Origin of the sequence: Notoacmeibacter ruber (genome assembly GCF_003668555.1) — a bacterium.
GTDB classification, from domain to species: Bacteria; Pseudomonadota; Alphaproteobacteria; order Rhizobiales; family Rhizobiaceae; genus Notoacmeibacter; species Notoacmeibacter ruber.
Window position 1 is genome coordinate 2,263,949 of the sequence record NZ_RCWN01000001.1, and the last position, 111,024, is coordinate 2,374,972.

112 protein-coding genes, 2 tRNA genes, 1 other RNA gene, 2 pseudogenes and 1 riboswitch (2 of these 118 only partly in view) are annotated in these 111,024 nt (G+C 60.4%); of the genes and pseudogenes, 56 read left to right on the forward strand and 61 right to left on the reverse strand.

What is annotated here, in order from left to right:
* Both lysA and D8780_RS10750 read left to right on the forward strand, forming a co-directional pair.
* Positions 1–580, forward strand: partial view of a diaminopimelate decarboxylase gene (lysA, locus tag D8780_RS10745; protein ID WP_121645584.1) — the 3' end only. The gene continues 686 nt to the left of window position 1, outside the view; 580 of the gene's 1,266 nt are visible here — the last part of the coding sequence; the start codon falls outside the window, past its left edge; it ends in the stop codon at positions 578–580.
* 104 nt (positions 581–684) lie between these two features.
* Entirely contained in the window at positions 685–3,291 is a 2,607-nt protein-coding gene (locus tag D8780_RS10750) for a TIGR02302 family protein (RefSeq protein ID WP_121645585.1), read from the forward strand.
* A 32-nt stretch (positions 3,292–3,323) separates the two neighbouring features.
* Here the strand turns inward: D8780_RS10750 and D8780_RS10755 are convergent, their stop codons facing one another.
* Positions 3,324–3,701 carry a response regulator gene (locus tag D8780_RS10755; protein ID WP_121645586.1) on the reverse strand — a complete coding sequence of 126 codons (378 nt, stop codon included), beginning with the start codon at positions 3,699–3,701 and terminating at the stop codon, positions 3,324–3,326.
* Between the two features lie 411 nt (positions 3,702–4,112).
* Between D8780_RS10755 and ftsE the strand changes: the two genes are divergently transcribed.
* From ftsE to D8780_RS10780, 4 genes are all read left to right on the forward strand, one after another.
* The gene (gene ftsE / locus D8780_RS10765; protein WP_121645588.1) at positions 4,113–4,772 is read left to right on the forward strand and encodes a cell division ATP-binding protein FtsE; all 660 of its coding nucleotides are present in this window, start codon (positions 4,113–4,115) and stop codon (positions 4,770–4,772) included.
* 109 nt (positions 4,773–4,881) lie between these two features.
* Positions 4,882–5,838, forward strand: coding sequence for a cell division protein FtsX (locus D8780_RS10770; RefSeq protein ID WP_245412406.1), 957 nt, complete (start codon positions 4,882–4,884; stop codon positions 5,836–5,838).
* A gap of 54 nt (positions 5,839–5,892) precedes the next feature.
* Positions 5,893–6,594 (forward strand): YdcF family protein, encoded by a 702-nt coding sequence (locus D8780_RS10775; protein WP_121645589.1) that lies wholly within the window; start codon positions 5,893–5,895, stop codon positions 6,592–6,594.
* Positions 6,595–6,685: 91 nt separating this feature from the next.
* Positions 6,686–7,495 (forward strand): lysophospholipid acyltransferase family protein, encoded by an 810-nt coding sequence (locus D8780_RS10780; protein ID WP_121645590.1) that lies wholly within the window; start codon positions 6,686–6,688, stop codon positions 7,493–7,495.
* Here D8780_RS10780 and D8780_RS10785 read toward each other — a convergent pair.
* A complete protein-coding gene (locus tag D8780_RS10785; protein WP_121645591.1) occupies positions 7,492–8,019 on the reverse strand; it encodes a gamma-glutamylcyclotransferase in 528 nt (175 codons plus the stop codon). The genes D8780_RS10780 and D8780_RS10785 overlap by 4 nt on opposite strands.
* Before the next feature lie 104 nt (positions 8,020–8,123).
* Here D8780_RS10785 and D8780_RS10790 point away from each other — a divergent pair, with 104 nt between their 5' ends.
* The gene (locus tag D8780_RS10790) at positions 8,124–9,086 is read left to right on the forward strand and encodes a DUF2125 domain-containing protein (RefSeq protein ID WP_158598489.1); all 963 of its coding nucleotides are present in this window, start codon (positions 8,124–8,126) and stop codon (positions 9,084–9,086) included.
* Positions 9,087–9,120: 34 nt separating this feature from the next.
* Here the strand turns inward: D8780_RS10790 and D8780_RS10795 are convergent, their stop codons facing one another.
* The 3 genes from D8780_RS10795 to D8780_RS10805 are packed head-to-tail and all read right to left on the reverse strand — an operon-like array spanning position 9,121 to position 11,985.
* Positions 9,121–10,068, reverse strand: coding sequence for a prephenate/arogenate dehydrogenase family protein (locus D8780_RS10795; RefSeq protein WP_121645593.1), 948 nt, complete (start codon positions 10,066–10,068; stop codon positions 9,121–9,123).
* The gene (hisC, locus tag D8780_RS10800) at positions 10,065–11,180 is read right to left on the reverse strand and encodes a histidinol-phosphate transaminase (RefSeq protein WP_121645594.1); all 1,116 of its coding nucleotides are present in this window, start codon (positions 11,178–11,180) and stop codon (positions 10,065–10,067) included. Before hisC ends, D8780_RS10795 begins: the two co-directional genes overlap by 4 nt.
* A gap of 37 nt (positions 11,181–11,217) precedes the next feature.
* Positions 11,218–11,985, reverse strand: a complete 768-nt coding sequence (locus D8780_RS10805; protein WP_121646522.1) for a methyltransferase domain-containing protein — start codon at positions 11,983–11,985, stop codon at positions 11,218–11,220.
* A gap of 97 nt (positions 11,986–12,082) precedes the next feature.
* Between D8780_RS10805 and gloB the strand changes: the two genes are divergently transcribed.
* Positions 12,083–12,850 carry a hydroxyacylglutathione hydrolase gene (gloB, locus tag D8780_RS10810; RefSeq protein ID WP_121645595.1) on the forward strand — a complete coding sequence of 256 codons (768 nt, stop codon included), beginning with the start codon at positions 12,083–12,085 and terminating at the stop codon, positions 12,848–12,850.
* Here gloB and yddG read toward each other — a convergent pair.
* Complete coding sequence (gene yddG / locus D8780_RS10815) at positions 12,847–13,755, reverse strand: aromatic amino acid exporter YddG (RefSeq protein ID WP_121645596.1); 909 nt, start codon at positions 13,753–13,755, stop codon at positions 12,847–12,849. The two genes, gloB and yddG, sit on opposite strands and share 4 nt — an antisense overlap.
* Before the next feature lie 45 nt (positions 13,756–13,800).
* Positions 13,801–14,583 carry a DUF3108 domain-containing protein gene (locus D8780_RS10820; protein WP_121645597.1) on the reverse strand — a complete coding sequence of 261 codons (783 nt, stop codon included), beginning with the start codon at positions 14,581–14,583 and terminating at the stop codon, positions 13,801–13,803.
* A gap of 262 nt (positions 14,584–14,845) precedes the next feature.
* On the opposite strand from D8780_RS10820, the gene rpmB reads away from it, so the two are divergent.
* Together rpmB and D8780_RS10830 are read left to right on the forward strand one after the other, a co-directional pair.
* Positions 14,846–15,148, forward strand: a complete 303-nt coding sequence (gene rpmB, locus D8780_RS10825) for a 50S ribosomal protein L28 (protein ID WP_121645598.1) — start codon at positions 14,846–14,848, stop codon at positions 15,146–15,148.
* Positions 15,149–15,234: 86 nt separating this feature from the next.
* A complete protein-coding gene (locus tag D8780_RS10830; protein ID WP_121646523.1) occupies positions 15,235–15,777 on the forward strand; it encodes an NADPH-dependent FMN reductase in 543 nt (180 codons plus the stop codon).
* Here D8780_RS10830 and D8780_RS10835 read toward each other — a convergent pair.
* Positions 15,747–16,748: an esterase-like activity of phytase family protein gene (locus D8780_RS10835; RefSeq protein ID WP_121645599.1), complete on the reverse strand. Its 1,002-nt coding sequence runs from the start codon at positions 16,746–16,748 to the stop codon at positions 15,747–15,749. The genes D8780_RS10830 and D8780_RS10835 overlap by 31 nt on opposite strands.
* 2 nt (positions 16,749–16,750) lie before the next feature.
* A complete protein-coding gene (cobT, locus tag D8780_RS10840) occupies positions 16,751–18,658 on the reverse strand; it encodes a cobaltochelatase subunit CobT (protein WP_121646524.1) in 1,908 nt (635 codons plus the stop codon).
* 158 nt (positions 18,659–18,816) lie between these two features.
* On the opposite strand from cobT, the gene D8780_RS10845 reads away from it, so the two are divergent.
* Both D8780_RS10845 and D8780_RS10850 read left to right on the forward strand, forming a co-directional pair.
* Positions 18,817–19,422, forward strand: a complete 606-nt coding sequence (locus tag D8780_RS10845; RefSeq protein ID WP_121645600.1) for an NADPH-dependent FMN reductase — start codon at positions 18,817–18,819, stop codon at positions 19,420–19,422.
* Between the two features lie 118 nt (positions 19,423–19,540).
* A complete protein-coding gene (locus D8780_RS10850) occupies positions 19,541–19,849 on the forward strand; it encodes a hypothetical protein (protein ID WP_147440307.1) in 309 nt (102 codons plus the stop codon).
* Between the two features lie 57 nt (positions 19,850–19,906).
* Here the strand turns inward: D8780_RS10850 and D8780_RS10855 are convergent, their stop codons facing one another.
* The 3 genes from D8780_RS10855 to D8780_RS10865 form a co-directional block, all read right to left on the reverse strand.
* Positions 19,907–20,140: a methionyl-tRNA formyltransferase gene (locus D8780_RS10855; protein ID WP_245412323.1), complete on the reverse strand. Its 234-nt coding sequence runs from the start codon at positions 20,138–20,140 to the stop codon at positions 19,907–19,909.
* Between the two features lie 3 nt (positions 20,141–20,143).
* Positions 20,144–21,130 (reverse strand): cobaltochelatase subunit CobS, encoded by a 987-nt coding sequence (gene cobS, locus D8780_RS10860; RefSeq protein ID WP_121645602.1) that lies wholly within the window; start codon positions 21,128–21,130, stop codon positions 20,144–20,146.
* 105 nt (positions 21,131–21,235) lie between these two features.
* Positions 21,236–21,853 (reverse strand): J domain-containing protein, encoded by a 618-nt coding sequence (locus tag D8780_RS10865; RefSeq protein WP_121645603.1) that lies wholly within the window; start codon positions 21,851–21,853, stop codon positions 21,236–21,238.
* A gap of 108 nt (positions 21,854–21,961) precedes the next feature.
* Between D8780_RS10865 and D8780_RS10870 the strand changes: the two genes are divergently transcribed.
* Positions 21,962–22,279 carry a BolA family protein gene (locus D8780_RS10870; RefSeq protein ID WP_121645604.1) on the forward strand — a complete coding sequence of 106 codons (318 nt, stop codon included), beginning with the start codon at positions 21,962–21,964 and terminating at the stop codon, positions 22,277–22,279.
* 15 nt (positions 22,280–22,294) lie between these two features.
* Here the strand turns inward: D8780_RS10870 and D8780_RS10875 are convergent, their stop codons facing one another.
* From D8780_RS10875 to D8780_RS10885, 3 genes are read right to left on the reverse strand one after another with little or no spacing between them, the layout of a single operon-like run.
* Positions 22,295–23,572, reverse strand: a complete 1,278-nt coding sequence (locus D8780_RS10875) for an HlyC/CorC family transporter (protein ID WP_121645605.1) — start codon at positions 23,570–23,572, stop codon at positions 22,295–22,297.
* Between the two features lie 9 nt (positions 23,573–23,581).
* A complete protein-coding gene (gene aroB, locus D8780_RS10880; protein WP_121645606.1) occupies positions 23,582–24,709 on the reverse strand; it encodes a 3-dehydroquinate synthase in 1,128 nt (375 codons plus the stop codon).
* Positions 24,706–25,317 carry a shikimate kinase gene (locus D8780_RS10885; RefSeq protein WP_425373652.1) on the reverse strand — a complete coding sequence of 204 codons (612 nt, stop codon included), beginning with the start codon at positions 25,315–25,317 and terminating at the stop codon, positions 24,706–24,708. The genes aroB and D8780_RS10885 overlap by 4 nt, the downstream gene beginning before the upstream one ends.
* Positions 25,318–25,434: 117 nt before the next feature.
* On the opposite strand from D8780_RS10885, the gene D8780_RS15835 reads away from it, so the two are divergent.
* The 5 genes from D8780_RS15835 to D8780_RS15925 all read left to right on the forward strand — a co-directional run bounded on the left by D8780_RS15835 (position 25,435) and on the right by D8780_RS15925 (position 29,271).
* Positions 25,435–25,671 (forward strand): hypothetical protein, encoded by a 237-nt coding sequence (locus D8780_RS15835; protein ID WP_199699594.1) that lies wholly within the window; start codon positions 25,435–25,437, stop codon positions 25,669–25,671.
* Positions 25,668–26,594: a site-specific tyrosine recombinase XerD gene (locus D8780_RS10895; protein ID WP_121645607.1), complete on the forward strand. Its 927-nt coding sequence runs from the start codon at positions 25,668–25,670 to the stop codon at positions 26,592–26,594. Before D8780_RS15835 ends, D8780_RS10895 begins: the two co-directional genes overlap by 4 nt.
* A gap of 103 nt (positions 26,595–26,697) precedes the next feature.
* Complete coding sequence (locus D8780_RS10900; RefSeq protein ID WP_121645608.1) at positions 26,698–27,648, forward strand: acetyl-CoA carboxylase carboxyltransferase subunit alpha; 951 nt, start codon at positions 26,698–26,700, stop codon at positions 27,646–27,648.
* Positions 27,649–27,827: 179 nt separating this feature from the next.
* Positions 27,828–29,006, forward strand: a complete 1,179-nt coding sequence (locus D8780_RS15685) for a L,D-transpeptidase family protein (RefSeq protein ID WP_147440308.1) — start codon at positions 27,828–27,830, stop codon at positions 29,004–29,006.
* A 64-nt stretch (positions 29,007–29,070) separates the two neighbouring features.
* Positions 29,071–29,271, forward strand: a complete 201-nt coding sequence (locus tag D8780_RS15925) for a sulfurtransferase TusA family protein (protein WP_245412407.1) — start codon at positions 29,071–29,073, stop codon at positions 29,269–29,271.
* Here the strand turns inward: D8780_RS15925 and D8780_RS10915 are convergent.
* Entirely contained in the window at positions 29,260–30,342 is a 1,083-nt protein-coding gene (locus D8780_RS10915) for a CobW family GTP-binding protein (protein ID WP_121645611.1), read from the reverse strand. The genes D8780_RS15925 and D8780_RS10915 overlap by 12 nt on opposite strands.
* 239 nt (positions 30,343–30,581) lie before the next feature.
* Positions 30,582–31,643, reverse strand: a pseudogene (locus tag D8780_RS10920) (D-alanyl-D-alanine carboxypeptidase family protein); the annotation flags it as partial.
* Between the two features lie 194 nt (positions 31,644–31,837).
* Here D8780_RS10920 and D8780_RS10925 point away from each other — a divergent pair.
* From D8780_RS10925 to D8780_RS10935, 3 genes are all read left to right on the forward strand, one after another.
* A tRNA-Arg gene (locus tag D8780_RS10925) sits at positions 31,838–31,914 on the forward strand.
* A gap of 256 nt (positions 31,915–32,170) precedes the next feature.
* Positions 32,171–32,455, forward strand: coding sequence for a type II toxin-antitoxin system TacA family antitoxin (locus D8780_RS10930; protein WP_158598490.1), 285 nt, complete (start codon positions 32,171–32,173; stop codon positions 32,453–32,455).
* Complete coding sequence (locus tag D8780_RS10935) at positions 32,434–32,967, forward strand: GNAT family N-acetyltransferase (protein ID WP_121645614.1); 534 nt, start codon at positions 32,434–32,436, stop codon at positions 32,965–32,967. Before D8780_RS10930 ends, D8780_RS10935 begins: the two co-directional genes overlap by 22 nt.
* 100 nt (positions 32,968–33,067) lie before the next feature.
* Here the strand turns inward: D8780_RS10935 and D8780_RS10940 are convergent, their stop codons facing one another.
* Positions 33,068–34,228, reverse strand: a complete 1,161-nt coding sequence (locus D8780_RS10940) for a TRAP transporter substrate-binding protein (protein WP_199699595.1) — start codon at positions 34,226–34,228, stop codon at positions 33,068–33,070.
* Positions 34,229–34,809: 581 nt separating this feature from the next.
* On the opposite strand from D8780_RS10940, the gene xylB reads away from it, so the two are divergent.
* Positions 34,810–36,270, forward strand: coding sequence for a xylulokinase (gene xylB / locus D8780_RS10950; protein ID WP_121645616.1), 1,461 nt, complete (start codon positions 34,810–34,812; stop codon positions 36,268–36,270).
* 68 nt (positions 36,271–36,338) lie between these two features.
* Positions 36,339–37,787 (forward strand): class II fumarate hydratase, encoded by a 1,449-nt coding sequence (gene fumC, locus D8780_RS10955; protein WP_121645617.1) that lies wholly within the window; start codon positions 36,339–36,341, stop codon positions 37,785–37,787.
* 15 nt (positions 37,788–37,802) lie between these two features.
* On the opposite strand, the gene D8780_RS10960 is transcribed toward fumC, so the two are convergent.
* The gene (locus D8780_RS10960) at positions 37,803–38,237 is read right to left on the reverse strand and encodes a Fur family transcriptional regulator (protein ID WP_121645618.1); all 435 of its coding nucleotides are present in this window, start codon (positions 38,235–38,237) and stop codon (positions 37,803–37,805) included.
* Positions 38,238–38,360: 123 nt separating this feature from the next.
* Between D8780_RS10960 and D8780_RS10965 the strand changes: the two genes are divergently transcribed.
* From D8780_RS10965 to D8780_RS10985, 5 genes are all read left to right on the forward strand, one after another.
* On the forward strand, positions 38,361–39,284 hold the full coding sequence (locus D8780_RS10965; RefSeq protein ID WP_121645619.1) for a metal ABC transporter substrate-binding protein: 924 nt from the start codon (positions 38,361–38,363) through the stop codon (positions 39,282–39,284).
* A 20-nt stretch (positions 39,285–39,304) separates the two neighbouring features.
* On the forward strand, positions 39,305–40,231 hold the full coding sequence (locus D8780_RS10970) for a manganese/iron ABC transporter ATP-binding protein (RefSeq protein WP_199699645.1): 927 nt from the start codon (positions 39,305–39,307) through the stop codon (positions 40,229–40,231).
* Positions 40,228–41,136, forward strand: a complete 909-nt coding sequence (locus tag D8780_RS10975; protein WP_121645621.1) for a metal ABC transporter permease — start codon at positions 40,228–40,230, stop codon at positions 41,134–41,136. The genes D8780_RS10970 and D8780_RS10975 overlap by 4 nt, the downstream gene beginning before the upstream one ends.
* Before the next feature lie 5 nt (positions 41,137–41,141).
* Positions 41,142–41,993: a metal ABC transporter permease gene (locus D8780_RS10980; protein WP_121646528.1), complete on the forward strand. Its 852-nt coding sequence runs from the start codon at positions 41,142–41,144 to the stop codon at positions 41,991–41,993.
* A 160-nt stretch (positions 41,994–42,153) separates the two neighbouring features.
* Positions 42,154–42,429 carry a glycine zipper domain-containing protein gene (locus D8780_RS10985; RefSeq protein WP_121645622.1) on the forward strand — a complete coding sequence of 92 codons (276 nt, stop codon included), beginning with the start codon at positions 42,154–42,156 and terminating at the stop codon, positions 42,427–42,429.
* A gap of 56 nt (positions 42,430–42,485) precedes the next feature.
* Here the strand turns inward: D8780_RS10985 and D8780_RS10990 are convergent, their stop codons facing one another.
* The 4 genes from D8780_RS10990 to D8780_RS11005 form a co-directional block, all read right to left on the reverse strand.
* Positions 42,486–46,319, reverse strand: coding sequence for a response regulator (locus tag D8780_RS10990; RefSeq protein ID WP_121645623.1), 3,834 nt, complete (start codon positions 46,317–46,319; stop codon positions 42,486–42,488).
* 213 nt (positions 46,320–46,532) lie between these two features.
* Positions 46,533–47,591, reverse strand: coding sequence for an ABC transporter substrate-binding protein (locus tag D8780_RS10995; RefSeq protein WP_121646529.1), 1,059 nt, complete (start codon positions 47,589–47,591; stop codon positions 46,533–46,535).
* A 4-nt stretch (positions 47,592–47,595) separates the two neighbouring features.
* On the reverse strand, positions 47,596–48,963 hold the full coding sequence (locus tag D8780_RS11000) for a sensor histidine kinase (protein WP_245412325.1): 1,368 nt from the start codon (positions 48,961–48,963) through the stop codon (positions 47,596–47,598).
* Positions 48,956–49,630 carry a response regulator gene (locus tag D8780_RS11005; RefSeq protein ID WP_121645625.1) on the reverse strand — a complete coding sequence of 225 codons (675 nt, stop codon included), beginning with the start codon at positions 49,628–49,630 and terminating at the stop codon, positions 48,956–48,958. Before D8780_RS11005 ends, D8780_RS11000 begins: the two co-directional genes overlap by 8 nt.
* Positions 49,631–49,789: 159 nt before the next feature.
* On the opposite strand from D8780_RS11005, the gene D8780_RS11010 reads away from it, so the two are divergent.
* From D8780_RS11010 to D8780_RS11020, 3 genes are all read left to right on the forward strand, one after another.
* A complete protein-coding gene (locus D8780_RS11010; RefSeq protein WP_121645626.1) occupies positions 49,790–50,782 on the forward strand; it encodes a Bug family tripartite tricarboxylate transporter substrate binding protein in 993 nt (330 codons plus the stop codon).
* A 77-nt stretch (positions 50,783–50,859) separates the two neighbouring features.
* Positions 50,860–51,291: a tripartite tricarboxylate transporter TctB family protein gene (locus D8780_RS11015; protein ID WP_121645627.1), complete on the forward strand. Its 432-nt coding sequence runs from the start codon at positions 50,860–50,862 to the stop codon at positions 51,289–51,291.
* 11 nt (positions 51,292–51,302) lie between these two features.
* Positions 51,303–52,844 carry a tripartite tricarboxylate transporter permease gene (locus D8780_RS11020; RefSeq protein WP_121645628.1) on the forward strand — a complete coding sequence of 514 codons (1,542 nt, stop codon included), beginning with the start codon at positions 51,303–51,305 and terminating at the stop codon, positions 52,842–52,844.
* Positions 52,845–53,061: 217 nt separating this feature from the next.
* Here the strand turns inward: D8780_RS11020 and D8780_RS11025 are convergent.
* Positions 53,062–53,136 (reverse strand) — tRNA-Glu (locus tag D8780_RS11025).
* Positions 53,137–53,197: 61 nt separating this feature from the next.
* Positions 53,198–53,596 carry a fimbrial protein gene (locus D8780_RS11030; RefSeq protein ID WP_121645629.1) on the reverse strand — a complete coding sequence of 133 codons (399 nt, stop codon included), beginning with the start codon at positions 53,594–53,596 and terminating at the stop codon, positions 53,198–53,200.
* 57 nt (positions 53,597–53,653) lie between these two features.
* Here D8780_RS11030 and D8780_RS11035 point away from each other — a divergent pair, with 57 nt between their 5' ends.
* Entirely contained in the window at positions 53,654–54,652 is a 999-nt protein-coding gene (locus D8780_RS11035; protein WP_121645630.1) for an RluA family pseudouridine synthase, read from the forward strand.
* Positions 54,653–54,817: 165 nt separating this feature from the next.
* Positions 54,818–55,726 (forward strand): RNA polymerase sigma factor RpoH, encoded by a 909-nt coding sequence (gene rpoH / locus D8780_RS11040; RefSeq protein ID WP_121645631.1) that lies wholly within the window; start codon positions 54,818–54,820, stop codon positions 55,724–55,726.
* 67 nt (positions 55,727–55,793) lie between these two features.
* Here the strand turns inward: rpoH and D8780_RS11045 are convergent, their stop codons facing one another.
* Together D8780_RS11045 and D8780_RS11050 are read right to left on the reverse strand one after the other, a co-directional pair.
* The gene (locus tag D8780_RS11045; RefSeq protein WP_121645632.1) at positions 55,794–57,512 is read right to left on the reverse strand and encodes a hypothetical protein; all 1,719 of its coding nucleotides are present in this window, start codon (positions 57,510–57,512) and stop codon (positions 55,794–55,796) included.
* A gap of 127 nt (positions 57,513–57,639) precedes the next feature.
* The gene (locus tag D8780_RS11050; RefSeq protein ID WP_121645633.1) at positions 57,640–58,932 is read right to left on the reverse strand and encodes an adenylosuccinate synthase; all 1,293 of its coding nucleotides are present in this window, start codon (positions 58,930–58,932) and stop codon (positions 57,640–57,642) included.
* 211 nt (positions 58,933–59,143) lie between these two features.
* Here D8780_RS11050 and D8780_RS11055 point away from each other — a divergent pair, with 211 nt between their 5' ends.
* From D8780_RS11055 to D8780_RS11065, 3 genes are all read left to right on the forward strand, one after another.
* A complete protein-coding gene (locus tag D8780_RS11055) occupies positions 59,144–60,067 on the forward strand; it encodes a DMT family transporter (protein WP_121645634.1) in 924 nt (307 codons plus the stop codon).
* A gap of 110 nt (positions 60,068–60,177) precedes the next feature.
* On the forward strand, positions 60,178–60,564 hold the full coding sequence (locus D8780_RS11060) for a MerR family transcriptional regulator (protein WP_121645635.1): 387 nt from the start codon (positions 60,178–60,180) through the stop codon (positions 60,562–60,564).
* Positions 60,539–60,955 carry a carboxymuconolactone decarboxylase family protein gene (locus tag D8780_RS11065; protein WP_121645636.1) on the forward strand — a complete coding sequence of 139 codons (417 nt, stop codon included), beginning with the start codon at positions 60,539–60,541 and terminating at the stop codon, positions 60,953–60,955. The genes D8780_RS11060 and D8780_RS11065 overlap by 26 nt, the downstream gene beginning before the upstream one ends.
* A gap of 71 nt (positions 60,956–61,026) precedes the next feature.
* On the opposite strand, the gene serA is transcribed toward D8780_RS11065, so the two are convergent.
* From serA to ruvC, 18 genes are all read right to left on the reverse strand, one after another.
* Positions 61,027–62,625: a phosphoglycerate dehydrogenase gene (gene serA, locus D8780_RS11070; RefSeq protein WP_121645637.1), complete on the reverse strand. Its 1,599-nt coding sequence runs from the start codon at positions 62,623–62,625 to the stop codon at positions 61,027–61,029.
* Positions 62,626–62,722: 97 nt separating this feature from the next.
* Complete coding sequence (locus D8780_RS11075; protein ID WP_121645638.1) at positions 62,723–63,889, reverse strand: phosphoserine transaminase; 1,167 nt, start codon at positions 63,887–63,889, stop codon at positions 62,723–62,725.
* A gap of 149 nt (positions 63,890–64,038) precedes the next feature.
* Positions 64,039–64,845 (reverse strand): outer membrane protein, encoded by an 807-nt coding sequence (locus D8780_RS11080; protein ID WP_121645639.1) that lies wholly within the window; start codon positions 64,843–64,845, stop codon positions 64,039–64,041.
* A 165-nt stretch (positions 64,846–65,010) separates the two neighbouring features.
* The gene (locus D8780_RS11085; RefSeq protein ID WP_121645640.1) at positions 65,011–65,874 is read right to left on the reverse strand and encodes an outer membrane protein; all 864 of its coding nucleotides are present in this window, start codon (positions 65,872–65,874) and stop codon (positions 65,011–65,013) included.
* A gap of 253 nt (positions 65,875–66,127) precedes the next feature.
* Positions 66,128–67,471: a phosphoglucosamine mutase gene (gene glmM, locus D8780_RS11090; protein ID WP_121645641.1), complete on the reverse strand. Its 1,344-nt coding sequence runs from the start codon at positions 67,469–67,471 to the stop codon at positions 66,128–66,130.
* Between the two features lie 144 nt (positions 67,472–67,615).
* Positions 67,616–69,538 carry an ATP-dependent zinc metalloprotease FtsH gene (gene ftsH, locus D8780_RS11095; RefSeq protein ID WP_121646530.1) on the reverse strand — a complete coding sequence of 641 codons (1,923 nt, stop codon included), beginning with the start codon at positions 69,536–69,538 and terminating at the stop codon, positions 67,616–67,618.
* Between the two features lie 96 nt (positions 69,539–69,634).
* Positions 69,635–70,807, reverse strand: coding sequence for a tRNA lysidine(34) synthetase TilS (gene tilS, locus D8780_RS11100; protein WP_121645642.1), 1,173 nt, complete (start codon positions 70,805–70,807; stop codon positions 69,635–69,637).
* Positions 70,801–71,778 carry a tol-pal system protein YbgF gene (gene ybgF, locus D8780_RS11105; protein ID WP_158598491.1) on the reverse strand — a complete coding sequence of 326 codons (978 nt, stop codon included), beginning with the start codon at positions 71,776–71,778 and terminating at the stop codon, positions 70,801–70,803. Before ybgF ends, tilS begins: the two co-directional genes overlap by 7 nt.
* A 162-nt stretch (positions 71,779–71,940) precedes the next feature.
* The gene (pal, locus tag D8780_RS11110) at positions 71,941–72,438 is read right to left on the reverse strand and encodes a peptidoglycan-associated lipoprotein Pal (protein WP_121645644.1); all 498 of its coding nucleotides are present in this window, start codon (positions 72,436–72,438) and stop codon (positions 71,941–71,943) included.
* A 188-nt stretch (positions 72,439–72,626) separates the two neighbouring features.
* The gene (gene tolB, locus D8780_RS11115) at positions 72,627–73,934 is read right to left on the reverse strand and encodes a Tol-Pal system beta propeller repeat protein TolB (protein ID WP_121645645.1); all 1,308 of its coding nucleotides are present in this window, start codon (positions 73,932–73,934) and stop codon (positions 72,627–72,629) included.
* Positions 73,935–73,959: 25 nt separating this feature from the next.
* Positions 73,960–75,018, reverse strand: a complete 1,059-nt coding sequence (tolA, locus tag D8780_RS11120) for a cell envelope integrity protein TolA (protein WP_121645646.1) — start codon at positions 75,016–75,018, stop codon at positions 73,960–73,962.
* 9 nt (positions 75,019–75,027) lie between these two features.
* Positions 75,028–75,474: a protein TolR gene (gene tolR / locus D8780_RS11125; protein WP_121645647.1), complete on the reverse strand. Its 447-nt coding sequence runs from the start codon at positions 75,472–75,474 to the stop codon at positions 75,028–75,030.
* An 18-nt stretch (positions 75,475–75,492) separates the two neighbouring features.
* Positions 75,493–76,224, reverse strand: coding sequence for a protein TolQ (gene tolQ, locus D8780_RS11130; protein ID WP_121645648.1), 732 nt, complete (start codon positions 76,222–76,224; stop codon positions 75,493–75,495).
* Between the two features lie 203 nt (positions 76,225–76,427).
* The gene (ybgC, locus tag D8780_RS11135; RefSeq protein ID WP_121645649.1) at positions 76,428–76,922 is read right to left on the reverse strand and encodes a tol-pal system-associated acyl-CoA thioesterase; all 495 of its coding nucleotides are present in this window, start codon (positions 76,920–76,922) and stop codon (positions 76,428–76,430) included.
* A gap of 117 nt (positions 76,923–77,039) precedes the next feature.
* Complete coding sequence (locus D8780_RS11140) at positions 77,040–77,963, reverse strand: metallophosphoesterase (protein ID WP_121645650.1); 924 nt, start codon at positions 77,961–77,963, stop codon at positions 77,040–77,042.
* Positions 77,963–79,000: a Holliday junction branch migration DNA helicase RuvB gene (gene ruvB, locus D8780_RS11145; RefSeq protein WP_121645651.1), complete on the reverse strand. Its 1,038-nt coding sequence runs from the start codon at positions 78,998–79,000 to the stop codon at positions 77,963–77,965. Before ruvB ends, D8780_RS11140 begins: the two co-directional genes overlap by 1 nt.
* 517 nt (positions 79,001–79,517) lie before the next feature.
* Positions 79,518–80,132 carry a Holliday junction branch migration protein RuvA gene (gene ruvA, locus D8780_RS11155; RefSeq protein WP_121645653.1) on the reverse strand — a complete coding sequence of 205 codons (615 nt, stop codon included), beginning with the start codon at positions 80,130–80,132 and terminating at the stop codon, positions 79,518–79,520.
* Positions 80,129–80,671 (reverse strand): crossover junction endodeoxyribonuclease RuvC, encoded by a 543-nt coding sequence (gene ruvC, locus D8780_RS11160; protein WP_245412327.1) that lies wholly within the window; start codon positions 80,669–80,671, stop codon positions 80,129–80,131. The genes ruvA and ruvC overlap by 4 nt, the downstream gene beginning before the upstream one ends.
* Positions 80,672–80,794: 123 nt before the next feature.
* Between ruvC and D8780_RS11165 the strand changes: the two genes are divergently transcribed.
* Positions 80,795–81,526 (forward strand): sulfite exporter TauE/SafE family protein, encoded by a 732-nt coding sequence (locus D8780_RS11165; RefSeq protein WP_121645654.1) that lies wholly within the window; start codon positions 80,795–80,797, stop codon positions 81,524–81,526.
* 8 nt (positions 81,527–81,534) lie between these two features.
* On the opposite strand, the gene rcdA is transcribed toward D8780_RS11165, so the two are convergent.
* Together rcdA and D8780_RS11175 are read right to left on the reverse strand one after the other, a co-directional pair.
* A complete protein-coding gene (gene rcdA / locus D8780_RS11170; protein WP_121645655.1) occupies positions 81,535–82,056 on the reverse strand; it encodes a protease adaptor protein RcdA in 522 nt (173 codons plus the stop codon).
* 364 nt (positions 82,057–82,420) lie between these two features.
* Positions 82,421–84,064, reverse strand: a complete 1,644-nt coding sequence (locus D8780_RS11175; protein WP_121645656.1) for an acyl-CoA synthetase — start codon at positions 84,062–84,064, stop codon at positions 82,421–82,423.
* Between the two features lie 184 nt (positions 84,065–84,248).
* Here D8780_RS11175 and D8780_RS11180 point away from each other — a divergent pair, with 184 nt between their 5' ends.
* The 6 genes from D8780_RS11180 to D8780_RS11205 all read left to right on the forward strand — a co-directional run bounded on the left by D8780_RS11180 (position 84,249) and on the right by D8780_RS11205 (position 89,626).
* Positions 84,249–84,929 (forward strand): thiamine phosphate synthase, encoded by a 681-nt coding sequence (locus D8780_RS11180; protein ID WP_245412328.1) that lies wholly within the window; start codon positions 84,249–84,251, stop codon positions 84,927–84,929.
* Positions 84,929–85,936 carry a tetratricopeptide repeat protein gene (locus tag D8780_RS11185; RefSeq protein ID WP_121645658.1) on the forward strand — a complete coding sequence of 336 codons (1,008 nt, stop codon included), beginning with the start codon at positions 84,929–84,931 and terminating at the stop codon, positions 85,934–85,936. The genes D8780_RS11180 and D8780_RS11185 overlap by 1 nt, the downstream gene beginning before the upstream one ends.
* Positions 85,937–86,032: 96 nt before the next feature.
* Complete coding sequence (gene efp / locus D8780_RS11190) at positions 86,033–86,596, forward strand: elongation factor P (RefSeq protein WP_121645659.1); 564 nt, start codon at positions 86,033–86,035, stop codon at positions 86,594–86,596.
* Between the two features lie 83 nt (positions 86,597–86,679).
* Positions 86,680–87,471, forward strand: a complete 792-nt coding sequence (locus D8780_RS11195; RefSeq protein ID WP_121645660.1) for an inositol monophosphatase family protein — start codon at positions 86,680–86,682, stop codon at positions 87,469–87,471.
* Positions 87,472–87,579: 108 nt separating this feature from the next.
* Complete coding sequence (locus tag D8780_RS11200) at positions 87,580–88,596, forward strand: MotA/TolQ/ExbB proton channel family protein (RefSeq protein ID WP_121645661.1); 1,017 nt, start codon at positions 87,580–87,582, stop codon at positions 88,594–88,596.
* Positions 88,597–88,600: 4 nt separating this feature from the next.
* Positions 88,601–89,626, forward strand: coding sequence for a peptidoglycan -binding protein (locus D8780_RS11205; RefSeq protein ID WP_121645662.1), 1,026 nt, complete (start codon positions 88,601–88,603; stop codon positions 89,624–89,626).
* A 101-nt stretch (positions 89,627–89,727) separates the two neighbouring features.
* On the opposite strand, the gene D8780_RS11210 is transcribed toward D8780_RS11205, so the two are convergent.
* Positions 89,728–91,512 carry an ABC transporter transmembrane domain-containing protein gene (locus D8780_RS11210; protein ID WP_121645663.1) on the reverse strand — a complete coding sequence of 595 codons (1,785 nt, stop codon included), beginning with the start codon at positions 91,510–91,512 and terminating at the stop codon, positions 89,728–89,730.
* Positions 91,513–91,713: 201 nt separating this feature from the next.
* Here D8780_RS11210 and rpmE point away from each other — a divergent pair, with 201 nt between their 5' ends.
* Positions 91,714–91,935 carry a 50S ribosomal protein L31 gene (gene rpmE / locus D8780_RS11215; RefSeq protein ID WP_121645664.1) on the forward strand — a complete coding sequence of 74 codons (222 nt, stop codon included), beginning with the start codon at positions 91,714–91,716 and terminating at the stop codon, positions 91,933–91,935.
* A 75-nt stretch (positions 91,936–92,010) separates the two neighbouring features.
* On the opposite strand, the gene D8780_RS11220 is transcribed toward rpmE, so the two are convergent.
* A complete protein-coding gene (locus tag D8780_RS11220) occupies positions 92,011–92,745 on the reverse strand; it encodes a hypothetical protein (protein WP_147440309.1) in 735 nt (244 codons plus the stop codon).
* A 151-nt stretch (positions 92,746–92,896) separates the two neighbouring features.
* Between D8780_RS11220 and D8780_RS11225 the strand changes: the two genes are divergently transcribed.
* Positions 92,897–93,325 (forward strand): cupin domain-containing protein, encoded by a 429-nt coding sequence (locus tag D8780_RS11225; RefSeq protein ID WP_121645666.1) that lies wholly within the window; start codon positions 92,897–92,899, stop codon positions 93,323–93,325.
* A 48-nt stretch (positions 93,326–93,373) separates the two neighbouring features.
* Here the strand turns inward: D8780_RS11225 and D8780_RS11230 are convergent, their stop codons facing one another.
* Both D8780_RS11230 and D8780_RS11235 read right to left on the reverse strand, forming a co-directional pair.
* Entirely contained in the window at positions 93,374–93,715 is a 342-nt protein-coding gene (locus D8780_RS11230) for an Rdx family protein (RefSeq protein WP_121645667.1), read from the reverse strand.
* A gap of 83 nt (positions 93,716–93,798) precedes the next feature.
* A complete protein-coding gene (locus D8780_RS11235) occupies positions 93,799–94,545 on the reverse strand; it encodes a YebC/PmpR family DNA-binding transcriptional regulator (RefSeq protein WP_121645668.1) in 747 nt (248 codons plus the stop codon).
* 147 nt (positions 94,546–94,692) lie between these two features.
* Between D8780_RS11235 and D8780_RS11240 the strand changes: the two genes are divergently transcribed.
* Together D8780_RS11240 and D8780_RS11245 are read left to right on the forward strand one after the other, a co-directional pair.
* Complete coding sequence (locus D8780_RS11240) at positions 94,693–95,181, forward strand: GFA family protein (protein WP_121645669.1); 489 nt, start codon at positions 94,693–94,695, stop codon at positions 95,179–95,181.
* A gap of 115 nt (positions 95,182–95,296) precedes the next feature.
* On the forward strand, positions 95,297–96,193 hold the full coding sequence (locus D8780_RS11245; RefSeq protein ID WP_121645670.1) for an MBL fold metallo-hydrolase: 897 nt from the start codon (positions 95,297–95,299) through the stop codon (positions 96,191–96,193).
* Between the two features lie 23 nt (positions 96,194–96,216).
* Here the strand turns inward: D8780_RS11245 and D8780_RS11250 are convergent, their stop codons facing one another.
* From D8780_RS11250 to ssrS, 4 genes are all read right to left on the reverse strand, one after another.
* On the reverse strand, positions 96,217–96,990 hold the full coding sequence (locus D8780_RS11250; RefSeq protein WP_121645671.1) for a TerC family protein: 774 nt from the start codon (positions 96,988–96,990) through the stop codon (positions 96,217–96,219).
* Positions 96,991–97,057: 67 nt separating this feature from the next.
* Entirely contained in the window at positions 97,058–97,879 is an 822-nt protein-coding gene (locus D8780_RS11255) for a TIGR00282 family metallophosphoesterase (RefSeq protein WP_121645672.1), read from the reverse strand.
* A 9-nt stretch (positions 97,880–97,888) separates the two neighbouring features.
* Complete coding sequence (locus tag D8780_RS11260; RefSeq protein WP_121645673.1) at positions 97,889–98,467, reverse strand: 5-formyltetrahydrofolate cyclo-ligase; 579 nt, start codon at positions 98,465–98,467, stop codon at positions 97,889–97,891.
* A gap of 60 nt (positions 98,468–98,527) precedes the next feature.
* A non-coding RNA gene (gene ssrS / locus D8780_RS11265) (6S RNA) lies at positions 98,528–98,683 on the reverse strand.
* Positions 98,684–98,822: 139 nt separating this feature from the next.
* Between ssrS and D8780_RS11270 the strand changes: the two genes are divergently transcribed.
* From D8780_RS11270 to D8780_RS11280, 3 genes are all read left to right on the forward strand, one after another.
* The gene (locus D8780_RS11270; RefSeq protein WP_121645674.1) at positions 98,823–99,665 is read left to right on the forward strand and encodes an AAA family ATPase; all 843 of its coding nucleotides are present in this window, start codon (positions 98,823–98,825) and stop codon (positions 99,663–99,665) included.
* A 108-nt stretch (positions 99,666–99,773) separates the two neighbouring features.
* Complete coding sequence (locus D8780_RS11275) at positions 99,774–100,937, forward strand: sensor histidine kinase (RefSeq protein ID WP_121645675.1); 1,164 nt, start codon at positions 99,774–99,776, stop codon at positions 100,935–100,937.
* 51 nt (positions 100,938–100,988) lie between these two features.
* Positions 100,989–101,067: riboswitch (SAM riboswitch) on the forward strand.
* A gap of 66 nt (positions 101,068–101,133) precedes the next feature.
* Positions 101,134–102,078 (forward strand): homoserine O-succinyltransferase, encoded by a 945-nt coding sequence (locus D8780_RS11280; protein ID WP_121645676.1) that lies wholly within the window; start codon positions 101,134–101,136, stop codon positions 102,076–102,078.
* Positions 102,079–102,098: 20 nt separating this feature from the next.
* Here the strand turns inward: D8780_RS11280 and D8780_RS11285 are convergent, their stop codons facing one another.
* A complete protein-coding gene (locus D8780_RS11285) occupies positions 102,099–103,046 on the reverse strand; it encodes a sensor domain-containing diguanylate cyclase (RefSeq protein WP_158598492.1) in 948 nt (315 codons plus the stop codon).
* A 128-nt stretch (positions 103,047–103,174) separates the two neighbouring features.
* Here D8780_RS11285 and D8780_RS11290 point away from each other — a divergent pair, with 128 nt between their 5' ends.
* Together D8780_RS11290 and D8780_RS11295 are read left to right on the forward strand one after the other, a co-directional pair.
* A complete protein-coding gene (locus D8780_RS11290; protein WP_121645678.1) occupies positions 103,175–104,371 on the forward strand; it encodes a vWA domain-containing protein in 1,197 nt (398 codons plus the stop codon).
* Between the two features lie 96 nt (positions 104,372–104,467).
* Positions 104,468–104,656: a hypothetical protein gene (locus D8780_RS11295; RefSeq protein WP_121645679.1), complete on the forward strand. Its 189-nt coding sequence runs from the start codon at positions 104,468–104,470 to the stop codon at positions 104,654–104,656.
* 61 nt (positions 104,657–104,717) lie between these two features.
* Here the strand turns inward: D8780_RS11295 and D8780_RS16085 are convergent, their stop codons facing one another.
* The 3 genes from D8780_RS16085 to D8780_RS11310 all read right to left on the reverse strand — a co-directional run bounded on the left by D8780_RS16085 (position 104,718) and on the right by D8780_RS11310 (position 105,859).
* Positions 104,718–105,050, reverse strand: coding sequence for a four-helix bundle copper-binding protein (locus tag D8780_RS16085; protein WP_199699596.1), 333 nt, complete (start codon positions 105,048–105,050; stop codon positions 104,718–104,720).
* Between the two features lie 114 nt (positions 105,051–105,164).
* Complete coding sequence (locus D8780_RS11305) at positions 105,165–105,461, reverse strand: DUF2312 domain-containing protein (protein WP_425373629.1); 297 nt, start codon at positions 105,459–105,461, stop codon at positions 105,165–105,167.
* Between the two features lie 86 nt (positions 105,462–105,547).
* Complete coding sequence (locus D8780_RS11310; protein ID WP_121645680.1) at positions 105,548–105,859, reverse strand: DUF1244 domain-containing protein; 312 nt, start codon at positions 105,857–105,859, stop codon at positions 105,548–105,550.
* A gap of 176 nt (positions 105,860–106,035) precedes the next feature.
* On the opposite strand from D8780_RS11310, the gene D8780_RS11315 reads away from it, so the two are divergent.
* The 4 genes and pseudogenes from D8780_RS11315 (at position 106,036) to D8780_RS11330 (ending at position 109,834) form a co-directional block, all read left to right on the forward strand.
* Entirely contained in the window at positions 106,036–106,854 is an 819-nt protein-coding gene (locus D8780_RS11315) for a hypothetical protein (RefSeq protein WP_121645681.1), read from the forward strand.
* Between the two features lie 101 nt (positions 106,855–106,955).
* Positions 106,956–107,435: pseudogene (locus D8780_RS15930) on the forward strand (DUF1036 domain-containing protein); the annotation flags it as partial.
* Positions 107,436–107,703: 268 nt separating this feature from the next.
* A complete protein-coding gene (pyk, locus tag D8780_RS11325) occupies positions 107,704–109,152 on the forward strand; it encodes a pyruvate kinase (protein WP_121645682.1) in 1,449 nt (482 codons plus the stop codon).
* 55 nt (positions 109,153–109,207) lie between these two features.
* Positions 109,208–109,834, forward strand: coding sequence for a LysE family translocator (locus tag D8780_RS11330; RefSeq protein ID WP_199699597.1), 627 nt, complete (start codon positions 109,208–109,210; stop codon positions 109,832–109,834).
* Here D8780_RS11330 and D8780_RS11335 read toward each other — a convergent pair.
* Positions 109,785–110,933 (reverse strand): alpha/beta fold hydrolase, encoded by a 1,149-nt coding sequence (locus D8780_RS11335; protein ID WP_121645683.1) that lies wholly within the window; start codon positions 110,931–110,933, stop codon positions 109,785–109,787. The two genes, D8780_RS11330 and D8780_RS11335, sit on opposite strands and share 50 nt — an antisense overlap.
* Positions 110,934–110,951: 18 nt before the next feature.
* A protein-coding gene (locus D8780_RS11340; RefSeq protein WP_121645684.1) for a tetratricopeptide repeat protein crosses the window boundary here: on the reverse strand, positions 110,952–111,024 show its end. It continues 635 nt past the right edge of the window; 73 of the gene's 708 nt are visible here — the last part of the coding sequence; its start codon lies off the right edge, out of view; its stop codon occupies positions 110,952–110,954.

Consider the following 111,024-nt stretch of genomic DNA (forward strand, 5'->3'; position numbering starts at 1 on the left):
CACGATTGAGCATGTGGATTTCGGTGGGGGGCTGGGCATCCCTTATCTGGACGACAATAATCCGCCGCCCCTTCCCGCCGACTACGCCGCGGTCGTTGCCAGACATGCGAGTGATCTGGGCGTGAAGGCCGTCTTTGAGCCCGGACGTCTGATTGCCGGAAATGCCGGCATTCTGGTGACCGAGGTGATTTACCTTAAAGAGGGCGACGCGAAGAATTTCATTATCGTCGATGCGGGTATGAACGACCTGATCCGCCCGACGCTCTACGAGGCGCACCACTCCATCCGGCCGGTCGAGATCAAGGCATCGACGACACCCTGGATCACGGCCGATGTGGTCGGTCCGGTGTGTGAAACGGGCGACTATCTGGCGAAGGACAGGGAGATGAGCCGCGCGGTCTCGGGCGACCTTCTGGCTGTTTCCTCTGCGGGCGCCTACGCTGCCGTTCAGGCGAGCACCTATAATTCTCGCCTTCTTGTCCCTGAAGTTCTGGTCGATGGCGATCGCTGGCATGTGATCCGCCCCCGTCAGGATTATGAGGCATTGATTGCCCTGGACAGTGTCCCGGACTGGCTCTGACCGTCACCGACATTACAAATCGGTCATGGCCTCGCAAAACCCGCATTTCTTGCTAGTCTGACGATAGGCGTGAATGGGTCGCGTCGACGGTTCAAGGAAGCGCGATGCCAGAGACACCGCACTCCACCTCCTCCAGTCATGGTTCATTCGGACTGCAGTCGGCGCGATTGCGCCGAACACGGATCGGCATGGCTGCGACCATGGTGGCGGAGAGGCTCTGGCCGCTCATCCTTCCCCCGCTCCTCCTGATCGCCATGCTGCTGATTTTTGCCTGGTTCGGCCTTTTCCGGGCGATGGGCGATGAAGTGCGGTTCGGCGTCCTCGCCATTCTGGGACTGGCAGCGCTCGCTGCGCTGAGCCGCTTGCGGCATTTCCGTGCTCCGCGATCCGCTGAGATCGACCAGCGTCTCGAGCGGCACAATCAGTTGCGTCACCAGCCGATCGCCACGCAGGAGGACCGGCTTTCCGAAAGCTCGGCGAACGATCCTTTCGCGGCACTCCTCTGGCAGGAACACAGAAAGCGGATGGCGGAACGCATCGGCGTGCTGGGCACGGGCCTGCCGGCGAGCGATATTGCGAGGCGCGATCCCTATGGCATTCGCGTGGTCATTCCGCTCCTGCTCGTGGTCGCTTTCGCCTTCTCCTTTTCCGAAGCAGGCGGTCGCCTGACAGACGCCTTTGCGGCCAAAAGCGAAAGGCTCGGTGCAGCACCAGCGCGAATCGACGCTTGGGTGACCCCTCCCGATTATACCGGCCGTGCGCCTGTCTTCCTGACAGCCGAGCAGAACCGAAACGAAACCCTCTTCACAGTGCCGCGATTTTCAACGGTGACAGTTCGCATCACGGAAGGCGATGCCGAGGTTCGCTGGAAGCCCATTGCCGGCGACGCCGAAATCTTGCCTCCGAGCGACGAAGAGAACCAGCCGGATACCGCCCAGTATGATTACGTGTTGGAGGCCGACGGTACACTCTCGATCGGCGATCGCCAGCCGGGCCCGTTTGCCTTTTCGGTGACACCCGATCAACCGCCGCAGGCCCGTTTCAGCGAAACGCCCTCGGAGGAAGCCAGCGGCGCGCTCGCGCTCCGATACGAGATGAGTGACGATTACGGCGTGACCGAAGCGCAGGCTCTCATCGAGACGCTCGACCCCGCCGACCCCGAAGCCCGTCCGCTCTATGAACCGCCGGTGATCGATCTCCGCGTGCCGCCCAAGCGCGGCAATGGCAAGGGTGAAACGGTACAGGATCTGGTCGAAAGCCCATTTGCCGGCATGGCGGTTGGCGTCCAGATCGTCGTGGAAGACGGCGCGGGGCAGACGGCCCGCAGCGAAACGGCCAAACTTTTCCTGCCGCAGCGGCGCTTCACCAATCCCCTTGCACTTGCCGTTCTGGAACAGCGCCAATTGCTCGCCATGGATGCCGATGACAAACCCTATGTCCAGAGGCTGCTCTCGGCGACGATGCTACGCCCGGATGAAACCTTTACGCGCCTGGCCGACTATCTGGCGCTGACCACCGTCGCATCGCGTCTGCGATACGCGCAGACTGACGACGAACTGCGTGCCGTGGTCGATTATATGTGGGAAGTCGCCATCGGTATCGAGGATGGCAACCTCACCGCAGCGGAAAAGCGCCTGCGCGATGCGCAGCAGGCTCTGCGCGAAGCCATCGATCGGGGTGCTTCGCCGGACGAGATCGACAGGCTGATGGACGAACTGCGAACCGCCATGGCCGACTACATGCGCGAACTGGCGGAAAATGCGGCTCGCGATCCGAACCTTGCCAACCAGCCGCAGCCGGACCCCAGCCAGATGATGACCGGTGAAGACCTTCAGGACATGCTCGACCGTCTGGAAGAGCTGGCAAAGAGCGGCGACAAGGAGGCCGCCCAGCAACTGCTCTCGATGATGGAGCAGATGATGCAGAACATGCAGGCGATGCAGGGCCGGTCCGGCCAACAGAGCGCGCAGGGCCAGATGCGTCAGCAGATGGACCGCATGGGCGAAATGATGCGCGAGCAGCAGGAATTGATGGACGAGACCTTTCGTCGCCAGCAGGGACAACAGGGGCAACCGGGCGAGCAGCCGTCGCCCGGCCAGGACGGGCAGCCGGGACAAGGGCAATCCGGTCAGGGACAGCAATCGCCGTCCGGGCCGCCGCAGTCGGGACAGGGCGAGCAGCCCGGTCAGCAAGGCGGCAACGGACTGGCCGGCCAGAGCATGCAGGATCTGCAGGAGCGCCAACGCCAGTTGCAACAGGATCTGGGACGGCTGATGGAAGATCTGCAGGGCTCCGGGATCGAGCCCGGCGAAGGCTTCGACGATGCTGGAGACGCCATGGGGCGGGCCGGCGACGACCTTGCCGAAGAGGATGGTCGCGGTGCTGTCGGCAATCAGGGCGATGCGCTGGAGGCCATGCGTCGGGGCGCCCAGGACATGATGAACCAGATGCAGGCCATGCAGGAAGGCCAGCCCGGCGATCAGGGCGGCCCCGGCGAAAACGGTCAGGCGCGGGGCACGGACGATCGCGACCCGCTTGGCCGTCCCCGCGCCACCCGTGGCCCGGATTTCGGCGATACCACCAAGGTGCCCGAGGAGATCGAGGCCGAAAGGGCGCGGCGCATTCTGGAGGAGATCCGCCGTCGCTTGGGCGATCGTCTCTCGCCGGAACTGGAGCGGCAATATCTGGAACGGCTACTGGAGGCGCGCTGACAAGGTTTCGCAGCCACCTGTCAGAAAATGGATCAGGCGGCCTTACGCTCCGATAGGGCCTGACCGACGAAGTTTCGCAGATCGGCAAGTTCGAATGGCTTCGGCAGCACATCGATGACGATGCTTTGCACTTCACTGGCCTGCTCGCGCTGTTCGGCGTAGCCGGTCATCAGTAGAATCGGAATATGAGGAAACTGCCGGGCAATGGCGAGCGACATCGCGATACCATCCATGGCAGGCATCCGAATATCGGAGAGCACGAGATCGAATCGGCCCTGCTCGTCTTCGATAAGTTCGAGCCCGAGATCACCATCTTCAGCCATCAGGATTTCATGGCCGTCGCGGGCCAACGCCCTCGCGGTAAACTGGCGAACGGCATCATCATCTTCAACGATTAGAATGCGAGCCATGACTCATTCCTTTCAGATACGAAAGACAGACCAGCCGCCCGAAAACAGAAACGCCCCGACTATTATCAGGATGAGGAGGACAGCGAATCCAGTTTCGTTTTTCGCTGTGCGGACCGGAAGTGCCGGACCGCATTCTCCTGTGGGCGAAATAATCTCGAAATCGGCGTCTACGACAGCCTGCTCGTTAACCCCAATAGGGCGGAACAGCGGCGTGTTCGTCTTTTGTCCTTCCGCCATATTGGTCCGTTTCACATCAGTTTCAGGACACCGAGCTAAGCGGAATATGGTTAATGGAACCTTAATTTCAGAAGCTGTTGACGACTTTCTTAAAGCTCCTTTAACCATGTTGGCACAGATGAATCAGTCTGGAGCGCGTTCGTATAGCGCGCGGGAAAGACAAGCGGTGCGGCGTTGATCAGCTTCGAAAATGTGGGTCTGCGCTATGGCATGGGCCCCGAAATCCTTCGTGATGTCAGTTTCGACATTCCGGAGCGTTCTTTTCAGTTTCTGACCGGCCCTTCGGGCGCCGGCAAGACGACCTTGCTGCGCCTTCTCTTCATGTCGCTTCGCCCGACGCGCGGGCTGATTACGGTCTTCGGAAAGGATCGGACGCAGATCACCCGTCATGACCTGCCCGATATCCGCCGGCGTATCGGAATCGTCTTCCAGGATTTCCGCCTGCTGGAACACATGACCACCTGGGAAAATGTCGCCCTGCCGCTTCGTGTCCGTGGTCGCGAGGAGGCCAGCTATGCGGGTGACGTGACGGAGCTCCTTAAATGGGTCGGGCTCGGGGACCGCATGCACGTCATGCCGCAGGTTCTCTCCGGCGGCGAAAAGCAGCGGGTCGCCATTGCAAGGGCGCTGATCGAGCAGCCCGATATTCTTCTGGCGGACGAACCGACGGGCAATGTCGATCCGCCCATGGCCCACCGCCTTCTGCGCCTCTTCATAGAACTTAACCGGTCGGGCACGGCCGTCCTTATCGCGACGCACGATCTGGGCTTGATGGATCAGGTCGAAGCGCGGCGTATGGTGCTTGAGAACGGCCATTTGGTGATTCATGACTGAAGAGGTGCCAAGCAAGCGGGATTTCTCCGCCGAAGGTGAATTGCCCTCCCGCATGTCGCGCACCGCCAACCGCGTCGGCATGGCCCCGCGCCTCCCCCGCCTTCCCAATATGCGGGCCAGCCTCGGACGGGCCGTACGGCCCGGCGGGCCGAAACCGACACCCATCATCCCCCGGCAGAATGTGGCGGGCCGCGCATTGACGCTCGTGATCGCTATCATGACGTTCCTGTGCTGCCTGACTACAGGCGCCGTGAGCCTTGTCGCCGACGCGGCCACCCGGTGGCAAAGCCAGATCGCTCGCGAGGCGACGATCCAGATCCGCCCCGGCGAAGATTTCGACATGGCTGAGGCGTTGCAGCGTGCCCGGACGATAGCCGCAGAGTTTCCGGGGGTGATCGACACGCAGATCATCGATGACGAGGAAACCAGCCGGCTACTGGAGCCATGGCTCGGAACCGGGCTGGATCTTTCCGAACTGCCCGTGCCACGGCTGATTCTTCTCACCATTGATGAGACGTCGCCACCCGATTTCCCGGCCTTGCGCGCCGCCCTAACCGCTGAAATCGAAAATCTTTCACTCGATGATCATCGCAGCTGGGTCGATCGTCTGGTGAAGATGGCCGGCACCACGATCGTCATCGGCATCACCGTGCTGGTGATGATGATCATCGCAACGATCCTCACGGTCGTGTTCGCCACGCGAGGGGCGATGGCCGGCAATGATCCGATCATCGAGGTACTTCATTTCGTGGGGGCCGAAGCCCGCTTCATCGCGCGCGAATTCCGGCGACACTTTCTTCTCATAGGCCTCAGAGGGGCCGTGACGGGCGGAGGCGTCGCGCTGTTGATCTTCGGCTTGTTCCATGTCTGGTCCTTAAATGCCATGGCAACGCCCGAAGGCGATCAGACGAGTGCCCTTTTCGGCAATTTTGCGATCGGCCTCACCGGCTGGCTGGGCGTCGGTGGCCTCATCATCATGATCGCCGCGTTGACGGCCATCACATCCCACGTCACCGTTCTGAACTATCTCGGCGAGATGGATCGGCGTGCGCTGGAGCAAAGATGATGTGCCAGCCGACCGGAATGCAGCGGTGCAAGGCGTTGTTTAAGGGAGACAGGGATGCGCGATGCGGTCTATCCCGACGAGAGCACGGCGGTCTCCATGCGGCGTAGGCACGGCAGTGGGGGCGGCGCGGTTCACGCATTGGCGCGACTGTTCACCTGGCTGCTGCTGGGCGCTGTGGGCGCGCTCATCGGCGGCTTCGTTTTCTTCGTCTACTCGATCGGACAATTGGAAAGCCCGGCCACCTTTCCGGCCAATGCCGGCATCGTGGCCTTCACCGGGGCCTCGGGCCGCATCGAGAAGGGCCTTGAACTACTGGCCGAAGGCCGGGCGGAGCGGCTGCTGATCTCTGGTGTCCATCCCGACAACACGATCGAGGATATTGCTGCCGAGCATCGCGGCAATGGCGATCTTTTCGCCTGCTGCATCGATCTCGACACCGAAGCGCTGGACACGGCAGGCAATGCCCGCGAAACGCTGAATTGGGCCAGAGAGCACGATTTCGACGCGCTCATCATCGTGACGAGTGATTGGCACCTGCCGCGTTCCCTCCTGGAGCTGAGGCAGACAGATAACGAACGGCGCTTGATCGGCGTGCCGGTTCGAACCGATGTGATTCAGGAAGGCCTGTGGCTTTCCAACAGCGGGACAGTGCGCCTGCTGGTCCAGGAATACGCCAAATATCTTCTGGCGATCGTTCGAAACGCCGCTCCCGACTCCGTCCGCAAATTCGCTGCAGCCCGAAGCTGGTCATTCTGAATCTGCCTCGTTTGCCGGCGGGAACTTTGCCCTCCACCCTCGTTCGTGTATGTGGCGGGCGAAACGACCGTGACACGGGTTTGGGACGGATATGCTGGCTTTCCGATCGCTCCTCTTCAACGCGATTTTCTATCTGAATCTTCTGCTTCAGATGCTGGTCTTTGCCATTTTCACCTTTCTGGGGCCGTTCTGGTACGTGTGGGGAGTTGGAAAAGTCTGGTCGTCCAGCAGTCTCTGGCTGGCCCGCCATATCGTCGGCATTCGCGTGCAGGTCGAAGGTACCGAAAACATGGTCGACACGAACTGCATCGTGGCGATCAAGCATCAGAGTTTTCTGGATACGTTTGCGTTCGTGCCGCACATCAAGGCCGGCATGATCGTTCTGAAACGGGAGCTGACCTGGATACCGATCTTCGGCTGGTATCTGTTGCGCTTCCGCTTCATCGCCATCAACCGCGGCAGGGGCCGCGCCGTGATGGAGCAGATCGCCAACAAGGCCGCCATGCGCATGGCACGGCAGGACCGCCAGCTCATCATCTACCCGGAGGGCACACGCAAGGCCGTCGGCGCACCGCCGGACTACAAATACGGTATCGTGGAACTCTATGCCCGGCTCAACATTCCGGTCGTGCCGATTGCGCACCTTGCCGGGCTCTATTGGCCGCGCCGCCAGTTCCGCCGCTACCCCGGCCTGATGGTCGCGCGTATTCTCGAACCGATTCCACCCGGCCTGCCCCGCCAGGAATTTCGCCGGCTCCTCTGCGAAAAGATCGAAGGCGCCTGCGACGAGCTGCTGGTCGAAGTGGCGCGCAGTGAAGACCCGCCGCCCTTTCCGCCCACGGCCATCGTCAGGCTGGAAGAACTTGGCGTTGAAACGGAAGGGCTGCCTCGCCGGAACTAACGCGCGCCAGCCTTCAATTCCTTCGCCACGGCCTCAAGCCAGCCATCCCGGATGTTGAGTTCGAGGAGATGATCGACCGTGTTGAGAACGTAGTCGGCATTGGGGCCGAACTTGCCTGTCGCCCCCGCAACACGCTGCGCCGCATCGGAGACGCTCAGCGAGCCGAGATACTGATCATGGTAGCGGTCGACGACATAACAAACCGCTTCGATGCGTCGGCCGTCTGCCAGTTGCACGTTGCGGCGGCATTCCAGATAGACGTTCGTCACCAGTTCTCGGGCGCGCAGATCGGCCATCACCTTGTCGTGCTGACGCCCATCTACGCGAAAGGCGAGGCCGACGCATGAGCCGCCCCGATCCAGCCCGAGCACGAGGCCGGGACGTTCCGGTGTGCCGCGCATGACATGCGACGAGATGCACAGAGACCGGCGATAACCGTGCAGGCGCGCCCGGACCGTTTCCAGAGGCTCAAATTCGGGCCGCCACATCAAAGATCCATAGCCAAACACCCAGAAATCAGTCATATCGCCCTCATGCCCTGGCCTTTTCCATCCAACCTTTTCTCACGATGACCCGGCGACTCGCACCGCATCCAGACGATCAGAAATCCCGCCCGAGAAGCGGACGGATGGTCCTTGCGCTTGGTATCGCGCTGTTGATCGTCTTCGTGGCGTGGACGGCGGGCTGGTTCTATATGGCGAGCCGCCTCGAATCGCAAATGCGGCAGGCGATCGCGCAGTTCAGCGAAGGCAGCGGTGAGGCCTCCTGTGCTCAGATGGACGTCTGGGGCTATCCCTTCCAGCTCGGCGTCTCCTGCGAGCCCGTCACCTTTCTGACCGATGATCGTCAGTATGCCGGCAAGGCGAAGGCGTTTCACTCGTCGGTTCAGCTCAACGATCCGAATCGCATTGCCGGAGAGGTCGAGGCACCGCTTCAGCTCGAAAGCTCGCGCTTTCCGCCGCTCAGTGTCGGCTGGGACCATATGAGCCTTTCGACCCGCTACGCCGAGCCGCTGCCCGAAACTCTATCGATCGATGGCCGAAACGTGACGTTCGTCTTGCAGGAAAACGGCTCCCTCCTCGCCGAAGTGGGGCGCCTTCTTGTGAAGACGAAAGTCGATCAAAGCGACCTCGACATCACCCTGCGCCTCGCCGATATGACGTCCCCGATGACCGGTGGCGAAGGCTTACCGCCTCTGTCGCTCGAAGCCGATGTAAGCCTTACCGATGGTGTGCCGATACTCGCACAAAACGGCCTTGCTTCAATGCGGGGACTATCCGGCCGCCTCGATCAGGTTCATCTGCGGGCCGGATCGGGAGACGCACAACTCTGGATATCGGGTGACTATGAAGTCGATTCGGATGGATTGATCGACGGCGATATCAAGATCAAGCTGCAATCGCCGGAAGAGATCGGAGACCTTCTTGCTGAACTCGTTCCGGCCGAAGCCGATGCGATCCGAGGGGCATTTGATGCCTTGGACAATTTTGCCGTCAATGACGGTCGAACACCTTCGATCCCGGTGAAGGTCGAAAACGGCGTCCCGTCGATTCTCTTCATCAAGCTGCCGGCAATCCCGCCGCTGCCTTGAGAAAGCAAAGCGCGGGAGCGGTCGCCAATAGCGATCAGGACTTTGCGTTCTCGCTCTTTCCGCGGACGACGGAACGTCCGAAGTCTGCGACATCCACATCCTGACCAGCCTCGATAATTCCGCTGCGAATGGCGCGGGTGCGCGTGAACAGATCGAAAAGCGCCTCACCGTCGCCACGACGCACGGCCTTCCGAAGGGCCGTCAAATCTTCCGAAAAACGCGAGAGCATTTCGAGGATCGCGTCGCGATTGTGCAGGCAGACGTCGCGCCACATGGTCGGATCGGAAGAGGCCAGCCGCGTGAAGTCGCGAAAGCCCGAAGCCGAGTACTTGATGACTTCACGCTCGGTGACGCTCTCCAGTTCATCGGCGGTGCCGACAATATTGTAGGCGATCAGATGCGGTACATGGCTTACCAGGGCGAGCACCTGGTCATGGTGCCCCGCTTCCATCACCTCGACGCGGCTGCCACATGCTTCCCAGAATGCCGTAAGCGCCTCCATCGCCGGTGAACCCGTCTCATCCTTCGTCGGGATCAGAATGCACCAGCGGTCCTCGAAGAGCGAGGCAAAGCCTGCCGAAGGACCGCTCTTCTCGGTGCCCGCGATCGGGTGACCCGCGATGAAATGCACATGATCGGGCAATTCCGGCGCCATTTGCGCGATGACGGAGCGTTTCGTCGATCCGACATCCGTCACGATGGCGCCTTTTTTCAGAGCGGGCGCGATCTGCCGCGCCACCGCGCCCGACGCGCCGACCGGCACGGACACGATCACAAGGTCGGCATCCTTGACCGCCTCGGCCGCATCCAGCTCATACCGGTCGCCCAGTTCAAGCGAACGCGCTTCTTCGAGCGTCTCTTCACGGCGCGTGGAGATCACGACTTCACCGGCCAGCTTCTCCCGCACAATCACTCTCGCGAGGGAGGAGCCGATCAGGCCGATACCGATCAGCGCGATGCGGTCGAACATCGGTTGTGTCATGCGCGGTCCAGAAATTCCGCGAGAGCCGCCAGCACGCCTTCATTGGCCTCGGCGGCGCCGATCGTCATCCGCAGCGCGTTCGGAAAGCCGTAGCCGCCAACCTGCCGCAGGATGAAACCGCGCTCTGAAAGGAACGTGTCCGCTTCGGAAGCGCTCTTGGTCTCGTCTCCTTCGGGAAAATGGATCAGGACGAAATTACCGACCGACGGCGTGACGCGAAGCCCAAGGGCTTCAAGACCCTCGGTCACCTTCTTGAGCCATTCCGTATTATGGGCGACCGCTTTGGCGATGTGGGTTTGATCACCCATAGCCGCGACCCCGGCAGCAATGGCCGGTCCGGTGACATTGAAGGGGCCGCGAATCCGGTTCAACGCATCGATCACGGCCTCGGGACCGTAGATCCAGCCAAGCCGCAGCGATGCCAAGCCGTAGATCTTCGAAAAGGTCCGCGTCATGACAACGTTGCCTGCGCTCCGAACCAGTTCGATACCTGCCTCGTAGTCGTCCTTCTCGACGTATTCCGCATAAGCCGCGTCGAGGACCAGCACCACGTGTTTCGGCAAACCCTCGTGGAGCCGCTTTACTTCGCTGGCGGGCAGATACGTCCCTGTCGGATTGTTCGGATTGGCAAGGAACACAATCTTCGTGCGCTCGGTCACCGCCGCCAAAATGGCGTCGACGTCAGCGGTTTCATCGGTCTCGGGCGCGATGACGGGAACACCACCCGCAGCCAGAATGGCGATGCGGTAGACGAGGAAACCGTGCTGGCAATAAATGCCTTCATCACCCGGATTGAGGTAGGTGTAGGCCAGAAGGGAAAGAAGCTCGTCCGAACCCGCGCCGCAAATGATCCGCTCCGGATCAAGGCCATGCGCTGCGCCGATCGCCTCGCGCAGATCGGCAGCCGAGCCGTCAGGATAGCGCTCCAGCGTCTCGCCACTGTCACGAAAGGCTTCGATCGCGACAGGCGATGCTCCAAGCGGGGTTTCGTTGGACGAAAGCTTGTGAAGACGCGCCTGGCCCTCCCCCTTGCTGCGGCCAGGCACATAAGGGCTTATGGAGGCGATCGTGTCGCGCGCGAGTGGGGCGTCGATTATCTTGAACTCGGTCATGTCTGCGCTCATGGCAATGAAAATCGTCGAGGGGTGATTATCTGCCCCAGTCTCGTCTGTCGAGTGCAGCACGGTGACGGCCAAGTGCGCCGGCAGGCTGCAAAACAGGCTGAAAGACCCGTCGGCTGGCGCGCTCGGCGACGGGCAATCCTTGATAAAGACGCTTCTCGGCCACAACGATGCGGACTCCGGCAAATAAAGGCCAGAATCGCCGGCCCAACCGCTCCATCGCGCCGGCAAATCGGAGAGCGAAGCGGCGACGCAGCGGCGGGAAGTGCAGAGCTTCGACGCGGTGCGTCACCGTTAGATTGCTCTCTTCGAGCAGCCGTGAAAGCTGGCCTTCCGAAAAAGGGCGGCCGGTACCGAAAGGCGTATGCTCGAACCGGGCCCACAGCCCTCTACGGCTCGGCACGACGGCAACCACGCGCCCGCCGGGAGAAAGAACCCGCCAGGCTTCGGTCAGCGTTTCGCGAGGATTTTCCGAATGCTCCAGCGCATGGACGTATAAAAGTCGGTCGACCGAACTGTCGGCAAGCGGCAGTTCCTCGTCGAAAATGAGCGCGGTGGCGCTTTTTGCGTCCGTCGGCCAGGCCACGGCACCCTGCCCCGCGGGCATGAAGCATAGCGTTCGTTCGGCTTCGGAAGCGAAGCGATCAAGCCAGGGAACCGGATAGCCGACCCCGACAAACCGCTCCGAGGCACTCGGTTCCCATACCGATGAAAGAGCGCGCGCGATCGATTGCTCCGCCAGTTGGCCTAGCGGGCTTGAATAAAAGTCTCGTAGGGCGCGAATTTCACAATGCATGGCAGCAAGATAAGGCACCTCTTTCGTCAGGAAAACCTTGACCGTCATCGCCAGCGCTGCACCTTCGGGGAGAATGGAAAAGCGATGGAGGCCCAGCATGGCGCTGCAGATCGAACAGTTCATGGCGCGCGACGACAATTTCTGCGTGCTGGTGCATGATCCTGATAGCCACAGCACCATATCCATCGACGCGCCGAAAGAAGGGCCGATTCTCGACGCCCTCGAAAGGACGGGCTGGAACCTCACTCACATCCTGATCACGCATCACCACGGCGATCATGTCGAAGCGATCAAGCCATTGAAACACCGTTTCACGCCCAAGGTCATCGGACCGAAGGCGGAAGCAGACAAGATCGACGGCCTCGATGAACTGGTCGGCGATGCCGACACCGTTTCGATTTGCGGCGAGGATATCCAGGTGATCGAGACGCCGGGCCACACCGCCGGCCATGTCTGCTACTTCTTCCCCAAAAACAAGCTGCTATTTGCCGCCGACACACTATTTGCGATGGGATGCGGACGCCTGTTCGAGCGCAGCCCCGAGGATATGCAGCGAAGCTTCGACAAGCTGGCCGAGCTGCCGGACGACACAAAGGTCTATTGCGGCCACGAATACACGCTGGCTAACGCGAAATTTGCCGTGACCGTCGATCCGGAAAATGAGAAGCTGAGGGAGCAGCTGGAGAAGGTTGCCGCCCAACGCGAGGCGGGCGAAGCGACGTTGCCGACCACGATCGGGCTGGAAAAAGAGACCAACCCTTATTTTCGCACCCGCGACGACGTGCTGAAGAAGGCGCTGAATATGGAAGCCGCCTCGGCAGCGGAGGTATTTGCTGAAATCCGCTCGAGAAAAGACAATTTCTAGGTCGGGGAAGGGCCGGCCGACTTTGCCAGCTTTCGCCGCGCAAGCAATGATGAGGCGGCGAGGCCTGCGCCTGACGTGATCAGTAGACATGCCAGCCCGATCCGCCAGGTGAGTTCTGCCTGGCCGAAAGCGATCAGCAGAAGCGTCGATAGAAGGGGAGCCGCATAGGCTGCCGCCCCGAGCACGGCAACATCGCCGCGTTTCATCCCCTCATCCCAGAAGAAAAAGGCGATCCCCACGGGCCCAAGGCCGAGGCATAGGACGGCCATCCATTCCACGCTGTTCTCGGGCAGAACCGTCGCCTCGACCATCGCGTGCATGACGAAGCTCAGAGCGCTGGTACCGAGGCAGTACCACGTTACGGCCAAGGTCGGCACCTCGTGAAACCGGCGTGCAGCGAGCGAATACATCGTCCAGAAGAATGCTGCGCCAAGCGCAAGCGCATATCCCGGCAGGTACTCCGCCTCGAAGCGGAACGCGCCGTCCTTCATCACGATGAGGACCGTGCCGATCAGACCGAGCAGCGCGCCCGTCCATTGCCGCCAACCCGGCGTGTTGCCCGCCACGAGCCCCGATCCCAGAACGATGAATAACGGCCACAGATAGTTGAGCAGATTGGCCTCGACCGGAGGCGCCAGCCTGAGACTGGCAAAATAAAGTGCGTGGAAGAAGAACAGGCCCGCAGTACCGAAACCGATAACGAAGGGTGGCAACCGCAAGGTTTGCCAAAAGATCGCTCGCCCTTTCGCCGTCGCAAGGCCGAAGGAGAGCCCAACCATGGTCGCGACGGCGAAGGCCATCCCGTTCAGCAGAAGCGGTGGCACCTCGCCGGAAAGAGTCGTGAACAGAGCCAGCGAGGCCCAGAGCAGCACAGCCAGAAAACCGATGGCGGTCGAACGGATCATGCCGCGGCCTTAGGCGACAGCCAGCGACCGGACAAGCGATAAAGTTCAGGGGCGGCCGTATATTTCGGATGCCCGAATGCGCAGCGTCGCATCCTTGTGCGGAATGACCGCCGATACGGGCACCCAATATAGCCCCACGGGATTGGCCCAGACGATCTCAATGGTCTGGCGCGCCAGATGTCTGCGCGACGAACTGTTGGTGCTGTAACCCGCAATGGGTGTGAAACGCGCCTTGCATTCGATGCCGCGCTCGGGTGCGCCCTTGATGGCAACCGGGACCGGCTTCGGCGCACTCAGTGCCAGGGTCAGGCGCATTTCGCCATCGAAGAGGTCCAGCGTTCGGTCGCAGACGGCGCGGGCCGTATCGGCCTCGATGACGAGCCCGGTGAACATATCGACAAAACCGGCGCGCGCAGCGCCATCGAGCGGAACCCAGGCATCTCCATCTTTCCGCTTATTCTCCGGCTTGGTCTTCAGTTCGGTCAGCGTGTCGCCTGACCATTTCGCCGTCCCGCGCCAGGGATCCTTGCCCTCATATTTCATGGCGAAGTCATCGGGCTTCCAGCCCTCCGGCGTCACGCGGCCATCGACCGACAGCTTGCCCCGGATAGCGCCGAATATGCGGCCGACACCCGCCGGCCGAAGTTTGCCGTCGACCGTGTAGCGCTGGTCATTGCCCTTCCAGTCGATCTCGATCTTCATCGCGGGCAGGCCGAAAACCGAAAACACATAGTCGGCACCGAGACTGACGGCGCCGGCCGGTTGGGCCATCAGGGGCGCCACCGAAAGAATGAGCGTGAAAAGCCGCCCTTTTGCGCTTATAGCCATCCAATATTCCGATCCTGTTCGTGGACCGTCCCTCTTGGCCCACTAACAACGGCCAAATACGGCGCCATGACGGCGGAGCCCAGCCTCGCATATCTCGGCGTTCCCGACTTGACGGCGCGATCCGTTACCACTATGGAACATCAACTTTTCCGGCCGACCTGCCGAACAGAGCCGCGCACGCGCGGCTTTTTTCGCGTCTCGGCTAAGCGGCTCGAAGGCGCTGACCGCCCGGCCACGCATCAAGAACGAAGGAACACTGACAATGTCCCGCATCTGCGAATTGACCGGCAAGGGCGTATTGGTTGGCAACAACGTCTCCCATGCCAACAACAAGACCAAGCGTCGCTTCCTGCCGAACCTCGTCAACGTCTCTCTGATGTCCGACGCGACCGGCCAGAGCTACCGCCTGCGTGTTTCGGCCGCGGCGCTCCGCACCGTCGAACATCGCGGTGGCCTCGACAACTTCCTGATGAAGTCCCGCAACGAAATCCTTTCGCAGCGGGCCCGCCTGATCAAGCGTCAGGTTCAGAAGGCCCTCGACAAGGAAAACCTGCCGGCCGCGTAAGCGCCAACGGTTTTCGGAAGACTTTTGAAGCGGGCCGGCAACGGCCCGTTTTTTTTATTGGGATGATTGCTATGGCGCATGACCGACTGACCTTTCTGGCCATTTCAGGCAGTGCGCGCCGTGCATCGACCAATACTGCTATGCTCCGGACTATTCAGCAAATGTCGCCAGCGGAAGTCGTGATCGACCTCCTGTCCCCGGTCAATTCACTGCCGGTCTTCTCACCGGATCTGGAAGGAGAGAACACGCCGCCCGAAATTGAGAGGCTTTTGGCAGCCATCGAAACTGCGGACGGTCTGATTTTTGCCAGCCCGGAATATGTTCGTGCCATTCCCGGCGGCCTGAAGAACCTGATCGACTGGCTCGTCTCACGCGATGCGATCATCAACAAACCGATTGCGATCGCCCACGCGTCTCATCGGGGGGAGGATATGCTGGCTTCGCTGCGGACCGTGCTCTCGACCATTTCGGCAGCGTTCACGAGTGATGTCTTCGTCAGTTTCGCGCTGATGGCGAAATCGCCAGCGGAAATCGACGATATCCTTCGGCAACCTGAAAACAGTGCTGCGATCACAGGCTTTCTGTCCGATTTCGCCGATCACTGCGCGTCGAATTCAAATTCCAGATAAAGAGTACGCTGGAGAAGGCTCTTATTGTCGTCGGAAATGATCCCGATCCGAGTCGCTCCATCCTCGGTACGAAAGACGTCAATGCCTTCCATATTGTCGATCTGGTAACGCATATCGGTGGTCAGGATCACCTCGCCATCAACGACGGCACCAGGTTTGATCTCGTTCAGATCGATGACCCTCAACTGCATGCCCACCCCGCGCGCCAGCGAGAATGATCGCTCGAGAAGCAGAAGCCGGCCGCCCGGCAAGATCGCGCCATCGGTCGGCGAGAAACGGTCGCTTGGTTTGACCGCGAAAAGCCCTTTGCGCGGCCCTTCGAGGACTGCGGCCAGAATATTACCGTCCCTATCGATGCTGGTTTCGGCAATCGCAATTCTTGCGCCCTCAAAAGGGCTGTCATCCGGCGTCCGCACCAGTGTTTCGATGCCGCCATTGCCCCGCAATTCATGCTCGGGGATGAGAATGGGAACCCGGCCCACCGGCGTTGCGCTCTGACCATCGAGCTGAAATTCGATGATCCGGTCAATCCGCTCGAATGAAACAGAGGCCCGATCGCCATCGACGGAAAGGCCCTCCGCATCGGAAAGGTATTTTGCCCGTTGGGCACGTCCGGTTTCATCGGTCATTTCGGTAATGGCGGCGTCCGCGACCCCGGTGGGGCGCCCCTCCCCGTCCCGTTCGAGCCGGCCGAAAAAGAAAAAGCCCGTATCGGAGACGGCGACGAACCGGCCGCCGTCATCGTCGCGAAAACGAAATCCCGAAAAGGCACCGAGATGGCGGTGGCCGCCAATAAGATTGAGTCCGCCGATAAAACGCAACGGACCGAAATGCGTCTCGTCCGAACCGATATGAAACGCGTCGATCCGCTCCAGACTGACCTCGAACGGTTCGCTCGCCGGCGACGGACTGACGGACAAGGTCGCGAACAACACGCCGCCGATCATTGCAGCAAAACCGATGTGACGCATTGTCAGCGGCGCCCGGCGCTCTGTCTCGGCATTGGCTGCGCCAACTCGTCCTCGAAAAGCGCGGCGAGCTGTTCCGTCATGGCTCCCGCCAGCTCCTCCACATCGACGATGGTCACCGCACGGCGATAATATCGCGTCACATCATGACCGATGCCGATGGCAAGAAGTTCGACCGGAGAGCGGGTCTCGACCCGTTCGATCACCGCCCGCAGATGCTTTTCCAGATAGTTGCCCGAATTGACCGAGAGGGTCGAGTCGTCGACCGGAGCACCGTCGGATATCATCATCATGATCTTCCGCTGCTCATGCCGCTGCAGCAAACGCTGATGCGCCCATATCAACGCTTCGCCGTCGATATTCTCCTTTAGAAGTCCCTCGCGCATCATCAGGCCGAGATTCGTCTTGGCGCGCCTCCAGGGCATGTCCGCACTCTTGTAGATGATATGCCGCAGATCGTTGAGCCTGCCGGGCGATGGCGGCTTGCCGGATTTCAACCACTCTTCTCGGCTGCTGCCGCCCTTCCAGGCCCGTGTGGTAAATCCAAGCACCTCGACCGAAACACCACAGCGCTCGAGCGTGCGCGCCAGAATATCGGCACAGGTGGCCGCGACGGTGATGGGCCGGCCCCGCATGGAGCCGGAATTGTCGATCAGCAGCGTCACGACGGTATCGCGGAAATTGGTATCGCGCTCCTGCTTGAAGGAGAGCGGCTGCATCGGATCCATGATGATCCGCGACAGTCTGGCCGGGTCGAGATAGCCCTCTTCCAGATCAAAATCCCATGACCGGTTCTGCTGTGCCATCAAGCGGCGTTGCAATCGGTTTGCCAGGCGGCTGACGACGCGCTGCATATTGCCGATCTGCTTGTCCAGGAAAGCGCGCAGACGCTCCAGTTCTTCCTGATCGCAGAGCTCGTCGGCCGCGACTTCCTCATCGAAAGCCGTCGTGAAGGCCTTGTAGTCGAATTCCGAGGCGATGTCGGAGAACACATCGTTCTCGCGCCGGGTCTCGCCGGGCGTATCGGCCTCGTCTTCGCCTTCCTCGTCCTCGTCGAACTCGGCGTCCGAAGCCTCGGCCATTTCAGTCTGTTCGCTATCCTGCGGATCGCCTTCCTCCTCGGAGGCGTCAGCCTCCGCATCCTGCTCGCCTTCGGATTGCTCGCCGCCTTCATCCTCGCTGTCCTGCGGTTCGGGCTCGCTTTCCTCGTCCTCGGACTGATCGCTCTCATCATCCATTTCGTCAGAGAGCTCTTCAGCCATCTCCATCGAGACGAGAAGTTCGCGGATCGACCGCGCGAAATCATCCTGGCTTTCGATCGAATCGAGAAGGGTATCCAGCCGCCCCTCGGACTTCTCCTCCACCCAGTCACGCCATAGGGAAACGGCACTCTCAGCCGCCTGCGGCAGGGGCCGGCCGGTCAGCCGCTCGCGAACCATCAGTGCGACGGCCTCTTCCACGGGAACGTCGTCGCGGCTGGAGGCTGCGGAGAAATTGGATTTCTGGCAACGGTCCTCGACCATCGCGCCGATATTGTCGGCCACGCCGGGCATACGGTTGGCGCCGATCGAATCGCACCGCGCCGCCTCGACCGCATCATAGACGGCACGGGCCTGCCGGCCCTCCGGTGCAAGGCGTACATGCAGCCGTTCGTCGTGGCAGGCCTTGCGCAGCGCCATGGAGTCGCCGACGCCACGGGTGATCGACAGATCGATACCACTCGCCTTCTTCGGAAGATCTGGAAGGCGGGCGCGGTTGCCGACCAGCGCGGGCTTGTCGCGCGAAAAGGAAACCTCCAATTCGCGCTCGCCGCTCATCGCACGTACGGTGGCCGATACGGAACGCTTGAACCCGTCCTGCGCTTCCGTCACAGATTTCGCCGCCTTGCGCGAATTATGCCCTGAACTGCTCATGGACTGCAGATAAGGCGTGAACCTAAACCGGGGCAAGAGCCAATTCACCTGACAAGAACCGATTGTTCATTCAGACGAAACGATCTGTCGAAATTTGTTCAATTGAACGATCGCAGCTGATGCGCAAATGATGTGGAAATTCACTCAGGAGACCCATCATGTCCCAGACCAAACCCCGCATCGCGATCATCATCGGATCGACACGCCCGACCCGTTTTGCCGACAAGCCCGCCGCATGGATGCTCGAAAAAGCAAAAGCACACGGCGCATTCGACGTCGAGCTGGTTGACCTCCGCGAGATGGACCTGCCCTTTTTCGATGAAAAAGCATCCAATCTCTGGATGGCCAGCGACAATCCGAAAGCCCTTCAATGGCAGGAGAAGATCGCAGAATTCGACGGCTACATCTTCGTTGTCGCCGAGTACAACCACTCCATCACCGGCTCGCTGAAGAACGCGCTCGATCAGGCCTATGTCGAATGGAACAGGAAGCCGATGGCCTATATCGGCTATGGCGGCGTCGGAGCGGCGCGTGCGATCGAACATCTGCGCGGCATCGGCATCGAGCTGCAGATGGTCCCGCTCCGCAACGCCGTTCACATCGCCGCCGGCAGCTTCATGGCCGTCCATCCACTCGGCGAAAATGGACCGATGGAGACCATCGAAAATGCCATTGCACCCGCGGCGCAGGCCATGCTCGACGAACTCGAATGGTGGGCCAAGGCTACCATGGCCGCGCGAAATGGGCAGACCGAAACGTCCTGACGCCGTCGCGCGTCCGGGGAAATGAATCGCCGCCGACTTCAACTTTTCCGTAATGGAACATTGCAATATCTCGACCATTGGTTGCGCGAAGGATTTTGAAATCGAGGAGATTTTCAATATGCGTATTCGTGCAATGACCGCTTCTGCCGCCGCCGTTCTTTTGGCAACAACTGGCGTCGCCATGGCGGAAAAAGGCGGCAAGACGCCTTACGAAGCCATCAGCAAAAACGCTGACAAGAACGGCGCCTTCGAGAACAAGAGCGGCTATGTCACCAATGGCAAGGTCAACTTTTCGGAAGCCGGTGCCAAGCGTTCGGTGAACGGAAAGGCTGGCGACCGCGCCAATGAGAACAGCGCGATCGCTACAGACGATGATCGTGACGGCACGCGGGTCGAGCCGCGTGGCCTTTACAAAAAGAACGACTGATCGACCCGCACGTTCAACAAAAAGCCCCGCGTTCCAGAGTGGAGCGCGGGGCTTCGATCACTTCATATTGAAATGGCGTTGAAGAATGAGAACCAACTGTTCTGCCGACTCCTGATCGAGCTGAATAGATTGGCTCACTTTGCCTGGGATTTCCCTGCTATCGCGGCCCATCGTGTTGAGCTGGAAGAGCTTTCGGCCGTCTTTTTCGTGTAGATAGTAGATCGCTTCTATAGGATCATGAAGCGAGATCCGTTCCATCTCTCCACGGACGAATTTGCTAATCCTTGCCATATCTCACCCCAGCACAACATTTGCCGCGCTTTCCGGCAGTTCCTCGCCGAAAGCACGCTGATAGAACTCCGAAACGATCGTCCGCTCCATCTCGTCGCATTTGTTGAGGAAGGTTAGCCGGAAGCTCATGCCGACATCCTTGAAGATGTCAGCATTCTCGGCCCAGGTGATCACCGTACGCGGGCTCATCACCGTCGAAAGATCGCCATTCATGAACGCGGCCCGCGTCATGTCCGCAACGCGCACCATCTTGTTGACGGTCTCGCGGCCCTGCTCGTTCTGATAATGCCGCGCCTTGGCCTGTACGATCTCCACCTCCTTGTCATGGGGCAGATAGTTCAGGGTCGTCACGATCGACCAGCGGTCCATCTGCGCCTGGTTGATCTGCTGCGTGCCATGATAAAGGCCGGTCGTATCGCCGAGGCCGACCGTGTTCGCGGTAGCGAACAGGCGGAAGGCGGGATGGGGCCGAATGACGCGGCTCTGATCGAGAAGAGTGAGGCGTCCAGAGCTTTCCAGAACGCGCTGGATTACGAACATCACATCCGGTCGGCCCGCATCATATTCGTCAAAGACGAGCGCCACATTGTTCTGGTACGCCCAGGGCAGAATGCCGTCCTTGAATTCGGTGATCTGCTGGCCGTCCTGCAGGACGATGGCATCTTTGCCGACCAAGTCGATACGGCTGACATGGCTGTCGAGGTTGACGCGCACAGCGGGCCATTTCAGCCGCGCCGCAACCTGCTCGATATGGGTCGATTTGCCGGTGCCGTGAAAGCCGGAAACCAGTACCCGGCGGTTATAGGCAAAGCCGGCCAGGATCGCGAGAGTCGTCTGCCGATCGAACAGATAGTCCGTATCGAGCTCCGGCACATGGGAGTCGGCTTGGCTATAGGCCGGAACGATCATATCGGAGTCGATACCGAAGGTCTCCCGAACCGAAACGGATGTATCGGGCAGGCCGGGCTGTTCGTTTGTCTGGGTATCCATCAGGTCTCGTCGCGGCGGATTGCGCACTGGCTCTTTGGCCGCACGGCCCGCCTTGTCCTTCTTGCAGATGCAGATTGAAAGGGTCGTCTTGGGGCTTTGGTTTCCCTAGCAGAAACCGGAACGCTTGAGCAATCGATAGGCGTCCAGGACTTCGCGAAACCGCTCTTCGCTGCCCCTGTCCCCATGATTGGCATCGGGATGGTACTGCTTGACCAACAGCTTGTAGCGCACCCTAATTTCTTCGGGCGTTGCGCGCCGCTCAAGCCCCAGCGTGCGGATCGCCTTCTTTTCCAAGGGCCGAAGCGCCCGCTCCTGAACCACCGGCCCGTTGGAATTGCTCCCAGGCTGCCGGCGTCCCGTATACGAATAATAGCCCGCACGGCCGCTTCGCATCGAGCTGATTTCCGGCGCGGCAGCGGTTTCACTGCCAAGCGAACCGATCTTCCAGGTCGGCCGGTGGCCGGTCGCCGCCTCTTTCTGATAGCGGGCGATCTCGCCGTCCGAGAGGCCGGAAAAATAGTTGTAGCCTTTGTTGTAGCGCCTGACATGCTCCATGCAGAAGCGAAAATACTCGCCTTCCGCACTGCGACCGACAGGTGCGCGAAACTCACCAGGCTCGTGGCACCCGTCCCACTGGCAGATTGCCTCCGTCTCCGCTTTCGGCTGCGCTTTTTTCTGCGACTTGATGCGGATGGAATCGAAAAGATTTGAACGCGACTTCATGGGGCAGATTCTGGGGTGCTTCGGCTGCGATAACAAGAATTGACAAGCGAACATTATTTGTCCGAAAGGTGCGAAACATATGTCCACCTCTCAAAACGGGAACAAATCATGGCCTCTGCCGGACCGATCGAAACCGCGATGCGTGACAAGCTGGTGCGACGGTTCTCGCCCGAGCGGCTTGAAATCGTGAATGAAAGCCATCTCCATGCCGGCCATCATAATCACGATTCCGACCATCACGACACGTTCGACGGCACGGGCGAAACGCATTTCCGCGTCCGGATTGTCGCGGCGGAATTCGATGGCATGAGTCGGGTGAACCGCCATCGCGCCGTCAACGAAACGCTGGCAGACGAGTTGACCCCCGAAAAAGTTCACGCGCTCGCCATCGAGCCGGCTGCACCCGGTGAACCGACGCGCTGGTAGGCGAAATCCCTCGGCTTAGCTGGCCAGCTCTTCGCCCGGCCCCACGATCGGACGAATTCGCAGGCTGACAATGCGGTTCTTCTCTCGCCGAAGAACGACGAAACGCTTGCCGTGAAAAGTGAAAGCCTGCCGTTCGTCGGGAATGGACTGCGTCTCGTGGATGACAAGACCGGCAACGGTCGTCGCCCAGTCATCGGGCAGTTCCCAGTCGAGCGCACGGTTGAGATCGCGGATCGGCACCGAGCCATCGACCACCACCGAGCCATCGGCTTCGATGGCCAGCCCTTTCATCTCGACATCATGCTCGTCGGCGATATCACCGACGATCTCCTCGATGATGTCCTCCAGCGTGATCAGACCTTCCAGTTCGCCATATTCATCGACCACGATGGCAAAATGGCTCTGACGCCGCAAAAATGCGTTGAGCTGATCCTGAAGGGTGGTCGTATCGGGGACGAACCAGGCCGGCGCGGCGATCGCCCTGATGTCGATCCGCGAAGGATCATTATTGACATCATGCAGGGCGCGCAGCAGATCCTTGGCGTGGATCACGCCGACGATATTGTCCGGCGTGCCCTCCCATAGCGGCATACGCGTATAGGGCGAGTGGAGGATCTGCCGCACGGCATCCTCCGACGACTCGTCGGTATTCAGCGTCTGCATGCTGGTTCGGTGAATCATCACGTCCGACACTTCCAGCTCGGCCAGATCCAGCAATCCGCCCAGCCGGTCGCGATCGGCCTTCACGAAGGCGCCTTCGCGGTGGAGCACCTCCATCGTGCCACGCAATTCTTCATGTCCGGTCAGCATGGACTGGCCCTCGCCCAGTTTGATGCCGAACAGGCGCAAAACCTGCCGGACGAGGGCATTTACAAGCGATGAGACCGGGCCCAGCACGGTCACATAGATCGCCATCAGCCGACTGACGGCCAGCGAGAAGGTATCGGGCGAAGAGATGGCCCAGCTTTTCGGCAGCACTTCGGCAAAGATGACCAGCAGAACGGTCATGACCAGCGTGGCCCAGACCACGCCGGCCTCCCCGAACAGACGCAGGAACATCGATGTGGCGAGCGACGATGCAAGGATGTTGACCAGATTATTGCCGATCAGCAGCGCCCCGATCAGGCGGTCCCGTCTTTCGATGAGCCGCGTCACGATACCGGCGCGCGGATCGCCGCCCTGCTCCAGACTGTGCATGCGCGCACGGCTGGCTGCGGTCAGCGCCGTTTCCGAACCGGAAAAAACGGCGGATAGAACGATCAGTCCGACGATAACGCCGATAACAACCCACATTGGCTTATGTTATGCCGCAAGGCACTCCCGCAGAAACCCAAGAACTTCAGAGGCCGGCACGTCCTTTGCGATAAAGGAACGACCGATCCCTTCGGTGAGGATGAAGGTCAGCGCTCCGCGGCTCACCTTCTTGTCCTGTGCAATATAGTCCAGCAAAACTTCGGCAGGAGGGAGCCCTCCGGGAACCTCCGCGAGACGTGTGGGGAGCCCGACGGTCCTGAGGTGGGCTTCGGCCCGCTCCGCATCGTTGACGGAGCATCGATTGAGACGCACCGAAAAATAGTGTGCCAGAGCGACCCCGATCGCTACGCCCTCACCGTGGACCAGCCGGGAGCTGTCATAGCCTGTCGCGCCTTCGAGTGCATGGCCGAATGTATGGCCAAGATTGAGAAGCGCCCGATCACCCTCTTCCTGCTCGTCGCGACCGACAACGTCGGCCTTGCATCGACATGAAATGGCAATGGCCTCGCCGCGCTCGGGGCCGCCCTCGAAAATACTCCGCCAGTTCTTCTCCAGCCAGAAAAAGAAATCGGGCCGGTCGATCAGACCATATTTGGCGACCTCGGCATAACCGGCACGGAACTCACGATCTGAAAGCGTATCCAGCACCGCCGTGTCCGAAAGCACCAGTTCCGGTTGATGGAAAACGCCGATCAGGTTTTTGCCGTGCCGGGAATTGATGCCGGTCTTGCCGCCGACGGAACTGTCTACCTGCGCAAGCAGCGTTGTCGGGATCTGAATGAACCTCATGCCCCGCCGGACGATACCCGCCACGAAACCGGACAGATCTCCGATCACCCCGCCGCCAAGAGCAATGACCGCATCGCCACGCTCCATGCGGGTTCCGAGTACGAAATCGACCGCCTCGAGCAGGTATTCGGCGCTCTTGGTTTTTTCGCCGGCGGGCAGACGCTTAATTTCGAACGCAATACCGGATTGCTCAAGACTGGCGGTGAGCGTCTCCAGATGGAGTGAGGCAACCGTCTCGTCGGTGAGGATCGCGCAACGCGCGCCCGGTAAACGCTCTGCGATGCGTGGGCCTGCATCCTGGAGGAGACCGGACCCGATCAGGATCTCGTACGATTTAGCGCCCAGAGAGACCTCAACCCGTCTCAACCCATCCTCGGCCACGATCATGCGTTCTGTTTCTCCGCTGCAACGAAATGGTCGGCCATCGCCTCGATCATCTTGCCGGCCATGGCGTCTCGTGAAAGCTCCTCGCTCTTCACGCGAAGATCGGCCTTGCCGTAAACGGGGTAACGCTGCTCCATCAAACGCGCCAGCGTTCCCTTCGGATCGCGATTTTGCAGAAGCGGACGGCCCGGTTTGCGGCTCACACGCGAAAAGAGAAGATCGAGATCTGCGTCGATCCAGAGCGAGAACCCATGCGCCGCGATTGCCTCGCGGGTTTCTGCGCTCATGAACGCACCGCCGCCCAGTGAAATCACTCTTTGGCGTTCGCCCAGCAAGCGGGCGATGACACGTCGCTCCAGATCCCTGAATTCGCCCTCGCCATAGTTCTCGAACAGTTCGGGGATCGTCATCGTGCTGGCCGCTTCGATCTCGTCGTCGCTGTCGATAAACGGAAGGCCGAGCCGGCTTGCGATGACCCTGCCCATCGCGGTCTTGCCGGCGCCCATCAATCCCACCAATACGACATGGCGCCCATCAAGCCCTTGCAGGATGAGCTGGCGCGTGGATTCCGCCTGCGCCGCAGGCGACATCTCGTCGGATTGGTGTTCCATCGTCATGTCTGCCTTGCACATGAAAAGCTGCAGGGCGTCAAGCGCTCCGGCTTGCACAGCCGGCAGCGGACGCGCATAAGGGGCCGATCCTTCGGTATGACACGGAAAGATGGGGTCATGCCCACCCTCACCCGCTTCATTACAATCATCCTGATCGTTGCGGCCGCGATCTATGCGGGGGCCTTCGCTCTGGCGAACTTCGTTCGGCCGACCCAGGTGGAGAAGCGGATCGAACTGCCGATTCAGGACCTTATGGAGCGCGCTGAACAGCGCCAACTGGCCAATCGTCCCCGCACACCCCTGCCGGAGAGGAACGCGGAGCCAGACGCCGCCGAACAAGACGAGACACAATGAGGTCCGACGGCTATCTGATCGAAAGCTTTCTGGAGATGCTGTCGGCGGAACGGGGGGCCGCAGCCAACACACTCGCCGCTTACGAACGCGATTTGCGCGATGTGTCCGAACAGTGTGACGGACCTCTCGCCAATGCTGATGAAGAGGCTCTGCGGCGCTATATCGGCCGCCTTCCCTCGCGAGGATATGCCGCCTCCTCTCAGGCGCGACGCCTTGCGGCGCTGCGACAATTCTTTCAGTTTCTTTATGCCGAAGGGCTGCGGCAGGACGATCCGTCCGCAACACTCGAAAATCCACGAAAACCGGCCCCTCTCCCCAAGGTGTTGAGTGAAGAGAATGTCACCCGGCTGCTTGATCTCGCCGAAGACGAAGCAGCGATGGCAGGCGAAAAACTCGCCCCCATTCGCATGGCGGCACTGCTGGAAGTCCTTTACGCGACCGGCCTGCGCGTATCCGAATTGGTCTCGCTGCCTGTTTCGGTGGCGCGCCGCGATGCCCGCTATTTCGTCGTGACCGGAAAGGGAGATAAGGAACGGCTCGTTCCCCTCTCCCCGCCAGCCCGTGCGGCCATGGACCGTTGGCTGAAACGGCGCGACCGGGCACCGGTCTATGCGCAGAGCCCCTATCTCTTCCCCTCCCGCGAAGCTGCCGCCGGCTATCTTCCGCGCCAGGTCTTCGCTCGCGATCTGAAGGCGCTGGCGGCGCGTGCCGGACTCGACCCGAAGGCGGTCTCACCCCATATCCTGCGCCATGCTTTTGCCTCTCATCTTTTGCAAAATGGGGCCGATTTGCGATCCGTTCAGCAATTGCTCGGCCATGCGGATATTTCCACAACGCAGATTTATACCCATGTTCTGGAAGAAAGGCTGGTCGAACTGGTGCAGGAGCATCACCCGCTTGCGAGGCCAAAGCCAAGCCGGTAAGGAATTGCGGATTTTCCGTGATCGGCAGTTTCCGCCGGTAACGACATTTATCGAGCGGCAGTGATCGTGAGACACGGTCTGTCGCGTGATCCGAAGGACGCGCATGTACAATTATCTCGATTTCGAGAAACCGGTCGCCGAACTCGAAACCCGGATCATGGAACTCAAAACGACGATGGAGGAGAGCAACTCCGTCGACGTCAAGGAAGAGATCGCCGGGCTGGAGAGCCGTGCCCGCGACGCATTGCGTGATCTCTACAAGTCGCTGACCCCATGGCAGAAGGCGCAGGTTGCCCGCCATCCGGACCGTCCCCACTGCGTCGACTTCGTCAAGAAACTGATCGACGATTTCACGCCGCTTTCCGGCGACCGGAAGTTCGCCGAGGACGAAGCCGTCATTTCCGGCTTCGGACGGTTCCGCGGCCAGAGTGTCTGTGTGCTTGGACAGGAAAAGGGCAACGATACCGAAAGCCGCCTGAAGCGGAATTTCGGCATGGCGCGGCCGGAAGGCTATCGCAAGGCGGTCCGCCTGATGGAACTGGCCGAACGGTTCGAGATTCCGGTGATCACCTTCGTTGATACGACCGGTGCCTATCCGGGCCGCGGCGCGGAAGAACGCGGACAGGCCGAAGCCATCGCCCGTTCCACCCAAGCCTGTCTCAACCTGCCGACACCGCTCGTCTCCGTCGTGATCGGAGAAGGCGGCTCGGGCGGCGCGATCGCGCTGGCGACAGCCAATCGTGTCTATATGCTAGAACACGCCATCTATTCCGTCATCTCGCCGGAAGGCGCGGCCTCGATCCTCTGGCATGACAGTGCACGCGCCAAGGATGCGGCTACTGGCATGAAGATCACGGCGCAGGACCTCGTTGAACTGAAAGTCATCGACGGCATCGTTCCTGAGCCGGTGGGCGGGGCCCACCGCAATCCAGATCAGACGATCGCCCGGGCCGGTGACCAGATCGATGCCGCCTTGCGGGATCTTTCGGGTAAAGGACGCGATCTGCGGCAGGAGCGGCGCGAGAAGTTCCTTGCCATAGGTCGGAACATCTGAGGCGCGCTCCCACCCCAAGGGAAGGTCACAAAAACGCCGAACCTTTCGGGCAGGGATGGCGACGCTTCGGAAGGCATTCGTTAAATCCGGTCTTAACCCTGCCGCAAGGCAGCGATGATAACCTTTCCTTCAGAAGCTGCGGCAATGCCGCATTTTGGGGATTATGGGGTATCGCACCAATGCTTTCGAAAGCCGTGTTTCGCGCGTTCGCCATTCTGCTTTTGGTTGCCGCGTCCCTTGGACTGACCGCCTGCACCGACACGCTCGACAAGGTTGCGAAGGCGGAAAAACCGCTTCCGCCCAAACTCGTCCGCAAGATAAAGGCGATGGGTATGAGCGAGACCTCGCCCATCCTCGTTCGGCTCTACAAGGAAGAGAGTACGCTGGAGATCTGGAAGCAGAAGACCAACGGCCGCTTCGCCTTCGTCAAAAGCTACCCGATCTGCAAATATTCCGGCAAGCTCGGCCCGAAATTTGTCGAAGGCGACCGCCAGGCCCCCGAGGGCTTCTATACGGTCCGCCCGCACCAGATGAACCCGAACAGCCAATATTATCTTGCTTTCAATATCGGCTATCCTAACGAGTTCGACCGCGCTCACGGCCGCACGGGCCAGCACCTTATGGTGCATGGCGACTGCTCCTCGTCGGGCTGCTACGCCATGACCGATGAATATGTCGGCGAAATCTATGCCTTTGCACGCGATGCCTTCCGTGGCGGTCAGCGCGAATTTCAGATTCAGGCTTTCCCCTTCAAGATGACCGAAGCCAACATGGCGCGCTATGCCGGCGACCCGAATCTGGATTTCTGGCGCCAGTTGAAGGAGGGTTCGGACTTCTTCGAACTGACCGGCCAGCCGCCTGCCATAGGGGTCTGTGACGGTCGTTACGTCTTTGGTCGCCAGCGCGACGGTATTTCTTCGCAAGGTGGAGGCTGCCCCACGATGGATCAGCCCGCGACCCTCTCGCTCGCTTTTGCCAAGCAGACGGTCGACAATATGGGCGCCTTCACCAAGGCGCTCGATCATGCCGCAAGCGGAAAGACCGCGCCGCCGAAACCTTCGGTCAACGGCATCGAGGAAGCTCGCCTCGTCTCCGAATGGATGAAGAAGCGTGTTCGCGGCGAGAAGGTCTCGCGTCTGCCGCCCTCTCTGGACGATTCGAGTCGTGCACTGACCCCGGAAAAAGCCGCGGAAGAGAAGCGGCGGGCCGAGGCCGCCCGCTCCCGTGCGGCGGCCCTGATCGCTGCGGCGAAAGCCGGCGCATCGCAGCGCTCGACCGCCGATGCAGAGGCCGATCTATCCACCGCATCGGTTCCGGCAGCCGGCCGCGAGCCCATTGAGCAGCGGTTTGGTCACTGAAACCGCCGCACGCGTGACGCGCGAGACGGAGCTGGTCTACGATTTGCGTGGCCTGTCGTGTCCGATGCCGGTTCTGAAGACACGGCGGCGGCTGCGTGACGTGCCACGCGGCCATCGCCTGACCATACTGACGTCCGATCCACTGGCCGTCATCGACATCCCGGCTTTTTGCCGCGAAGACGGCCATGAGCTGATCGCAGCCGAACCAGTCGATAGCGGCCACCGATTTATTGTCGAACGCGGACGTGAAGCCTCAGAAGGATGAGAATCCGGGAACGGCCAACGGGTTGTCGGTCAAGGCGGCCGCGTCGGGCCGATCGGCCGCGATCTCTCCGGTAAAAGCGCCGAACAGGTTCTCGATTTCACCGGCCCGATGGCCCTGTGTGATAACGACGAGCGCCGTTTGCGGGCCGATCCCCGCAGGCCATTTGGCAAGATATTCGCCAGAATGAACCATGCCCTGAACGGCCTGAACGATGAGAGGCCGGTCTTCATTGGTCAGGTGCGCCAATCCCTTCACGCGAAGCAGGCGGTCTCCCAGTGTGCCGACGAGCACCTCCAGAAAGCCTTGCAGGGCCATGGGTGCCAGCGGCCTCTCCGTCTGAAGCACCGTCGTGGCATAGGTGTCTCGATGACGATGAAGCGAATGACAGTTCACATGGTGATGATGATCGTGGCCTGCTTCACCCGAGACCGATGCCACCACATCCAGGCGAAGATGCTCCGAATGATGCGCGACGGCCATGACACTCGACAGGACATCCGCGTCGGCAGACTGACGAGCGGCCTGCGGAGCGAGGTGCTTCAGCACGGCCTCCAGATCGTTGCCAATCATGCCGCCGGCCAGTTCACTTTTCGAGAGCAGAAGGCAGTCGGCAACGGCAACCTGCCGCCGCGCTTCCTCAAATTCGGCGAGAGTCCGTTCGCCATGCGCCAGGTCGACGACCGTCAGCACAGCCTCCAGCCGCCCCAGCGACGAAAGGCCTATTTCACCGAGGATAGGCAAAGGGTCAGCCATGCCGGATGTCTCGACTACCACGCGCGTGAGCGGTCGGCCCCGCACCTTTGCAGCCTCGATCAGATCAGCCAGCGTCTGCTCCAGAGCGCCGCCACCCGCACAGCACAGGCAGCCACCCGCCATTTCGAGAACGGCGCCGCCGGCTGCCGTCTCGACAAGCGATCCATCCAGAGAAACATCGCCGAATTCATTGACGATCACACCTGATCCACTGAACGCCGGGTCGGCCAGAAGCCGATTGAGAAACGTGGTTTTGCCTGCGCCGAGAAAACCCGTCAGGAGAATAACCGGCAGCTTTTCGGGGGCCTCTTCCTTCACTGCACCGCGTCCGGTCGGCTTTGCGGCAGCGGCATCCCCGCAGGCGGTGTCGGGAGCGCAGGGTCCTCGTCACCTTCGGTTTCGGCCGCTTCATCGGCTTCCGGCCCATCATTCATCGCCGCACTCGCCGCAGACGTTTCAGGCGAAGAGAGAGCGGTGTCCTCCGGATCGTCCGCGGTGTTTTCGCTATCGTCTTTCTCGCTTGCGGCCGTTTCCAGCGCCAGGTCACGAAGAGCGGTAGGGCGCGGCTGCGCAACGGGTATATCGACCAGCCCCGTATTTCGCGCGGGCGGTCCATCGGCTCCGCCGAGTGAGACGGCAACAGTCACCGGATCGCGCCGCATCGGCTCGATATTGGAAGATCGGTAGATGAACTTGCCGTCGACGTCGCGGCCGTCATAGCGATCAAGCTGCGCCCGGCCGGTACAGATATCGTTGCTAATATCGGCAACGTCCGTCCCGTCATCGCCGCCCCGCGGAAGGGTCTGAACCGTATCCTGGACGGTGGCCGGATCTGTCTGAAAACCCGCGGCCAGAAGATCGGCAGCCTTCTCGGCCCGGACCTGCTGATCGAGAGCGCCAAGCACCACGGCGACAATCGTCCGGCCTTCCCGCGTTGCCGATGCCACAAGGTTGAAGCCGGAGGCGCAGATATAGCCTGTTTTCATGCCGTCGGCTCCGGCCATCCGCCCGATCAGGATGTTGGTATTGCGAACCGGCGCGCCCCTGCCCGGCAGTTTCAGTGCCTCGATGGAGAAGATTCCGGCATATTGCGGAAATTCCCGCCGGACATGAGCCGCGAGCAGACCGAAGTCACGGGCCGTCGTGTACTGGCCTTTCTCCGGCAAGCCGTGCGGATTGACGAAGTGCGTATCGGTCATCCCGAGTTCGGCGGCGCGCTCATTCATCATCGCCATGAATTTGTCGCGGGTGCCACCGACCGCCTCACCGATCGCCATGGCGATGTCGTTGGCGCTTTTGACCAGCATGATCTTCAGCGCATTTTCAAGGGTCAGTTCCGTACCGACGGGATAGCCCATCTTGCTCGGTGGTTCCGCCGCAGCGCGCTTGGTGATCCGCACGGGAGAACGCATGGAAAGTTCGCCCGATCGCACGGCCTCGAAGGCCATATAGGCTGTCATGATCTTTGTGATGGACGCGGGATACCAGCGCTGAAAGGCCTCCTCATGGGCCAGCACCTTGCCGGTCTCCACATCGACGACGATGGAGGGGTTGGCATCGGCACTGGTGGCGGAAAGGCAAAGTAAGAGCAGACCGGCGATATAAGAACGTTGGCGCATCAGTAATCCTGAACGGCTTCGGGGGCGGAGAAATCCCGACATGACGCTTGTCGGAGAGTTGCGGCGTCAATACGACATGGGCAGCCTAACGGGCAAATATTGCCATTGCCCTTCGCCGGTCCAGTCCATCCGATACGCGCCCGCGATTGCAGGCTTGGAAAACCCCTGGCGATTCTGCTAAGCGGAATGCGCGTGGTCCCGTAGCTCAGCAGGATAGAGCATCAGATTCCTAATCTGAGGGTCACAGGTTCGAATCCTGTCGGGATCACCAATCGTTTCGAATACTTTATTTGTAATACGCCAACTTTCGTGCGGCACCATGCTGCAGTGACATCCGTTGAGATACGACGAGATGCAGCTATGCTCGGCTGCTCCACGCAACGTATAATTCCTGACACCCAACAAAGTTGGATGGCTTAGCAACAAACCCTTTTTATGAGCGTTATATGTTCATACATTGTCAGTACGTCGATGCCATGCTAAGGCCCGCCGACGAATGGCTACCGATGCCATGGAAGGATCACGCTATGACCGCTGCAAGAAAAAACGAAACGTTCACTGCTCGTATTGCGCCCGCCGATCTCGATCTGATCAAACGCGCTGCTGAAGCATGCGGTAAAAGCCTGTCCAATTTTGTGATTGAGGCCGCGATGTTCAGCGCTCAGAAATCCCTGATGGATCAAAGGTTCATGCATTTGGACGCAAAGCTTTTTGATTCTGTTCTAGAGACCGTTTCTCAGCCTCCGAAAGTGCATAAGGAGCTTGCCGCCCTCTTTAAGGAAGAAAGCCAATGGGCGACTTCCGAAACCTAGGTCTATTTGCTCCAGAGCCTTTAACCGAACAACACGACCATACGGGCTTCTCAAGCGGGAAGCCCGCAATGGACTCTTGGCTTCATGAACTGGCCTTTCATAATCAATCCGAAAATTTCAGTCGCACCTTTGTGATCCGCGACAAGAATATGAAGGTGCGAGGGTTCTACGCATTGTGCTCAGGCATGATCCTTCGAAAGGAAGCCCCTAAAAAAATTGCCCCTCATGGCTCTCCGACTGAGATCCCAATCGCTCTGCTCGCCAGATTCGCTATCGCAGAAGATCTACAGCGCCAAGGTGTTGGAAAGGCGCTGCTCTCAAACGCTCTAAGAACGGCAGCGTCAGCGTCCCAAGCAGTAGCGTTCCGCGCTATCGTGGTGGATGCTATCGACGACGAAGCGGCAGCTTTCTACAAACGGTTTGGATTTGTAGAGACAAAGGTTAGTCCGAGGAAGCTTTTGATTACGACCCAAAACGTTATCGCATCCCTCAATTCCGCGATTGGGAGCTAGGCACACTGCCATCTCGTCCTTCTCGCAGCATTCAACACGTGACCGATAAGACCAAGCGAAGGTGAAGGGCGTGGCCGCCCCCCACCTTTTCTCTTGCGCTTTACTGCGCGGCCTCGGTCGCCTCGCCGTCCGAAGGCGTTTCGCTCATGCCACTCTCCTCGGTCGGGGCGGCCTCGGCCCCTTCCTGCTCATCCGCGGCATCATTGGATTGCGCCTTCTGCTCCTCGGTATATTTGGCGATCAAGGCTTCCGCTTCATCGATGAGGGCCTGCCCGTCAATGCCCTTGGCTTCCATATCGGCCGCCCAGCGATCATAGACGGGCTGCGCTGCCTCGCGCCATTTCTGCGTTTCTTCCGGGCTGATCGTGATGATATTGTTGCCCATCTCGATAGCCTTCTCGCGCGCTGGTGCGTCGTAAGAGGCCTGGATCCGCCCCGCCATCGCCGAGAACTCCATGCCGGAATTATCGTCAATCGCCTTCTTCACATCGTCGGGCAGGCTTTCATACTTGGCCTTGTTCATCGCCAGCGTAAAGGTGACGGTATAGAACGCATTGCCCTCGGCAAACTCGGTGTGGTTCTTCACCAGCTCCGGGATTTTAAGCGCCGTCGTCACTTCCCATGGCACAACCGCGCCGTCGATCACGCCCTTGGACAAGGCCTCCGGAATGGCCGTGATCGGCATGCCGATCGGTGCCGCATTGAGTTCCTCCAGCAAAAAGCCGATCATCCGGCTTGGCGTGCGGAACTTCACATTGGCCATGTCGTCCATCGTCTCGATGGGTCTGTTGGAATGAAGAACGCCGGGGCCGTGAACCCACGCGCCGAGAACATGAAGGTTCTCGTAATCCGTATCCTTCATCTCTTTATCGAAGAGTTCCCAATAGGCACGGGACGTGGCTTCGGCATTCGTCATCATGAAGGGCAGTTCGAAGACCTCCGGACGCGGAAAGCGACCGGGCGTGAACCCGTTGACCGTCCATGCAATATCGACCGCGCCGTCGATGACCTGATCGATCAGTTCCGGCGGCTTGCCTCCCAATTGCATGGCCGGGAAATGCTCAATCTTGAGTTTGCCGCCAGCGGCCTCCTCAACCTTCTTGATCCATGGATCGATGACGAATTGCGGGACATTGGCCTGTGGCGGCAGGAACTGGTGCAGGCGCAGGGTGATGTCCTGAGCCCACGACGCGCTGCCGCTCGCAAGAACGGCACCGAGCCCTGCAGCGCCAGCCAGAAGCATGCGACGCGTATATTTCATGATTTTCTCCTCCTCTCCATGCCGACGGGGCATGGCTTGATGCATCATTCGACAAGAATGTTGCAGATGCAACTGTTCCCCGTCAAAATCGCGGAAATTGTGGTCAGCAGCGATAAAGGGACAAGCCAGCGAAGGGAGCGATGGCAACAAGGCAGGGAAGACGACAGAGGAGATCGACCAGCAATCCTGGCGAACAGGTTTGGCCCACCCGGCAAAAACCGGTTGCGAAAACCTGCTGGCTCTGCCGCCGGACGTTGGGTCCGCGCGTTCAATGGCACCATCCCGTTCCAAAAAGCCGCGGCGGCCGCGAGACCGTTCCGGTCCATCCCATCTGCCACGCCATGCTGCACAAGTCCTTTTCCAATACGGAACTGGAGCGTTTCGGAGATGATACCGAGGCGCTGCGGGCGCACCCCGCGCTTTCGGGTTTTCTCAGATGGCTTGCCGACAAGCCGCCTGGGTTCCATGCACCGACACGCCGCAGAAAGATCTAGAGCGATGACGTTTGCAGCGCGCTGTCGCAAAGGCGTGCTTTTCTCGGGGCCTCTCTATGATATGAAACAGCTGATCAGGGAGGATCCGTGTTTCTCGGCATCGACATAGGAACGTCGGCGGTCAAGGCGGTCATCGCCCCTGCCCGGGGTAAGGTCATCGCAAGCGCCGACGCGCCACTTTCGATCGATAGTCCGTACGCACTCTGGCGCGAGCAGAACCCCGAAGATTGGTGGACGGCCACACAGAAAGCCTGCGCGCGTTTGAAGGCACGCGCCCCGCAGGAATGGTCATCCATCCGGGCCATAGGATTGTCGGGGCAGATGCACGGCGCGGTCGTCCTGGGTCAGGATTATAGGCCGCTTCGTCCCGCTATTCTGTGGAATGACGGCCGGGCGACCAAAGAGTGCCGGATCATCGAGGAAGAGGTTGCAAACCTCGCACAAATCGCAGGCGTTCGCGCTCTCCCTGGCCTGACGGCTCCAAAAATCCTCTGGCTGAAGAGGGAGGAACCGTCACTATACGCCGCCATCGCTCGCATCCTTCTTCCGAAAGACTTCGTACGGCTCCAGATGACGGGGGAATTTGCGACGGATATGGCAGACGCCGCCGGCACGCTCTGGCTCGACGAGGGAAAACGTCAGTGGTCGGAAGCGATCTGCGCCGCGAGTGCCACTGATAGCGGCTGGCTGCCTGGCTTGCATGAAGGGTCGGAACAGACCGGTCAGCTCAGCCGCCAGGCCGCCGAGGCGCTCGGTCTGCGAACGGGTATTCCGGTCGCTGCCGGTGGCGGCGATACCTCAGCCGGTGCGGTCGGCATCGGCGCCGTTTCCGACGGCGATACGTTTCTGTCGCTCGGCACATCGGGCCAGTTTTACATTAGTGACGAGACCTATCGCCCGTCGCCCAAAAGCTACGTCCACGCCTTCGCCCATGCCGTTCCGGGTCGGTGGTGCAGAATGGGTGCCATGCTGAATGGTGCCTCGCCACTCGCCTGGTTCGCGTCCGTCTCGGGTGCCGACATACCGGCGCTGATCGCCGAAGCGATGGCGGCGCGTCTCGATCGTGTCCCCCTTTTTCTCCCTTATCTTGCCGGGGAACGAAGCCCCCATAACGACCCCTATATCCGGGGCGGGTTCATGGGGCTCGAGACGACGACCACACGTGGCGAGATGGCGCGCGCTGTCATCGACGCGATCGCGTACAGTTTCTGCGATGCGCGAGACATTGTAGCTGCAGCCGGCGGAACCGCCGATCGCGCCATGGCAATCGGAGGCGGGATGCGCAGCGACCTCGTCGTCCAGACCCTGTCCGATGCGCTCGGCATGACATTGACCCGCAATATCGGTGCCCATACCGGCCCGGCCTACGGCGCAGCCAGACTGGCGGCGGTGATGGAGGGCGCTTTGTCGCTCGACGACCTCACCGAAAAGCCGCCCGTCGAGACCGTATTCGAACCCGATGAGGCGGAAACCGGCCGCCATGCCCAGCGTCTACAGACTTATCGCCGCCTCTATCAGGCTCTGGCGCCCCTCGCCCGAACCGCCTGATCGCCTTCTCCCCGCTTCTCACGATGCTCCGACGCCTTAGATGGCGCGGAAACAACAAGGAGAGCGAGATGAGCGAACACCCGCAGATGCAAGACATAGCCATCGGTATCGAGGCCGACGGCATACGCGAGGAATTCGACAGTCTCGGCAAGGTTGAAGTGCCGGCCGACCGATACTGGGGCGCTCAGACACAGCGCTCGCTGCATCATTTCTCGATCGGCCGCGATCACATGGCGCCGGAAATCCATCACGCCTATGGCATTGTCAAAAAGGCCTGCGCCATCGTCAACCGCGAAGCCGGCCGTCTGGAAGACTGGAAGGCCGAAGCGATCATTCGGGCGGCTGGTGAAGTCACCGAGGGCAAGCTGGACGATCATTTCCCGCTCTTCGTCTGGCAGACCGGATCGGGCACCCAGACCAATATGAACGTCAACGAGGTGATCGCGAACCGTGCCATCCAACTGCTTGGCGGCGAGCTCGGAAGTCAAAGCCCCGTTGGCCCGAATGACGACGTGAATATGGGTCAGTCCTCCAACGACACCTTTCCGACAGCCATGCACATCGCAGCCAAGATCGCCATCGACGATGATCTCCTCCCGGCATTGCGGGAACTCACTTCCGCCATAGAGACGAAGGCGGATAGCTGGATGGACGTCGTCAAGACGGGCCGGACGCATTTGCAGGATGCGGTGCCCGTGACGGTGGGACAGGAGTGGCATGGCTGGGCCGGCCAATTGCGCGATGCGATCGAAACGCTCTCTGACAGCAGCGAGAAACTGCTCGAGCTGGCGCTCGGTGGCACGGCAGTCGGCACCGGGCTCAATGCACCGGAAGGCTTTTCGAAGGAGACCGCTGCGCAGATCGCCGAACTGACCGGAAAGCCCTTTATCACCGCGCCAAACAAATTCGCTGCCCAGGGCGGCCTCGACGCGATGGTCAAGGCAAGCGGCGGATTGCGGGCGGTTGCCGTGGTCCTGATGAAGCTGGCCGACGATGTCCGGTGGCTGGCGTCCGGCCCGCGTCTCGGCCTTGGCGAATTGCAGATCCCGCCAAACGAGCCCGGCTCTTCCATCATGCCGGGCAAGGTCAACCCCACCCAGAGCGAAGCGCTGATGATGATCGCCATTCAGGTTATGGCGAACGATCAGGCTGTTGCGATGGGCGGATCGCGCGGCAATCTCCAGCTGAACGTGATGCGCCCGGTCGTGATCGACAATGTGTTGCGGTCGACCCGCATTCTGGCGGATGGAGCGACCAATTTCTGCAAATTCTGCATCGAAGGCACCGAACTGAACCGCAAGCGCATCGACGGCGACGTTGAACGTTCCCTGATGCTCGTGACGGCCCTGGCGCCGGAGATCGGTTACAATGCCGCCGCCGAGATCGCCAAGGACGCGGCCAAAACGGGCGATACGCTGCGCGAGGCAGCGCTACGCAGTGGCAAGGTGACGGAAGACGAATATGATCGCATCATACGGCCTGAGACGATGACAGGCGAAGGTCTGGCGGGAGCTTGAGGCACCGGCTCCCGCCTACACCTTTTTCTTGGCTCGGCCATACAGTTCGAGGCGATGGAAGACGATATCGTAGCCGAGTTCCTCGGCGATCTCTTCCTGCAATTTCTCGATCCGCCTCGACGTGAACTCGATGACATCACCGGTATCGAGATCGATCAGGTGATCGTGATGCGGCTTGTTGGCCAGTTCGAAACGCGCACCGGCCCCTTCGAAGTCATTGCGCAGGACTGTCCCGCTCTCCACCAAGACGGAAAGTGTGCGATAGACGGTCGCAAGCGAAACGGATGGGTCGCGCTCGCGCGAACGCGCCAGCAGCTCTTCCGCGGTTGGATGATCCGTCGAACCGGCGAGAGCAGCCAGGATCGCCATGCGCTGCCGCGTGATGCGAACCCCTTCGGCGCGCAGTTCGCTTTCAAGTTCGTCGAGGATTTCTGCTTCGGCGGTCGTCATGCTTCGCTGCTAGCACGCCACCAGGACCGTTTCAATTTTAAATGCAAATCACTCGCAGAAAGGTTGACTAGTTGCGAATTATTTTCATATTCATTTGCAGATGATGCATCGACCGGAGTGATCATGGCCCTGCCCCTCAGAGCTTCTGCATTGGCAGCGGCTCTTCTTTTTCTGTCTGCCTGCTCCGATAGCGGTCGGGAGGACAGATCGGATGCTCTCGCATCGGAGGGTGAGACGAGACCAACGGTCGTGACGACCTTCAGCATCGTTGCCGATCTGGCGCGCAATGTCGCGGGCGAGGAGGCGGAGATCATCTCCATCGTCCCCATAGGAGCCGACGTGCATACCTTTCAGCCCACGCCGCCGGCGATCGCGTCGATCCAGTCGGCCGATCTGGTTCTGTGGAATGGCCTCAATCTGGAAATCTGGTTCGAGCGTTTTCTCGAAGGGCTGGATGCGCCATCCGCTCTGGTCACTGAAGGAATCGAGCCCATTTCGATCGCCGTGGAAGGCGCTGACGTTCCCAATCCTCACGCGTGGATGAGCTTGTCGAATGCCCGGATTTACATTCGAAACATCCGCGACGCGCTGATCGTCATCGATCCGGACAGCGAAGCCGTTTATCGCAGTAATGCTCAATCCTATCTTCAGGAGATCGAAGAGCTTGATGCGCCCCTACGCGAGCGGTTCGCCACCCTCCCCGAAAAACGACGCATACTCGCGACGTCGGAAGGCGCCTTCTCCTATCTCGCCCGCGACTTCGGGTTGCGAGAATTTTATATCTGGCCGATGAATGCCGATGCGCAGGGCACGCCCGGGCAGATGCGGAAAATGATTGCCGACATGCGCCGAAGCGGCGCCCCGGCAGTGTTCTCGGAGAGCACCGTCTCCGACAAGCCGGCAAGGCAGGTCGCGCGCGAGACGGGCGCCGCCTATGGCGGCATTCTTTACGTCGACAGCCTCTCGGAACCCGATGGCCCGGTGCCGACCTATCTCGATCTGATGAAGGTGACGACCGGCACGATCGAAAAGGCACTCACCCAATGACCCCACAGCGAAGCACCGCAATGAGTGAGAACGGCAAGAGCGCAACGCTGCACAAGAGCGACGACGGCTTGGTCATCGACGATATCACCGTCACCTATCGAAACGGTCATACGGCCTTGCGCGATGCAAGCTGCGTCATGCCGCGAGGCACGATCTCGGCTCTTGTCGGCATTAATGGCGCGGGCAAATCGACCCTCTTCAAGGCCATTATGGGGTTCGTACCTCTGGCGAAAGGGTCGGTCAGCGTCTTCGATGGAACGGTCAAGGAGGCCCGGCGTCAGAACCGTATTTCCTATGTCCCCCAGGCCGAAGAGGTCGACTGGACCTTCCCCATTCTCGTGCGCGATGTCGTGATGATGGGTCGCTACGGTTATATGGGCTGGCTCCGCCGTCCCGGACGCGACGATCGGCAGAAAGTTGCCGACGCCCTCGCGCGGGTCGACATGCAGGATTATGCGGACAGGCAAATCGGTGAACTGTCCGGGGGCCAGAAGAAACGGGTCTTTCTTGCGCGGGCTCTGGCGCAGGAAGCGGATCTCGTTCTTCTCGACGAACCTTTCACAGGCGTCGATATCGGCACGGAAGAACGCATTATAGGCCTGCTCCGCGAATTGCGCGAAGAAGGCTGCGTGGTTCTGGTTTCGACGCACGATCTGGGGTCCGTGCCCGAATATTGCGACCGGACCGTCCTCATTCGCGGCACCGTCCTTGCGAGCGGGCCGACGTCGGAGGTCTTCAACCCGACCAATCTGAAGGAGGCCTTCGGCGGATCGCTTCGCCATTTCGTCCTGGCTGGCACCGACCTGCATGAGGACGAAGACGAGCGCCACCTCACCGTCATCACGGATGAAGAGCGGCCCTTCGTTCTCTACGGGGACGAGCGTCAGCCCCACAAAGCCAGCGAGGATGGGATCACGGCCGAGGACAAGGAACGTCCTCCGCAATGAGTATTTTCGATCCCTTCGCTTACGAATACATGCGCAACGCCATCCTTTTGGCGGCGCTGACGGGCGCGGTCTGCGCCTTTCTTTCCGCTTTCGTTATGCTGAAAGGCTGGTCGCTGATCGGAGACGCGCTCTCCCATTCTATCGTCCCCGGTGTGGCAGGCGCCTACATGCTAGGCCTTCCCTTCGCTGCCGGAGCTTTTCTCTCCGGCGGACTGGCCGCAGCCACCATTCTGGCGGTCAGCAGGCGCAGCCGCCTGAAGGAAGATGCCATTATGGGCATCATCTTCACCGCCTTTTTCGGAGCCGGCCTTTTCATGGTCTCGCGCAATCCGGTGGCCGTCGATCTGGAGGCCATCGTTCTGGGCAACATCCTCGCAATCGCGCCTGCCGACGCGCTCCAGCTTCTGATCATTTCCGTCGTCACGATGGCGATTCTGCTCTTGAAGTGGAAAGATCTCGCCGCTGCTTTCTTCGATCCGGACCACGCCCGCAATGTGGGCATCAATCCGGATCGGATGCGTGTTCTGTTTTTTACGCTTCTGGCAGCCTCCACCGTCGCGGCGCTGCAGACGGTGGGCGCCTTCCTGGTCATCGCAATGATCGTGACACCGGGCGCGACCGCCTATCTTCTGACGGATCGTTTCGGCCGCCTCATCGCGCTGGCCGTTCTCATCGGCACCGCGACGTGCTTTTTCGGTGCGTGGGCGAGCTGGTTTCTGAATGGCGCGACAGGTGGCGTGATCGTCGTTCTGCAAACGCTGACCTTCCTCGCCGCCTTCATCTTCGCTCCGAGGCACGGCCTCATCGCGGCGAGGCGCAGGGGTCGTAGCAGAAGGCGGCCGAACCTGCCCGTCACCTCCGAGACCGACGCCAAGCCCGAACAGGCTGTGGAGGCGCGGCCATGATCGATATGTTTCTGACCGGCCTGACGGAACCGTTTTCTTATGCCTTCATGCAGAAGGCGATTTTGACGACGCTTGTGGTCGCGGTTCCGATGGCCCTCCTGTCCTGTATACTGGTTCTGCGCGGCTGGTCGCTCATGGGCGATGCTATCAGCCACGCGGTTCTGCCTGGCGTCGTGCTGGCTTGGCTGGCGGGCCTTCCGCTCGCATTCGGCGCATTCTGTGCGGCAATGGTCACGGCGCTGTCAGCAGGCTATCTGCAGGCCAATTCCCGCATCAAACCGGATACCGCGTTGGGCGTGATCTTCGCCGGCATGTTCGGGCTGGGCGTGGTCCTGTTCGTCGCCTTTCCGTCCGGGCTTCACCTCACCCATATCCTCTTCGGGGACATGCTCGGCATCCGCGCCGCGGACCTTTGGCAGGCGGTCGTCATCGGCGTTCTCGCGACAGCGTTTCTGCTGCTCTTTCGCCGGGATCTGGAGCTTATCACCTTTGACGAGCAGCATGCCCGAGCGATCGGCGTGCCGACACGTCTGATGGATACCGCACTCCTCGCCGCCATCTCCATCCTGGTCGTCGCCGCACTCCAGGCGGTCGGCATCATATTGGCCGTCGCTTTTTTAATTACACCCGGAGCGACAGCCTTTCTTCTGGTCCGCAGCTTTTCGACGATGATGATCCTGAGCGCTGCTATGGCGACGTTCGCAACGCTGGGAGGTATCTGGGCGAGCTATTGGCTTTCCGCCAGTCCCGCCGCCTGCATCGTCCTTGTCATGACGGCGGCCTTTGCCGCAGCTTTCGCGCGTGAAGTGCTGGCTGAAATGACGACGGCGCGGCGCGAAAAAGCACTATCGCGTTAACCAATCTTCCTTTCGACACGAATTTCTGGAACCTTCTGGCGACAGGGACATTCAAATGTCCATAGACGTTCGTTGCGGGTGCGGTATTGAGCCCATTAGTTTCGCTACGGATGCTATGGTATCGGCTGGTATTTGTGCCGGCAGAGGGAAAGGAAATTCCATGTTTAAAAAAACCGCGATTGTTCTCGCATCCGTTGGCGCTCTTGGCCTGGCATCTGGCTGCACCACGACTGAACAGACCACCACGGCAGGCGCTGTCGGTGGCGCAGCTCTCGGCACCGCCATCGGCGGCAATGTCGAAGGCGCGGCACTTGGCGCACTGGCAGGCGGCGCGGCTGGCTTCATTGTCGGCAAGTCGACGGAACGCAACAATTACTGCGTTTATGAAGATTCCCGCGGCCAGCGCTATGAAGCGAAGTGCCCGAACGGATATTGATCCGTCAGGAAATCGAAGTGTTTCAGAAGGCTGCCGGCTTCCGGCGGCCTTCTTTTTTATGCGCTGTTGCGCAACTGCCCACCGACATTGAAATGCCGTTCCAGCGTCTCATGCAAAGCAGCATGATTGATCGGTTTGGAAAGATAGTCGTCCATACCGCTTTCCAGGCACCGCTCGCGATCACCCTTTAGGGCATGCGCCGTTACCGCGACGATCGGCGTCGGGTCGAGATTGTGTTTCTCTTCAAGATTGCGAATGCTGGCGGTGGCTTCCAGCCCGTTCATGCGGGGCATGGAGACATCCATGAGGATCAGGCGGGGGCGCTGCTCAAGAAAAGCCTCAACGGCCAGTTCACCGTTTTCGACGATCCGGTAGGAATAGGGCAGATCATTGAGAATCTGCTCGACCACCATCTGATTGACTTCATTATCCTCGGCAATCAGCAGGTCCAGCCCGCCATCTCTTTCTGCGAGTTCGCCGAAGCCCGACGAGGTAACGTCCTCTTCGAAAGCGCTGATCTCTTCATCGTCTCCAGAACGATCCGGCTGAGAAACCCCCATGGGCTCACCATCCGCCATGGTCCGCAAGCCCGGTCCCGGGCTATCGCCGAAATTCGTTTCGCTGACAGGCGCGCGGAACACGCGCGGCGCCTTGTCTTCGCTTCCCTGTTCTTTCCGCTCATGAAGAACGGTCACGATCGCATCCAGCAATGTCGAGGAACGGGCCGGTTTCACCAGATAGGCGTCGACACCCATCTCGCGACAGTTCGACTGGTTGATGGCGTAATCGACCGAGGTCAGCATGATAACGGCCAGATCGCGTTTATCGGGATCCGCGTTGATCGCGCGAGCCACTTCTTCCCCATTCATCAGGGGCATCTGATAGTCGAGCACGACACAGTCGACCGGCATTTCTGCATCTCGCGCGGCGGCCAGTATGGCAAGACCTTCATTACCGGACGCCGCTGCACACGCATCGAAATTCCAGGATGCCAGTTGCTCGAGAAGGATCGACCGGTTCACCGAATTGTCGTCGATCACGAGAACGCGGGCACCCGACATATCGTGATGAACGACCTTGGGCGGCTGCTGACTTTCCGCGATCGGCAAAGTGACATTCAGCGTGAAGGAAGACCCCTTGCCGTGAACACTTTCGACCTCAATGGTGCCGTTCATCAACTCGACAAGGCGCGAGGTGATCGCAAGGCCCAGACCCGTGCCTTCGTGGCGCCGCGTCGATGACGTATCGACCTGGCTGAACTTGTCGAAAACGCTCTGGATGTTTTCGGCCGGAATTCCGATCCCGGTATCCGCCACCCGTATGGCCAGTTCCACCCCGCCGGGCGTCGTCGAGCCACTCACATCAACGAGGACGTGACCTTCCTCTGTGAATTTGACAGCGTTGCCCACAAGATTGGTGACGACTTGGCGAACGCGCCCTGCGTCTCCGACCACGTGGCTGGGCAGGTTCGGCGCATAGCGCACGATGAGTTCGAGATCTTTCTTTTTCGCCCGGACGCTCATCAGCGTCGCGATATCCTGCACCGTTTCCTCCAGATCAAACGGTGCCGGCTCAAGAACAATATGGCCCGCATCGATCTTGGAGAAATCGAGAATGTCATTGATGATCGTCAGAAGGGCGTTGCCACTTTTGAGGATGACGTCAGTGAAGGTCCGTTGCTTGCCGGTCAGCTCCGTATTGACCAGCAACTCAGCCATGCCGAGCACCCCGTTCATCGGGGTGCGAATCTCATGGCTCATATTGGCCAGAAATTCGCTCTTCGCACGGTCGGCGGTTTCAGCCTGCTGTCTTGCCGTCGCAAGTTCGGCCTCGCGTTGGCGAGCTTCGGTCACGTCGATGGTCGAGCCAAGCAGGACGGGCTTGCCGTTCAGCTCAAGGCGGCTCTTGCTCGAATGCTGGTACTGAACGGTTCCATCGGCCATCCAGCGGGTCTCGTCGATTTCGATTCCGCCTTCGATGGCGCGTCCGGCCTCGAATTCCGCCATGACAAAGGCATCGTTCTTGGCGAACTGCCTGCCGGAATCCCCGAACAGTTCGATATCCGTCTTGCCGATCGCTTCGTGCCTGTTGCAACGGCTCATCCGCCCCCAGCTCTTGTTGGCATAGGTGAGCCGGCCGGTCTGATCCTTGGTATAGATCGCCACGGGCACATTATCGACGATCTCGCGGAACAATTCGATCTCGCTGAGGGACTGTTTGAGATCGTCCTGGATTTTCTTTTCTTTGGTGAGATCGACGCGGATCATGACCAAGAGCCCGTCATTGGTACGAACGTCGATGGCCCGGTACCAGCTTCCGTCGCGCCGGCGCCGCTCATAGGTGCGATAGGGCTGGTCGTAATACTGCTCCATCGCATCGATCCAGGCATCTTCGCCCTGGTCGTAAAGCGCGTTGACTTCAGGATCGAGGACGTAGCGATAAAGGCCCTTTCGATAGCCGATCCGCAACGAATCCCGCAGCGTCTGGCCGGGCTCGTGAAGACCTTTGGCGATCTTCTGCCGCATCTGCTTGTTCACCATCAGCAGATTGTTGTTCTCGTCATAGATGAGAACATCCAGATGCAGGCTGTCGATGACGTTCGCCAGACGACGGCTCATCGCTTCTGAGCGGATTTCGGCTTCCTTCTGGTCAGTGATGTCGACACTGACGCCGACAAAGAGACCGTTTTCGAGCCTGTGGTTGAATGATTTATACCAGCGGCCATCCGGACTCTGCCGTTCGCAAACCCGCTCCGGCTCGTCAAAGAGCCGCTCCATGGCGTCGAGCCATGCGTTCTCGTCCTTGTCGTAGAGTGCATCGATCTCTGGCAGGCCGCTGTCACGGAAATAGCCCGCCTTTCGGCCCTCAATGAGGGAGTCACGGAGACAGACATTCGGTTTACTGTGATGCTCGCGCATCGCCGGCATGGCCTGGTGGAGCTTCTCATTCGTCGTAACAAGGCGATTATCCTTGTCGTAGACAACAAGCGCGGCTGGCAGCGCTTCAACGATCGCCTCGAGCTTTTGGCGAGCATCATCCGATTCCAGCTCCGCCTCTCTCTGTTCCGTCATGTCGATACGGATGATGACGAGCGTGCCATCGGTATGGCGGCAGGTAAGGCTTCTGATCCAGCGGCCATTTTGCTGGCAGCGCAAGCTGACATGCAATCCCGGCTGCGCCCATAGGCGGAGAATCTCATCGATCCATGCCTGGGGATCCGCCCTCAGAAGCGCATCCAGTTCCTCATCGTCGGTACGATAGAACATCCCCTTTTGAACAGCCGCTTCGAGGGCGGCGCGCAAAGGCACACCCACCTCGTGAACCGGCGCCATATCGGGGTTGACCCGCCTCACCTCGGCATTGGCAAAAAGAAACCGGTCATTCTTGTCATAGAGGATGACCTGTGCCGGCATAATGCTGAGCACATGTTCGAGCGCCTCTTGAAAGTTGCCGGCGATCGAAGAGAACGGGCGAACAGTATCTTCGGGCGCCGTGGAGGTTGCGAGCTGGCTGGCACACACCTTTCGCGAAATAAGGCGGGTGACACCGCGAAAACCGAGGAACTCTCCATCCTCGCCCATCACCGGCTTGCCGGATATCTCGACTTCGCCATCTCCATCCAGCGCAGGAACACGCAGGGATGAGAAAGCGAGTTTGCGTGAAAGAGCTTCGGATAGTTCCGCATTGGAATTCAGGAGGCTGGCAAATCGCTCCACCAGGCGCCGGCTCGGCCGATCGCCGCTGACAGCCAGCACCGAGCGCGCCTCTCCAGCCTCGTCCGTTTGCCAGACCCAGTCGGCATTCAGTCCAAGAAGGTCGACGAGCTCTGAATGTCTCAGCTCCGCGACTGTCTTCCGGTGTTGCGAATTCTTTTTGTTATGGGGCGACATACCGCCTTGATCCTGTTCCGGCTCCTTCAGCAGAAGTATGCAGAGACTAGGCACGACACATTGAGTGTTCGTTAACGTTAACGACCATCATCCGGGGAAACGCAATTTTTCCGGATGAGATGAGACGACAAGACTGGCCTTCGGCTTATGGTCGTCGTTCCAATTCTTATCACTATTCTTGAATGATACATTCTAGAAGACATTCAGTAGGCGTCACCACTCCGACGGAAATGCGGCGCGCCAGCGCTCACGAAAAATGCCGCGCTTGTGCGTGTCGAGAGCGATCAGAAGCGCCGGAGACAGCGAAATCGGGCGTTGAATGGATTGGACATTTTCCGGCAGTTCAAGCGGCGAACCCTCATCTTCATCCAATCGCACCAGCAACAGAGCCTCTTCGAGCGCTTCGCGGCCGCTCGGTGAAAGAAGATAATCGAGAAAATCGGAAGCGAGCGCCTCGGACGGCGCATCGCGCGGGATCATCGCCCCGCGTGACAGTATGAGTGTGTAATCGCCTGGCGCGACGATCCCTAGCCGCTCATCCTCCTGTGCGCGCGCCATCGCATAAGAGCCGAGCACATTGTAGGCGACGAGGTATTCGCCCCGGATCACGGCGTCGATGATCTCGGCCGAGCAGCATGTCGCGACAGCGCCGGAGCGGCCGAAGGATTCCATCAGGCCGCCGAAGGTCGAGGCTTCGAGCGAATCCGCGAAGGCGAGAAGGTAACCAAGACCGGAGGTCTCGATATCGTATGTGGCGACGCGACCCCTGTAGCGGCTTGCATCGGGCCGCAGAAGGTCAAGCAGATCGAAACGCGACCGCGGCGCCTCCTCCGCCGGCACGAGGTCGCGATTGTAAACCATGACCGCTGGCTCTCGGGAAATGCCCCATAGCTGATCCCTCCAGCGCAATTCCGCCGATAGCGACGCGGTCAGATCGGATCGGTAGGTCGCGGCGCAGCCATCATTTACCAATCGTACCATCTGGTGAACAGCCGAGCTGATCACGATATCCGCGCCTGGTGTCCTTTGGGCGCATTCATCGGCCGTAAGCTCGTAGAGGTCGTTCGACCCCCACTGTTCGTAGTCGATTCGAAGATTGGGCCGGGCGACAAGATAATCTTCGACCACCGGCCTCATCACTGCAAGATCCGTTGTCGAGCGAATGACGAGCCGCTCGGTGGCACCGGCCGGGCCGAGAACCTCCGTGAGCTCCTGTGCAGAGGCGGCCGAGGACCAGAAGATGAGAAGGAGGAGGGCAACAAACCGCAGCATTTCGTCACCCATCCCTGGGCAGATCGAGCGCGGCTTCGAACCCGTCAGCCGTGGCGCTGAACGACATCCATCCCGCATGGCTCGCGGCCACCGCATGTGCAATCGCCAGACCGAGGCCGCCACTGCCCTTGCTGCGATCGCCCGCAAAGCGCGCGCCAGGATCGGCCATGATCTCGGATGGAGGACCGGCGCCTTCATCATGGACCCACAGAATGGCACGGGCTCCATTGCGGACACCGATCCGCACCGGTGGCTGACCGTGATGCAGAGCATTGCCAAGCAGGTTCTTGGCCGCTTCAGTGAGGGACATGATGTCGCCGCGCACCATCACCGGACCATCCGGGATATCGAGTGCGACTTCGTTCGATCGGCCTTGCGCGCTCTCCTCGAAAGCCTCGAAGGCTTCAACCGCAATATCCCTGAGGTCGACGAGGTCGCGCGGCGCGGTGTCGGCACGGTGAATAATCATGGCATGGTTCAGCATCTGGTCCAGCAGATGGCTCAGGCTCACGGCGCGGTCGTGGATGCGGGCGACCATCTGCGCGCGCTGCTCGCCGTCGGGCTCTTCGGCTGCCAGTTGCGCTTGCGCGCGAATTGCCGCAACGGGCGTGCGAAGCTGATGCGCCGCGTCGCCGATCAGATTGCGGTTCGACGTCATTTGACGGTCGAGCCGCGCCATGAAGCCATTCAGGGATTGAACAAGCGCCGCGACCTCAGAGGGAGCCGAGAGGTCGATCGGCGTCAGATCCGTCGGATCACGCTGGCGCAAGGCCGAACCGATGCGCGGCAGGGGGATGAGCGCGGAGCGCATCACCAACCAGGCAAAGAGCGCCATGATGGCGCCGGCGGCACCAAGCGCGATCAGCGCATTCTGCGCAATATCGCGCGCCAGTTCACGTCGCGCCCGCAGCGTCTGGCCGACGATGATCTCGACAGTGCCCGAGAAATTGCGTTCGGCAAAGCGCCGTACGACACCGACATAGCGGGCTGGCTCGGCTCCAAAGACGCCGTCATAGAAGACGACATCTCCCTTTTCCGTGGGCAGCGGCGCGTCATCATAGCCGGTGAGCGTCTGCCCGTCAGGGCCGACGACGCGATAGCTGATGCGATCGTCTGGAGCGAGCGCCAGCAGCTCGAACGCAGAAATCGGCATATCAACCAGCGCCTCGCCATCGCGCACCGTAATGGATTCCGCAATGTCGCTTGCAGCACCGACAAGAAGGCGGTCATAGGCCTCGCGCGCCGCCTGCCGGCCATAGGCAAGCGCGGCGACGAGAACGATCACGCCACCGGCGACGAGCACGGCAGCCATAGCCAGCGCAACTCGGCTCTTCAGCGAAATGGTACCGGGGAACCGCCGTTCGCTACTCATCGACGACATCCAGCCGGTAGCCGAGGCCTCTATGCGTTTCAATCGTCACCCCGGCTCCGGCGAGCCTTTTGCGCAGCCGCCCCACGTAGAGTTCGACAGTGTTAATGCCGACTTCGGCGCTATCGAACGAGAACAGCCCCTCGAAGAGCCGTTCTTTCGACATGATCTTTCCCTGGTGGGCTGCGAGCAGGTTCAGCAGAGCCGTCTCCCGGCGCGTCATTGCCACCAGCTTCCCGTCGCATCGCACCGTCTGGCCTGCCATGTCGAGCACCAGCCGGCCGAGAGCGATCTGACTATCAGCCATGCCTATGGCGCGACGCGCCAATACGCGGATTCGCGCTTCCAGTTCCCGCAGGTCGAACGGTTTGACGAGGTAATCGTCGGCGCCGTCATCAAGTGCGTCGACCCGTGTCGATACGTCGAACTTCGCTGTCAGCATCAGGACGGGCGTGCGGTCGCCATTCCGCCGCATCGCACGCAGAAAATCGCGCCCGTCGCCATCGGGAAGGTTGATGTCCAGTACGATGACGTCGAAGGCCTGCGCCTGAAGAAAGGTCTCCGCTCCTGCAAGAGCGCGCGCGATATCACAGGCGAACCCAGCGCGGGCAAGGCTTGCCGCGATGGCGTCGGCCACATCAGCCGCATCTTCCACGATGAGCACACGCATGCGCTTGATACCTCCTCCCAAAATCGAGCTTATTCCCTCGGGTCGGGGCGTGAAAGGGTGGTTGCGGAACCATGACAGGTTGATGACAGCTTCTCGCGCTATGCTGCAGCCTTCGGGTTTGTCGGAAACGACGCTCGAATTGGAGTTGGAGGAGATACAATGAGCTTTTCGATTACAGGGCGCAGCCTTCTGGCTGCCGCCGCCCTTGCACTTTGCCCGGTCGCCGCTTCGGCCCAAGACTTCACACCGGAAAATCCCGAATGCATCGCACCGGCCAATCCGGGCGGCGGATGGGACTTCACCTGCCGGCAGGTGGGCAAGTCCATGCAGGATCTGGATATCATCCCCTCGACCATGCAGGTCGTGAACCTTTCCGGCGGCGGCGGCGGGGTCGCTTTTGCCGAAGTCGTCAACAAGCGCAATGACGACAATGATCTGATCGTCGCGGCCTCATCGGCGACGGCCACGCGCCTTGCGCAGAATGCCTTCCCGGGTAACACGATGGACCAGGTGCGCTGGATCGGCTCCGTCGGCGCCGATTACGGCGTTATCGCCGTCGCCGCCGACAGCGATATCGAGACGCTTCCGCAACTGATGGATCGGATGAAGGAAGACCCGACATCCATTTCGATCGGTGGCGGTTCGGCCGTCGGCGGATGGGACCATCTGAAGGTTCTCATCGCGGCGCAGAAGGCCGGCGTGGAAGATGTGCGCCAGGTCAAATACATCGCGTTCGCCGGTGGCGGCGAGGCCGTAACACAGCTCTTGGCGGGATCGTTGCAGGCGTTTACCGGCGATCTCTCGGAGGCCAAGGGCTTCGTCGATTCCGGTGATATCAAGGTGATCGCGCTGCTGGCGCCCGAACGCCTTGAGGGCGAGTTTTCCAAGTTTCCGACCGCCAAGGAACAGGGCATCGACGCGATCGGTGCAAACTGGCGCGGTTTCTACGCGCCGGGCAATATGAGCGACGAAGCGTATGACTACTGGGTCGGTGCCGTCGACAAGCTCTACGACACCGAGGAGTGGAAGGCCGTGATGGAGGCCAACGGCCTCGCGCCGCTCGATCTGCAGGGCGAGGAATTCCAGCAATTCGTTTCGGAATCGGTCCAGAACATTACCGATCTCTCCAAGGAAATCGGTATTCTACAGTAATATCCAGCAATAATGGTCCGGACCTTTGCCAATGGGGCCAAGGCCCGGACCCGCCAGCATTTGATTGGGAGGATCGAATGAGCGATCGGATATTGGGCGGCATCGGCCTTGCCCTCTCCATTTTCTTCGCCTGGCAGGCGTCGATCATTCAGGAGAGCTTTTTGACCGACGCCGTCGGTCCGAAGATGTTCCCCTACATCATCGCCGCCGTCACGGGCCTCTCATCGTTATATTTCCTGCTGAAGCCAGATATCGATCCACACTGGCCGAGCGCCGGAAGGCTCGCCGAAATCGGTTTCGCGGCACTTGTGCTGATCGCCTACGCGGAACTTCTTCCCGTGGTCGGCTTCGTCATTTCGACCGCCATCGCGGCCGCCTACCTCACCTGGCGTCTCGGCTCGCGCCCCATTGAGAGCGTCATCATCGGCGTTGCCACGTCGGTGGGGATCTATGTGATTTTCCGCCTGGTTCTCGGCCTGTCCCTGGCCCGCGGCCCGCTTGGTTTCTAAAGGAGGAACCGATGGAATTGCTGTCTTCGCTTGCAGACGGTTTCGCCGTTGCACTCACCTGGCAAAATATCGGGCTTGCCCTGCTCGGCTGCTTCCTCGGCACGATTATGGGCGCCCTACCCGGCCTTGGTCCGTCGAACGGCGTCGCGATCCTCATCCCGCTCGCCTTCACGCTCGGGCTGGGCGCGACCCCTTCATTGATCCTGCTGACATCCGTCTATTACGGCGCCATGTATGGTGGGCGCATCTCGTCGATCCTCCTCAACATTCCGGGCGACGAGCCGGCAATGATGACATGCCTCGACGGATACCCGATGGCCCAGCAGGGCCGGGCCGGCGAAGCGCTGGCCCTGTCGGGCGTGGCATCGTTCGTCGGCGCGTTTTTCGCCACTTGGGGCCTCGTCCTCCTTGCGCCGCAGCTGGTGAAAGTCGCGCTGCTGTTTGGACCGGCCGAATATTTTGCGCTCTTCACGCTCGCCTTTGCGACGCTCGGCGGAATTTCCTCGACCAATCAGGCCAAGTCGGCCTTTGCTGCCGGTCTGGGTCTGGCCCTGGCGATGATCGGCGTCGACACGCAGACCGGCGTCCCGCGCTTCACCTTCGGCGAAGTCCATCTTTACGACGGAATTGACTTCCTGGTCGCCATTGTCGGCCTCTTCGCTCTGTCGGAGGTCTTCATCTTTCTGGAACATCGGGGCACCGAGCAGGACATCTCCACCAAGCCGAAAATGGAGATCGGTCGCATCATTCCGTCCTGGAAACTCATCCGTCACTGCACTCCGACCATGTTGCGGACGACCGGGCTTGGCTTCATCGCAGGCGTGCTGCCGGGTGCCGGCGCATCGCTCGGCTCGTTCATCTCCTATTCGATGGAAAAGCGGCTGGTCGACCGCGAGGACACATTCGGCAAGGGCGATCCACGCGGCGTTGCCGCGCCGGAAGCCGGCAATAACGCAGCCGCAGGCGGTGCCCTGGTGCCGATGCTGGCGCTCGGCGTTCCCGGCTCCGGCACAACGGCAGTGCTGCTTGCGGTGCTGCTGGCGCTCAATATCACGCCCGGCCCATTGTTATTCTCACAGAACCCGGACGTTGTCTGGGGCCTGATCGCGGCGCTCTTCATCGGCAACATCATGCTGCTCGCCATGAACATCCCGATGGTGGGGCTGTTCACGCGTGTCCTGCTGGTGCCGCCGCGCATCCTCATGCCCATCGTCGCCATGATCTCCTTCGTCGGCATCTACGGCATATCGGGATCGAGCTTCGACCTCCTCGTCATGGTCGGCTTCGGCATTCTCGGCTGGGTGCTGCGCAAGCTGGACGTCCCTCTCGTCCCGGTCATTCTCGGCACGCTTCTCGGCAACGAGATGGAGGTGAATTTCCGCCGCGCGGTGAATATCGCCAATGGCGATTACACCACCCTCATCGGCTCACCGCTGGCAATCTGCCTCTGGGCCATCGCCATCGCCGGCTTTGTCCTGCCGATCCTTCTCGGCGGACTGCTTCGGGGACGGATGCGCATGGCGCGTGATGAAGAGGGCGCTGTTCAGGATTGACGGCGCGGAGATCGCCCAAGCAAATGGCAGCGTGATCGTAGCGCTTCAATCGGCTCGATGAGTGGCCGATCACGCAGGAAGTAGACCGAAATCGTTGCTCGACCCTGAATGGACAGAAAAATTCGGGCCAAACTTCAGACGTCCAATTCACTGCCAGCCCGATGGATTGGCAAACAGATGAACGCAGGCCATTGAAGACAAACGATGTAGAGAGAAATGGTACTCCCAAGGGGAATCGAACCCCTGTTTCCGCCGTGAGAGGGCGGCGTCCTGACCGCTAGACGATGGGAGCATCCGTGCCGGTGCGCGGCATATAGTCTGCCGCCATCATCTTTGCAATGGCTGATTTTCGGTCACGGCCGGGCGCGCTCGATCTCAATCGCGCCCAGCACACGGCCGTCACGAAGGTCGACCTGAAGGATGCGACCGCCACCATCGCCCGAGAGGTGCAATGTGACGCGATGACCCTCCGCTGAAAGGCTCTCTATCGTTTCGCCCTGTCGAAGCGTCAGGCGGCGATCGGCTGTCAGGTCGCCAAGCGGAACCGCGTTCGAGCCGTCGGCTATTTCTCTCTGGCCGTCCGAACCGCCGTTCCGGTAGATCAGAACGCCGACGACCAGAATGACCAGTCCGAACACGATGAGGAGATTGACGATCATGAAACGGACGAGCTTGCCGCGCAGCCGCTCGGCGGCCGGGTCGAGAGCCGGTTCGTCGCCCTCTCCTGCCTCGGTGAACTTGTCTGCTGCCATTGTCGAACTCCTGCGGTGCCGCTATTGCCGCGACCTGATAGACGAGTGGACAGCCCGATGAAAGAGATCATTCTCGACGGAACGGATGCGGGGCAGCGCATCGACCAGGCGCTCGCCGCCCGGCTTGCGCCCGATCTGTCTCGCGGCCGCATCCAGACCCTTCTGCGCATGGGTGCCGTAAGCATTGACGGGCGAGCTGTTACCGAGCCGAAATCGAAGGTTCCCGCCAGCGGAATCGTGCGGATCGAGATGCCTGCCCCGGACGATCCACTGCCGCGCCCACAAGATATTGCTCTCGATATCATGTTCGAAGACGACGAACTGATCGTGATTGACAAACCGGCGGGCCTTGTCGTTCATCCCGGCGCCGGCGTTCCCGATGGCACACTCGTCAATGCGCTGATCCACCATTGTCGCGATAGCCTGTCGGGCATTGGCGGCGTCAAGCGGCCAGGGATCGTTCACCGCCTCGACAAGGAGACCTCCGGCGTCATGGTCGTTGCAAAGACCGATCACGCCCACCGCCTCCTGTCCGCGGCTTTCGCCTCGCACGGCCGCGATGGCGCCCTTGCCCGCCGCTACCTCGCTCTTTGCTGGGGCGCGCCTTCGCGCATGAAGGGAACCATCGACGCTCATCTTGGCCGCGCCTCGAACGATCGAACGCGCCGCTCGGTCGTTCCGGCATCTCGACCCGATGCGCGCCATGCCGTTACCCATTTCGCCGTGGAAAAACGTTTTCCGCAGCGCGACGCCGTGGCCGCTCTCATCGAATGTGAGCTGGAGACAGGCCGCACTCACCAGATCCGCGTTCATATGAACCATATCGGCCACCCTCTGATCGGTGACGCCGTCTATGGCGCAGCGTTCGCGACGAAGGCGAACAGACTGCCGTCGCCAGCCAGAGACGTCGCGCAGGCTTTTTCGCGCCAGGCTCTCCATGCTCATCATCTGGCGTTCAACCATCCGGCAAGTGGCGAGCGGCTGTCTTTCACGACGCCACCGCCCTCCGATATGGCTGAATTGATCGCGGCCTTCGAGACGATCGACCCGGCCTAACCTTACGGCTTTTTAAGGCAAATCGCGCCTCGCATTTGCAACAAACCCTCGCAGCCCCTCGTTCCTATACATATATGAAAAAGCTTGCCGTTTTTTCGCGAAAAAGGGACGAAACGGCTGAATTCGCCTTCTAAAGGGAATTCAAAGGGATAAGGAGGGTGCTTTATGGCCCAGACACTACCAAGCGTCGCAACCGGTGAAGGTGGCCTGACGCGTTACCTCGAAGAAATCCGGCGCTTTCCGATGCTCCAGCCGGATGAGGAGTATATGCTCGCCAAACGTTATGCCGAGCATGAAGACACCAAAGCCGCCCACAGGCTGGTAACCAGCCATTTGCGCCTCGTCGCAAAGATTGCGATGGGCTACCGCGGCTACGGCTTGCCGATCGGCGAAGTGATTTCGGAGGGCAATGTCGGCCTCATGCAGGCCGTCAAGAAGTTCGAGCCCGAGCGGGGCTTCCGCCTGGCAACATACGCCATGTGGTGGATACGCGCTTCGATACAGGAATATATTCTTCGCTCATGGTCGCTCGTGAAGATGGGGACGACCGCCAATCAGAAACGGCTGTTCTTCAATCTGCGCAAGACCAAGAGCAAGATTCAGGCGCTCGACGACGGCGATCTGCATCCCGATCAGGTCAAGGAAATCGCGGAGCGTCTGAAGGTCACTGAGGAAGACGTGGTATCGATGAACCGTCGGCTTGGCGGTGATGCTTCGCTGAACGCACCGATCCGCGCGACGGAAGGCGAGAGCGGTCAGTGGCAGGACTGGCTGGTTGACGAGACGGAGAATCAGGAAGACCTGCTTCTGGAGCAGGACCAGCTCGAAACGCGCCGTGCCATGCTCTCCGATGCGATGGATATCCTCAACGACCGTGAGAAGCGCATTTTCCAGGCGCGTCGCCTGTCGGAGGATCCGATCACACTCGAAGAACTGTCAGGCGAATTCGGCGTCAGCCGTGAGCGTGTCCGACAGATCGAAGTCCGGGCCTTCGAGAAGGTCCAGGAACAGATGCAGGAAGCCGCCAAGAAGCTGGAACAGCCTGAACGAACCGCAGAGCTCGAAGCTGGCTGATCCCTGAAAAGCAGTGATGAAATGGATATGACCCGCCCGCTTTCGAGCCGGCGGGTTTTTCGTATCCCTACTGGCCCTGTAACGGGTTTTCCTGCCAGTAGTCCAGAACCTCGTCGACAACCTTGGCGCCGGGCAAGCCCTTCTCCAGCGTGAAGAGGGCACGACGTCCCGCTTCCAAAATCACCAGCAGATCGAACCAGTCGCGATCACGAATGAGATTCAGGTTGGCCTGCCGCGCCTGCTGTCCCTCATCAAGCATCATCAGGAAGAAATTGTCGCCGATCTCCGCCGGAAAGGCGCGTAGCTGCTCGCCCGGCGAGGCTTCGTTCTCCTTGAGCATCATACGCAGTATCTCTCGAATGCTGCGACCCGGCTCCTTGGTGGTCGGCTCGAAGATCAGTTCCAGAACATGACTGGCGGGCAGCGACGGATCGCCATTCCGCCGCAGTGTCATGCGCATCGATGTGCCCGTATCGGGAATATAGACATCGGCGCGCAGGGCCGGCTCCTCGTCCATCTGAGGGCCAGGCTGTTCCTCCACCTTGCTCCAGACAACGCTGCCCTGCAAACGCCTCAACTGCTCATTGGACGTCCGCTCTTCCGAGTAGATCGCTCTTTGTCCCACCTGAACGGCAGGCTGAGCGTCATCGCCACCGGCTTCGGCACCATTCTCCGCGCCGGGGCTCTGGGCATCCGAGCCGCTATCGCCCGGTGTTTGCGCCGCATCGTTCTGCGCAACGGTGAGCGGGGCAACAGACGTTCCTTCGCCAAATTGATCGACAGGCTCACCCGCGGGCCCCGGATCGGTCTCGGTTCCATCGGCGGCAAGCCGCTGGGTGAACTTCTCCGGCCTTTGCGCCTCTTCGGCGTCACCAGCGTCACTCTCACCGGTAGCTGATGGCGCCTCAGCCTCATTCTGCGTCGGCGTGGCTTCTTCCTCGCCGAGAAAATCATTGAGGCCGCTCTCGATGGAGGCGAGCTGCTCCTCCACCGCATCTGGCATGAAATAGGCGACCGCGCCGGCGCCGCCGGCAAGGATCAGGATCAACAGAGCGGCTATGATGGCGCCCCAGCGCCGCGGCTTACGCTCAACAGAACGCGAATAACCAGAAGCGGCAGCGGCTTCCGGCCGGGAAATATCTTCTTCGCCCGTAGACTCAGTCAGGTGCGAATCGACATCGGCCCCGTCATGGACGGGTGCCACGGAAACGCTCTCCGATGTATCGGCGGTCACTTCGTCGAGAGGGCTCGTCGGCTCATCTGCTCGCGGCGCTTCGGCCTCATAAGGGTCCGGCCGCAGCTCCGGCGCCTCGTCAGCCAAGTGCGGGTCTGCTGGAGGAGCGCTGTAATCGTCATGTGCCTGCCGGTCGTCGCGCACGGTTTCGGTAAAGACCGCATCCTCTACCGGCGGCTCGTGTGACGTCGCCATTTCTCTCGTTACGGGAGCGACGGGCGGCGATTCGACATATTCTTCTCGAGGAGGATCGCGATCAGCGGCCGGTTCGGGATCTGGCGGCAACGCCGGATCCTCATAGGACTCATCGGATGCGCCGAGAACATCACCGAGTTCATCCTGAAACCGGTAATCATCTTCGACGGCACGGATCGCACGCTCGACCACCGCCATGTTGCGGTCGATGGTTGCCTCATCGGCATCGGGCTTTGCGGCCAGAAGCTTAGCGCGGATTTGTGCGCGGGCCTTGTCATAGACTTTGGCACGAATGGACGAATCGTGACGTGGAAGACCGTCAATCGTCTTTTTGAGAACCGCCGCGATATCCGCCATTCGTCTGCTGCCTTCTGCCTCCGCTAATTACCTGCCTTCCGCCTCAGAGGATCAGGCGGGACAGCCGAAACGTAGAGATTTTCAATAATCTTTCAAATCGTGCCCAGACAGCCCCGTCAACACTATCTCAATCCTGGAAGGGATCAGTGACCAAAATCGTGTCGTCTCGCTCCGGTGACGTGGAGAGCAACGCGACCGGCGCCCCGATCAATTCTTCGATCCGGCGCACATATTTGATGGCCTGCGCCGGAAGGTCGGCCCAGCGCCGCGCGCCCACCGTTGAATCGCTCCACCCCTCGAACGTCTCGTAGATCGGCTCCACCCGGCTCTGCAGGTGAGCGCTCGCGGGCAGGTAGTCGATCTCCTCGCCATCGAGCCGATAGCCAGTGCAGATCGCGATCTCGTCCATGCCGTCCAGAACATCGAGCTTGGTGAGCGCGATTCCCGATATACCATTGATGGCGACACTCTGGCGCACCAGGACGGCGTCGAACCAGCCACAGCGACGCTGACGGCCGGTGACCGTTCCGAACTCATGGCCGCGTTCGCCGAGTGTCTGGCCGACCTCGTTTTGCTGCTCGGTCGGGAAGGGCCCTTCGCCCACGCGCGTCGTATAGGCCTTGGTGATGCCGAGAACGTAATCGATCGCGTTGGGACCAAGGCCCGAACCCGCAGCGGCCTGGCCGGCCACGACATTGGACGAAGTCACGAACGGATATGTGCCGTGATCAACATCCAGCAGACTGCCCTGAGCCCCTTCAAAGAGAATGCGCTCTCCGGCGCGGCGCTTCTCATCCAGCACGCTCCATACCCGATCGATGAAGGGCGCGATCTTGGGCGTCACCCCGGCCAGTTCATCAAGCAGCGTCTGAGGCTCGATTTCGGCAACGCCGAGGCCGCGCCGCAGCGGATTGTGGTGAGCCAGAACACGCTCGACCTTGTCTGGAAGCACATCGGGGTTCAGCAGGTCGAGAGCCTTGATGGACCGACGTCCGACCTTGTCCTCATAAGCAGGACCGATCCCGCGGCCCGTCGTTCCGATCCGCGATCCCTTGGAGGCACGCTCCTCGCGCAACCGGTCCAGTTCGCCATGGAGAGACAAGATGAGAGGCACATTCTCCGCAATCTTGAGGATGTCGGGGGTGATCGAGACGCCCTGCTCTTTCAACCGCTCCAGTTCGGCGACAAAAGCCCTGGGATCGAAGACGACGCCATTGCCGATAACAGAAAGCTTGCCGCGCACCACACCCGAGGGCAATAGCGAGAGCTTGTAGGACGTGCCGTCGATGACAAGTGTATGGCCGGCATTGTGTCCGCCCTGAAAGCGAACGACCACATTGGCTCGGTCGGAGAGCCAGTCGACAATCTTGCCCTTGCCCTCATCGCCCCATTGGGACCCTACCACCACCACATTGGCCATTTTCTGCTCCGGCTAACGGTTGAGACTTCTGACGGCCCGTCGAACGCCCCGGACGACGATCGGACTGTCGGCAAACGCGCGCCTTATAGCGGGTGAATGCGCACTTGCCGACTACCCAGCCGACAAATTTCCACGGGCCGGGCAAAGAACGGACTGTTTCGGGGACATATATGAGCTTGCATCGGCGTAGCGGCGCGAAGTAGGCCAACCTATGCGTTCATCCGGCACAACCACCGCATCCGCCAATACAGCGATCACCGCCTATGCGATCCTGACCCTGACAACGCTGTTCTGGGGCGCCAATGCGGTCGCTGGGCGCATGGCGAGCGGCCATATTTCGCCCGGTATGCTGACAATGCTGCGATGGCTCGTCGCTCTTGTGGTCCTGCTGATGATCAGTTGGCCCCGTCTGCGAATGGACTGGCCGAAACTGCGCCGCGCCCTGCCCCACCTCATGCTTCTTGGTGCGCTCGGCTTCGCGCTGTTCAATATACTGCTCTATTCGGCCCTCAATTTCACGACCGCCATCAATGCCGCCATCGCGCAAAGCGGCATGCCGGTCGCCATCTTTATCCTGAACTTTCTGTTCTTTCGCCTCAAACCGGGCTTTCTCCAGATCGTCGGACTGCTTCTGGGCCTTTGCGGTGTCGCGATGGTCGCGGCGCAGGGCGACCTCGCCAATCTGGCAGCATTGAAGATCAATCGCGGCGATGCTCTGCTTCTGCTCGCTGTGGTGGTTTATGCCTCCTATACGGTCGCCCTGCGCTCCAAACCCGCTGCGCTCCATTGGCAGTCGACAATGACGGGCATGTCGGCCGGCGCGCTCATCGCCTCCATACCCTATGCCATCTGGGAAGCTTACAGCGGCAGCCTCATCATGCCCGATGCGACCGGATGGGGCGTCGTTCTGTTCGCCGCGATCTTTCCCTCCATCTTCAGCCAGAGCCTATTCATCAAGGGCAATGAACTGATTGGCGGGAATCGGGCCGGCCTTTTCATCAATCTGGTGCCGATCTGGGGCACGCTGCTTGCCGTGGTCGTGCTGGGTGAGACCTTCGAGCTCTGGCAGGCGGTTTCGCTCGGTCTGATTTTCAGCGGCATCGCCCTGGCGGAAAAGTTCAAGCCGAAGGTCTGAGCGCGGACGAACTCGCGCGCTTCGTCAGGGACAAAATTCGTCGCCGGCGCTCTTGACCTAGAGTGCACTCAAAGCACTAGCTTGCCTCCCGTCATGATGAGAAGAGCGACATGAAGATCGGCGAATTGGCGGAACGGACGGGATTATCCGTCCACACGATCCGGTATTATGAGCGCATCGGCTTACTGCCTGCGGCAGAGCGCGATCAGGGGGGCAGACGGGACTACGATGTTTCGATCCTGACCTGGATCGAGTTTCTGTCCCGGCTCAAGCAAACAGGCATGCCGGTCCGCCAGATGGTGCTCTATGCGAAGCTTCGCGAACAGGGCGACAGTACCTATCCGCAGCGCAAAGCGCTTTTGGAAGCGCATCGCGATCGCGTCCGCAGGCAGGTCTCCGATCTGCAATCGTCTCTCCTCGTCCTCGACACCAAGATCGAGACCTATGCAAAGGCGGAAAGAGAGACCCAGGATGAAAAGCAAACAAACGAGCGCTGAAAGCCGTCTGGAGCGGGGGCGACGCGCTCTCAAGGCGATCGACGGCGAGGCCGGCGAAAAGGTTATCGAGGCGCTCAAGGATATCGCGCCCGATTTCGCCACCTATCTGCTGGAATTTCCGTTCGGCGATATCTACAGCCGGCCGGAGCTTTCACTGCGAGACAGGGAAATTGCGACGATCGCGGCTTTGGCTGCGATGGGAAATGCGACACCGCAATTGAAGGTTCACATCGAAGCGGGGCTGAATGTCGGCCTCACCAAAACCGAAATTGCGGAAGTTCTGATGCAGATGTCGGTCTATGCCGGGTTTCCGGCGGCCTTGAACGGCCTGTCTGCGGCCAAGGAGGTCTTCGCCCTCCGCGATTCTCAGGGTTTATCTGGTCCCAACTAGGCGATCACAGGGCGGAGCATAATGAAGGCGCCGGACATGAAAATCCGGCGCCTTCGATTGTTTGAGCGGACTTAGGCCTCGACGTCGAACGACAGAGCCCGCGCGCGAATAACCTGCGGATGAGCGGTCAGCTTTTCGATCACAGCATCCGAAACAGGCTCGTCCACATAGAGAAGCGCGATGGCATCGCTTCCAGCAGCCTTACGGCCGAGCTGGAAGTTGGCGATGTTGACCCCGTTCTCGCCGAGCGTCGTACCGAGTGCGCCGATGAAGCCCGGCTTGTCGATATTGGTCGTGTAGACCATGTTCTGGCCGATCTCGGCATCGATGTTGATGCCCTTGATCTGAATGAAGCGCGGCTTGCCGTCTGAGAACACCGTCCCCGCCACGGTCCGGGTGGTGTCGCTCGCCTTGACGCGCAGCATGATATAGCCGTCGAAGATACCGGTCTTGTCGCGCCTGACCTCCGAAATGATCACGCCGCGCTCCTTGGCGAGAAGCGGTGCGGAGACCATGTTCGCTTCCGGCATCTGCGGACGCATCAGGCCGGAAACGGCGGCAGAAACGAGCGCGCGGGTGTTCATGCCGGCAGTCGACCCGTCGAAGATGATCTCGACTTCATGGATCGGTGCATCGGTGACCTGGCCGACAAAAGAACCGAGCATTTCCGCCAGTTTGACGAACGGCTTCAGCACCGGGGCCTCTTCAGCAGAGATAGACGGCATGTTGATCGCATTGGTCACGGCGCCGCTATTCAGATAGTCGGCCATCTGCTCTGCCACCTGAAGCGCAACATTCTCCTGCGCCTCGCTCGTCGATGCACCGAGATGCGGCGTGCATACGACGTTATCCATGCCGAACAGGGCATTCTCCTTGGCGGGCTCTTCCTCGAAAACGTCGAGCGCCGCGCCGGCGACCTTGCCGCTCTTCAGCGCCTCGACCAGATCGCTTTCGACGATCAGACCACCGCGGGCGCAATTGATGATGCGAACGCCGTCCTTCATCTTCGTGAAGGCCTCGGCATCAATGATGTTGCGCGTCTTGTCGGTCAGCGGCGTGTGCAGCGTAATGAAGTCCGCACGAGCGAAGAGTTCATCCAGCTCGACCTTCTTTACGCCGATCTGCGTGGCGCGTTCCTCGGTGAGGAAGGGATCGAAGGCAACCACGTTCATCTTCAGCCCGATGGCACGCGAAGCGACGATCGATCCAATATTGCCCGCGCCGATGATGCCGAGCGTCTTGCCGGTGATCTCGACGCCCATGAACTTGCTCTTTTCCCACTTGCCGGCATGAGTGCTCTCATTGGCCTGCGGGATCTGGCGGGCGACCGCGAACATCATCGCAATGGCATGTTCGGCTGTCGTAATCGAATTGCCGAAAGGCGTATTCATCACGATGATACCCTTCCGCGAAGCGGCTGGGATATCGACATTGTCGACGCCAATGCCTGCGCGACCGATCACCTTGAGATTGGTCGCCTTTTCGATCAGCTTTTCGGTGGCTTTTGTCGCCGAACGGATCGCCAGGCCGTCATAATCGCCGATGATCTCGGCGAGCTTTTCCTTGTCCTTGCCGACATCCGGCTGGAAGTCGACATCGATGCCCTTGTCCTTGAAGATCTGGACAGCGGCGTCGGAGAGTTTGTCTGAAATGAGTACGCGCGGTGCCATTGTGTTGGCCTCCTGCTTGGATGGGCATCGTGCCCTGATAATTGTGCGGGTTCAGTGAGCGGCGACCAGCGCCGCCGCTCTGTCGGACAATGCCGGCTTAGCGAAGCGACATCTTCTGCGTTTCGAAGGCATAGGTCAGCCAGGGCATCAGCGCTTCCATGTCGGACGTTTCGACCGTCGCGCCGGCCCAGATACGAAGGCCTGCCGGTGCATCGCGATAGGCGCCGATATCATAGGCAACGCCTTCAGTGTCGAGCTGATTGACGATGCCTTTGGCGAAAGCCGCCTGCGCATCGGCATCGAGTGCCAGCACGTCCGGATCGGTGATCGTCAGGCAAACCGACGTGTTGGAGCGCGTCGCCGGGTCCTTGGCGAGATTGCCGATCCAGCCATTCTCATCGACGAAATCGAAGATGACCTTGGCGTTGGCATCCGCCCGCTTCATCAGACCGTCGAGGCCGCCTGCCGATTTGGCCCATTCCAGTGCATCGATATAGTCCTCGACGCAAAGCATGGAGGGGGTGTTGATCGTTTCGCCCTTGAAGACGCCTTCGATCAGCTTGCCGCCCTTCGTCAGACGAAAGATCTTGGGAAGCGCGCGGTCCGGCGTGTAGTTCTCAAGCCGCTCCACAGCGCGTGGGCCGAGAATGATGACGCCGTGCGCCGCTTCGCCCCCGAGCACCTTCTGCCAGGAGAACGTCACCACATCGAGCTTGTCGAAGGGAAGGTCCTGGGCGAAAGCCGCCGAGGTCGCGTCGCAGATTGTCAGGCCGCCGCGGTCATCCGGGATGAAGTCGCCATTCGGCACGCGAACACCGGATGTGGTGCCATTCCAGGTGAAGATCACGTCGCGGTCGAAATCGACCTGCCCAAGGTCGGGCAACTCGCCGTAGCCCGCTTCGATCTTGCGGGCGTCTTCCACCTTGAGCTGCTTGAGAACGTCAGTGACCCAGCCGGAGCCGAAGCTCTCCCACGCCAGCACGTCGACGCCGCGCTCACCGAGCATGGTCCACATAGCCATCTCGACAGCGCCGGTATCCGAACCGGGAACGATACCGATGCGGTGGGTATCAGGCACCTGCAAAACGTCACGCGTCAGGTCGATCGCGTGCTGCAGACGGCTTTTGCCGGGTTTGGATCGGTGCGACCGGCCAAGAAGGGCGTCGGTCAGGGCTTCAACGGACCAACCGGGGCGCTTGGCGCAGGGGCCGGAAGAAAAATAGGGGCGAGCCGGGCGCGTGGCCGGCTTGGTCATATCTGTCATCGATGTCTCCTATCCTCACAGATAGGGCGTCCCTCGTTGGGGAGGGATGGCCCGCAGCCGCCTTAGAAGCTGTCAGGGCATCCGTCAAGGAAAACCGCCCGATCCTTTCGAACCGGGCGGTTTTTCTTGTTCGCAAAGATCGAGAAGGGTCAGAGACCGAGCCGAAGGCCGAACCGGACCTGATGCTGAAGCGTGTCTTCCTCGAAATCGACACCGTCGCCATCGCGCACCAGCTGCTGCGCGCCCGGGATGCCGAACAGGCGGTATCCGACATCAAGTTTCAGCTTGTCGGTCAGATCGTACGATGCACCAGCGCTGAGTTGATAGGCGAAGTGGAATTCGCGCTCGCGGACGTCGCTATACAGCGTACCGGGTATATCGCATGTGAAATCGCCGGCGCTGGTGCATTCTCGCTCGGTGTAAACGCCGTAATCGGTATAGGCGATGCCGGCTCCAGCGCCGACATAAGGCGTGATCCGGGCAAAGGTACCAAAGTCGAAGAAGCCGTTCACGAGAAAGGTCCAGGCATGCGAATTGCCGTCGCGTTCGATGGAACAGGGGACGGTCGTTGCGGTCGGATCACCGGCATCCGAGCCTTCACAGAAGCGGCCGAACTCCGGATCGGAATCGAAATCGCCAAGGCCCGTATAGCCAAGCTCACCTTCCATGCGGAACAGATCGCTGAAGTTATAGCCGGCGGCAACCGAGCCGCTGACGGAGCCGAGCGAGTTGTACGCGCCGCCATTGTTGAACATCTCCGGGACGTTCTCGACATCAACGCCGAGATCGCCGCGAATATACCAATTCGTCACCGCTTCGACCGGGACGTATTCTTCCATGACGGGAAAAGCGGTCTCTTCGACGAGGGGGGGATTGTAATCATAATCGGCGGCAAAGGCGGGCAGAGCCGACACCATCGGAGCGACGGCAAGAATGACAATGGGAAGCTGGCGCATGAAACTGACTCCGGATCAAACGGCACTTGCAAGCGCCGCTTCGCGTTTGCCGGCCATAGTTAACCATCACGGTTAAGGCGCAGTTAAGCGTATGAAGGCCGGCTCGTCGGTTGAAACGAAAAACGCCGCCCGTTGGGGCGGCGTTTCGTCAAATCATGTCGCAAATTATTTGTAGACCGGAGGCGGTGCCGGGGGCAGCGGCGGTGCCGGCGGGACATAGGTCGCGCAACGCGGATTGGCGCCCCCGAAATTATACCGAAGGCCGGCGCGAACCTCGTGGCTCTTGATGCCTTCATCATAGCCCGGCCCGTTGAAGGTATTGAAGGCAAACATGCGCCCGCCTTCGATCTCGCGATAGCGATAGCCGATATCGGCCTCAAGTTCTTCGGTCAGGCAGTAGGATGCGCCGGCCATAAGCTGCCAGGCAAAGCGCCATTCCTTGTAGCCGTCATGAGGCGTCACTTCGAAGCCATCGTCGTTGAAAAGCGTCTCCCATTCCACCCGGGCGCCGCCGATACCGCCGCCGACATAGGCGGTGAAACCGTAATAGGTTCCAAGATCGACATAGGCATTGGCCATGAGCGTCAGAATGCTGACTTCGGTGCGGTCGTCGGACTCACATGGTGTGGTCCCTGTCGGGCCGCAGAAACCGGTCGTCGACCCGCGAAAGTCGTATTTTTTGTACCAGTCGACGCCGAACTCGGTGCGAAGATGCTTGTGGACATTGACACCGATCGCGCCACCCACGCCCCAGCTTTCGTCCAGGTCGGTATAGGAGAAATCGTTCTCGCCGTCCGATGTCCGATAGGTGATGTCGCCCATTTCGTTGTGCGCGCCATAGATCACATCGCCACGGATATACCATCCACCGAATGCATTGTCGGCCACCGGCACAGGCTCGTAGGAGACCGGGGCTGGCTCGACCAGCACCTCGGGTTCCGGAACGTAGATGTCAGCAGCAAAGGCTGTGCTGACAGCGGTCGTAGCCAGCAGCGCCCCGCCCGCTACGGCGATCAGAGAGCGTCTCATAATTGTACCTCACAAGAATGCCGCCAGTCCCCGCGGCCTGTTCCATTCAAGGACACTATGAGCGCAAATAATTAATTGCCGCTTAAGCCTAAAAAGTAAGGTAAACATTCCTGCGTAGACGAACCGCAAACGCACCGAGATCATCGGAAGACTTTCGAGACGATCATCTTGTAAGCGGGCGATCGGAGATCGCTCTAGGTCCGCGACGACCCGCGAAAGAAGGGGTGACGAGGTGGGTCCCGTCACCGACCGATCAGGCTGCGTGATCGATGATTTCGACGAGTTCGTCGACGACGGTCGTGACCAGATGTGTGTCGTCGCCTTCGGCCATGACACGGATCAGCGGTTCGGTGCCGGAAGGACGGATGACAATGCGCCCGTTTTCACCAAGCCGCGCGCGAGCGGATTCGATAGCCGCTTTCACATCGTCTTCTTCCAGCGGCGTTCCCGAGCTGTAACGCACATTGCGAAGCAGCTGAGGCACCGGCTCGAAGCGGCCGAGAACCTCGCTGGCGGGCTTCTGCGCTCGCTGGACGCAGGCCAGAACCTGCAAAGCGGTGATCAGACCGTCACCTGTCGTGCCGTAATCCGTCAGAACCACATGACCCGACTGTTCACCACCGACATTGAAACCATGCGCCCTCATATGTTCGACAACATATCGGTCGCCGACCTTGGTGCGTGCGAGTGTCAGACCGAGACCATTCAGATGCCGTTCGAAGCCTAGATTGCTCATCACCGTGGCGACGACACCGCCTCCGGTGAGCCGGTCCGCTTTCAGCCAGCTCTCCGCGATGAGCGCCATGATCTGGTCGCCATCGATCTCACGCCCCTTCTCGTCCACGACGACGATCCGGTCGGCATCGCCATCCAGCGCAATCCCGATATCAGCCCGAACCTCATGGACCTTGCGGGCCAGCGACCCCGGGCTCGTCGAGCCGCATTCGTCGTTGATGTTGCGGCCGTCGGGCTCGACGCCAAGGGAAACCACATCGGCCCCCAGTTCCCAGAGAACGGCGGGCGCGACGCGATAGGCCGCACCATTGGCGCAATCGATCGCCACACGCAGGCCGTTCAGGTCCAGCGAACGCGGGAGCGAGCGTTTGGCATGTTCGATATAGCGATCCTGGACGCCGTCGACGCGCTTCGCCTTGCCAATCGCATCGCAATCCGCCAGTCGGCGCGACAGATCTTCATCCATCAGCGCTTCGATCTTCGCCTCGATCTCGTCCGAAAGCTTGAAGCCATCGGGGCCGAACAGCTTGATGCCATTATCGAAATACGGATTGTGCGAGGCACTCAGCATCACACCAATATCGGCCCGCATGGAGCGCACCAGCATTGCGACGGCAGGCGTCGGAATTGGCCCGAGCAGGAAAACATCGACCCCGGCGGCGCAAAAGCCTGCGACCAGCGCGTTTTCCAGCATGTAGCCAGACAAGCGCGTATCCTTGCCAATCACGACCCGATGCTTGTGACCGCCCCGTTTGAAAGCGACGCCGGCCGCCATCCCAACCTTCATTGCGACTTCCGCGGTCATCTTGCCGCGATTGGCGCGGCCGCGAATGCCGTCAGTGCCGAAATATTTTCTGTTCATCCGGTTCTCCCCGCAGATGGGCCCTTATGCCGCATTTTCCTGCGCTTGTAGCATCACGATAATTGTCACCCCGTTACCGTTCGGGCGAAAATGAAAAGGCCCGCCACGACGTCCGCGGCGGGCCTTTCCAATCCAAACTGCTGTTCAGCCCTGTGGCTGCGGCTCGAGGCCCCCATCGGGCTCGTTTGGCTTCGGGCGACCGGCGGTCGGCACCGACGAGCCGCGCGAGGGCGGCGTATCATCGCCGGAATCGCGTGAGGGCTTGTTGCCGGCCAGAAGCTGCTTGATCTCGTCGCCAGTCAGCGTCTCGTATTCCAGCAGCCCTTCGGCCAATGCGATCCAGCCATCATGCTCATCCGTCAGGATGCGCCGCGCTTCCGCATAGGCATCGTCGATCAGCTTGCGGACTTCCGCGTCGATGATGCGGGCCGTCTCTTCGGAAATGTTCTTGCTCTGCGTCACGGAGTGACCGAGGAACACCTCCTGCTCGTTTTCGCCATAGGCGACCTGCCCGAGCTTGTCCGAGAACCCCCACTGCGTGACCATGGCCCGTGCGAGCTTCGTCGCCTGTTCGATGTCCGAGGCAGCGCCGGAGGTGATATTCTCCTTGCCGAACTTGATCTCCTCGGCGACGCGGCCACCCATCATGATGGCCAGTCGGCTCACCATATATTTATAGCTCATCGAATAGCGGTCGCCTTCGGGCAACTGCATGACCATGCCGAGCGCACGTCCGCGGGGGATGATGGTCGCCTTGTGAACCGGGTCGGACGAAGGAACATGCAGCGCCACGATGGCGTGGCCGGCCTCGTGATAAGCCGTCAATTCCTTTTCGGCCTGCGTCATGGCGGAGGAGCGGCGTTCCGCCCCCATCATCACCTTGTCCTTGGCGTCCTCGAACTCCGCCATGGTAACGAGGCGCTTATTGCGCCGCGCCGCCATCAGCGCCGCCTCATTGACGAGGTTCGAAAGGTCGGCACCGGAGAAGCCGGGAGTGCCTCGCGCCAGAACTTTCAGATCGACATTGGGCGCCAGCGGCACGTTGCGCACATGCACCTTCAGGATTCGCTCGCGACCGGCGATATCCGGATTCGGCACCACGACCTGACGGTCGAAACGGCCCGGACGCAGCAAGGCCGGGTCCAGAACGTCCGGACGGTTGGTCGCCGCGATCAGGATGATCGATTCAGTGGCCTCGAAGCCGTCCATCTCGACGAGAAGCTGGTTGAGCGTCTGTTCACGTTCATCGTTGCCGCCGCCGAGCCCCGCGCCACGATGGCGACCGACGGCATCGATCTCATCAATGAAGATGATGCAGGGGCTGTTCTTCTTGGCCTGCTCGAACATGTCGCGCACACGGCTCGCGCCGACGCCGACGAACATTTCCACGAAGTCCGATCCCGAGATGGTGAAGAACGGCACGCCCGCCTCGCCCGCGACAGCGCGAGCAAGCAGCGTCTTACCGGTTCCGGGAGGGCCGACCAGCAGAACACCCTTCGGTATCTTGCCGCCAAGCCGCTGGAACTTCTGCGGATCGCGAAGAAATTCGACGATCTCTTCCAGATCTTCCTTCGCTTCCTCCACACCCGCAACATCCTGGAAGGTCACACGGCCATGGGCTTCGGTGAGGAGTTTGGCCTTTGACTTGCCGAAGCCCATCGCCCGGCCCGAACCGGATTGCATCTGGCGCATGAAGAAAATCCAGACGCCAAGGATGAGGATCATTGGCAGCCAAGAGAGGAAATAGCCGAGGATCGAGTTGGACCCGTCGCTTTCCGGCCGCGCCTGAATCTCGACGTTCTGACTTTCAAGGCGCTCGACAAGCCCCTCATCGCCGGGAGAATAGGTCTGGAAACCGGTCGCGCTATCGGAATAGTTGCCGGTGATACGGTCGCCGCTGATCGTGACCGATTCCACCCGGCCGCTTTCGACCGCCTGGATAAATTCCGAATAGGCGATTTCCGAGCCATTGGTGCGCTGCTGAGGCGACTGAAAGAGATTGAAAAGCGCCACGAGCAGAACAGCGATAATCGCCCACAGCACGAAATTCCGATAGTTTGGATTCATGTTCGATCCAGGTTTGGTGAGCCAGGCACGCATATCTGCCTGCCAATCTTGGCCAAGATAGGGATGCGAGAGGCCCATGCCAAGCGATGGGACGTCTCATTTGCCAATGTCGTGAACGAAAGTTTCCACCGGCGGCGGAGTAAGGGGCCAGTCGCAGAGCGTTTCGACCTGCTGCGCGACCGGCAGATCATGAAGTGGGACGGCTTTTGCGAAAGGATAAGGCATCTGCCCGAGTGGCGTTGTTTGTGTGGACCCGTCGTCTTTGCCGATTTGCCCGCGACGATGTTCGCGGCGGATAAAAAGACCGTCACCACGTCGTTCGACGACGCATCGCGCCAGGCTTGAGCGCCGCGTTTGAGGAAGCCGCTTCAAGAGAGAGCAGACCGCAGCGGTCGCCGGGCGGTGGTCGAGACCGCCAGCAAAGGCGAGCATCACACGAAGGGCCTCGACCCTCTCTAAGTTCGGCATTGAAAAACGATCATCCCAACGAAGCAGCAGGGTCGAGGGGTCGACGCGCTGGGCATTGCTCGAAAGTATCCCGGCGACCCTCCGCGCGATAACGTCTCGCGACGTTTCCGACGCACTGCCCGCCCCCCCACCGTCGATCGACGCGCTGCCATCCTGCCGAAGGCGAACACGTTCAAAGCGGCGATCCTCATTGGAGGGGTCATCCACATAAGAGATGCCTTGCTTGGAGAGCCATTCGCGTAACGCCGCGCGGCGCAATGCCAGCATGGGTCGCATCACCCATGCCCCTCCCCGGCCCGTTCGCCAGAATGTGCCGGATGCCATTCCGCTCAAACCCAAGGTAGGTGCGGGATTGCGGCTTTGCCGCATCGCTAACGTCTCGGCCTGGTCATCTGCGGTGTGGGCCACGAGGATCGTCGCGTTCATGGGAGCTGCAAACGCGCTCAGCAGTCGATAACGCGCTTCCCGCGCTGCGGCCTGAATGCCACTTTTCGGTTTCTCGCCGCTCCAGATTAAGACCTGATGCGGCAGATCGAGCCGCTCGCAGATCCGTCCCACCAACCGCGCCTCTTCCGCACTACCGGTGCGTAGAGCATGATCGACTGTCGCGACATGCAGACGGTCGCACTCGCCTCTCCTGACGAGGCTTCGCCAGACCAGATGCAGCATGGAGACACTGTCGCTGCCACCCGAAACGGCAAGGACGATCGGCCCTTCTTTCGGCAGCGGAAGCGAAAACGGCGCCCCGGGAAAATCCGGAGCGCCGTCTGTCTCACAAACTGCCTGCCGTGCGCTCAGCAAGAAGCAGCGGCCTCTTCTTGATGCAGCCGGGAGCGAAAGGCGTCGGTCGTATCGGGGTAGCGATCGGGAATGGCCTTGAGCGTCTCGCAAGCCACGTCCTTCTGGCCCATCGCCGCCAGAGTAACCCCCAGCTTGAGCATCATGTCCGGAGCCTTGTCGCTCTGCGCATGGGTCTTCGTGCCATCGAGAAAGACTTCGACGGCATCGGCATAACGCTCCTGTCCGCGAAGGCTCTCGCCCAGCCAGAACTGGGCATCTGCCGCACGGGGATCTTCCGGATAGCGCTCTGAAAACTGCCGAAAGCCGGATTCCGCGCCGACATAATCGCCAGCGAGGACACGATTATAGGCTTCGCTGTAGATCGCGTTCGGATCGGCGGGCTGCGGCGGAAGCGAAGCCACGGTCGTTTCGTCCGTGGCAGGCAAGTCATTTTCCGTCGCGCTCACATTGCCGAGATCGTCGAGCGTCAGGTTTCCGAGATCGCGCGGCGGTGAGCCGAGTTCGGGAGCGGCACCCTCCTCGTAGGGCGAATGCTCGACAGCATCCATCGGCACTTCCTCAGACATTTCGGCACGTGCCTCTTGGGCCGGCGTCAGGGTTGTCGGCTCAGCCTCTGCCCGCTCCGGCTCTTCGGATGGCAGAGAGCCGGACTGTCCTTCACCCTGGCCAGGCGCGTTCCCTTCCATCTGATCGAGACGGAACTGCATGTCCTCGAGCTGTTTGCGTATCTGCTCCTGCAATTGCAGGATCTGGAAGTTCAAATCCTCCACGGTGCCGTTGAGGCGGCGGACCTGCTCTTCCAGCTGAGCGACACGTGGGTCTGAGGCCTGGGCCAGCTGTATGGTCGTCTGTTGCTCGCCGCCGTCTCGCTTGAAGATCGAGAGCGGGCCGGCTGCGGCCGGTAATGCCGGTAGAGAAAGGGCAACCGTCAGGAGCGTGGCGCGCAGAAGGGCGGTTTTGGCCGGGGCCATGATGAGCATTCCTCGAATAGTGTTCCTCTGGACAGCGGACAGGCCTGAAAGACGCTGGCCGATTATGACCGTTAAGCAGGTCACTTGGCCGAAAATGCGGAAGGCATGCCAATTGCCTTCCGCTGTGACCAATTTATCACGTTCTTTCGACGCTGATGCGCCTTACTTCAGCACGGTGACCGCGCGGCGATTCTGCGACCAGCAAGAGATATCGTCACACACGGCGACCGGGCGTTCCTTACCGTAAGAGACGGTATTGATCCGGTTGGCAGCGATGCCGCGGCTGATCAGATAGTCGCGGGCAGCGGCCGCACGGCGAGCGCCGAGCGCGATATTGTATTCGCGCGTGCCGCGCTCGTCGGCATGACCTTCGACCGTGATCGGATAGTTCGAATACTGGTTCAGCCACTGGGCCTGCTTGGCCAGGGTCTGCTGCGCATCGGCGCGGATGACCGATGAATCGGTATCGAAGAACACCCGGTCGCCTACATTGACCGTGAAGTCCTGCGTGCTGCCCGGCTGAGCGCTGCCGGCAGCGCTGAGGCCGAGATCGGCAGCAGAATTCGGCACGTTCTTTTTCGATGCACAGCCGGCAAGCGCGAGCGCGCCGACAAGCGCGATCATGGCCGGATTGCGAGAAAGTTCGATGAAACGACGCATGGTCGCTAACCCCTTAGATATACGGTGGCCGCAGCCCCTCTGGTTCTAAAATCGAATCGCCCGCCAGCGTGGCCTTGCCACTGTCCCCTGTCGAGTGATCCCCTAATCCATGGCGCCGCACGCTAGTAGAGATTGCGGCACAATGGCGGCAGCCAGTGACATTCGCCCTCTGACCACCCAGTTCCTCCTCAGTCCAGTCTTGGCGACCAGGCCGGGTCCGACGCAAAATTGGGTGTCGGAATTGCCTGCTCGTTTCGACCTGTCAGATCGACCGAGCGCAGCTTGGGACCTGCGCCCTGGTCTTCTCTGAAAAACATGATGACGCGTCCGTTCGGGGCCCAGGTCGGGCCTTCGACCAGATAGCCGGTCGTCAGGATACGCTCGCCCGAACCATCCGGCTTCATGACGCCGATGGAAAACTCGCCACCACTCTGCTTGGTGAAGGCAATCAGATCTCCCCGTGGACTCCAGACCGGCGTGGAGTAGCTGCCATTGCCGAAGCTGATGCGCGCCTGGCCCGAGCCATCAGCGTTCATCCTGTAGATTTGGGAAGGCCCGCCACGGTCGGACGTGAAGACGATCTGACCGCCATCCGGCGAATAGGAGGGTGAGGTATCGATCGCGTTCGTGTCGGTCAGCCGCTGCATGTTGCGGCTCGACAGGTCCATGGTGAAGATATCCGAATTACCGTCCTGCCGGCCGATACTCATCACGACCTTGCCGCCATCAGGTGAAAAGCGCGGCGCAAAGCTCATGCCTGGAATATTGCCAATGAGTTCGCGCTGGCCCGTCTCCAGTTGCAGCAGATAGACCCGCGGCTGACCGTCCGCATAGGACATGTAGGTCACTTCCTGACGGTTCGGCGAAAAGCGGGGCGTCAGTACGATCTGGCCGCCCTTTGTCAGATAGCGCAGGTTCGCGCCGTCCTGATCCATAATGGCAAGGCGCTTGTTGCGATTGTCCTTCGGGCCGCTTTCGTCGACGAAGACCACCCGCGTATCGAAATAGCCGTCTTCGCCGGTCAGCGCCTTGTAGATCGTATCGGCGATGATATGCGCCACGCGCCGCCAGTTATCCGGCGTCGTGAAAAACTGCTCGCCGATAATCTGAGACTGCCCGTAAGTATCCCAAAGGCGGAATTCCGCACGCAGTCGCCCGCCATCCGGCACAATACGGCCCGTGACGAGCGCCTGCGCGTCGATTGCCGTCCAGTCCTGAAAACGGGGCGACTGATCGGGATTGTCGATCTGCTGGATGAACGCCGCCTTGTCGATCGGCCGAAACAGACCGGATCGTGCAAGGTCGGCAGCGATCACGTCGGTGATCTGCTGGCCCAAACCATCCTGGCTGAGGAAATCCGTGATCGCGATTGGCAGCGGCTCCACCGTACCGCGATTGACGTCGATTTCGACGACGGCCCGCGCCGGCATGCTCAGCCACAAAAGGGCTGCCGCGATCAGGCCGAGTCGGGAGATGAGACGATATAGATGTTTCATAAAGGGTATGAAGTCCTCTAGCGGATCAGAAGAACATGTCGCGAGGATCGAAATTCACGATCACTTCGCGCCAGGTTTCGTATTTGCCCTCAGGCACCCGTAGGCCCTGAACGTCACATTTCTGAATGGCGCGCACGGCGCTTCGGTCGAACTGCGCATTACCGGACGATGTCGTTACACGCGGAGCGCCTTCGAGCTTGCCATTCTGGTTGAGCGCGAATTTGACTGAGACACGCAGATTGTCCGCATCCACGATACCGGCATCGATGCTCCAGCAATTGCCGAGCTGATCGCGCAGGGCCGCCATTTCAGAAGCGGAAAGTTCCGGCGCATTGGTGCGGCTGGCGCCCGCTCCCGCCGTCTGGGCGCTCGCTTTCGCACCACCGCCCTTCTCTTCCTGCTTGTTGATCAAAGCCTTGATCTGGTCGTCCAGCGCCTTGGCTTCAGCCACCTTCTTGGCCTCGGCTTCCGCCTTTCGCTTGGCTTCCGCTTCCGCCAACTCCTTCTGGCGGCGCTCTTCTTCCTCGGCAGCCTGGCGTTTTTCCTCTTCGGCCTTCTTCTTGGCCTCTTCGGCGCGGCGCTGCTCTTCCTGCTGCTTACGCTCCTGTTCGGCCTTTTCCAGAAGCTCGGCCACCGGATCGACTTCAGGCTCGGGCTTCGGTTCGGGCTTGACCTCCTTCACCGGCTCCGGCTCGGGTTCGGCCTTGGCCACCTCGACCGGCTTTTCGGCAGGCTTCGGTTCCGGCCGTTTCATCGGCAGCGGCGGCGGCGCTGCCGGTGTGGAGTTTTCCACCTTCCGCTCCGACGGAGCTGCGTCGGGCGAGTTGTCGAGGTCGGCCGTGTTACGGCCGATATTGACGGCGTCGGGGCGCGGCTCAGGCGTTTCCATTTTCTTCGGCGCAGGCGGCTGCTCCTTGTCCGCCGTTCGCTCGCCCTTGACCAGCTGGTTGAGATCGTTCTCCGAAATCGCGGTCACCGAAATCGCTTCATCAAGCTCGAACGGCTTCGGGGAGGAAAGCGAAACGAGCGCAAACCCCAGCACGCAGAGATGGAGAAGTACCGATGTGGCGAGACCCGTCTTCATGCGATGGCGTCAGCCGTCCTCCTGAACGGTCACCAGACCCACATTGGTGAAACCGCCTGCCTGAATGCGCGCCATGACACGCATGACGCTGCCGTAATCAATGGCCCGGTCGCCGCGCACGAAGATGCGTGCATCGCCCTTGGCGTCCTTGATGGCCTGCAGCTTCGGCACGACTTCGTCGAGCTGAAGCTCGGTTTCCTGAAGGTAGATGCGCCCTTCGCCGTCGACCGAGACCACCAGTGGCTCGGTCTCGCTGTTCATCGGCGCGGCGTCCGTATTCGGCAGGTCGACCGGTACACCGACCGTCATCAGCGGCGCGGCGACCATGAAGATGATGAGCAGCACGAGCATGACGTCGACCAGCGGCGTCACGTTGATTTCCGAAATCGTACCGGTGCGCGAACGACGGCGGCGCCTGTTGCGTCCCTGAAATCCGGCTGCGGAGGGTCCGCCCATTGCCATGGCTGCCTCCCTTTAGGCTGCCGCCTGCGCGGTGCTGCGATTGGCGGCCGAGCGTTCGTCGATCTGCCGTGAAAGAATGGCCGAGAATTCGTCGGCAAAGCCTTCCATCCGTCCGCCGAGCTTGTTGGCGTCGCCGGAAAGCTTGTTGTAGGCCATGACGGCCGGGATAGCCGCGACAAGACCGATGGCCGTCGCCAGAAGCGCTTCGGCGATGCCCGGCGCAACCACGGCCAGCGATGTCTGTTTCGAGGCGGCAATCGCCTGGAACGACGTCATGATGCCGACGACCGTGCCGAACAGGCCAATAAACGGCGCGGCTGAACCGATTGTCGCAAGGAAGCCGAGGCGCCCTTCGAGGCTCTCCATCTCGCGCGCCAGGGCAAGGTCCATCGATTTGTCGATGCGGCTCTGGAGCGGCGCGGGGCTGCGTGCGCCCCGTTCGAAACTCTTCTTCCACTCCCGCATGGCGGAAACGAAGATCGTCGCCATGCCGGAGGTCTTGCGATCCGACAGCGTGCGGTAAAGCTCTTCCAGCGACTGGCCCGACCAGAAATTATCCTCGAAACGGTCCATTTCGCTGCGCATGCGGCGATATGACAGAACCTTCTCCACGATAATCGCCCAAGTCCATATCGATGCAAGGATCAGGCCGATCATGACGAGCTTGACCACCCAGCCGGCCTGCATGAAGAGGTCGATCAGTGATACATCACCACCTGGTGCGGCCAGTGCCACCTGTTCCATGTCTCAATTCCCCTGAAGTTCGGACAGCGGGCTGGCGGGGTTAACGCCGGATATGAAAGGCCACATGTCCGTTTTCTGGCTTTTCTCGTGTAAATTTGGCGAATGGAAGGCGTTTGGCCTCACTTCGCCTTTCTAAAACAAGGTTAACAGGCCGTGGTTAATGGCCCGTTAGGATTTCATGTCCGAATTGTGGCGACTCGCGCTCAGGACACGTCCTGCTGCGTCCGGGCAAAAGCCTCCCGCCATGCGGATGGCAAACGGCGCGGCCGCCCGTCCCGACCGATAATCGCGGCATGCACTTTCGCTTCGATCAGAGGCGTCTCTGCCCGGAGGATGCGCTGATCCATCGTAACCCGCGCACCGGACTGTTCGGCGATCGTCGTTTCCACCGTCAGCACATCGTCCATACGCGCCGGCGAACGAAAATCGATCTCCATCCGGCGAACGATCCAGACAAGCGCTTCATCATCCGATCGCGCCATCAATTCATTGTGGTGGATGTCGTGAAGGCGCAGAAAGTCGGAGCGCCCGCGCTCCAGAAACTCCAGATAGCGCGCATGATAGACGACCCCGGAAAAGTCGGTGTCGGCATAATAGACACGGGCCTCCAGACGATGGATGCCGTTCTCGATCCGCCCGGCAAGAGCGTGGTCTTCGCCTGCTGAAGGCTGAGCCCGGGATCCATCATGATCGATCATCGCGTTTTCCTTCTTTCGTCCCTTTGCGCCGATCCCGCCAGACGATCTGTCGGAGATACACCAGATGCCATTTCGATCCGCAGGGCTCAAGTCTGCCCGACCTTCGGCCACCGGCGCTCAGTTCGATGAACCGGCACCACCCAGTTCTAGCAGGACGATTTCAGGTGTTACGCCGATCCGGACCGGCAGGATCGACATGCCGATCCCTCCGGTGATGAGAAGATCGCGCCCCTCTTCCTGATAGTGCCCATAGCGGTAATCCAGTTCATGCCTGATCCGCGGCACGACGGGCGCCCAGCCAAAGGGGGCGATCTGTCCGCCATGCGTATGACCCGAAAGGGTAAGGCTCACACGATCCGGCACATCGGGAAAGATATCCGGTTCATGCGCCATCAAAAGCACCGGCGCCTCGTCGTCGGCGATCTTTGCCATCGTCGCGGGCAGATCGGCGCGGCTGAAGGCCCTTGGTCGTCCGTCGACCATTTTGGTATAGCGTCCCATCTGGTCGCCCAGCCCGGCCAGCCAGAAGGCTTCGCCGTCGGTATCGAGGCGCTCGACGTCGTTTTCGTAGACCTTGATCCCCGCACTCTGAAGCGCCTGCCGCGCCGTCGAAGGGCTGTCCTCCGTAAAGTCGGAGATCGGATCGTCTCCCCAGTCGTGATTGCCGAGGACCGCATGGACTCCAAGCGGCGCCTGCAACCTGGAAAGCTCCGCGCCCCACGCTTCGCTCGGCACCTGTCCCAAAGAGAGATCCATGCCGGAAAGATAATCGCCGAGGAGAAGGTGGATATCGGGTTTGAGCGCATTCATCGCATTCACGATCTTGCGAATGCGCGATGGGCCCACCCAGGGCCGGCAGGCATGAAGATCGCTCATCAGAACCGCTCGCAGACGCAGTTCGGGCGGCCAGCCGGGCGGCGTGATTGCATAGCGCTGCACCTTGAGCCGCACGAATGTTTCCGCGGCCACCGCCGATGTCGCGGCGAGCCCGACAAGGGCCGCTCCCCCGAGAATTTTAATCGCTGCTCGCCTGTCCGGCATCACTCATCCTCGAACAGACCGGGCTGAGCAGCAGCCACGGCCTTCGGCGCGGGCAGACCGATATGGGTCCAGGCGCCCGCCGTCATGATACGGCCGCGCGGGGTCCGCTGGATGAACCCCTGCTGGATCAGATAGGGCTCGATAATGTCCTCGATTGCATCACGCGGCTCGGAAAGCGCCGCCGCGATGGTCTCGATACCGACAGGACCGCCACCGAAATGGTTCGCGATGAGAAAGAGATAGCGCCGATCGAGAGCGTCCAGTCCGCGGCTGTCGACTTCGAGACGTCCAAGCGCCTCATCCGCGATCTTCGCGTCGACAGCCTCGGCTTTGGCGACCTCTGCAAAATCCCGGACCCGGCGCAAAAGCCGGCCGGCGATGCGCGGCGTGCCGCGCGCACGGGTTGCAACTTCCCGCGCGCCGTCATCGGTCATTGGCAGACCCATCAATCGTGCGCCACGACGGACGATCTTCTCCAGTTCCTCCGGCGTGTAGAAATCCAGCCGGACGGGAATGCCGAACCGGTCACGCAGCGGCGTCGTCAGAAGGCCAAGCCGCGTCGTGGCCGCGACCAGCGTAAAACGCGCCAGATCGATCTTGACGCTCCGCGCCGCCGGACCTTCACCGATGATGAGGTCGAGCTGGAAATCCTCCATCGCCGGGTAAAGGATTTCCTCGACCGCCGGATTCAGACGATGAATCTCGTCGATGAATAGAACGTCCCGGTCCTCCAGATTGGTCAGCAACGCAGCGAGATCACCTGCCTTGGCAATGACAGGGCCGGATGTCGAACGGAAATTCACGCCGAGTTCGCGCGCCATGATCTGCGCCAGGGTCGTCTTGCCGAGACCGGGCGGACCGACGAACAACACGTGGTCGAGGGCCTCGCCGCGGCTCTTTGCGGCCTCGATAAACACCTTGAGGTTAGCGCGCGCCGCTGCCTGCCCGACAAAATCGTCGAGCGTTTGCGGTCGAAGCGCCGTATCGACGTCCTCGCCGCGCTTCTCGGCATCGATCAGGCGGTCAGGCTGGCTCATGAGAGGCTCCTCTTCGATCTATTCCGGTATATGACCGGCAGATAAAGGACCGACCAGACCAAAATGCTCGCTGGCAAGCCGAGAGGCAGGACAATAACGAATAGAACATATCCTCCGTCATACCCGCCCAGCAAAAATGCGTAAGGGATAGCGAATAGAATGACAGGACCGGCCACGGCAGCGATGAATGAATACAAGATTGTACGCCTGAATATATCCACGGCCAAGCCAACCAAAAAAGCGGGCAAGAGCCCAAACATAAAACAAAAATAAAACAGATCAAAACTCAGATAATCGAAGGACAGGCCCTTTCCGCTCGTCATTTGATCCAGAGCCGCCATCAAAAAACTGATCAGAACACCAAAAATGGGACCCAGGACGGAATATAGAAACGTCACTATTCCGGGCGGGAAGCCCGCACTCTCTCTCATCCAATATTCTCAGCAAACATGGAAATAGGGAGTCTTGAACCGGGGGAGGCCGCGCCTGCACTGATCGGTGGCGATAGAATTCCTTCTCAAGACGCCAGTTCCTTCAGGCCAAGCCGGATGAGCTTGGCACTGTCCGCCCCCTCGCCGGCCTCCTTGAGAGCAGCCGAGACCGCCGCGGCAGCCTGATCGCGCCCATAGCCGAGATTGGTCAGTGCCGAAACGGCATCGGCCACCTGCGCCGGCGCAACCCCCTCGCCCAGCTCCTGCGACAGGCCGATATTCGGCGCAAAATCGCCAGCAAGCGCCGGTGCGCGATTCTTCAATTCGCTGACGATACGCTGTGCGACCTTCGGCCCGACGCCCGGCGCGCGCGCCACCATAGCCTTGTCCTGAAGCGCGACAGCGTTTGCCAGGTCGGAGGCTGCCAAGGTGGAGAGGATCGCCAATGCCACTTTCGCGCCGACGCCCTGCACCGTCATCAACAGACGAAACCATTCCCGCTCAAGACCGGAAGAGAAGCCATAAAGCCGGATCATGTCCTCGCGGACGATCGTCTCTATCTGCAACACCGCCGCTTCACCCTCATGCAGAGCGGAAAGGGTGCGCATCGCGCAATGAGCGACGTAGCCGACGCCATGCACATCCAGAATGACGTGATCATCAGCAATCTCATCGACCGTGCCTTTCAACCTGCCGATCATGCCGCGCCTGCCTTCAGCAAGGCCCTGCGCGCCGCATCGCCCACCCGATTATTGGCATGACAAATGGCGATGGCGAGCGCGTCGGCGGCATCATCGCTATCGTATCGGGCCTTCGGCATCAGCACGCGGAGCATCATCTGGATCTGCTTCTTGTCGCCATGGCCGACGCCGATCACCGCTTTCTTCACAGCGTTCGGCGCATATTCGGCTACCGGCAATCCGGCCCGAGCGGGCACCAGCATGGCGATGCCACGCGCCTGACCGAGTTTCAGCGTGGCTCCCGCATCCTTGTTGACGAAGGTCACTTCGACGCTGGCTTCATCCGGCCGCTGCGTATGCATCACTTCAGTCAGCCCGTCATGGAGCTGGCAGAGACGGCTGGCCAGATCGGCCTTGCCATCGGAGGTGATCGTCCCCGCTGCGACAAAGCGTAGCGACGAGCCGAGGCTTTCCACCACGCCCCAGCCCATCCGCCGGAGGCCGGGATCGATGCCAATGATTCGAATCGGTAATTGCGCCATTGCGGAACTCTGCTTCATGGCGAACAGCATCGCCAGACAATGTGAACAAAAAAGAAACAAAATCCACGAAAACAGCGTCAAACATGTCTTCGGGACACCATAATGCTTGACCAATGCGGCTGACAGGATGGAAAGCGGATCATGCCAGACCTTCCGATCCTGTGGGCTATCCTTCTTGTTGCCGGTCTCGTCCGAGGCTTTGCGGGATTCGGCTCGGGCATGATCGCCATACCATTGATCAGCCGCATCGGCGGCCCCGCCGTCGCCATTCCGTTGTTCTGGGCGATCGACAGCCTGCCGTCGCTCGTCATTCTGCTTCCGGCACTCCGCCAGGTTGCATGGCGGGCCGTTCTGCCGATCGCGGCTGGCTTCGCGGCCACCGTCTATCTCGGCATCTGGTATCTGAGTGTCGGGGATCCGGACCAGCTGCGCCTTGTCATAAGCGGCTTCATTCTCGTCGCCGTCCTCGTTCTGTGGAGCGGCTGGCGTTACTCCGGGCCGCGCCCCGCAACTTTGTCAGCGGCAGTCGGCATGGTGTCGGGTTTCTTTGGAGGGGCGACCCAGCTTTCGGGCCCGCCGGTCGTGATCTACTATCTGAGCAGCGCGGATGCTCCCGCCCAAGTCCGAGCGAACATCATCGTTCTGTTTGCGATCACGTCCGTTTTCTCCGGCATTGGGCTGATAGCCGCCGGATTGGTCTCGATGTCATTGCTACTGACGGCCGTACTGGTCGCGCCCGCTTATATGATCGGGCTACTCGCCGGACAGAAGATCTTCCATCTGGCTGACGAACGCCATTTCCGGCGTGTCGCATTCCTGCTGATTCTGACCGTCGGCCTGATGACACTGCCGTTCTTCGACGGCGTCATTTGAGAGCGGTTTCAGCGCCCGAACGCCGTCCGCAGGAGATCGATCTGCGCACCGACCGGATTCTCGGCATCCGAATCGGCCTCATCATCTTTTGCGCCATAGAGCTCGGCATCGACGCGCTGGACAAGGCGTTGAAGCGAGAGCGAACGGTCGACGAGATCAAGAAACTCTTCGCTGAGACTGTCCCAGCCCGGCGCCTCACGATCGGAGACCGCCGCGTCGAGATTAACCTTCTGCTTCTCCTTGGCCACCTGTTCGCGGGTCATCTCACCGGCATTGGCGGCGCGCTGAAGAAGAAGCCAGGACGCAATCTGCATGAGGCGCGTCGTCAGGCGCATCGATTCGGCGGCATAAAGGGTCGCCGGAATTCGATCGAGGCCCTTTGCGGAACGTCGTCCCTCGCCATCCAGATAGCTGGCGGCATCCTCGACGAGCAACATGCCAGTCGCGTAGAGCTCGCGAAAGGAATCGGAAAAGATCCGCCGTTCGGCCAGCCGGATCGTTTCGCCCGTGGTGGTCTTGCTCTCGTTCATTGCTGCCCTGTCCGCCGCTCGATGCCCCCGCAATGCCGTCCCTTGGTCATGCGGTCGAGGGAAATTGACCGATGTGCGTCACGTCGGCAAGCTTAGCCTTAAAGAAGAGTTAATGCCGGGGGAAAGCGGGGAGTTCCCACTCTTTTTGCTGGCGGGCAAAAAAAAGGCCGTCCCAAGGGAACGGCCGAAAAGTCTTACAGGGAGCGTCAAACGGAAGGAAAAGACCATCCGGATGAAACCGGCGTGAACCGGATGAGTGCAAGATGACCTGAAAAGGTTAACGAAGACCTAACAGGAGTCGATTTATCAACCTTCTTGTGTCGCACTATGGAACTTATCAGCGTTCCGCTCACGCAATCCGGCGCTAGGCCTCGTCCTTCGATCGGTCGCGAAGTTTGAATTTCTGGATCTTTCCGGTGGAGGTCTTCGGGATTTCCTCGAAGATGAAATCTTTCGGCACCTTGAAACGCGCCAGGCGCTCGTAGCAGTGCTGCTTGAGCGCTTCGGCGTCCGGCTGGTGACCGGACTTCAGTTCGATATAAGCAATCGGCGCTTCGCCCCATTTGTCATCGGGCCTTGCGACCACCGCACAGGACGCCACCGATTCATGCTTGTAGAGCGCATCCTCGACCTCGATCGAAGAGATGTTTTCGCCGCCGGAGATAATGATGTCCTTGGAGCGGTCCTTCAGTTCGATATAGCCATCCTCGTGCATCACACCAAGATCGCCCGAGTGGAACCACCCGCCCTCAAAGGCCGATTGGGTCGCCTCTTCATTCTTCAGATAGCCCTTCATGACGATATTGCCGCGAAACATCACTTCGCCAATGGCCTGACCGTCAGCCTCGACCGGCTCCATCGTGTCGGGATCGAGCACGCCAAGATCTTCAAGGCCGGCATAGCGAACGCCCTGACGGGCCTTCTTGGCCGCGCGCTCTTCACGATCCAGCGTGTTCCACTCGCTCTTCCACTCATTAACCACCGACGGGCCGTAAACCTCGGTAAGGCCGTATAGGTGAACCACTTCAAAGCCGGCATCGGCCATCGCAGCGAGCACGCTGCCTGGAGGCGGCGCGGCGGCAGTATTGAAGATAACGTTCTGCGGAAAGTCTCGCCGCTCCTCGTCGGCGGCCCCGATCAGCATGCTCATGACGATCGGCGCCCCGCACAGATGGGTGACGCCGTGATCGGCAATGGCATCGAAGATCGGTTTGGCGCGCACCCAGCGCAGGCAGACATGCGTCGACCCCGTTAGCGCAAGCGTCCAGGGAAAACACCAGCCATTGCAGTGAAACATCGGCAGCGTCCAAAGATAGACGGCTCCGCCGCCGACTGCCGCATGAACCGTATTGTTGTAGGCCATCAACGCCGCGCCACGGTGATGGTAGACCACACCCTTGGGATTGCCCGTCGTGCCGGACGTGTAATTCAGGGCGATGGCATCCCACTCATCGTCGGGCAGCGACCAGGCAAAGTCGTCACTCCCTTCTGCGACAAGAGCCTCATATTCCAGCGAACCGATCATCTCGCCCTTCGGATAGGGTGCGTCATCGCCATAGTCCGGATCGTCGTAGTCGACCACGAGCGGATCGACCTTGGCGATGGCGAGGGCCTCCTTCATGACGGCCGAGAATTCGCGGTCGACGATGACGAGCTTGCTTTCGGCATGGTCCAGCTGGAACGCGATGATCGCCGCGTCGAGCCTTGTGTTGAGGCTGTGCAGGGCGGCTTTCAGCATCGGGATACCCTGATGACATTCCAGCATGGGCGGCGTGTTGGAGAGCATGACCGTCACCGTATCGCCCTTGCCGATACCTCTCTTCTGCAGCGCACTGGCCAGCTTGCGGGAACGGTCGTAAAATTCGCCATAGCTACGGCGCAGCGAGCCGTGAATGATGGCGGTGCGTTCCGGCCATACGTCGGCGGCGCGCTTGAGAAAGGAAAGCGGGCTCATCGGCTGATAATTCGCCGCGCATTTGTCGAGCCCCGTCTCGTACATGTTTGTCATCGGTCGCCTCCCCCAATATGGACTGTCCGAACGAAAATAGGGGGGCGGCGAATCTTCGCAATCCAGACGATCCGCCAATCTTGACACGGCCGCGTGAATCGTGACCCGGGGTCGATACTCCCCTGACAGCCATCTTTCGCCTTGATAAGGCCATGAAACCTAGCCCAAGAGAGGACGCCATTGAATGAACGAGGAGACTATGGCCGACACTCATTTCGACCGCTGCCGCCTGGTGCTGATCACGCCCGAGACGGAAGATGACGACCACCTGCTGGACTCGGTGCGCTCTGCGCTGTCCGGAGGCGACGTCGCCTCTCTTATTCTTTCGCCCGGGGCCCGCCACGAAAAGGCGTTTCAAACTCTGGCGGAAAAGGTCGTCGCCATCGCTCAGGAAAAGGGCGTTGCCGTCATGATCGCCGATGATACGCGCGTCGCGGGCCGGGTCGGCGCCGATGGCGTTCATCTCGAAGATGCAAAAGCGACGATGGCCGAGACGATGGAGCGGTTCGACGGTCGCCTCATGTTCGGCGCCGGGGGTGCGAAAACGCGCCATGAAGCCCTTGAGCTGGGCGAAACTCAGCCCGACTACGTCTTTTTTGGCCGTATCGGCTATGACAACAAGCCCGATCCCCACCCGCGCAATCTCGCCATGGCCGACTGGTGGGCAAGCATGGTCGCCATCCCCTGCGTGACGATGGGCGGCTCGATGCCCCAGAGCGCCGTTGCCGTAGCCGAAACCGGCTCCGATTTCGTCGCCTTGTCGACGGCTGTGTTTTCGGGACCGGAGAGCCCCGGCGAACGCGTATCGACCATCAACACCATGCTGGACGAGAAGGCGCCTCGCTTCACCGAAGAGGTCGAGTGATGCGCAGACCGACCGGCGGAACGCTCATTTTCCTGTCGCTGATCGGAGCCGCCCTCGCGGCGCCGAATGATCGCGCCGTCGACAGCTTCACCCGGGATGAGCAGAGCGCCGAGAACAGAAAACTGCCGACTGGGCAGCAGAAGGGCGACCTGCCGCAGGAAATCGACGAAAGCCGTTTCGGTGAGAAGCCGGAGGACGTGGCCTTCACCGCCTTCCAGATCGGCCGCTTTCTGACGGCGGTCCGGCTTGCAACGCCCCTTGCGGAAAATGGCAATCCGGCAGCCCAGACCCTTCTCGGAGAAATTTATGCCGCGGGCCTTGGCGTTCCCAAGGATCCGAAAAAGGCTGCGAACTGGTATGCTCGCGCCGCCGAATCCGGCGTTCCGGCCGCGCAGTTTCAATATGCGCTGATGCTTCTTGACGGTCGCTACGTCGAAAAGGATGAAGCCTTTGCCGACCGGCTTCTGAAGCAGGCGGCGGAGGGCGGCAATGCGGATGCTCAGTTCAATTACGCGCAGCGGCTTCTGCACCATGGCGGCGTGAACGAACAGGCCGAGGCCGCCAAATGGTATGAAGCGGCGGCGCAAAAGGGCGTGCCCGATGCGCAATATGCCTATGCCAACTACCTGGCCGGGGAAATCGACGGCGTCACCCGCAATATGGAGGAGGCCCGCCAATGGATGAGCAAGGCGGCCGATGGAGGCATGAACGCGGCGAAGGTCGAACTGGCAACCTGGCTGTTCTCCGCCAAGGGGGGCGACCGTGATTTCGAGCGCGGCTTCCGCCTTCTCCAACAGGCCGCGCGCACCGGCAATGTCGCGGCGCAAAGCCAGCTCGCCAAAGCCTATATCTATGGGTACGGCACCGAGGCCGATACCGTTGAAGCGGCAAGCTGGTACATTACGGCGCGCCGCGCCGGCTTGCAGGATCGTGAACTCGACGATCTCATGGACGGCTTGTCCAACGACCAGAAACAGCAGGCGCTGGAGCGCGCCAACCGGCGGTGACCGACCGCGCTATCGCCCGCCGGTCTTGTTTCGGCGAAGAATTTGGGCCATTGGACGGCCCAACATCACACACATCTCTCAACAGACGGCTTCCCAATGAAGATCAATGGCAATGAAATCCGCCCCGGTAACGTGATCGAACACAATGGCGGATTGTGGGTCGCGGTGAAGACGAACCACGTCAAGCCCGGCAAGGGCGGCGCTTTCAATCAGGTGGAATTGAAGAACGCCATCGACGGCACAAAGCTCAACGAACGCTTCCGCGCATCCGAGACGGTCGAGCGTGTGCGTCTGGAGCAGAAGGATTTCACCTACCTCTACGCGCAGGAAGACATGCTCGTCTTCATGGACAGCGAAACCTACGACCAGCTTGAACTGTCGCAGGATTTCGTCGGCGACCGCTCCGCTTTCCTGAAGGATGGCATGACGGTGACGGTTGAACTTTATGAAGAGAAGCCGATCGGTATTTCTCTGCCCGATCAGGTCACCCTCGAAATCGCCGAGGCCGACCCGGTGGTGAAGGGACAGACGCAGTCCTCGTCCTACAAGCCTGCGGTTTTGGAAAACGGCATCCGTATTCTGGTGCCGCCCTTTATCGAGGCCGGCGAGAAGATCATCGTCGACACCAGCGACATCACCTATGTGAGCCGGGCGAACTGATTGCCGCCGGATGACGCGGCGCAGCGGCGAGGAACCTCCCTCGCCTGCCACTGCCGCATACAGCTACGGATTGAAAGGACGTCATGGCGCGCTCCGCATTGATGAACGTGATGGTTGGCGCTGCCGCAAAGGCTGGCCGCCGTTTGGCAAGAGACTTCGGTGAGGTCGAGAATCTTCAGGTCTCTGTGAAGGGGCCAGGCGATTTCGTCACCAAGGCCGACATGGAAGCCGAAAAGACGATCTACGAGGAACTGTCGCGGGCCCGTCCCGATTTCGGCTTTCTCATGGAAGAACGCGGCGAGGTTGAGGGCAAGGATCCCGAGAGCCGCTGGATCGTGGATCCGATGAATGGCACCACGAACTTCCTGCATTCCATTCCGATTTTCGCGATCTCTATCGCATTGGAGCGTGAAGGTCAGATCGTCGCTGCGGTGATCTACAATCCTCTCATGGACGAGCTGTTCACCGCGGAAAAAGGCGGCGGAGCCTTCTTCAATGACCGTCGCATCCGCGTCGCCAATCGCCGCCACATGACCGACGGACTGTTCGGCGTTCCCGTGCCGCACCTTGGACGCGGCAATCACGGCGATTCACTGCGGCAGATCCGCAATCTCATGGCCAATACGGGCGGCATTCGCTCGACAGGTGCGCCAGCGATCGATCTCGCCTGGGTGGCCGCTGGCCGTTTCGATGGCATTGTTGGCCGCGAAAATCAGCCCTGGGATACGGCAGCCGGCCTCCTTCTTGTTCGCGAGGCAGGCGGTTTCGTCTCCGATATTCATGGCCGCGACGACATCTTCGGCACGGGCACGATTCTGGCGGCGAACGAACGCCTGATTGGAGAACTGGAGCGCACCGCGAACAAGGGCTTGTAAGGCTGCACATCCACAGCGGAGGTTCCGTTTCCGCTATGCAAGCCCATATAAGCGTGTAAGATTCGCTCCCATGGGCGAGCGCCACAGAGGCGGAAGGAGGAAACCGCGATGGCGGCGACAGAAGATGATCTGACAGCGCAGAGGCCGCCACGTACGTTTGACCCGGGCCGCCTTTCCTCGCCGAGAGTCTTCCTTCTGTCGATGGTGATCTTTCTGATCCTGTTCGGCTTCCTCGTCGCAATTCTATCGCGCCAGATCATCTCCGCCTTCATGACCAATCCGGGCCTGAACGGGCTCATCCTTGGCGTTCTGATCGTCGGCATTCTGCTGGCATTCGGTCAGGTGGTTCGGCTATTCAGGGAAGTGGGTTGGGTCAATTCCTTCCGCGAGGGCCTCGAAGCGCGGCGCGACCCGGTGCTGCTTGCGCCGATGCGCTCGCTTCTGATGCGCTCCACGGCCACTGCGCTGACACCGGCGGCCATGCGCTCGATCCTCGATTCGATCGCAACGCGCCTCGACGAGAGCCGTGACGTCATACGGTATCTTGTCGGCCTCCTGGTCTTTCTCGGCCTTCTCGGCACCTTCTGGGGTTTGTTGCGAACCATCGGCTCGATCGGCGACACGATCCAGTCCCTCAACCCTGCCGCAACGGCCGGACCCGATATTCTCGACTCCCTCAAGTCCGGCCTCTCCGAACCCCTTTCCGGCATGGGCACGGCCTTTTCATCCTCGCTGTTCGGTCTCGCCGGCTCGCTCGTTCTCGGCTTCATGGAATTGCAGGCCGGGCGCGCCCAGACCCGCTTCTATACCGAACTGGAAAACTGGCTTTCATCGGTCACTGCGCTCGACTCCGATCTGGTCCCCGAGACGGCGAACTCCGACGAAATGCGTGCCATGGCGGAAAGTCTCAAACACTTGCAGGAGGGCGGCGCGAGCCCCCGCATGACCAACGCCATGGGGTCTCTGGCCGAAGGCATTTCCGGTCTGGTCCGCAATATGCGTGGCGAACAGCAGATGCTGCGGGAATGGATGAACGCCCAGGCGCAGGAACAGCAGAAAATGCGTGAGACACTGGACCGGCTGACCGCTGCGCTGGAAGAGCGCGAGCGGCGGCAGGACGGCTGAACCGATGGCGCTGCGCCGACGTTCACGATCGAGCGTTGACTATTGGCCCGGCTTTGTCGATGCCATGGCCACACTTCTGCTGGTCTTCACCTTCCTGCTTTCCATCTACGCGGTCGCTCAGTTCATCCTGACACAGCAGATCCGGGGCCAGGACGATGTGCTTGTCCGCCTCAACAGTCAGATCAGCGAATTGACGCGCCTTCTCGCCCTTGAGCGCGCCACCAGCTCCGATGCCGACCAGGAACTGGCCGCACTGCGTGCCAGCCTGGCTTCCGCCGAATCGGATCGCAGCCGCCTTCAGGCGCTCCTTAATGAAGGAGCGGGAAGTGACGAAGCGGCACAGGCGCGTATCAGCGACCTGACCTCCGACCTTGGCGAGCAGGAAGCCATCTCCGAGCGCGCCCTCAGCCAGGTCGAGATTCTGAATCAGCAAATTCTTGCGCTACGCCGCCAGATCGGTGCCCTTGAAGCCGCGCTTGAGGTCTCTGAAGCCAAGGAGAGCGAGTCGAGCGCCCGCATTGCCGATCTCGGCCAGCGGCTGAACGTGGCCCTCGCCCGGCGCGTGCAGGAGCTCAACCGCTATCGCTCGGATTTCTTCGGCCGCCTGCGCCAGATTCTGGAAAACCGTGAGGGGATTTCCGTCGAGGGCGACCGGTTTGTCTTCCAGTCGGAGGTCCTGTTCTCTTCGGGTTCGGATGAGATCAATACGGCCGGGAGGGACGAGATGGCCAAGCTCGCCCAGGCTGTGAACGAACTTCGCCGTGAAATTCCCGACGAACTCGACTGGATCCTGCGTGTCGACGGCCACACCGACAGCGTTCCGCTATCCGGCACCGGCCGCATCCGCGACAATTGGGAGCTCTCGGCCCAACGCGCCATTGCCGTCGTCAAGTTCCTTGTCGATCAGGGTGTGCCCGCCAGCAGGCTGGCAGCGACCGGTTTTGCGGACAATCAACCTCTCGTGGAAGGCGATGATGACGAAGCGCGCCGCCGCAATCGCCGGATCGAGCTGAAGCTCACGACCCGCTGATCTGTCCCTTGGGGGTTTTGGATGGCGTTAGGCCCACGAGACACTTTGGATTTGCCGCGCGAAGGTCGGATATCGGCAGCCGATCAGCCATTTGCGATGCGTCACGGGGCCTGTTCCGTGTCGAACTGCAGGGCTGCCAGCCGCGAATAGAGACCGCCTTTTGCGACCAGCGCGCTATGGGTTCCCTGCTCCACCACGCGGCCCTCATCCATCACAAGAATGCGGTCGGCCTTCAAGATCGTGGCGAGGCGATGCGCGATGACGATCGTCGTCCGGCCTTTCAACAGCATCTCCAGCGCAGACTGCACAGCATTTTCGCTTTCGGCGTCAAGTGCGCTGGTCGCTTCGTCAAGCAGCAGAACCGGCGCATCGCGAAGGATGGCCCGCGCGATCGCCAGGCGCTGTCTCTGGCCTCCCGAAAGGGTGATACCCCGCTCGCCCAGCTTGGTCTGAAATCCTTCTGGCATTGCTTCGATGAAGCCCTGCGCATTGGCAGCGGTGGCAGCTTCCGCGACAGCCTGGTCATCGGCTTGTGGTCGCCCGAAACGGATATTTTCCGCCACAGTCGTGGCAAAGATCGTCGGATCCTGCTGCACCACAGCGAGCGCATTGCGCAGATCGGTGGGATCGAGCGTCTCGACCGGGACGCCGTCCAGCGTCACCTGTCCGGATTGCGGGTCGTAATAGCGCAGAAGAAGACCGAGGATGGTGCTCTTGCCCGCCCCGCTCGGCCCCACGATCGCGACTGTCTCGCCGGGTTCCACGGTAAAGGTCAGACCGTGCAGCGCGGGCAGGTCGGGACGCGAAGGGTAGGAGAAGGAGACATCGTTGAAGCCGATCCGTCCCCGGATGGAAGACGGCAGCCGCGCAGGCTCGCCGGGCGCGGCGATGCCGGGCTTCTCGTCAAGCAATTCGATCAGACGTTCGGCCGCACCGGCGGCCTGCGAAAGTTCACCCCACACTTCCGAGAGCGAACCGAGGGCGCCGGCGGCGAACACCGAATAGAGAAGGAATTGGCTGAGTGTGCCGGGGCTCATTTCACCATTGATGACGTCACGGGCGCCGAACCACAGCACGGCGACGATCGAGGTGAAAATGACGAAGATCGCCACGAAGGTGAGCAGCGCCCGCGCCTTGATCGAGGACCGCGCGGCCTGAAAAGCGCTCTCCACCGCACCGCCGAAATAGCGTCGCACCGCCGGTTCGCCATTATAGGCCTGAAGGGTTCGAATCGCGCCGATCTGTTCGGCAGCGAAGGCAGACGCATCGGCCAGCGTATCCTGCGCGGCCCGGCTGCGCCGCCGCACGCTTCGCCCGAAGCCAACAAGCGTCAGGACGATGACGGGAATGGCAGCGAGAACCATCGCTGAAAGTTTGGGGCTCGTGAAAACCATCATGGCGATGGCGCCGATGACCAGAAGACCGTTCCGCAACGCCACCGAGGTTGTCGCCCCGACCGCGCTCTTGATCTGCGTGGTATCGGCGGTCAGACGAGAGACGATCTCGCCGCTCTGGTTCATGTCGAAAAAGGCCGGTGACAGGCGGGTCACATGGGAAAAGACGGCTTCGCGCAGGTCGGCCACGACTCGCTCGCCCAGCGTGATGACGAAATAATATCGACCGGACGAGGCGACTGCCAGCAAACCAGCCATCACGATCAGCATGCCGAAATAGGCGCCGATCAGCCCACTGCTGGCCTCGTTGAAGCCATTATCGATCATGCGCCGGACGGCGACAGGCAGCGCCAGCGTCGTCGCGGCGGCCAGAAAGAGGAAAAAGAAAGCCCCGGCAACCTTGCCCGGATAACGCTTTACGTACGGCCAGAGCGCCAGCAAAGGTGCCAGATTGCGGCGTTGCTTTCGCTCCGCCGTCGTTCGCCGTGCCATGATACATCCTTTCAGACCACGCGGATGACGCGCCGGTCTTGCCCCTTAAACCCGGCTACTGTATAGGCACCCGAAACGCGCGGGCCAAGGGCAACAAATGGCCGGTCCGCCTACAGCGCAACATTTTCTTATGCAGGACCGGTCCGGAAGGTCGCCAGAGCGGTCTGCCACTGCGAGAATCCAGAAACGAAGAGCATCACCATGAAGGCCGATACCCATCCTGACTATCATATGATCAACGTGACCCTGACCGACGGCACGAGCTACCAGACGCGCTCGACCTGGGGCAAAGAAGGCGACACGCTGAACCTTGATATCGATCCGCGCACCCATCCGGCTTGGACCGGCGGCCAGCAGAACCTGGTTGACCGTGGCGGCCGCGTCTCGCGCTTCAAGAACAAGTTCGGCAATCTGGGTATCTGAAACCGGTATTGCAAAGACAAAGCCCCGGAGCGGCCATCCGCTCCGGGGCTTTTCTGTTGTGGCGTCCTGCGTTGATCAGCTCTTCCGCTGGAAGGTGATATCGCTTGTCACCGTCTCTTCGCCATCCTTCATGTCGAGGACGATCTGCCGGAAGCTATCGGCGCCAAGACGCTTCAATTCCATCTTGGCAACGCGATCTCCCATCACGACCTTAGGCCAGTGCATGGTCAGAACAAGCGTATCGGGGGCGGTCAATCGGCCTTCGAGACGTGTCGGGCCTTCCTTCAGCGCCATGTAGTTGCCGTCCACCTCGCCATCGTCCTGCGGCTTCAGCTCGATGCCGATGGCGCGGTCCAGAAAAAGGGCGCCGCACTCACCGTCGAGGACGAACTCGGCCTTGGCCTCGCCGATGGAGAAATCGCAGCTCACCGAAAGTTCCCGGCCGATACGGTCGATATAGGTATCGCCCTCCCCGGCCCAATTGCCGACAAGTCCGTCGAAAAGGTTCACGTCCGCCTGTTTGGCATCAGAAGACGACCCGGCGGCTTCCATGGCCTTCAGGCGAGCACCGGCTTCGTTCCGCGGCTTTTCCTTCGCGCTGTAGGCATTCAGAGCGACGTCCTCGTCCGGACGCAAGCCGGCCTGTTCAAGCCGGTCACGTTCCTTCTCTTCCGCCTCTCGGACGGCGATGTAATTGTCCGGCGGCCGGTCGATCATCTGCTCGCCGATTTCGTCCAGCGCAAAGGCCGGGGGCGCGAGCGAAACAAAGAGTGCGGCGGCACAAGTGAACAAAGAAGAATGAAAACGCATCACAAATTCATCATTGTTGTCATCGGTGTATTCCTGAGGACCATTGCATTGTTTCGAGCCGAAAATATGACGACAGCCTCGGACCGCTGGGAAGTCACGGATTTTACTGCTACGATTCAGTCGCACAGATTCTTCCGCCTACCCCAGCGCCATGTCCGACCAAGCACGCCGCATCATCGAACGATTTCGTCTGGAAGCTCACCCGGAAGGCGGCTGGTACAGGGAAACCTGGCGAGGCCCCACAGGCCCGGATGGCAGGTCGGTCGGCACGGCCATCCTGTTTCTTCTTGAGCCGCATCAGAGGAGTCACTGGCACCGTGTCGATGCTGCCGAACTCTGGTTCTGGCATGCCGGCGGGCCGTTGGAGCTGTCGGTTGTGGATGAGAGCGAAGCCATGCCCGTCTCCTACCGGCTCGGCCCGGAATTACTGGAGGGCGATTTGCCTCACGCTCTGGTTCCGGCTCACGCCTGGCAGTCCGCCAGGCCCCTGGATGGGTGGGTTCTTTGCAGTTGCACCGTTTCGCCCGGCTTCGACTTTTCCGGTTTTGAGCTGGCTGAGCCAGACTGGGAGCCGGGTTAACCGCGGCGCAAGGCAAAGGTCCGGCTTATCACTTCAATGAAGCGCGGATCACCGGTCGGCGTGGCCGAGGTCCCGCTCCGGATCGATGATATCGCGAACTCGCTGCTTCAATTCCTTGGCTTCGGGGAACTGTTCTTCCGCAGCCCGATCCCATACGCGCTGATTGTCCACGTCGACGGTGAAAACGCCGCCCGTCGCATCCGGGATCAACGACACTTCACCAATTTCATTGGCAAAGGTCGAAAGAAGCTCGCTGCCGAGCCACCCGGCGCGCAGCAACCAGTTGCAACGGGTGCAATAGGTGATCGATACGCGCGGGCCGCGGCCCGCCTGTGTGGCGGCCGGCGCATCGAGATCTTGGCCGACCGGAGCATTCGGAGTGGCGGTCATTGAGCAGTCCCTCCAAAGGGTCGAGTGAGCTTCGCTCCAGCTCGAACGAACAAGCCGGAGCGGCCCCGCAGTATTAGCGGCAATCAGGCGGAAAGCTTCGCCATCACCTCGTCATCGACTTCGAAATTGGCATAGACGTTCTGAACGTCGTCGTCTTCGTCGAGGCGATCGATCATCTTCAGCACGCTCTCTGCCTTTTCCTCATCGACGGGCGTCGTTGTCTGCGGCTTCCAGATAGCCTTGACGCTTTCCGGCTCTCCGAGGCTGCTTTCCAGCGCGGTCGATACGTCACCGATATCCTCGAAGGCGCAATAGATCGTATGGCCATTGGCATCGGACTGCACATCTTCAGCGCCGGCCTCGATGGCGGCCTCCATCACCGTTTCGGCATCGCCAGCTTCGGCCTTATAGACGATCTCGCCTGCCCTATCGAACATGAAGGCGACCGAACCGGTTTCACCCATGGCCCCGCCGCTCTTCGTGAACGCCGTGCGCACGTTCGATGCCGTGCGGTTGCGATTGTCCGTCAGCGCCTCAACGATGAAGGCGACGCCGCCGGGGCCGTAGCCTTCATAACGGACCTCTTCATAGTTCTCGCTGTCACCGCCGGACGCCTTGTTGATCGCGCGCTGGATATTGTCCTTCGGCATGGACTGCGACTTGGCGTTGTTCACGGCAAGGCGAAGGCGCGGATTCATGTCGGGATCGGGCGCGCCCATCTTGGCGGCAACGGTGATTTCGCGCGCCAGCTTGGAAAACATCTTGGAGCGAACGGCATCCTGCCGGCCCTTGCGATGCATGATGTTCTTGAATTGTGAATGACCTGCCATCGGTCTCTCCCTCTATGCTTCGCATCTGGCCCGACACCACACTTCGTCGGCGCGTCTCGCTGCCGAGGGCCATCCTGCGAAAATCTCTGGATCGGGCGCGCTTATAATCCATTTGCGTAAACGACGAAACCTAGGAAAGCGCAAGAGATGAACGTTGAAACGGTTATTCTGCCGCCCCTGCCGCTGCGCGGTGGCTGCCAGTGCGGCGCCGTCCGCTACACGATCGATGAAGCGCCCCTCGCCTTCTATCTATGCCATTGCACCAATTGTCAGCGCCAATCCTCTTCCATCGCCGGCGCTTCCATGCTGACACGGGTTCAGGCGGTCAGCGTCGAGGGCCGGCCGCGGACGGCGCGATGGAGCGCAGAGAGCGGCGCGCAAAAGTCCGGCCAATTCTGCCCCGAATGCGGCGTGCGTCTTTTCCATGGCAGTCTGGAAGGCGGCCCCGACGACCGGATCACCATCAAGGCCGGGACGTTGGACGACACCTCTTGGCTGCGGCCGGCAGGCCATATCTGGACCTCGAGCGCGATGCGCGGATTCCGGTTCGATGAGGACGAACTGACCTATCCGCGCCAGCCACCGGATTACGAACACCTCAAGGAGCGGTGGCGGCAGATGCTGGCGCAAGGGTGAACGGCGTGCACTCGTCGAACATGACAATTTGGACAGTTTGTCCGCCTGACATTGCGCGTTTTGCGGGAGTGTGGTGCTCTTTCCTGACATAAGGGAAAGATGGAAGGACGCCGCCATGACCGGGCCGGCCGCATTCGTCGCCTTCATCCTCAGCGTCTCGCTGGCTTGGGCCGCCACCCCGGCACGCGCAGCACCTCTTCTCGACCCTATTGATCCCTCGGCCCAGCGCCAGGCGGCAAGCCGCTGCATGCTCGTCGCGAGGAACCTTCAAAGGCAGGCCCTGCCGGTCCGAATGGTCAGGGCCACGGGGTCAAAGCCACAAATAGCCGAAAACCCTTGGCTCCAGCGCAGCGCATATGAACCGCCCGAAGTGCGTATCCGTTATGCCGGCCACGCCACCTTCATCATCGAGACGCCGCAAGGTGTACGCATCGCGACCGACTTTTCAGGCGCTTACGGTTCCGATCCCCTGCCGGATGTGGTCACGATGAACCACGCTCATATCACCCACTGGACACCCATCCCCGATCCCGAAATCCAGCACGTTCTGAAAGGATGGGCCGATGCGGACGGCACACCGGCGCAGCATTGGCTCGCCGTGGGCGATGCCCTGATCCGCAATGTGCCGACCGATATTCGCGACGGCATCGCCATGGAGAGAGCTGGCAACTCGATCTTCATCTTCGAGGTCGCCGATCTGTGCATCGGCCATCTGGGCCACCTTCATCACCCGCTGACGGACGCGCACCATGCCGCGATAGGCCGACTTGATATCGTCATGGTGCCGATCGACGGCGGACTGACCCTTTCGACCGACGCGATGGCCGCGTTGGTCGGTCGCCTTCAGGCACGGATCGTTCTGCCGATGCACCGGCGCTATTCGCCGATCGAGAACTTCCTGTCCCGGGTGCGGGGCGAGTTCGACGTCCGCTTCGAGCCAACCGATACGATCGACGTTTCGATCAGGACACTGCCCCGGACGCCGACCATCGTCATCCTCGAGGGCGTCTGAAAAACCCTCCCCGAAGGTCAGGGTCAATGCAGAGTGGTATCGGCCGCATTCGTTTCGGCTTCGCCGCGCCGCTTCTTGCGGGCGAGCATATTCAACGCTTCGACCAGAGCGGAAAAGCCCATGGCGGCGTAGATATAGCCTTTTGGCACGTGATAGCCGAAGCCATCCGCAATCAGCGTCATGCCGATCATCAGCAGGAACCCGAGCGCCAGCATGACGACGGTCGGATTGTGGGCGATAAAGCGCGACAGCGGGTCGGCGGCGATGAGCATGACCGTCACTGCGGCGATGACTGCGATGAACATGATCGCCAACACGTCGGTCATACCGACCGCAGTGATGATGGAGTCGATCGAAAAGACGAGGTCGAGAACCAGGATCTGAGCGATTGCGCTGCCCACGGTGAGCGTGCCGACCTTGCCCATGTTCTCTTTCGGATCGTCGGGATCGACGCTGTGGTGAATCTCTTTCGTGGCCTTCCACACGAGAAACAGGCCACCGGCGATCAGAATAATGTCGCGCCAAGAAAAGCCATGCCCGAACAGCGTGAAGATGGGCTGCGTCAGTTGGACGATGAAGGAGACCGTTGCCAACAGGGCAAGCCTCAGAATGAGGGCCATGGAGATGCCGATTTTGCGGGCACGGCTCTGCTGGTCGGCGGGCAGCTTGTTGGTCAGGATCGAGATGAAGATCAGATTGTCGATGCCAAGCACGATCTCGAGCACCACAAGGGTGACCAGCGCGGCGATACCTTCCGGCGTCGCGATATAGGAGAAAGAGTCGATAATGGCGTCCATGGTGGTCCTGTGCGTGTCCGTCGGCAGAACGGCTATCTAAGCCACCTTGGACAGGGCTCAAGCGCCTCTACCAGAAATCGGGCCGCACTTCTTCCAGCCAAGAGCCAAGGCGTAGCGGGCTGACCTTTTCCGCCAGTCCCGTACGATCGGAGATTTCCACGCACAGGCCCGCAATCGTTGCCGGTCCGCTTGCCGCTTCCATTCGCCGCTTCGGAACCTTCGAAAGAAACCGGTTGAGCGGCTCTTCCTTTTCCATGCCGAGCGAGGAATCGTAGTCACCGCACATGCCGGCATCGGTCTGGTAGGCCGTTCCGCCTGAGAGGATCATGTGGTCGGCCGTCGGACAATGCGTATGCGTGCCGACCACGACAGAAGCCTTACCATCGAGAAAATGGCCGAAACAGACCTTCTCGCTGGTGGCTTCGGCGTGAAAGTCAAAAATGGCGGCGTCGCAAACGTCCCGGAGAGGCGCATCGGCAAGAATGGTCTCGGCTGCGTGAAAGGGATCGTCCAGTTCCGGATGCATGAAGACGCGCCCCATCAGGTTCGCGACCAGAACACGGGCTCCGTTCCTGGCTTCGTAAAGCCCGCTGCCACGCCCTGCGGTCCCCTTCGGATAGTTGGCGGGACGCAGAAACCGGTCCTCGCGCGGTGCGAAACTCAACGCTTCGCGCTGATCGAAGACGTGGTTGCCGGTCGTCACGACATCCGCACCCGCTCCGAGCGTCTCGTGCAGGATCGCCTCAGTGATGCCAAAGCCGCCGGCGGCATTTTCGCCGTTCACGACCACGAAATCGAGGGAATAGTCCGAAATGAGGCCCGGCAACCGTTCGTAAACAGCCGTCCGGCCCGTGCGGCCAACCATATCGCCAAGGAATAGAAAACGCATGACGTCTTCTTAAGCGGTCGTATTGAAGCGGCGCAAGCCGTTTTCGGTAAGAACCGCTTCGAGCGGTACGTCATGCGGTTCGGCATCAATATGGGGCAACTGCTGGGTCGCGAAGGCGATGCCGATCAGCCGGGGCGTTCGCCCTTCTTCATGAAGACGAGCGATGGCACGGTCATAATGGCCGGCGCCATAGCCCAGCCGATTGCCCATGCGATCGAAGCCGGCAAGCGGCAACAGGATGATATCCGGCTTGAGTTCGGCAGCGTCCGGCCCAGGCCCGATCGTGCCGAACCCGGTATTGGTCAGTGCTTCGCCCTTGACCAGTTCGCGAAAGGCGATCGTCGTACGGTCCAAAAGGGCAGGCGCGCAGAGGCGAGCGCCACGAAGCGCAAGAGCCTGCATGAGCGGTCGCGGGTCCAGTTCGGAGCGGATAGGCATGTAGCCTGCGATAACCGTGCCAGGATCGAACACGATCTGATCGGCGAATGCCGCGACAGCGATCGACCATTCGACACGATGAACCGGGTCCAGGCCGTCCCTTTGCGCCAGGGCGCCAAGCCGCAGCTGTGACTTTGCCGAAGAGTTCAAATAGCCCGCTCCATCTGCCTTACGTTTTCACCGCACTATCAGGAGAAAGGGCGAAAAGGCGAGCGGACCACGGCGACCGGTGGCGCATTGATCCCGGGAACCTACAACGTAGGTGGGCGCCGTATATCCGAACCCACGGGTCCGGTCAGGGACAGCTCCCTTTGAGATCAATAAGGCCCCGGAAATGTATTGGCCTGCCGAGAAGCGCAGTCCACTCTCACCTTCATATAGGGGGCTGGCCTCGAGTCGAAAAGTCTTGATCCATATGTTCGCGATCAAGAATGCGGCCCTTGTTGACCGGGGCCAAGGCCCCTAATGTCCGCGCCGCAAAAGCCGAGCCGAAGGACACCAGCATATGCGTTTCGAAGGTACCGACAGCTACGTCGCCGACAAGGATCTGATGGTAGCGGTCAACGCGGCAATCGCGCTGGAGCGTCCCCTTCTCGTGAAGGGTGAACCGGGGACCGGCAAGACGGAACTGGCCCGGCAGGTAGCCGAATCTCTCGGCGTTCCGATGATTGAATGGAACGTCAAATCGACGACCCGGGCACAGCAGGGCCTCTACGAATATGATGCGGTCTCACGGCTGCGCGACAGCCAGCTTGGCGACCCGCGTTTCGAGGATATTCGCAACTACATCAAACAAGGCAAGCTCTGGCAGGCGTTTACGGCCGAACAGCGTGTCGTTTTGCTGATCGACGAGATCGACAAGGCCGACATCGAGTTTCCGAACGACCTTCTGCAGGAACTCGATCGGATGGAGTTCTATGTCTACGAACTGGATGAGACGATCCGCGCGAAACATCGGCCTATCGTCATCATCACCTCCAACAATGAAAAAGAACTGCCCGACGCTTTCCTGCGGCGGTGTTTCTTTCATTACATCCGCTTTCCCGACATCGAGACACTGACGCGGATCGTCGACGTCCATTATCCCGGTATCAAGCAGCGGCTTGTCTCGGCCGCGCTGAACCAGTTTTACGAAATCCGCGAAACACCCGGCTTGAAGAAGAAGCCGTCGACATCGGAAGCACTGGACTGGATTCGCCTGCTGGTCGCCGACGACGTTTCGCCGGAAGACCTGCGCGGGGATGCGAAGGACGCCCTCCCCCGCCTCCATGGCGCTTTGCTGAAAAACGAGCAGGACGTGCATCTTTTCGAGCGAATGGCGTTTCTGGCCCGGCAACGGACGAAGTAGACTGAGAATCTGAATTTTCGCTGCTTTGTGCAAACTTGTTTGTTGCGGCCCCGCCCATCCCCTCTATGATGGCGTTCGTATAGGGTTGTTTTTTAAGAGTTTATCGCAGTGAAAGCCGAAGCTCATCCGCGCAATGAGGAACGTCTTGCGCGCCTACGAGAATACGAGATCCTCGATACGGCGGATGAGCAGGACTTCGACGATATCGTCGACTTGGCCTCACGCCTGACGGGGAGACCGGTTTCGCTTGTCTCGCTGGTCGATGAAGACCGTCAGTGGTTCAAGGCCCGCAAGGGCGATGGGCCGCGGCAGACCGACCTCGACAATTCCGTCTGCGCTCACGGCATTCTTCAGGACGGACTTTTCGAGATCGAAGATCTCAGCATTGACGAGCGGACGGCGGACATGCCGATGGTCGACGGTACGACCGGTCGCTTCCGCTTCTATGCCGGTGTTCCCCTCAAAACGTCGGAGGGCCTGCCGCTCGGAATGCTGTGCGTCCTCGATACCGAGCCAGGAAAACTCAGCGAGGATCAGCGTTTCGCGTTGAGGGTTCTGGGCGACCAGGTTCTTGCGCAACTCAATCTGCGGGCGCAACTCGCAGCAGAGAGAGAAACGAGCCGGCGCGTGCATCTGCGAGAAGCAGAGCTGCAAAAATCGCTTGCAGAGCAAGAGCTCCTCGCCAAGGAGATCGACCATCGCGTCAAGAATTCACTGGCCATGGTTTCCTCCTTTCTCAACATGCAGAGGCGGCAAGCCAAAAGCGAAGAAACCAAGGCCGAGTTGGAGACCGCCAGCCGCCGTGTGGCGGCCGTCAGTCTCCTTCATCAGGAACTCTATGATGCTTCGGTCACGGGCCGAATCTCGCTGCCACATCTGTCCGATCGCATCATGCTTTTGCTGCGCGAAAACGCGCCCAACAACGTCGAACTGAGAAGCGAACTCGATCCGATCATCCTAGACTCCCGTCGCGCGGCGGCCTTTGCGGTGGTGGCCAATGAGTTCATCACCAATTCCTTCAAATACGCGTTCAAGGACAAAGATAGCGGAACGGTGTTTCTCTCCGGAAAAGCCTCCGAGAGCGGCTATCGGCTGATCCTGTCCGACGATGGCGTCGGCAACGGGTCCCCGGCCGCCGCGGGCAAGGGCCTTGGCACCCGCATCATCGAAGCCATGAGCTTGCAGTTGGGCGGAGATTCCGAACTCTCCGTCACACCGGCTGGCTATCGCCTCTCTCTCACCATAGAACCGCCAGTCCAAGGCGAGGGTTGACGGTCGCCCTAGCCTGTCCGATACGTTGACCGCGGAACCCGGCAAGACTATCTTGCCGGCCGTGGTGATTTGGCCGGCCGGCTTGCAGCCACGTTAAACAACTCGCTAAAAGGGCCGCTCCGGAATATTCCATGAGACGGCCATTGTTCAGTCGGGTTGTGCGGCAACCGGCTGGCCCTGTTGTGGAGTATGTGCCGTGCCGATCCGAATTCCAGATACGCTGCCCGCCCGGGAAGTCCTCGTGAAGGAGGGCGTCCAGGTCATGGATGAGAGCGTGGCGATCCGGCAGGATATCCGGCCGCTTCAGATCGGCCTTCTGAACCTGATGCCGAACAAGATCGAAACCGAGACGCAGATCGCCCGCCTCGTCGGCTCCACGCCGCTCCAGATCGAGCTCAGCCTCGTTCGTGTCGGCAGCCATCAGGCACGCAATACAACGGAGGAGCATCTGATCTCCTTCTATTCGACCTGGGAAGAGGTGAAGGATCGGAAGTTCGATGGATTCATCATCACCGGCGCGCCGATCGAGACGCTGCCTTTCGAAGACGTGACCTATTGGCCGGAACTTCAGGATATCCTCGACTGGACGACCACCAACGTCCACTCGTCCTTCTTCATCTGTTGGGGCGCCATGGCGGCAATCCAGCATTTTCATGGCGTTCCGAAACATGAATTGCCGCAGAAGGCGTTCGGGGTCTATCGTCACCGCAACCTGCAGCCTGCCTCGCCCTATCTGGCGGGATTCTCCGACGATTTCTCGATCTCGGTTTCGCGGTGGACGGAAGTGCGGCGAGACGATATCGATCCGGAATCGGGTCTCAACATTCTCATGGAGAGTGACGAGACGGGCCTCTGCCTCCTGGCCGAAGACTTCGCCAACCGTCTCTATATCTTCAATCATATCGAATATGATCACGGCTCGCTGGCAGCGGAATATTTCCGCGACCATGCTTCGGGCAAGCCGATCCAGATCCCCGCCAACTACTTTCCCGATAACGATCCGGCCAGAAAGCCGATCAACCGGTGGCGTTCGCATGCCTTCCTGCTGTTCAACAACTGGATCAACCAGATGTATCAGACCACGGCCTATGACTTGTCGGAAATCGGCATGGACCGGCAGATGGGAACCAGGGCGGCCTGAAAGCTATCGACCGTCAAGGCCTAGGCGGCGACTGCGACGACCCTGTTACGCCCGCTTTCCTTGGCCTCGTAAAGGGCGTCATCAGCCCGATTGAGAATCGTATCGAAGGAAGAATCGTCCCAGCGCCGTTCGGCGACACCGATCGATGCCGTAACCGAGAGCGGTCCCTTTGCTGTTTCCACCGGAGTTCCGGCGAGTCTTTGCCGGAAAGTCTCGGCCATCTTGGCCGCACTTGCCAGATTGTGGCCCGGCGCAAGGATCAGGAATTCCTCTCCGCCGATTCTCGCAAAGATCGCCGAATCCATGTTCGATGTCGCCAGGAAGCGGTGACCCCGCTGGGTGAAGGTTTTCAGGACCTCGTCTCCGACCGCATGGCCATAGGTATCGTTCACGTATTTGAAGTGATCGATATCGAGCAGAGCGACCGAGAAAGGCGACGCTTCCCTGTCGCTTCGTTCCATGTAGAGGCCCGCTTCGTAGAATGCATGTCGGCGATTATAGGCGCCGGTCAACTCGTCGGTGATGGAGAGCTTTCGAAGCGAGTTTTCAGCCCGTTTCTGATCGGTGATATCCTGAAGAAGGACCTGCACGACGGCCAGTCCGTCCCACGGCAGACGGCCCATAATGACCTTCATCAGCCGTTCCTGACCGGTATGGGAATTTACCAGCACGATCTCCTGATCCATCGTCGTGCCGAGCGCATCAAAAGCCTTGTCGAAGGCGAGCGGATCGGAATCGGATCGCTGAAAATCCAGAATATGCTTGCCGATAAGGCTGTTTCGCTCTTCGCCGAGAAGGCTGCACGCTCCAGCATTGGCGTACAGGACCGCATGCTGGGAATGGATCAGGACACCGATGGGCATGGCGTCGAGCATGATCCCCAAACGGTCTTCGGTATCGACCAGGGATGCTCGCGTGATATCCGCGGTTGCTGAGCCTTGCTCGTCGCAGTCAAAAAGTTCAAACATGATCATTCCCGCCCTCTACAGATAACGCTAGGGCAATTTCGTTATGAATCGCTTACCCGAAACATATTAGCCAATTGATAAAACAGGATTTTCTCATACCTTCTCGAACACCAGCGGGATAGCGAAAAATGTTTATTCCTTTCTTTCTCGAATTGAAGGCGGCCGCCGTGCCGGTCTCGCTTCGCGAGTACCTTGCGCTGCTGGAAAGCCTCGATGCCGATCTGGTGACCTACGACGTCGAAGGCTTCTATTATCTGGCCCGTGCAGTGCTGGTTAAGGACGAGCGCTTCATCGATCGTTTCGATCAGGTGTTCGGCCATTATTTTCGCGGCGTGGACGCTGTCTCCGGTCAGGCGCCGGAGGGCACGGCCCCACTCGACCTGCCGGAGGAATGGCTCCGCCGCCTTGCCGAGAAGCATCTCAGCGAAGACGAAAAGAAGCTGATCGAAAGCCTTGGCGGTTTCGAGAAACTCATGGAGACGCTGAAACAGCGTCTGGAGGAGCAGAAAGGACGGCATCAGGGCGGCAGCAAATGGATCGGCACCGCCGGCACATCGCCTTTCGGCGCCTATGGATATAATCCCGAAGGCATTCGCATTGGCCAGGAGCAGAGCCGACACCGCCGGGCGGTCAAGGTTTGGGACAAGCGTGAATTCCGCGATCTCGACAGCGATGTCGAGATTGGCACCCGCAACATCAAGGTCGCCTTGAAGCGCTTGCGGCGCTGGGTCCGGCAAGGCGCGGAGGAGGAGTTCGATCTGGACGGCACCGTCCGCTCCACGGCCGAACACGGATATCTCGACGTCAGGACGCGGCCCGAGCGCCGCAATGCGGTCAAGCTCCTGATGTTCTTCGACGTTGGCGGCTCGATGGACGATCATATCCGCGTGGTCGAGGAGCTTTTCTCGGCCGCCAAGTCCGAATTTCGCCAGCTGGAATATTTCTACTTCCACAACTGCCTTTACGAGCGGGTCTGGACGCACAACCATCGCCGCCACGACCGCCCGATCCCGACCATGGACGTCATTCACAAATACGGCCCTGACTATAAGGTCATATTCGTCGGGGACGCCGCCATGAGCCCCTACGAAATAGCCTATCCGGGCGGCTCGGTTGAACACTGGAACCCGGAAGCGGGGGCCGTCTGGATGCAGCGGGTCACCAACCAGTGGAAGAATCTCATCTGGATCAATCCCGTCGAGCCGAAGCAGTGGAAATGGACGCAATCGACTGCCATGCTCAGCGAGCTTGTCGACGGGCGCATGTATCCGTTGACGCTCAAAGGCCTCGAAGAAGGCACGAAGGAACTGTCGCGGCGCCACTGAACCCGCGTCATGGTAGACTTGACGCGGAGTCCGCCGACTCCACCTCTTTCTTAGAAGCCGTCGCCTGACGCGGCGGGAAAGCGAGGAGTGTCGACGATGGCGACCAATACTGGCGAAGGTTATCGACAGGGCACGATCAAGGACCGGACGCAGGTTCAGGACCAGAGCGGCCACTGGAACAAACGCGACCGTGAATCGGGCGAGTTCATGAACAAGAAGGCGGACGACAAGCCTTTCAAGGGTGTCGCAAAAGAGCCTGACGAGCGCCGCCATCCCGAAGACTGAATGAAAAATGGCGCGGCCCCGAAGCCGCGCCATCTTGAAACCGTCTGCGACATGCGCCGACTCATGCAGCGACGCGGCGGCATTCTTCCATGCAAAGCTCGCAAGCCTCGGCGCATTGCTGGCAATGGTCGTGATCGTGCTGGCCGCACTCTTCCATGCACGCCTCACACATTGCAGCACACGACGCGCAAAGAGCGCTGGCATTGCGCGAATCCGACGCGCAGGCACGGGCGCAGTCGGCACAGATCAACATGCAATCGCGACACGCGCGGATGCAATCTTCCATACCTTTTTTACCGATGCACTGGTCGAGACAATAAGCGCAGGCAAGCATGCATTGGGCGCAGGCCGTCGCACATGCCTTGTGATTGAGTGTCAAATCGATCGCGTTCAATTCAGCCTCCTCGTTGCGGCTTGAAAACGCGGCCCTGCTACGGGAGTTCCGTAACAGTGGATTGACATAAGTTGTATCTAAAAAATGTTTTCTTTCAGCAGGTCAGCGCTGCTGTCAGTGCATGCCGAGCGCTTCCTTGTAGAGGTCGAGCATGGCTTCGGCCTCCTGGCGTTCCGCCTCTTCCTGCTTGCGCAGGCGAACGATCGTGCGCATCGCCTTGGTATCGAATCCGTTCCCCTTCGCCTCGGCATAAACGTCCTTTATGTCGTCGGCGATCGTCTTCTTCTCTTCTTCCAACCGCTCGATCCGCTCGATAAATGCCCGGAGCTGTCCGGTCGCAACGGTCTCACTGGTCGGCGAATCACTGTGATCAGCCACGAATCTCGTCTCCGTCGAAAGGGTTGTGGTCATTGTGCTCGTGCCAGAGCTTGGCACGAGCGGTCAATACGCGAATCGCACCATCGTCGCCGACCTGTGAGCGGCGGGGATAACCGAAATCAGTGATGATGCGGGTGGCTCTTGGCGAAGGCTGCTCTCTGTTCGTCGCTGGCTTCGCTCTGGTGCCGGGCCTTCCACTCCTCATAGGGCATGCCGTAGACGATCTCTCGACTATCATCCTTCGAAAGATCGAGTCCGCGCTCCTCGGCCGCCTCGCGATACCAGTTGGAAAGGCAATTGCGGCAGAAGCCGGCAAGGTTCATCAGATCGATGTTCTGGACATCGGTCCGCTCGCGCAAATGCGTCACGAGCCGACGGAATGCGGCAGCTTCCAAATCACGTTGCTGCTCTTCGCTGAGTTCTTTTTGCATGACTATGCCTCCAGCCGGTCGCGGGTGATAGCGGGCCGTCCTGGCCCATTGTCTTGGCCACACCTATCGGCCCGGCCCTGCGATCCGTCAAGAACATCATCAGACCGCGATATGGGTGGCAACTTGTCAGCCATCGTCCTAATAGTCCGCGGTAATTTTGAATGGAAAAGGTCCCGATGGCTCCGCTCCCCTTTGCCGATATCGCGGTCGATGCCGATGCCGCCGCACAGGAAGAGGCCCATGAAATCCGTATGCGGCGGCTCGCCTTCGCGCTGGCCTATCCCTTTGCGCACCCCTACCGCAGCTATGTATATCTGGGCGATTTCGGAGCAGCACCTTTGCCCGAAGACCCGGCCGACTGGTCCTCTCCGGAAGGGGCGCCGGATCATGTGAAACGGGGCATCGACGCGCTCGCCAGGTTCGATTTTTCCAGCGCGACCGCGGTGCTCGCCGCCGGCTCGAACGCCGCTCCCCTGCAACTCACACGAAAATACACGATCCACGAAGACCATGTCGGGTCGATCGTCATTCCATGCCTGTGCGTACGCGTCCCCAATCATGTGGCCTGCTATGGGCGGCAGATGGCGCCTTACGGCTCGATTCCGACGATGATTGTCCGGCAGGAAAGCGCTTCATCCCTCTTCTATGTCAATATTCTCGATCCGCACATGCTGGAAAGGCTCAACCATACCGAGGGCCTCGGCACACATTACGGTCTGACCGAACTGGGCCATATCGAGGGCAGCGGCTTCAGCCCGATAGAAGGCATGCCGGTCCATGGCTACCAGGGTCTTGCCGGCCATTTTCCCTATCGGCTCTCTTCGACACCCGCCTTCGATAGTCCTTTTCCGGCGCTCGATCAGCGGCAGATACAGGACCGAATCATCACCGCCCTCGGCCTCGACATCAGCGTCGAGCGCTTCATTCTGCAAAATATCTATGAGCCGGAGCACCGCGCGCAAATCATCGAAAAGCTGCGTGATCTTAAAATTTGACGTTTCCCGGCGGACAGGCTGGCTTGCAAGCCTTCCGCCGCGTTGACAGATGGTCGGCGATTGCCGAAAAACAGCCGGGATCGGTCGATACGACCGGCATCATGGTGGTGTTGTTGGGGGTTGGTTTGAAGCGCATAGCAGGCTCGGTTCTGACCGCCATCCCTTTCGCGCTCGCCGCATTTTTCTTTTTCTCGGCGCCGGCCAGAGCGGATTTTCGTGTCTGCAACGCGACGCAGAGCCTCGTTGGCGTCTCGATCGGACTGCGCGGTTCCTCCGGCTGGATCACGGAAGGCTGGTGGCATATCGAACCGGCCAATTGCAAAACGCTGCTCGAAGGTCCGCTCAGCTCGCGGTTCTATTATCTTTATGCCGAAGATGCCCAGCGCGGCGGTCGTTGGGATGGCCCGATCAACATGTGCGTCGCCGACAAGGAATTCAAAATCGTCGGCATCAATGATTGCTACGCACGCGGCTACCAGCGGGTCGGATTTCAGGAGCATGATACGGGCGAGCAGATCAACTGGATGGTTCAGTTGACCGACGAGCCGCAGCCAGGCAGCGACCCTGCTTCAGCCGTCACGCCCAGACCGGATCAGAGCGCCTCGCCTGAAGAAACGCCGGCCGCGGAGCCCGACAGCGAGGGTTCTCAGCCGAACGAAAGCGGCGAGGAACCATCTCAAAGCGAACAGCAGGAATCCGAAGATTCCACGGAAACCAGCGCACCGGCCGAGGATTCATCGGCGCAATAAGGTTTCTTCGGCACTGAATTCGGCTTCACGCTTGCAGTGTTACAAACTTCGTCCTACGCAGGAAGAAACCGTAAACCGATTTAAACGGGATCTTCTCGATATGCGACGCAGCCGAAAGGTGAAAATTCTCGCCACTCTCGGTCCTTCCTCGGACACCGAGGAAACGATCATGAAGCTCTTCGATGCCGGGGCCGATGTGTTTCGTGTCAATATGAGCCACGCCAGCCACGACACCATGCGACAGCAGGTTCAGCGCATCCGCGCCGTCGAGGCAAAGGTTGGACGACCGATCGGCATTCTGGCGGATTTGCAGGGCCCGAAGCTGCGCGTCGGAACCTTTGCCAATGGCAAGGTGGAACTGGAGGAAGGGCAGACCTTCACACTCGATGACGACCCGACGCCGGGCGACAATACACGCGTCTATCTGCCTCATCCCGAGATCCTTGAAGCGGTCCAGGCCGGCCACCGGCTCCTGATCAATGACGGCAAGCTCCAACTGGTCGCCGAAGCGAGCGACAAGCGCTCGATTACCTGCAAGGTGGTCGCGGGAACATCGATTTCCGACAAGAAGGGTGTTTCGCTTCCGGATACCGAACTTGCCGTCGGCGCCATGACGGATAAGGACCGCGAGGATCTGAAGGCTGTGATCGCCGCCGAAGTCGACTGGATTGCGCTTTCCTTCGTCCAAAGGCCAGAAGATCTGATCGAATGCCGCGAGCTGTCGGAAGGCAAGGCGTACATTCTTTCCAAGATCGAGAAGCCGCAGGCACTCAATCGCATCGACGAGATCATCGAACTCTCCGACGCCATCATGGTGGCCCGTGGCGATCTGGGTGTCGAAATGCCGATCCAGTCCGTGCCGGGCATTCAGAAGCGCCTGACCCGCCTTTGCCGCGCTGCCGGCAAGCCGGTGGTCGTCGCGACCCAGATGCTGGAAAGCATGATTTCGGATCCCATGCCGACCCGCGCCGAGGTGTCGGACGTGGCCCATGCCGTCTTCGAAGGTGCGGACGCCGTCATGCTGTCGGCCGAAAGCGCGGCGGGCGACTACCCCGTCGAAGCGGTTTCGATGATGAACGACATCGCCGAGACGGTCGAGCGTGAGCCGACTTATGCGAACATCATCACAAGCCAGCGCGCCGAGCCGAAGAACACCACGGCCGATGCCGTTTCATCCGCCGCCCGACAGATGTCTGAAACGCTCGAGGTGGCTTCGATCGTCACCTATACCGATTCCGGAACGACTGGCATCCGCACAGCGCGCGAACGCCCCCTCGTCCCGATCATCAGCCTGTCGCCGCGGCTGGAGACCGCACGGCGTCTTTCCCTCGTCTGGGGTTGTCACTGCGTCGTGACGGAAGACGCGACCGATCTCGACGATATGGTGCTCCGCGCCAGCCGTATTGCCGAAGAAGAGGGCTTTGCAAAGCCAGGGGACCGGATCATCATCGTCGCGGGCGTGCCGCTGCGGACGCGCGGCAGTACGAACATGCTGCGTGTCGCCCGAATTGGCGGCGAGCGTTATCGCAACCTGCCATCCGATGATTGACACCTTCGGGAAACGAAGTCTTTCCTTCTTCATCGGCTAGAAGGACGGACACACGATGATCGATCTTGCGACCTATATCGCCTTTATCCTCGCAAGCACGCTCATCCTTGTCATTCCGGGACCGACCATCACCCTCGTGGTAGCGAGAGCGGCCAGCCATGGCCGCTCCACGCTTCCCCCCGCCGTCGCCGGTGTGGCGCTTGGCGACGTCTTCGCCGCATCGCTGTCCCTGGCCGGTGTGGGTGTCCTTCTCTCTACCTCGGCTATTCTTTTCGAAATCGTCCGCTATGCGGGTGCGGCCTGGCTTGTCTTCCTGGCAATCCGTCTCTGGCGGACGGATCCATCCAGTCTCGAGGGAGAACTGTCCCCGAAGGGGCTATCGGCCCGCCGCCTCTTTACCGAGACATTTCTGGTGACCCTGCTGAACCCGAAAGGCATTTTGTTTTTCGTGGCCTTCGTGCCGCTCTTTATCGCAGCCGACCGTCCATTTCTGCCTCAGGCCGCATTGCTGGTGGCGACATTTGTTACGCTCGGAATCATCAATGCGGCGCTCTACGGACTTCTCGCGGGGTGGGCGCACGAAAAAGTCCGCAGTCCCGCTTTTCGCCGAGGTTTGAACCGTTTCGGTGCTGTCAGTCTGATCGGTTCGGCCACGATGGCTCTGGCAACGCGGCGTCCCTGACCGGATAGTGCTTTGCTGCTGCGGCGGCGGAAAGGATATCGCCGGCATCTTCGGGTTTCTCGAGACGACATTGTTCACCGAAACGGTCGGACGCGATTGCCGTTTCAACGCTCTCCGCTTCGTCGGCAATCGCCTCGACCCCGGGCAATGCAGTGCCCGCCACCTGCGCTATTGCGGCAAGCGTCACGCGGGGCGCGACATAGTCAGTCTTGTGCCCGCAATTGTCGATAACGAAGAGTTCCGTATTGGGCAGGTCGCGGGCACAGCCAAGCGAATGGACATGCTCATAAACCACAGTGTCGCTATCGCCGGTAATGATCACAGTCGGGCAGCGAATGGAAGGATAACGGCCGCAGGTGTCCGTCACGTGTTCGTAGAGCCCTTCCACGTCGATCGCATTCGCGCGGAAGTGGCAGGGACGGAATGCCAACGCGATTGCCGCCCTGGAGGCATAGACGTCCGCCACGGCATTGGGCGCGAAGACGCATTCGATTCCGCCACGGAGTCGGGCAAATCCACCCGGAACGGCCAGCGTCCAGACAAAGAGTCGCCCCAATAGAGGCCGCGCAGCAAGGCGATAGTACCAACTGGTCTGCGCACCGGGCCAGGGATGGCTGGCCGGCGAAAGCAAAACCAGCCCCGTGACGCATTCGGGATGGTTCATGGCGAGGTTGAGTGCAACCGCCCCGCCGAAGGAATGTCCGACGAGGACAACCCCGCCCGGCGCGATCTTTGCGATCAGGGCGGCAATGGCCCGCGCCTGTCCATTGGGCCGCTGGTGATTTCGGGTTCGCCCGCTATAGCCATGGCCGGGCCGATCGACAAAGATCATTGGCATTCGTCCGCGAAAGGGTTCCATCGCGCCCATCTGATCGCGCAGATTGCCGCTTGCCCCATGAATGAAAAGTACGGGCTGTTGCTCCGCGCCCTCACCCTCGCCCGGCCAGAAGACATAATGCAGATCGATCCCATCGACGGAGGCGAAGACCCCGTTAGGCGGATAGCGATGCTCGATGAGACGCGCCGCCAGCCAGCTGATCGCAGCCAGAAGGAGAGGCAAGCCGACCACGAGGGTAGCAAGGATCGAAAGAAGTGTCATTGCGCTGGCGAGGAGAAATTACAGTGTCTGATTGTCGACGGCCTTGCGAAGACGCTCCGCCTGCTCTTTCGCCGACTCCAGGGTGGGAAAC

Bases quoted from the DNA above. Each gene is read 5' to 3' on its own strand.
- ybgF (WP_158598491.1), bottom strand. From the start codon at position 71,778: ATGGCCCCGGCCAAAACCGCCCTTCTGCGCGCCACGCTCCTGACGGTT.
- D8780_RS10970 (WP_199699645.1), top strand. From the start codon at position 39,305: ATGAGTGAGAACGGCAAGAGCGCAACGCTGCACAAGAGCGACGACGGC.
- D8780_RS11220 (WP_147440309.1), bottom strand. From the start codon at position 92,745: ATGCGTTTTCATTCTTCTTTGTTCACTTGTGCCGCCGCACTCTTTGTT.
- D8780_RS11045 (WP_121645632.1), bottom strand. From the start codon at position 57,512: ATGGCGGATATCGCGGCGGTTCTCAAAAAGACGATTGACGGTCTTCCA.
- tolB (WP_121645645.1), bottom strand. From the start codon at position 73,934: ATGAAACATCTATATCGTCTCATCTCCCGACTCGGCCTGATCGCGGCA.
- D8780_RS11245 (WP_121645670.1), top strand. From the start codon at position 95,297: ATGACCGGGCCGGCCGCATTCGTCGCCTTCATCCTCAGCGTCTCGCTG.
- D8780_RS10845 (WP_121645600.1), top strand. From the start codon at position 18,817: ATGTCCCAGACCAAACCCCGCATCGCGATCATCATCGGATCGACACGC.
- pal (WP_121645644.1), bottom strand. From the start codon at position 72,438: ATGCGTCGTTTCATCGAACTTTCTCGCAATCCGGCCATGATCGCGCTT.
- ruvB (WP_121645651.1), bottom strand. From the start codon at position 79,000: ATGAGCCAGCCTGACCGCCTGATCGATGCCGAGAAGCGCGGCGAGGAC.
- D8780_RS10940 (WP_199699595.1), bottom strand. From the start codon at position 34,228: ATGAAATATACGCGTCGCATGCTTCTGGCTGGCGCTGCAGGGCTCGGT.
- D8780_RS10930 (WP_158598490.1), top strand. From the start codon at position 32,171: ATGACCGCTGCAAGAAAAAACGAAACGTTCACTGCTCGTATTGCGCCC.
- D8780_RS10885 (WP_425373652.1), bottom strand. From the start codon at position 25,317: ATGGAACACCAATCCGACGAGATGTCGCCTGCGGCGCAGGCGGAATCC.
- D8780_RS11200 (WP_121645661.1), top strand. From the start codon at position 87,580: ATGGCGGCGACAGAAGATGATCTGACAGCGCAGAGGCCGCCACGTACG.
- rpoH (WP_121645631.1), top strand. From the start codon at position 54,818: ATGGCCCAGACACTACCAAGCGTCGCAACCGGTGAAGGTGGCCTGACG.
- D8780_RS10850 (WP_147440307.1), top strand. From the start codon at position 19,541: ATGCGTATTCGTGCAATGACCGCTTCTGCCGCCGCCGTTCTTTTGGCA.
- D8780_RS10755 (WP_121645586.1), bottom strand. From the start codon at position 3,701: ATGGCTCGCATTCTAATCGTTGAAGATGATGATGCCGTTCGCCAGTTT.
- ruvA (WP_121645653.1), bottom strand. From the start codon at position 80,132: ATGATCGGCAGGTTGAAAGGCACGGTCGATGAGATTGCTGATGATCAC.
- D8780_RS10865 (WP_121645603.1), bottom strand. From the start codon at position 21,853: ATGAAGTCGCGTTCAAATCTTTTCGATTCCATCCGCATCAAGTCGCAG.
- D8780_RS11030 (WP_121645629.1), bottom strand. From the start codon at position 53,596: ATGGCAGCAGACAAGTTCACCGAGGCAGGAGAGGGCGACGAACCGGCT.
- D8780_RS10980 (WP_121646528.1), top strand. From the start codon at position 41,142: ATGTTTCTGACCGGCCTGACGGAACCGTTTTCTTATGCCTTCATGCAG.
- D8780_RS11055 (WP_121645634.1), top strand. From the start codon at position 59,144: ATGCGTTCATCCGGCACAACCACCGCATCCGCCAATACAGCGATCACC.
- D8780_RS10770 (WP_245412406.1), top strand. From the start codon at position 4,882: ATGCGGGCCAGCCTCGGACGGGCCGTACGGCCCGGCGGGCCGAAACCG.
- ftsH (WP_121646530.1), bottom strand. From the start codon at position 69,538: ATGAATCCAAACTATCGGAATTTCGTGCTGTGGGCGATTATCGCTGTT.
- D8780_RS11230 (WP_121645667.1), bottom strand. From the start codon at position 93,715: ATGACCGCCACTCCGAATGCTCCGGTCGGCCAAGATCTCGATGCGCCG.
- D8780_RS15685 (WP_147440308.1), top strand. From the start codon at position 27,828: ATGCTTTCGAAAGCCGTGTTTCGCGCGTTCGCCATTCTGCTTTTGGTT.
- D8780_RS11250 (WP_121645671.1), bottom strand. From the start codon at position 96,990: ATGGACGCCATTATCGACTCTTTCTCCTATATCGCGACGCCGGAAGGT.
- serA (WP_121645637.1), bottom strand. From the start codon at position 62,625: ATGGCACCGCGCGTACTCATTTCAGACAAACTCTCCGACGCCGCTGTC.
- D8780_RS10965 (WP_121645619.1), top strand. From the start codon at position 38,361: ATGGCCCTGCCCCTCAGAGCTTCTGCATTGGCAGCGGCTCTTCTTTTT.
- D8780_RS11065 (WP_121645636.1), top strand. From the start codon at position 60,539: ATGAAAAGCAAACAAACGAGCGCTGAAAGCCGTCTGGAGCGGGGGCGA.
- D8780_RS11165 (WP_121645654.1), top strand. From the start codon at position 80,795: ATGCCAGACCTTCCGATCCTGTGGGCTATCCTTCTTGTTGCCGGTCTC.
- D8780_RS11005 (WP_121645625.1), bottom strand. From the start codon at position 49,630: ATGCGTGTGCTCATCGTGGAAGATGCGGCTGATGTGGCCGACGCCATC.
- D8780_RS11185 (WP_121645658.1), top strand. From the start codon at position 84,929: ATGCGCAGACCGACCGGCGGAACGCTCATTTTCCTGTCGCTGATCGGA.
- D8780_RS10900 (WP_121645608.1), top strand. From the start codon at position 26,698: ATGTACAATTATCTCGATTTCGAGAAACCGGTCGCCGAACTCGAAACC.
- D8780_RS11035 (WP_121645630.1), top strand. From the start codon at position 53,654: ATGAAAGAGATCATTCTCGACGGAACGGATGCGGGGCAGCGCATCGAC.
- tolQ (WP_121645648.1), bottom strand. From the start codon at position 76,224: ATGGAACAGGTGGCACTGGCCGCACCAGGTGGTGATGTATCACTGATC.
- D8780_RS11050 (WP_121645633.1), bottom strand. From the start codon at position 58,932: ATGGCCAATGTGGTGGTGGTAGGGTCCCAATGGGGCGATGAGGGCAAG.
- D8780_RS11310 (WP_121645680.1), bottom strand. From the start codon at position 105,859: ATGCAAAAAGAACTCAGCGAAGAGCAGCAACGTGATTTGGAAGCTGCC.
- D8780_RS11305 (WP_425373629.1), bottom strand. From the start codon at position 105,461: ATGACCACAACCCTTTCGACGGAGACGAGATTCGTGGCTGATCACAGT.
- D8780_RS10820 (WP_121645597.1), bottom strand. From the start codon at position 14,583: ATGGCTATAAGCGCAAAAGGGCGGCTTTTCACGCTCATTCTTTCGGTG.
- D8780_RS10835 (WP_121645599.1), bottom strand. From the start codon at position 16,748: ATGCGTCACATCGGTTTTGCTGCAATGATCGGCGGCGTGTTGTTCGCG.
- ybgC (WP_121645649.1), bottom strand. From the start codon at position 76,922: ATGATCGATCATGATGGATCCCGGGCTCAGCCTTCAGCAGGCGAAGAC.
- D8780_RS11015 (WP_121645627.1), top strand. From the start codon at position 50,860: ATGAGCGATCGGATATTGGGCGGCATCGGCCTTGCCCTCTCCATTTTC.
- D8780_RS11290 (WP_121645678.1), top strand. From the start codon at position 103,175: ATGTTTATTCCTTTCTTTCTCGAATTGAAGGCGGCCGCCGTGCCGGTC.
- D8780_RS11315 (WP_121645681.1), top strand. From the start codon at position 106,036: ATGGCTCCGCTCCCCTTTGCCGATATCGCGGTCGATGCCGATGCCGCC.
- D8780_RS10875 (WP_121645605.1), bottom strand. From the start codon at position 23,572: ATGTGGGTTGTTATCGGCGTTATCGTCGGACTGATCGTTCTATCCGCC.
- D8780_RS11000 (WP_245412325.1), bottom strand. From the start codon at position 48,963: ATGAGTAGCGAACGGCGGTTCCCCGGTACCATTTCGCTGAAGAGCCGA.
- D8780_RS10775 (WP_121645589.1), top strand. From the start codon at position 5,893: ATGCGCGATGCGGTCTATCCCGACGAGAGCACGGCGGTCTCCATGCGG.
- efp (WP_121645659.1), top strand. From the start codon at position 86,033: ATGAAGATCAATGGCAATGAAATCCGCCCCGGTAACGTGATCGAACAC.
- D8780_RS10855 (WP_245412323.1), bottom strand. From the start codon at position 20,140: ATGGCAAGGATTAGCAAATTCGTCCGTGGAGAGATGGAACGGATCTCG.
- D8780_RS11255 (WP_121645672.1), bottom strand. From the start codon at position 97,879: ATGCGTTTTCTATTCCTTGGCGATATGGTTGGCCGCACGGGCCGGACG.
- cobT (WP_121646524.1), bottom strand. From the start codon at position 18,658: ATGAGCAGTTCAGGGCATAATTCGCGCAAGGCGGCGAAATCTGTGACG.
- ruvC (WP_245412327.1), bottom strand. From the start codon at position 80,671: ATGAAGCAGAGTTCCGCAATGGCGCAATTACCGATTCGAATCATTGGC.
- fumC (WP_121645617.1), top strand. From the start codon at position 36,339: ATGAGCGAACACCCGCAGATGCAAGACATAGCCATCGGTATCGAGGCC.
- D8780_RS11295 (WP_121645679.1), top strand. From the start codon at position 104,468: ATGGCGACCAATACTGGCGAAGGTTATCGACAGGGCACGATCAAGGAC.
- D8780_RS11075 (WP_121645638.1), bottom strand. From the start codon at position 63,889: ATGACAGATATGACCAAGCCGGCCACGCGCCCGGCTCGCCCCTATTTT.
- D8780_RS11240 (WP_121645669.1), top strand. From the start codon at position 94,693: ATGAACGTTGAAACGGTTATTCTGCCGCCCCTGCCGCTGCGCGGTGGC.
- tolR (WP_121645647.1), bottom strand. From the start codon at position 75,474: ATGGGCGGACCCTCCGCAGCCGGATTTCAGGGACGCAACAGGCGCCGC.
- D8780_RS10870 (WP_121645604.1), top strand. From the start codon at position 21,962: ATGGCCTCTGCCGGACCGATCGAAACCGCGATGCGTGACAAGCTGGTG.
- pyk (WP_121645682.1), top strand. From the start codon at position 107,704: ATGCGACGCAGCCGAAAGGTGAAAATTCTCGCCACTCTCGGTCCTTCC.
- D8780_RS11140 (WP_121645650.1), bottom strand. From the start codon at position 77,963: ATGCCGGACAGGCGAGCAGCGATTAAAATTCTCGGGGGAGCGGCCCTT.
- D8780_RS11060 (WP_121645635.1), top strand. From the start codon at position 60,178: ATGAAGATCGGCGAATTGGCGGAACGGACGGGATTATCCGTCCACACG.
- D8780_RS10780 (WP_121645590.1), top strand. From the start codon at position 6,686: ATGCTGGCTTTCCGATCGCTCCTCTTCAACGCGATTTTCTATCTGAAT.
- D8780_RS10790 (WP_158598489.1), top strand. From the start codon at position 8,124: ATGGTCCTTGCGCTTGGTATCGCGCTGTTGATCGTCTTCGTGGCGTGG.
- D8780_RS10805 (WP_121646522.1), bottom strand. From the start codon at position 11,985: ATGCATTGTGAAATTCGCGCCCTACGAGACTTTTATTCAAGCCCGCTA.
- D8780_RS11335 (WP_121645683.1), bottom strand. From the start codon at position 110,933: ATGACACTTCTTTCGATCCTTGCTACCCTCGTGGTCGGCTTGCCTCTC.
- D8780_RS11010 (WP_121645626.1), top strand. From the start codon at position 49,790: ATGAGCTTTTCGATTACAGGGCGCAGCCTTCTGGCTGCCGCCGCCCTT.
- D8780_RS10895 (WP_121645607.1), top strand. From the start codon at position 25,668: ATGAGGTCCGACGGCTATCTGATCGAAAGCTTTCTGGAGATGCTGTCG.
- D8780_RS10935 (WP_121645614.1), top strand. From the start codon at position 32,434: ATGGGCGACTTCCGAAACCTAGGTCTATTTGCTCCAGAGCCTTTAACC.
- rpmE (WP_121645664.1), top strand. From the start codon at position 91,714: ATGAAGGCCGATACCCATCCTGACTATCATATGATCAACGTGACCCTG.
- aroB (WP_121645606.1), bottom strand. From the start codon at position 24,709: ATGATCGTGGCCGAGGATGGGTTGAGACGGGTTGAGGTCTCTCTGGGC.
- D8780_RS11205 (WP_121645662.1), top strand. From the start codon at position 88,601: ATGGCGCTGCGCCGACGTTCACGATCGAGCGTTGACTATTGGCCCGGC.
- D8780_RS11080 (WP_121645639.1), bottom strand. From the start codon at position 64,845: ATGCGCCAGCTTCCCATTGTCATTCTTGCCGTCGCTCCGATGGTGTCG.
- D8780_RS11195 (WP_121645660.1), top strand. From the start codon at position 86,680: ATGGCGCGCTCCGCATTGATGAACGTGATGGTTGGCGCTGCCGCAAAG.
- yddG (WP_121645596.1), bottom strand. From the start codon at position 13,755: ATGATCCGTTCGACCGCCATCGGTTTTCTGGCTGTGCTGCTCTGGGCC.
- gloB (WP_121645595.1), top strand. From the start codon at position 12,083: ATGGCGCTGCAGATCGAACAGTTCATGGCGCGCGACGACAATTTCTGC.
- cobS (WP_121645602.1), bottom strand. From the start codon at position 21,130: ATGGATACCCAGACAAACGAACAGCCCGGCCTGCCCGATACATCCGTT.
- D8780_RS11235 (WP_121645668.1), bottom strand. From the start codon at position 94,545: ATGGCAGGTCATTCACAATTCAAGAACATCATGCATCGCAAGGGCCGG.
- D8780_RS11175 (WP_121645656.1), bottom strand. From the start codon at position 84,064: ATGACAAACATGTACGAGACGGGGCTCGACAAATGCGCGGCGAATTAT.
- D8780_RS11270 (WP_121645674.1), top strand. From the start codon at position 98,823: ATGCGTTTCGAAGGTACCGACAGCTACGTCGCCGACAAGGATCTGATG.
- D8780_RS11020 (WP_121645628.1), top strand. From the start codon at position 51,303: ATGGAATTGCTGTCTTCGCTTGCAGACGGTTTCGCCGTTGCACTCACC.
- D8780_RS10785 (WP_121645591.1), bottom strand. From the start codon at position 8,019: ATGACTGATTTCTGGGTGTTTGGCTATGGATCTTTGATGTGGCGGCCC.
- D8780_RS10795 (WP_121645593.1), bottom strand. From the start codon at position 10,068: ATGACACAACCGATGTTCGACCGCATCGCGCTGATCGGTATCGGCCTG.
- tolA (WP_121645646.1), bottom strand. From the start codon at position 75,018: ATGAAGACGGGTCTCGCCACATCGGTACTTCTCCATCTCTGCGTGCTG.
- D8780_RS10750 (WP_121645585.1), top strand. From the start codon at position 685: ATGCCAGAGACACCGCACTCCACCTCCTCCAGTCATGGTTCATTCGGA.
- D8780_RS11330 (WP_199699597.1), top strand. From the start codon at position 109,208: ATGATCGATCTTGCGACCTATATCGCCTTTATCCTCGCAAGCACGCTC.
- D8780_RS11225 (WP_121645666.1), top strand. From the start codon at position 92,897: ATGTCCGACCAAGCACGCCGCATCATCGAACGATTTCGTCTGGAAGCT.
- rpmB (WP_121645598.1), top strand. From the start codon at position 14,846: ATGTCCCGCATCTGCGAATTGACCGGCAAGGGCGTATTGGTTGGCAAC.
- D8780_RS10960 (WP_121645618.1), bottom strand. From the start codon at position 38,237: ATGACGACCGCCGAAGCAGAAATCCTCGACGAACTTGAAAGCGAACTG.
- glmM (WP_121645641.1), bottom strand. From the start codon at position 67,471: ATGAACAGAAAATATTTCGGCACTGACGGCATTCGCGGCCGCGCCAAT.
- D8780_RS11210 (WP_121645663.1), bottom strand. From the start codon at position 91,512: ATGGCACGGCGAACGACGGCGGAGCGAAAGCAACGCCGCAATCTGGCA.
- D8780_RS11180 (WP_245412328.1), top strand. From the start codon at position 84,249: ATGAACGAGGAGACTATGGCCGACACTCATTTCGACCGCTGCCGCCTG.
- D8780_RS10990 (WP_121645623.1), bottom strand. From the start codon at position 46,319: ATGTCGCCCCATAACAAAAAGAATTCGCAACACCGGAAGACAGTCGCG.
- rcdA (WP_121645655.1), bottom strand. From the start codon at position 82,056: ATGAACGAGAGCAAGACCACCACGGGCGAAACGATCCGGCTGGCCGAA.
- D8780_RS10985 (WP_121645622.1), top strand. From the start codon at position 42,154: ATGTTTAAAAAAACCGCGATTGTTCTCGCATCCGTTGGCGCTCTTGGC.
- hisC (WP_121645594.1), bottom strand. From the start codon at position 11,180: ATGACCGAGTTCAAGATAATCGACGCCCCACTCGCGCGCGACACGATC.
- D8780_RS15835 (WP_199699594.1), top strand. From the start codon at position 25,435: ATGCCCACCCTCACCCGCTTCATTACAATCATCCTGATCGTTGCGGCC.
- D8780_RS11285 (WP_158598492.1), bottom strand. From the start codon at position 103,046: ATGTTTGAACTTTTTGACTGCGACGAGCAAGGCTCAGCAACCGCGGAT.
- D8780_RS10995 (WP_121646529.1), bottom strand. From the start codon at position 47,591: ATGCTGCGGTTTGTTGCCCTCCTCCTTCTCATCTTCTGGTCCTCGGCC.
- D8780_RS15925 (WP_245412407.1), top strand. From the start codon at position 29,071: ATGCCGGTTCTGAAGACACGGCGGCGGCTGCGTGACGTGCCACGCGGC.
- D8780_RS11085 (WP_121645640.1), bottom strand. From the start codon at position 65,874: ATGAGACGCTCTCTGATCGCCGTAGCGGGCGGGGCGCTGCTGGCTACG.
- D8780_RS10975 (WP_121645621.1), top strand. From the start codon at position 40,228: ATGAGTATTTTCGATCCCTTCGCTTACGAATACATGCGCAACGCCATC.